We start from the raw sequence: 88415 nt of genomic DNA, 5'->3' as shown, positions 1-88415 counted from the left end.
AGATTTTTTGTGCCCCTCATATACCGTGAGGGGCTTTTAAATTTCAGTTTTTCTTATTTGAAACACTTCAAACAATATGATTTGATTAGATAGGTAATAGACTTACGATCGACAGACAATTTATTTAGGTTTGAGGATTTTTTGAGATATCCGCATAGAATACCGAAAAGCGACAATGAAATCATGTCAGAGGCACTCATCGACTATTCGATTTTTTCCTCGTGGCTGAATCCAATTCATGATAGATTCATGATACATGGGGACAATCATTGTAGGCAGAAAAACGGGGGAATCATTCTAATGGACCAGCAGCTGAGCATAACCGAATCCGGTTGGGTATTTGGCCCTGCTGTGAAGGGAATTCGCATGGACTCCCGATTGGTTCAGCCAGGGGATGTTTTTATTGCGGTTTCAGGATCCTTGCTGGATGGACACGAATTTATTCAGCAAGCCATAGACAAGGGTGCTGTGGCAATCGTTGGTGAAAAACCAATGGGAACCTTACCCGTTCCATATATTCAAGTCCAATCCAGCCGGGAAGCGGCAGCAGATTTAGCGACATCATTTTATAGGCACCCTTCGAAAGATCTCGTCACGGTGGCGGTAACCGGAACGAATGGAAAAACTTCTGTTGTGTATTGGCTCAGTGCTATTTTGAATGCTGCGAATATCAAAACGGGGCTGATTTCTAGCGTAGTGAATGATATTGTCTGCCGGAAACAGTCAGCTTCTTTAACGACTCCAGAAAGTCCTGACTTACAGGCATACTTAGATCAGATTCGTAACTGTGGCGGAAAGGCTGCAGTGGTTGAGGTGTCATCTCACGGTATAGTGCAACAAAGAGTGCGCGGAACAGTTTTTCAATTAGCCATTTTGACCAACATTACACGGGAGCACTTGGATTTTCACGGCACGATGGAACGGTATGTTGATGCTAAGGCGACATTATTTCGCATGTTACCACCAGATAGTTTAGGTGCTGTGCTTAATGCCGATGATCAGCACTTTGAAACAGTGGCCAAAGCTAGTCGAGCACAAGTAACAAGCTATGGGATTAAGGCAGGAGACATTCGGGGTCAAGTCCTTCATGAAACTGCATGGTCTACAGATATTCGTGTGACCGGTCTCAACCTAGACTTTATAACCCGTGTGAATCATCCGGGCCAGTATAACGTCTACAATGTATTGGCAGTCACTGCTGCTGCAATCAGACTTGGCGTCGCTCAAGAGGTTCTGCAAAGAGAAATTCCTAATCTGCCGTCAGTACCAGGAAGGATGCAAATTACCGGAGGACAAAGAGGTCCCATGGCGGTAGTGGATTATGCTCATACACCAGATGGTCTCTATCAATCTTTATTGACGGTCCGCAAATTTACGGAGGGCAAGGTCTGGTTAGTCTTTGGCGCTCGTGGAGGCAGAGACCGGGGAAAAAGACCGGAGATGGGACGTATTGCTGCACAATATGCTGATCATGTAGTCGTAACAGCTGACAGTCCCAATTTTGAGGATCCTCAAAAGATTGCGGACGCGCTGATTGAAGGGATTCGGCAGGTAGATGATACAAAACTAAAACTGGTCGAACTTAATCGTGCATTAGCTATCCATTATGCTGTGCGTCATGCAGAAAAAAATGATGTGATTTTGATAACAGGGCGAGGTCCCGAAACGATTCAGCACTTTGGGAATGATGATGTACGGCTTGTCGATGCCGAAGTTGTTGAAGAGGCCCTCCAAGAACGCTGGCGTCAGGAGGGAAGCCATGTTCCCGGAATTAGTTAGTGTCGTGATTCCGGCGTATAATGCGGAATCAACTATTGTAGAGGCTTTAGAATCCGTTTATCAACAATCGCATAAGAATTTAGAAGTTATCGTTGTAGACGATGGATCCACGGATGCGACGCGTCAGATTATTGAAAAGCAATTTCCTCGGGTCGTTTTAAAGGCTAATCAAAATCAAGGACCATCCCAAGCGCGGAACATTGGAATTGATATGGCGCATGGGGAGTGGATTGCGTTTTTAGACGCCGACGACGTATGGCATCCCGAGAAGATTGCCCAACAACTCGATGTGGCTCATACGGATCCTGAAATAGGGCTCGTTGCGAGTGATTGGATTCGTGATGCCCATTTTTTGGACGTGCCTCGAGCTTTGCCGGTTTCGGAAGTACGCTATCATGATTTATTGATTTTAAATCGGTTTCAAACTTCGACGGTTTTAGTGAAACGATCCATTGTTCAATCATTACATGGATTTGACCGCCGTGTTGATGGAGCCGAAGACTGGGATCTATGGCTGCGCGTTGCTCAGGTAGCACGAGTGGTCAAAATCGATTGGCCTCTTGTTATGTACCGTGATGTTCCGACTGGTTATAGTAAAGATGTTTGGCGGGTCTATGTCACGATGTTGCCGATGTTAGATAAACATCGAGAAGAAGTACAAGTGAGCCATCATGAATTTCGTGTGATTGAGGCATGGCATCATCTTCGGTTTTTTGTGGCATTTATTCTTATGAAACAATATGATAAGGCCTTTCACGCGGTCAAACCGGCTTTTTCGCTTCGTCTGCTTAGTGGGCTGTTTCCTGCGATGTATCGTTATCTGTTTCCGTTTTTGTGGACACGAATTAAGAAAAAATCTGCTTAAAACACTAGACATTTTACGGTGAAGAGACTATAATTAATTTCGCTGTCCGACAGGGCAGCACGGCCACGAGGTGAAGGCCTCGGGTAGTCGGTCCTTGAAAACTATATCGTCATGGTGAAGATGAGATTAGACCGTATTAATGATGTCAGCAGATGAACGAGTCATGGAGAGTTTGATCCTGGCTCAGGACGAACGCTGGCGGCGTGCGTAATACATGCAAGTCGAGCGGACCTTCGGGTCAGCGGCGGACGGGTGAGGAACACGTGAGTGATCGGGCTGTGAGTGGGGGATATCGGGCCGAAAGGCGCGGCAATCCCGCATACGTTCCGGGGAACTGGAAGAAAGCTTGGCAACAGGCGCTCACAGGGGAGCTCGCGGCCCATTAGCTAGTTGGGGGGGTAACGGCCTCCCAAGGCGACGATGGGTAGCCGGCCTGAGAGGGTGAACGGCCACACTGGGACTGAGACACGGCCCAGACTCCTACGGGAGGCAGCAGTAGGGAATCTTCCACAATGGGCGCAAGCCTGATGGAGCAACGCCGCGTGAGTGAAGACGGCCTTCGGGTTGTAAAGCTCTGTCTGTCGGGACGAAGACCGGCCCGCGAGGGCCGGGGAGCCGGTACCGACGGAGGAAGCCCCTGCAAACTACGTGCCAGCAGCCGCGGTAAGACGTAGGGGGCAAGCGTTGTCCGGAATTACTGGGCGTAAAGGGCGTGTAGGCGGTGCGATACGTAGCGGTTTTAAGCCTCCGGCTCACCCGGAGGAGGGCGGCTAAACGGTCGCGCTGGAGGGCAGGAGAGGTGCGTGGAATTCCTGGTGGAGCGGTGAAATGCGTAGAGATCAGGAAGAACACCCGTGGCGAAGGCGGCGCACTGGCCTGGCCCTGACGCTGAGGCGCGACAGCGTGGGGAGCGAACGGGATTAGATACCCCGGTAGTCCACGCCGTAAACGATGGGTACTAGGTGTCGCCCGGGTCCACCGGGCGGTGCCGGAGCTAACGCACTAAGTACCCCGCCTGGGGAGTACGGCCGCAAGGTTGAAACTCAAAGGAATTGACGGGGGCCCGCACAAGCAGTGGAGCATGTGGTTTAATTCGACGCAACGCGCAGAACCTTACCAGGACTGGACACGCGCGTGAGCGCCGCGAAAGCGGCGGGCCCTTCGGGGAGCGCGCGCAGGTGCTGCATGGTTGTCGTCAGCTCGTGTCGTGAGATGTTGGGTTAAGTCCCGCAACGAGCGCAACCCTTGTCGTGTGTTGCCAGCGGTGCGGCCGGGCACTCACACGAGACTGCCGGTGACAAACCGGAGGAAGGTGGGGATGACGTCAAATCCGCATGGCCTTGATGTTCTGGGCTACACACGTGCTACAATGGTCCCGACAACGGGATGCGACGGCGCGAGCCGGAGCCAATCCTTCAAACGGGATCTCAGTTCGGATTGCAGGCTGCAACTCGCCTGCATGAAGCCGGAATTGCTAGTAATCGCCCATCAGCATGGGGCGGTGAATTCGTTCCCGGGCCTTGTACACACCGCCCGTCACACCACGAGAGTCGGCCACACCCGAAGCCGGGCGATCCAACCGCAACCGCGGAGGGTCCCGTCGACGGTGGGGTCGGTGATTGGGGTGAAGTCGTAACAAGGTAGCCGTATCGGAAGGTGCGGCTGGATCACCTCCTTTCTAGGGAGCTTCCCATGACGATATGGTTTCCGAGGACCGACGGCGGCGTTCGCGCCGCGGCCGGCGGACCTTGACAACTTTACAGGAGAAAGAGACAACCAGCACACGGGGGATGCCTCGGGTGCGGATGGGGCGAAGAAGGTCGTGGCACGCCACGAAAGGCCTCGGGGAGCGGCGTCGCACGCAACGATCCGAGGGTCACCGAATGGGGAAACCCCCAGACCGGCAGGTCTGGACGGTTCGCCACAGGGCGAAACCGAGTCCAAAGCGGGGAACTGAAACATCTCAGTACCTGCGTCGAGAAAGCGTCAGCGAATCCCGTAGTAGCGGCGAGCGAACCGGGACGAGTCCAAACGTGCGCCGCGTGACCGGACATACCGGCGCGGCGCACGGGTTGCGGGCCTGTCTTGTCGGCGTATGTCGACCGACACCGGCCCTCCGGCCTTGATCCGAAGCTGTTGGAATGCAGCGCCCGAGCGGGTGAGAGCCCCGTCGGAGCAGAGGTCCGGAGGCCGGGACAGGTTCCAGAGTACCACGGTCCTCGTGGAAGACCGTGGGAAGCCGGGCGGCCCACCGCCCAAGACTCCCGACCATCCGTCACCGATAGTGGAAAGTACCGTGAGGGAACGGTGAAAAGCCCCCCGGGAGGGGAGTGAAAGAGATCCTGAAACCGTGTGCTGTCAAGCCGTCAGAGTGGGGTTCGCCTCATGATGGCGTGCCTATTGAAGAATGAACCGGCGAGTGACCGGCAGGCCGCGAGGTTAACGACCGGGAGGTCGGGAGCCGGAGCGCAAGCGAGTCTGAAGAGGGCGGCCAGTGGCCGCCGGTCGACCCGAAACCGTGTGATCTAGCCGGCGCCAGGCTGCAATCCCCTTAAGCCGGGATGAAGGGCCGCACCCGTGTCCGTTGAAAAGGGCTGGGAGGAGCGGCGGCTAGGGGTGAAATGCCAATCGAACACGGAGATAGCTGGTTCTCCCCGAAATCGCTTGAGGGCGAGCCTCCCCGACCAATACCGACGGGGTAGCGCTCTGTGAATGGAAGGGGTCCGTGAAGGATTACTGCCTGTTCGCAAACGACAAAGTCGTCGGTAGGCGGGAGAGAGTCAGACGTTGGGGGATAAGCTCCAAGGTCAAAAGGGTAAGAGCCCAGATCGTCCGCTAAGGTCCCCAAATGACCACTGAGTGGCAAAGGTCGTCGCGTGATCGAGACAGCCAGGAGGTTGGCTTAGAAGCAGCCATCCTTGAAAGAGTGCGTAATAGCTCACTGGTCGCAGTCGCGCGGCGCCGAGAATGTGCGGGGCTAAGTGGTCTACCGAAGCGGCGAATCGGCCTCCCACGGGAGGCCGGTGGTAGGGGAGCGTCCGCCGGGGGGCGAAGCGTGCGGGGAACCGTGCGTGGACCGCGGCGGAGTGCGAATGCCGGTATGAGTAGCGAAAAGGCCCGTGAGAATCGGGCCCGCCGAAAGCCGCAGGGTTCCGGAGGCAGGATCGTCCGCTCCGGGTTAGTCGGGCCTAAGGCGAGGCCGTTCAGGCGTAGTCGATGGAGACACGGTGGAGATTCCGTGACCAGCCGATCACGGCGAAGGAAGCAGGACGTGGTCCGCGGGGGTCTGCGCCCCGTTGGTGGTGGGCGTCCCGCAAGGGGGACGGAACAGACAGTACGGAAGAGAGCTCGGCGGACCACCGAGAAAAGTGCGACTGGAGTGATCGGGTGTCCGTACCCGAAACCGACACAGGTAGGCGAGGCGAGGAGCCTCAGGCGCGCGAGTGACCTCTCGTTAAGGAACTCGGCAAATTCCCCCCGTAACTTCGGGAGAAGGGGGCCCGGCCGCGCCCGCGGCCGGGGGCACTACAGCGGCCCAAGCGACTGTTTACCAAAAACACAGGTCCCTGCGAAGTCGTAAGACGCCGTATAGGGGCTGACGCCTGCCCGGTGCTGGAAGGTTAAGGTGAGGGGTGCAAGCTCCGACCCGAAGCCCCAGTCAACGGCGGCCGTAACTATAACGGTCCTAAGGTAGCGAAATTCCTTGTCGGGTAAGTTCCGACCCGCACGAAAGGCGTAACGACTTGGGCACTGTCTCAACGAGAGACTCGGTGAAATTGCAAGTCCTGTGAAGATGCAGGATACTTACGACTGGACAGAAAGACCCCGTGGAGCTTTACTGTAGCCTGCCATGGAACGCGCGCGACGTGTGTACAGGATAGGTGGGAGGCGGAGAAGCCGCCGCGTCAGCGGCGGGGGAGCCATCCTTGGGATACCACCCTCACGGCGTGCACGATCTAACCGCCGCCGTCACCCGGCGCGGGACAGTGGCAGGGGGGCAGTTTGACTGGGGCGGTCGCCTCCTAAAGCGTAACGGAGGCGCCCCATGGTTCCCTCAGCACGGTTGGACAGCGTGCAGGGCGTGCAAAGGCACAAGGGAGCTTGACTGCGAGCGTGACAACGCGAGCAGAGCCGAAAGGCGGGCTTAGTGATCCGGTGGCACCGCGTGGCAGGGCCATCGCGCAACGGATAAAAGCTACCCCGGGGATAACAGGCTGATCTTCCCCAAGAGTCCATATCGACGGGAAGGTTTGGCACCTCGATGTCGGCTCATCGCATCCTGGGGCTGAAGTCGGTCCCAAGGGTTTGGCTGTTCGCCAATTAAAGCGGTACGTGAGCTGGGTTCAGAACGTCGTGAGACAGTTCGGTCCCTCTCCGTCGTAAGCGCAGGATACTTGAGGGGCGCGACTCCTAGTACGAGAGGACCGGAGTGGACGAACCGCTGGTGTGCCCAGTTGTGTTGCCCAATGCAGCGCTGGGAAGCTAGGTTCGGAGCGGAGAAGCGCTGACCGCATCTAAGCGCGAAACCGACCCCAAGATGAGGTATCCGAGGCGGACCTGTGGGTCCGCCACGAGACCCCCACACGACCAGTGGGTAGATAGGTGGTCCGTGGACACCCGGTAACGGGCGGAGCGAGACCATACTAATCGGTCGAGATCTTTCTCCTGTGAAGTTGTGAGGGTCCGGAAGACTCTCTACGCTTGTCGGTGCCTCAGGTGGCGTGTGTTGACCCGTTCCCATCTCGCACACGGTCGTCCCCCACGCCGCCGCTGGTGGTACTGGATCCGTCGGGATCTGGGAGGCCCAGTCGTGCCGACAGATTCTTTGTAGCTCTCTCTGAGAACAGGGAGAGCTTTTTTGTATACCCTGAGCCAATAAGAGATAATTGGGGTATATGCTACAATGAGCACAAGGTAAAGAGGGAGAGGAATTTTATGGCAACCGTGAGTTTCTGGGGTGGTGTCGGCATTACCGGCTCTAGTAAAGTTTTAATCGAAGATCAAGGTTGGCGCGTCCTTTTAGATATGGGACTAGATCGACCTCAAACCGATCTCTATCATCATCCGGTCAGTCCACGACCGGGACAAGAATTACATGATCGGTTAAAGGTAGGGGATGCTCCCTGGATTCCTCATTTGTTTCGCAGAGATGCGGTTGCCGGGACAGGTTTGGCGGGAAATAGTGATGGTAAAACGGCAGTATTTATTACCCATTCGCATGTCGACCATATTGGCTTAACAGGATGGATTGATCCAAACATTCCAATTTATGCGGCTCCGGAGACAGCTCGAGTTCGTCATGCCTTAACAGTTGTTGGTGAAGCGGCGAAAAAGGATCCCAGTTTTGAATTAATTTTTGCTGAACAAGTGATGTTAGAAGGATCTCCTCCTCATATTATTCCTATGGAAGAAGCTCACCCAGTGGAATTCGGTCCTTTTCAGATAACACGATATCTTGTCGACCATGATGTTCCGGGGGCATCGGGGTATATCGTTGAGACAGCGAGTGGACGCGTCGCCTACACAGGAGATATTCGTTTGCATGGTCGTCATCCAGAATGGGTGAAACGATTTGCTGAGGCAGCATATGGATCGGAAGTTTTAGTCATTGAAGGCACAACCTTGGGAAACAAGACGCGGGATACCGAACATCCGGTTACTGAAGAGCAAGTCGACAAGACATTCACGGATATTGTTGAACATACGCGTGGATTAATGCTAATCACATTGCGCCCACGCAATATTGAACGGATTGAATCGTTTATGCGCATTGCCGAAAAATTCGGTCGCCAAATCTTATGGTCCAAAGAATTTGCAACCTTTTTAGAAGCCTATGGACTTAAGGTATGGCGAATGGATTATAGTCCAGCGCAGCTAAAAAAAATTCAAGCGCATCCTGAACGTTATATCATTCAGATGTGGCCACGAGATATTCCATGGGTAATGGATTTACCTGTTGGGAAAGAGAGTGTATTTATCCAGGCCGATGGCGATCCTAAGTTAACGTCACCCGCGGGTCGTTCGTTGCAACATTGGTTACAGCGTTATCATATACCGCTTCGCACACTGGGGACACGGGGTCACGGAAGTCCTGAAGCCATCCACAAGATCGTTGAATGGATTCGACCCAACATTGTTTATCCGTTGCACACGCATGCCCCCGAACTTTTATTGCCGGAACCCCCGACCATCCGCATTGTGCCGGAATACGGTCGTCGTTACCCCATCGGTTAAGATGGCATGTAAAAAAGGGTCTTGGGTTTGTACCCAAGACCCTTTTGCGGTGGGCGACAGTCTAATGCATGTTCTGAATAACATTCATCACCACGACGACAATCATAAACAGGACGTAAATCCGTAATCCCCAAATTGTGCCTTTTAAGGCGGGAGATAAAGGGAGCAAACCCAATTCTTCAATGTGTTGCCTTGCCTTGTTGTGGTCTTCTAACAACCTGTCAATGGGTAATGTGTCTTTTGTCCCTGAGGTCAATTGTGCGGAATTCATCAATAATCTCCTCCTTATATCCTCATATGACGATGTCAATGAGAGAGTTTTTATGGGAACATCATTGTCGTGATGAGGGGATTAAAACCATTGCGGAAAAATGACAGAGACGGCATAAATCATGCCCGCAAGCGAGACGAAAATACCAACCGCTAAACCTAAAGCATTAAGCCACCACGTGCTGCGGTGAGCACCCATAATGTCTTTATCGTTGGCTAAAATTAATAAGAATCCAATGGCGGGCGGCATGGTTAGCACCGCGATAACATTGACCATAATCACAACCATTTCTAAGGGAAAACCGGGAATTAACACCAGCGATCCGGCCAATGCTGCCACCCCAATCAATACGAGGTAAAATCCCTTGGCTTCATGAAAGGAACGATTGAGACTATGGGCTTGACGGGCGACTTCGCCGAAGGCATAGGCCGATGAGGTCGAAATGGTGGTCGCCGCAACTAAACCGGCTTCTAGAACACCTAAGGCAAAAAGGGATCCGCCAATGTGGCCGACATATGGGGTTAAGGCTTGCGCGAACTGGGCGGCACCAAACTGACTGGCATTCATGTGATGAATAAATAACGGCGTTGTGGCAATGATACAGGCAATTGCTGCTAGGGCCGCGAATAATGCGCCCAGCGCTGTATCAATGCGTCCGTGACGAATGTCGGCGACAGTGAGTCCCTTGTCACTGACAGCTCCTTGTTGAAAAAAGAGCATCCAAGGTGTAATTGTGGCCCCGATATCTGATAGCAAAATCACTAACGTATTGGTATTAAACCCACCAACCAAAGGATGCCATGTTAAAAATGATCGACCTACCTGGCCCCAATTGGGATGGCTTAAGATGGCGACCGGGATAAAAACCAGATTGAATAGCGCAAGGATGAGCACAAAACGCTCCCACGACCAATAACGCCGTACAATTACTGCGGTACTTACCACGGCAATGCCACATAAGACCGCAACCCAGGCCGGTATCCCAAAATACCCAGCACCTGCGACAATCCCGACAAATTCCGTAACTAGCGTGAGAAAATTCGTAAAGAGCAGGTCAATCATGGCAAAATTGCCCCAGAATCGTCCAAACCGACGGTATATCAGCTCTGCATGCCCTGCTTGACTGGCTGCGCCAAGACGCACAGTGATTTCTTGAGCCACAAATGCCATGGCAAAGGTCAAAAGAACAAAGGGGAGAAAAAAACCTATACCAAATTGGGAACCGGTCGCCGCATAAGATAACATACTGGGAGCATCATTTTCACCTAGCATAACGAGAATTCCCGGGCCGATGAGGAGCCATAATAGGCGCGCTGGCTTGTGTTGCAGGCGAGCCTGATGAACGGCTAAACGATCAAGGGCTCGGTGTTGATGTTCATGAGAAACTGACGGGGAAACATTGTCGGGAGTCATTTGCGCATCACCTCAAGTTTCTTAGTAGATGTTTTCTTTGTTAGCCTTAGGCAATATCACACTATGGAAGAAACTAAGAAGAGGTGAAAGCGATTTCCAGATTTTCTTGTTCTCAGAAGTGTTGCCAAGAATTTGGGTATGGTATTATGTGCGTACGTGACATGCTAAGCTGGTGCTTGACAGACCTGATATACTACAATTAAAGAGCAATAAAAGGCAAAGTCAATCAAGAGGGGAGTCAAATGGCCAGTATTAGTGATGAGATTGAAGCATACATTCGCCATCTTTTAGCACAATCAGAAGATGGTGTGATTGAAATTCAACGAGCAGATCTGGCGGGGCGTTTTGATTGTGTGCCGTCACAAATTACGTATGTATTGATGACGCGTTTTACCCCTGAACGTGGCTATCTAGTAGAAGGGCGACGGGGAGGGGGAGGAGGCATTAAGGTTCTGCAACTCGTAACCGAATCTCAAGAAATCATTGAGGCGATTTCAGGATTAGAAAGTATTGATCAAACGCGCGCGTTAAGTATTATTGAGCGGCTATACGAGGCAGAACATATTACAGATCGGGAGCGAGCACTACTTTCCGCAGCCATGCGTCGCGATGTCTTGAATATTGGGCTTCCGGAAAGAGATCGTCTAAGAGCCAGGATTCTTCAGGCCATGTTGACGATGCTGCTCCGCCCGAAGGAGGCGAATTGACATGGAACAAAATTCAGAGCCTCGTCAGGATCGTGTGCAATTGTGTCAACGGTGTGAAAGCCGCCCTGCTTCGGTGCACATGAGTACTGTCGTGAATGGCGAAAAATTTGATCGGTTTCTTTGTGAGGACTGTGCTCGCCAAGAGGGCGCCTATCATTTTATGCTGGTGCCCCAGTTCACAATCCAACATGTGCTCGGGGGATTGATAGGTGCTACTCCCACGGGCCAGCGTCCTCAAGCCGTGATAGACAAGACATGTCCTGTGTGTGGCTATTCATATCAACAATTTGCCGAGACAGGGCGGCTCGGTTGTGACCACTGTTATGAGGCATTTCATGAGGAATTAGAGCCGTTAGTCAAACGCTTACATGGCAGTGTTGAGCATCACGGTAAAGTACCTAAGCGAGGCGGTCAAGATATCCTACAACAACGCACATTAGAAGAATTACGAACTAAGATGCGAGACGCCATTGCTCGGGAAGCATTTGAAGAGGCCGCCAAATGGCGAGACGAGATTCGTGCTCTGGAACAGCAGCATGCCTCCGGGGGGTCAAATCATGGATCCCTTTAGCGCATGGATGCAGGCGAAAGGGCCAGATGCTGATATTGTCCTGTCAAGTCGCATTCGATTGGCACGCAATCTGAAGGATACGGTATTTCCTAACCGGCTGACGGATGATGTCGCTGAAAAAATGCTCCATCAAGTTGAACAAGCCGTGAATGATTTAAGTAGGACGTGGCAAATGCATTTCGAGCGGCTCGATCATCTCAGCCCAATTGACCGGCAGGTTTTGGTGGAAAAGCACTTGATCAGTCCCGCATTTATCGAAGAACCGGTTAAGTACCGTGCAATCGCCATTGATGAGCGGGAAAGTATTAGTATTATGGTAAATGAGGAAGATCATTTGCGCATTCAAATCCTGTTATCCGGTTTGCAGCTCGAAGAAGCCTGGACCGTGGCGAATCAATTGGATGATGCGCTGGAACGTCGTTTGGATTACGCTTATGATAGTCATTCCGGTTACTTAACGGCCTGCCCTACGAATATCGGAACGGCAATGCGTGCGTCGGTTATGGTGCATTTACCAGCTCTCGTCTTAACGCGTCAAGCTTCTCAAGTCTTTACGACATTAGCTCAAATTGGCATGGTGGTTCGCGGTTTGTACGGGGAAGGTTCCGATGCTGTAGGCAACATTTTTCAAATTTCCAACCAGGTCTCATTAGGGTTAAGTGAAGAAGAATTTATTCACAACTTGGCAACGGTGACGCAGCAAATTGTGGGACGTGAGCGTCATGCGCGTCAATATTTGCAGCACAATGCGGGAGTGATGTTGGCGGACCGCGTGGACAGAGCATGGGGGCTTTTGACACATGCTCATATTATGACCTCTGAAGAAGCGCTCCGCTTATTATCTGAAGTCAAATTGGGACAGGATTTGGGTTTATTGCCCAAAACAAAAAGCACATTTACACAGTTGACGTTGTTTACCCGACCGGGATTTTTGCAATCGCAAACCGGTCATGAATTAAACGCCGCGGAACGTGATCAGATTCGGGCTCAATTTTTACGTGAAAGATTGCGGGAAGAAGTCCAGTCTGTCTAAGCACTTTCCGTGGGAGGATAGGTAGAGGGGACACAGGTTTTAATGGGGAAGGAGAATGCTGATGTTTGGACAATTCACGGAAAAAGCTCGTCGCGTAGTTATTCATGCACAAGATGAAGCACGACGGATGGGCCATAATTTTGTTGGTACGGAACATCTACTTTTGGGCCTCATACGGGAAACCAATTCCTTACCGGCAAAAGTCCTTCAGTCGATAGGTTTGGACTTGGAAACCGTTCGTGCGGAAGTCTTAAAAGCAACTGGGCGTGGTCCTGCTATTGGTCCCAATGAGGAAGTAACCTTTACGCCACGTGCCAAGAAAGTGGTGTTGGAGTTAGCTGGTCAAGAAGCGCGGGCTTTAAATCAAAATTATATTGGACCTGAACATCTCTTGCTGGGTTTGATTCGCGAAGGTGAAGGAGTTGCAGCCCAAGTATTGTTGGCGGCAGGAGCCGATTTAAACAAAGTGCGTCATCAGTTATTGCATAATGCCGCTGGCGGACAAGTTCCGGCTGGGGGAGCGCCCGAACAGCCGCAAGCGGTGAATACGCCGACATTGGATCTCTATGGCCGGGATTTAACACAAATGGCTCGGGAAGGGAAATTGGATCCGGTTATTGGCCGTGATAAAGAAGCCGAACGAGTGATTCAAATTCTAAGCCGAAGAACCAAGAACAATCCTGTGCTCATTGGAGAACCCGGTGTTGGAAAAACGGCTGTAGTAGAAGGTTTAGCCGAGCGTATTGTGGAAAACAAAGTGCCTGAGATTTTAAAAGACCGCCGTGTAGTGGCGCTGGACTTAGGAGCGATGCTGGCGGGATCCAAATATCGAGGAGAATTTGAGGATCGTCTTAAAAGAGCGATGAACGAAATACGTGAAGCCAAGAACGTGATTTTGTTCATTGATGAGATGCATACGATTGTAGGCGCTGGAGCAGCTGAGGGCGCGATAGATGCTGCCAACATTTTAAAACCGGCCTTAGCCCGCGGCGAGTTGCAGGCAATTGGAGCCACGACGCTAGACGAATATCGGAAATATGTGGAGCGGGACCCGGCTCTAGAACGACGGTTTCAGCCGATCATGGTCGAAGAGCCGTCAGCAGATGAAGCCTTGCAAATTCTCAAGGGACTTCGTGATCGTTATGAAGCGCATCATCGTGTCAATATTACCGATGAGGCTTTAGAAGCTGCGGTGCGTTTGTCCGACCGTTATGTTTCAGATCGCTTTTTACCGGATAAAGCCATTGACTTAATTGATGAAGCGGCATCACGGGTCCGGCTCAAAAGCTATGTTGCGCCACCCGATCTGAAGGATCTGGCTGAAAAGTTGGAGGAGATTCGCAAGGAAAAGGAAGCCGCGGTGCAAGCCCAGGAATTTGAAAAAGCGGCGCAAATGCGTGATGAAGAACAAAAGCTGCGAGAAGAACTCGACCGGGAAACCCAGGAATGGCATAGTCGCCAAGGGAAAGAAGCGATTAATGTCACTCCGGAGGATATTGCCCATATTGTGTCGTCGTGGACTGGAATTCCGGTAGAAAAACTCAAGGGCGAAGAATCTGAACGCCTCCTCAAATTAGAGGACGAATTACATGCACGGGTAGTGGGCCAGGACGAAGCGGTTAAAGCCGTGAGTCGTGCCATTCGCCGGGCACGGGCTGGGTTGAAAAATCCCCGACGTCCCATTGGATCGTTCTTATTTCTAGGCCCGACCGGAGTTGGAAAATCGGAATTGGCCAAAGCCTTGGCGTCCTCGCTATTTGGTGATGAAGAGGCGATGGTGACCATCGACATGTCCGAATACATGGAACGTCATGCGGTTTCTCGGTTAATGGGGGCCCCTCCCGGATATGTGGGATATGAAGAAGGCGGTCAGTTGACGGAAGCTGTGCGTCGTCACCCTTATTCCGTCGTCTTATTGGATGAGATTGAAAAGGCGCATCCGGAAGTCTTCAACATTTTGTTGCAGGTTCTCGAAGAGGGCCGTTTAACCGAGGCGAAAGGACGCACGGTCGATTTCCGGAACACGGTGATTATCATGACGTCCAATGTTGGTGCGGATTTAATCAAGCGTCAGAACACTATTGGGTTCCGGCGGGAATCGGACGACAGTCATTACCGGGAAATGAAAGACCGGTTGATGGATGAAGTCAAGCACACCTTCCGGCCGGAATTTATCAACCGGGTCGATGAAATCATTGTCTTCCATGAATTGTCGGCAGAACAATTGGCGGAAATTGTTGGTATCATGCTCAAAGAAGTGGAAGACCGGATTCGCCAAAATGGTTACGAGCTGTCGGTGACCGATGCCGCGAAACTGGTGATTGCGAAATCCGGCTATGATCCGGTCTTTGGTGCCCGCCCACTTCGCCGGGCCATCCAGCGACTCGTCGAAGATCAATTGGCTGAGGATATCTTAGCAGGGAAGTTTGCTGAAGGCGCCCATATTTTAGTTGATGCGGAAGACGGGCAATTGACTTTTTCCCAGATACCGGAAAATGATCCAGTAATGAAGCAATCATGACGCCTTCAGGCTGTCATTAGGAGGTGGACGGAATTCGGGAACAGACGCGCTATATATGTCAAGTATGTGCAACGACTTCTGCCCGGTGGTTAGGCCGTTGTCCCGGCTGTGGGGGATATAACACGATGGAACAGGAGATTGTCACCAAAAATTCTAAACCATCGTCCCTTGCCACTGGCGACGGCCCCATCCCCATCGGGGCCGTGCAGTCCGAGCATGTTCAACGGATCTCCACTGGCATTGCCGAAGTCGACCGCGTATTGGGTGGAGGCATGGTGCCCAATGGATATTTCTTGCTCGGTGGCGATCCGGGCATTGGCAAATCGACATTGCTGCTTCAAATCGCCTCATTTGTAAGTCGAGAGGGACCTGTCCTCTATATTACGGCGGAAGAATCTCAAGGTCAGACCCGCATTCGCGCCCAGCGTTTGGGGGATTTGCCTGATAGTCTATATATTATGGCTGAAGGCAATATTGAGCGTATTGAACAGGCGATCCGGGCGCAGAAATGGCAATTGGTGGTCGTGGATTCGTTGCAAACGGTTTATGATCCCGAGATCGAGTCTGCACCGGGAAGTGTGGGACAAGTTCGGGGAATTGCCGCTCGCTTAATGCGATTGGCTAAAGAAGCCTGTCCGATTTTTTTGGTGGGTCATGTGAATAAAGAAGGGTCAAAGCGGCCCGCGGCTTAAGGAAACTTAGGTCGAGTTACTGAGCTATATGCATGAAACATCGGGAGTGACGCGCGAGAGCCCGTCACAGCGATCAACGTGCAGGAAACAAAGAAAGCGGCGAATACTTTGGATCCTCAGAGACAATATGCTCAGCTCCTCACGTTATGGGCACAGGGTAATAAGATTCTTCGGCGTCAAACCAATGGCCAACGGCATGCCAGAGTGCTACACAGTTGGAAGCTTGGGCAGAGTGTGGCGAGCCATGGTATCGAGGTTCTTCCCATGAGTCTCGATCCCGCCATTTTCTTGTTGGCTCCTACACCAACCGATGCATTATGGTGTGTTTTGGTTGATAAGGAATATGGCATGCATAATTCCCAATTGTTTCGACGTATGCTGTGGTTGGACCATCAAGAAAAACCGGCCCTTCATGCGGGTCCCGTTTGGTCTATATCTGAAAATTTGGCCAAGAAGTTGGGCGCAATGCAGTGGAAGGTCTTATGCCAGTGGATGGATAAAGCGTGCGATGATGTTGAGTGGCCAGAAAACGGGCAAGCGATTACGGTATTGGCTGGATTATCGCACCAACCCCAATTAATTGGGAAAGCGCCGGCCAAAGATTGGTTAGCTTTGTCGCAACTCTGGCGACATCAAGGGACGTGGCAACGGGTTGACCTACAAACCGATTATCCGTGGCTTAAATGCGATCCGGTGTTGCAAAAATATCTCTGGCCGTGCTCTTAACGAAGGATGAAGACAGTGTCCAATTGCGCTAGCAGGTCCCCGAGTGGTCGAACATTTGGTGGATGTGGTGTTAATGTTCGAAGGCGACCGTCAACAGATGTTCCGGGTCCTTCGGGGCATTAAAAATCGTTTCGGATCCACGAGTGAACTGGGATTGTTTGCGATGGAAGGTGAAGGATTGGTCGGAGTCGAAGATCCTTCCCGCTTACTCTTAGAAGAGAGGCCCATTGATCGTCCGGGGTCCATCGTTGTGGCGGCATTCGAAGGAACCAGGCCGCTCATGGTGGAAGTGCAAGCATTGTTGGTAAAAAGTTTTGGCACTCCCAGGCGCGTTGTATCGGGCATGGATCCTCACCGCGTTGCCCTGGTTCTGGCGGTTATCGAGCGGCATTTAGGAATAAAGATTTCGGAAATGGATGCCTATTTTAAGGTAACGGGCGGCATATCTCTGGACGACCCGGCGCTGGATTTGGGTGTGTTGGTAGCGGCGTTGTCGTCCTTTACCGGCAAGGCCGTGCCTCCTGAATGGGCGGTGTGTGGTGAAGTGGGATTAACAGGGGAAATCCGCCGGGTTCCCCGCTTACCAGAACGAGTTAAGGAGGCAATGGGCTTGGGTTTTACCCGGGTCTTGGTTCCCGGCGCGATGTCCTCCGTCCAATCCGGTCTTGTTACAGTGGCCGCAACTCGGGTAAGTGAGGTTGTGTCACGGTTAGGGCTCGAATCAACGGAGGAATAAGGCGCTTACCTCGTCCTAAAGGTCTTAGGTTCAAATGATCAGGTTGGCTCGCCTTAGTGCCTTCAGGGTGCTCTGTTGTGCTGATCGAGACACCTGCAGCACTGGTTGGGAGATGTCGCAAGCACGTACGCACTGAGAAAGGAGCGAAGGCGGCTTTTTCTCCGCCCTCAATGGCGGAGTTTCCGCCGAGTATGATGGACGATCCGCTTCTGGAAGTGTTATCCCGAATTGCGCCGGGTACGGCTCTTCGGGAAGCGATAGACAATATTATTCGCGCGCGAACGGGTGCGTTAATTATTATTGGCGGAGAACCAGAGATTGATGAAGATTGCGAAGGAGGGTTTCGTCTCGATGTTCCTTTTCACCATGAATTTGTCTATGAGTTGGCGAAAATGGACGGGGCTATTCTCCTTGACCAAGACATCCATCGAATTCGTAAAGCCAATGTGGAGTTAATCCCGAAAAAATATGCCACATCAGCCGAAACTGGAATGCGTCACCGCACTGCGGAGCGTATAGCCAAAACGCGTAATGCCACAGTCATTGCCGTATCAGAAAGACGCAGTATTGTAACGATTTATAAAGGACAATCCCGTTATGTTCTGCATGATTTAAGTTATATTTTGACGAAAGCGACAAGTGCGTTGGCGTCTTTAAGTCGGTACGACCGGTTGTTTCGGAGCGCGGTGAGACGCCTGGCCGAAAGTGAGGCCGAAGAAGCTGTCCCCTTAGTCGATGTCATCGAGGCTTTGCGGCGGGGATATATTGCCTTGACCATTCGCCAAGAAATCAATCGCTATGTGGTGGAGTTAGGGCGCGACGGTCATCTTATTGATTTACAATTAGAAGAGTATCCCGATATTTTTCGCGATTGGATAGGAATTTGGAAAGATTATCAGGCTCAAAATATTCCGGTTCCCAATCCAGTGATACTCGATGCAGCGTCATGGTCCCAAGAAATGTGGGCGAATCGTTTAGGGTATGATCAGTTGGACTACCGGATAGAGCCGCGTGGATACCGTCTGCTACATACTATTCGGCTGCCGGATGATGTCATTGAGATATTGATGCATGAATACCGTACATTATCCGAAATGCGACAAGCTTCGCTAGACGACTTCAGTCAAATTTCAGGAATCGGATCCCAAAGAGCGCGAACTATCTGGGCTGCACTCCATGAGACATATAGCGATGCAAATTTTTAGGCACCGGACTGACCGGTGCCTTTTTGCCAAATTCTTTGCTTTTTCTCATCTATTCGGTGCTATGATATTATTCACGGAGGTATTGAATTTGTTTTCTGCACTTGTAAATTAGGGTATTTATTCCACACCTCCGGGAAAAACTAGAAATTGGGATGACAAACATCTTATGGGTCATCTGATTATATCAGGGGGAGGTGGCAGATATGGGAAGAACAGTGCGCCAAATTCTCACGATCTTTGGGGGAGTACTCGGGATTGCGGGCGTATTCCAAAATCTTCATGCCTTAAAGGCGCTACCATATCTGAGTGGACTAGGACCAGACCGCGGAGCCATTTTATTGGGCATTGGTCTCATTGGAGGCGGTTTGATTGCTTATATTTTGGGGCCTTGGCTGATTAATGGGGCCAGTAAGGCCATGGAGTGGGGCGAGAGTCGATTACAAAAAACGCCTACACAAGATTTATTGTCTGGTTCCGTTGGGTTGATTGTTGGGCTCTTAATTGCGTTTCTTTTAACGTCCGAATTAAATGGACTAGGCCTCGTTGGGGTTTTGATTCGTATTGCGATTAGTGTTGGGTTTGGGTATGTCGGTTTAAAGGTATCCATTCGGAAAAAGGACGAATTGATGCGTCCGCAAAGCTGGTTACCGCGAGTAAAACACCGCGTGAATGACAGCGTTAAACCGAAAATCCTCGACACGTCCGTGATTATTGATGGACGTATCGCGGATATTTGCCAAACCGGATTTCTCGAAGGTCCCTTGGTGATACCCGGATTTGTTCTTGAAGAATTAAGACACATTGCCGACTCTGCGGATGTCTTAAAGCGTAATCGTGGGCGCCGGGGTCTTGATATTCTCAACCACATTCAAAAAGAATTAAAGACGCAGGTACAGGTTTATGAACGCGACATCGATCCGAGTTTGGAAGTTGACTCGAAACTGCTCAAACTGGCAAAAATCTTGGATGGCAAAGTGATTACCAACGATTTTAATCTTAACAAGGTAGCAGAACTTCAAGGCGTTCCGGTTCTCAATATCAACGAACTAGCCAATGCCGTGAAGCCGGTAGTTTTACCGGGAGAAGAAATGGTCGTGCACGTGATCAAAGATGGGAAAGAGTCGGGCCAAGGTATTGGATATCTGGACGATGGTACGATGATCGTGGTGGATGGCGGGCGTAAATTTATTGGCCAAACGGTTACGGTAATTGTGACCTCAGTCTTGCAAACAGCTGCGGGCCGGATGATATTTGCCAAACTCAAATCTGCTTTAGGGGCTGTTGAACTGAGTGAAGCCTAAACGGTTTTTCGTTCAAAGCCCGGCTCATGCCGGGCTTTTTCCTGTACAATAGCATCACATGATAGGGGCGGATGATGCGAATCCCAGCTATTAGGGGTGTTCTGTGAAAAGTTTTGGGATATTGTTGGCGGCAGGTCAAAGTCGGCGCATGGGCGCCTTAGGTCCAAAATTATGGCTAATGGTGGCAGGGCGTCCTGCAATAGCGTGGAGCCTGTGGCATTTTGCGGTGAAGGGTGAATTTGATGCGGGCGTGGTGGTGGCACGTCCCGAAGATTTTGAGCAGATTCAGCACTGGCTTGACCAGTTTGGCTTAACACACTGGTTGTTGACTGCGGGATCCACAGAACGGTATTTATCCGTACAACAAGGTCTTGCAGCGCTTAAAGGGTTAGCCCAAGATCAGGATGTCGTGTTAATTCATGATGCGGCGCGGATTTTGGTTCCTTGTGGGGTGATTGACCGGGTACGACATGCTGCATTTGAGCAAGGAGCGGCGATGCCGGCACTTCCCGTTACGGATACCGTCAAAGGAGTTGTGGAAACGCCTGTGGGTGTCGAGGTGACAAAGACCATTCCCCGCAGTCATTTGCGTCTCGCACAAACTCCTCAAGGATTTCACTACCATATAATTTGCCAAGCTCATGAAGCATGGAAACACGGGGTCCCAACGGATGATGCCGAGGTTGTGGAATATTTAGGACACCGGGTCATGGTCGTGCCAGGAGATTATGATAACCGCAAACTGACGACACCGGAAGATTTGACATGGTTTGAATGGAGGTTACAACAAATCCATGACTAATCGCATCGGACAAGGTATTGATGTGCATCCCTTAGTGGCTAACCGTCCCTTAATTTTAGGGGGAGTGGATATTCCTTTTGAGAAGGGCCTAGAAGGTGATACGGATGGCGATGTACTAACCCATGCATATATGGATGCCATATTGGGAGCATTAGCCATGGGGGATTTAGGCACGTATTTTCATGCAGAGGATCCGGATGTTAAAGGGGCCTCATCAGTGGCGTTAATGGCTCGTGTAGTGGAGATGATGACCCACGCACATTATCAGGTGATTTCGGCTGATTTGACCGTCGTGGCCCAGCGACCCAAATTAGCGCCCTATATCATGGCGATTCGCCAAAATTTAAGTCGTGCCAGTGGCTGTCCATTGGATTGCTTTTCCGTGAAAGCCACAACTACCGATCATTTAGGAGCCTTGGGGCGTGAAGAAGGCATTTTAGCGTTAGCAACCGTCTTATTGGCCCCGGTTTAAATAGTGCATAATCCCTTCAGCAATGGCTGCCGCTAATTGAGTTTGATATTGGGAATTGAGGAGTCGGGATGTATCGAGCGGATGCGTCAGGAAACCGACCTCAACATTGATGGCGGGGACGGTAACTTCTTGTAGGACCAATTGGCGAATGGGACGAGGACGAATGACTTTTCCCGTTACTCTCGCCAAGGCGGTAGAGACTTGTGAGGCTAATTCCCACGATGACACGGATCCAGAGCGGTAATAGACGATAGGGCCTTGGGCGATGCCACTGGGTTCCGCGTTGGTATGAATAGAAACAAAAATGGTGGCATGCCACTGGCGCGCTAAAAATGCTCGGTACCGTAAATCGCGTACATTATGAAAAGGAGGTGCACTAGGAGTCTGGTCGCTTGTCCGGGTCATATATACATGAATCTGTTTCTGACGTAAAAGACTTGATAAGAGAAGACCAATACTGAGATTTATATTTTTTTCATAAACTCCCTGGGCTCCAATAGCACCAGGATCTTGACCTCCATGGCCGGGGTCAATGACCACAATGGGGGTGAGGGTCATGGCCGGACTTACGGGAAGTTGATAGCAGGTGATGAGGAAGGCTCCCAGCAATCCGAAAATTGCGAGCCATACAGGAATTTTGCGGGCGACATTCAAGGGTATCCGCCTCTTTCTCTTAGTTCTGACCCACATTATGTGATTGTGCGAGGAATTAGACATTTTCCCCTTGCAACCCTTGCAAAATGATCTTGGGGTAGTCGGCTGTGCCTCTAAGACTTAACCACACGCGATTATCGCGTTGGCCCAGGGCTGAGATAGGCATTTTGAGTTTTTGGGCATCTAGAGAGTCGTCTGCCCAGGAATTAGTGAACGGCTGGCTTAGATGTACTCTGTGCCACGCTTCGGGGTGTCTCAGAGCGAAAATATGCCTGGCCAATATCTGTTCCGTAGCCGATTTCTAGCACATGATCAGGCCCCATAGCGATATGCGGAATCGGAGGCCAGTCGGGAGGAGTTTTCGAGCCAAGTTGACTCCAAGTGGATGCGGGGGCCGGATAGGACAGTTTAGGCCATGCCCACTGTTTGATCCCGTGATGTGGTAACCACAGTGTCAAATGATGGACGGATGCTAACCACAGACCATCATGGCCAGCTGTTTCTGCAGCAATAGGACTGAGGGACAAATGGGCAATCCACTGAATTTGTTGGTGTTGAATGAGGCCAATATTGCCGTTTGCATCGACGATCCACAGACCCTGGCGAAATTGGCCCATACTGACAAAGAAATCTCCCATAGGAGCCTCAGCTTGCGGTGTCCACTGATTATCTTGGGTGTTCAGTTCCCAAAGTGTATTCGCACTCAGAAGCCAGACATGCTGGGAGCTATGTCCAAAGTCAATGGCGACGGGTGCGGTGTTACTAGGAAGAGGATAGGACTGCATCTGTTTCGTATTCACGTTCATAATCCGAACGAGCTGGGTTCCTTGAAAAGAGGTGTAGACCGAAGCAGTGTATGGATTGCGATGTACGGTGGGTCCAGGAATAGCATAATCGCCGGGAACAAAACGATTCTCATTCGTGAAGCCCCCCACATATCCCCAGTGACGGTACCACACCGTGTGGGCTCCGCTGACGATTAAATCTACAGCTCCCCAGTATGCGGATTGGCTTAAGCTTAAATTTGAGACCGTTAATCCCGAATGACTCGGAAAATATGGCATCCGGGGGACGGTTCGCCACAGGTTTTGACCGGATTGCGGATTGTACCAGCCAATTACCGTGCTATCCCCGAGGGGATTGCTGGTTCCGTAATAGATGCGTCCATCTGGTCCAGGCAGAACCGAAGAAATGGCCGTGCCTTCGTCCAAAAGCACTTCGGGTCCAACAGAAACCGGATGCCACCGAATCACCGGCAAATTAACATATCGCGTGGCTCGGCTCGCGGTTTGGATAAGCTTTTGGGGGCCCTGGGATGAAGTTGAGTGACATCCGCTTAGGAGGATTGCCGAAGCCAGGATTAAACTATACTGTACACCTTGCCGTATGTTCAAAAGAGTGTCCCGCCTTCCTGCTGGTCAGTAGTGCGCGATCATTGCGGAAATCTATGTAATAACCCGTTTTAAGAGCGGTGAACACCTGAAGGCCGCACACGCATATAAGACGACCTTTAGGTTCATGATGATCATGTCGAACTGACAATGATATCAGATTTCGACACCTATTATAGTCCCATTTTAAAAGAAGCGCGGGCTAAGCACCAAGTTTTAAGGACAAGCCCTATCCCTTAAAATCTCGGTGAAGCCGGATTGTTTCCTATCTTGTAGATTGACGCGGTCAGCAAGTTTTCCTAAAATGCGAGCATGACGCTGGCATGAAATGCTATTAAGCTATTAAGAAGAAAGGATCGGCCCATGATTCAAATTTATGATAGCTTGACCCGGACAAAACGCCCCTTCATTCCACTGCGTGAAGGAGAAGTGTCGATTTACGTGTGTGGTGTGACGCCGTATGCCGAAGCTCACGTGGGGCATGCCAGGCCTGCTGTCGTCTGGGATGTGATTAAACGGCACTTTATGCGCCGGGGTTATATTGTTCGCCATGTCCAAAATTTTACGGATATTGATGATAAAATTGTCAACCAATCTCAAACCGAGAGGGTTTCGGCCAGTCAATTGGCCGCGAAGTATATGGAACAGTACAATCAATTGATGCAGCAATTGCATGTGCTCCCTCCAGATTTTGCTCCCCGGGTAACAGAAAATATTGCTGAAATTATTACGTTTATTCAGGGGCTGATTGACCGGCAAAAGGCTTACGTGGCTGGTCAGGATGTCTATTTTTCTGTGAATACGGATGAAAACTATGGACAGCTTTCAGGCAGGCGGTTAGAAGAACTTTATCAAGGGGTTCGGGTCGAGGTTCATGAGGGAAAACACGATCCAGCAGATTTTGCTCTATGGAAAAGTGCCCCGGCAGAGGAACCCGGTTGGGAGAGCCCATGGGGATATGGCCGGCCGGGATGGCATATTGAATGCTCCACCATGGCTTCGCGATACCTTGGCCGTCAATTTGATTTGCATGGGGGCGGCATGGATTTAATTTTTCCTCATCATGAGAATGAACGGGCTCAATCCCAGGGGCTATTTGACTGTGAACCGGCACAGTTTTGGGTTCATAATGGATTGATTACACAAAATGCGGTTAAAATGTCCAAATCCTTAGGGAATGGTCTTAGTCTTCAGGAAATTATCCGCCATGTGGATCCCCTGGTGTTACGAACGTATTTGCTTAGTGTCCACTACCGGACCCCTTTAGATTTTAGTGTGCAAGGACTTGAAGAATGGGGACGGGGACTTCAGCGTATTTGGCGATTATGGGAGGAGGCTAAAGATGCTCCCGCTCCGAGCGAATGGGTTGATGCGTCGTGGGCGGAACGACTGCGAACATTTGAGTCGAACTTTTTGAGTGTTTTGGACGATGACTTTAATACGGCTCGGGCTTTTGCGGAGATCTTTGATATGGTGCACAACGCCTATCAAGGTATGGAACAAAACCACCGAGCTTATGCCTTAGGATGGGCACGTCATAACCTGGTTCAAGCCAATATAATTTTAGACTTCCTTCCGGCCCCAGCCACTCAAGAGCATCAGGATGTGAACGACTTGGCCACACGTTTAATCGCCATTCGCGAGCAAGCCAGGAAAAATCGTGATTATGTTCAGGCTGATCAAATACGTAATTTACTAATAAAGGCGGGATATTACATTGAAGACACGCCCACGGGACCGCGGATCACTTTCGCGGCGGAAAATGGCCAAACCCGCTAATCAGCGCGAAGACGCGCGTAAGAATAGCGGTAGTTTTGAACCCACAACGTCGGTTACAGCCAATGAATCGGTTATTGTGGGACGGCATCCGGTCCTTGAAGCATTGCGAGCCGGGCGTCCCTTGCAGCGATTGTGGGTCCAAAATCAGCTGGCTGAAGGTAGCCTTAAAGAAATTCTCGGGATTGCCCGGGAAAAAGGTGTCGTGATTCATGAAGTGCCCCGGGCTAAATTGGACGAGTTAGCTGGGGAGTTGAATCATCAAGGAGTAGTAGGATTAATCAGTGTTGCGCCCCTTGCGACGTTAGATGATGTGTATGCTCTGGTCAGGAACCGGGGATTTGATGCGTTTTTGATTGTCCTGGATCAAATTCAGGATCCACAAAATTTGGGGGCAATAATTCGTGTGGCTAATGCCGCTGGAGCTGATGCCGTAATTATACCGAGCCGTAATAGCGCACCGCTGACGCCTGCTGTGCGTAAAGCCTCAGCCGGGGCCACCGAATATGTCCCGGTGGCGGTTGTGTCCAACTTGGCGCAAACTATCGAGACCATCAAAAAGTGGGGGATCTTTGTTTATGCCGCGGATCCCCAAGGGGAAATTCTGTATACGCAGGCAGATTATCATGGTCCCACGGCGATCGTGATCGGAGCCGAAGGGCAAGGGATTCGGCCCTTAGTGAAGAAACGCTGTGATCAAACTGTGCGATTGCCCATGGTGGGTCAAGTTGCCTCGTTGAATGCGGCCACAGCATGCGCGGTCTTGGCGTTCGAAGTGGTCAGGCAGCGACAAGCACCGTAAACGTGCCATATTTTTTATGAATGTGGACAAAAAACGCAAAAGTTACACGTTTCGCCGTCAGAAGACTTGACGGCGATTTTCGTGCCTCGCTATAATGAGGCAGACATTAGCCGAAGTGAAGTTTCTTTAACGTATTGTTATAGAATATTCTGATTTCTTTAGGCCTTGGTGATGGAGGCGATGTGAGTGTGTTAGGCCCCTCGTACGAAATGCCGAACGGCTTTGATAACATGACCGATGAAGATATCGTTCAAGATGCCCGCGAAGGCAGCGCGGATGCGCTCGAATATGTGATTCAAAAATATCGGAATTTTGTTCGTGCCAAGGCTCGCTCATATTTTTTAATCGGTGCGGACCGTGAAGACATTGTGCAAGAAGGCATGATTGGATTATACAAAGCCATTCGCGATTTTCGCAGTGACAAGCTGTCATCCTTCCGGGCATTTGCGGAATTATGTATTACCCGGCAAATAATTACCGCCATTAAAACGGCAACACGACAAAAGCACATTCCGTTGAATTCTTACGTGTCTTTGAACAAACCGATTTATGAAGAAGATTCTGACCGCACCTTATATGATGTTGTATCCACGGCCAAAGTTGCAGATCCTGAAGAAATGATCATTCACCGGGAAGAATTCGGGGATATCGAAGAAAAAATGGGTGAAATTTTGAGTGATCTGGAATGGAAAGTCCTTATGGCCTACCTCGATGGCCGATCCTACCAGGAAATTGCTGTAGATTTAAGACGGCATGTGAAATCCATTGATAATGCATTACAACGTGTTAAGCGGAAATTAGAACGATATTTGGATGGGCGACAAGTTCTCTTATTCCCTTCATCATCATCTCGAGATATGTAACGCTATTACAAAAAAAAGACCAGCAATCGCTAAAAGGTGCTGGTCTTTTTTATGATGCCTGTGACGTTGATGAGGATTTTTTAATGGCAAAGCGCAGTCTTTTCCACAGACGTTGTGCTTGACGGGCATCGTCCATAGACCATGAGTTGGGGCCATATAAACCGCGCTCGAGATATTGGACTAATTGCTGGCTTTCGGAAGTATCGGCACGCATATTCACCTGCCACAGGGCTAACCATTCTCGGGGGGTGAGACTCATTGTGGGGATACGCATTCTAAACTGGGTCCACCATCTGATTTGACGCCATAATCTAATCGCCGCGGCTTGTGGATTGCGTGCTAGGCGGTATTTGCGCACACGGATGCCAAAGATGGCCATTAGGATAATTAGCGCCAAGAGGAGAAAACTCAAGAGTTTTCTTACGGGTAGAAATCTGCGGGACGAATTCACCCGGTGGGAGCTTTTAGCCGTAGGCGTTTTGAGCGTGTGCTCATTGACCCCGGGGGGTGGATTGTAGTGAACTTTCGGCACGGCCGAAGTGACTGGGATAGATAGGGAGGTTTGCGACGTCAATGATGAAGGAGTTTTGGGGACAGACAGATCAGGAATGTTAAACCCGGGAGTCGGATCAATGGGAATCCAGCCAAAGGGTGCAATGTAAATTTGAGCCCATGAATGCGCATCGATGGCACGGACTAAATAGCCATGATCATGGGCGTTATATTGACCTGGGGCATATCCCGCGACCCACCGGGCCGGTATACCAATGCTGCGCATCATCATAATGAACGCAGTGGAAAATTGATCGCAATAGCCTACTTTATCAGTAAACAAGAAATGGTTCACCACATTGTGCTGTGTCGGGGTGACATGAAACGAATAGCCATAATGCGTGTCGAGATAATGTTTGATGTCTAAAGCGGCTTGCCAAGGTCCTGAAGCGTGTTGAGTAATCTGATTGGCTAACTGACCGACCCGCGGAGAAAGATTACTAGGAATTTGTAGGTCTTGAGATAAGTTCGGGGTAGGATATTCGCCAAAGGTGACATGACTTAGCAACGTTGCATTGAAATGGGGAATGATACTGGTTACGCGGTACGAAGAAATAGCATTTGACACAAAATGTTCTTTATTTGGATATAACACCAGGGATGACGGCCCAGAACCGAAGGATAAGGGGACGCCTGGATAGAACAGGGTTCGAAAAGGATGGCCGTTTACTGCTTGAAACGTTATTGTGTCGGTTGTGGTGGAGACTTGCGACGTATCAAAGGGAAGGCTAAATAACGGGATGCCTGAATCTTCGGGCGTAATTTGCACCGCATTGGATCCGGGATTCGTCCATTCTTTGCCGGTGAATGTGTTGAAAATCTCTGCTTGCCAGTAATGCGGAGATTTTGAATGGACAATCATCACGGGATTATAATTTGGAACAATCGAATGTCCGATATGATTGATGCCTTCTGAATATCCTGTTGTGGCGCCTGTTCCCGTTAGAAATCTGAGATCTTGTAAATTTCCGCCTAAAAATCCTAAACTGGCATGACCAGGGCGCGGTGTTCCACCCCATCCTAAACTCAAAGGCACGAATATGGTGACAGCAGCAACAACGCTGGCCATGAGGCCAGATGATCCTTGGCGGGACAACGGCGTTAAAACATGGTGCGAGGATAATAATAATAAGCCAATGGCTGCATAGGCAAAGAGAGGGTGTTCCGCGGGTAGTTGCCAGAACACATGATTGATCGCCAAAGCGGCAATGCCGATGACTAAAAGGGTTGCAATGCGCCGGGTATTATTAGCCTGACGAAACACATGCCACCCCAAAAGCGCGCCGATTAATAGTAAGGGGGTCGCGATATGCGCAGAAATTTGGTTCCAATTCGCGAAGGACAACTGGTGCAAGACTAAAACCGAACGCGAAAAGGTGATAAAAACATGGCGTAAGCTGGGCAATGATGCCCATTCTGCGGTTAATTCGGCAACCATTATGATGATCCATGTAGTCCAGCGCAAAATCCAAGAAGACCACAATTCCCCAAACGATAACCATAGGGGAGTCAGAGCTAATAAGGCGGCATCATGAAAGCCTCCCCCATGCGTATAAGGCCAAAAGAGCGCGCTCATCCAAATTCCCCGTAATATGATTTGAGTTTTATTGGATATCACATGGGTCCTCCTTTCACATCACTCTAATGGGATAGACCATAAGCCTGACGATGTAAGCGGTGTTCCAAATAGAACGACAAATCCTCGAGCTGATCTAAGTCCTCGCCCACACGAATAACGGAGACGGCATCAGATAAGGCAGGATGGTTTCCTCGCATAGTAATCCACAAAGGAATGGCATCGTCGGGGATAAATGTCATCGAGTTTTGGGAATTGGGATGAAAACGGGGCAGGGAGGCCAGGTAATTGAGGATGGTTTCATAATGCGTTCGCCCTGCCCCAATGCCAATGCGTTGGTCCCCATCTCCAACCCATAGAAAACCTAGAGGTTGGATATAACGCGCTGCGACATCGGTTAATGACGCGGCAATCTGTATAGCTAACTCCCATTCTCTCTCTGTTTGAAATGCTTGCATATCATCCAATATAATCCGAATTTGGGGCTGTGTAGTGGGTTCAAATTGTTTGACCTTGAACTGACCCGTACGGGCCGTGGTTCGCCAGTGAATTTGAGCCAGACGATCCCCACTCACATAATCCCGGATGCCTAAAAGCAAACTGGTATCTTCAGAAATTCGGCGTGACATTTCAGTATTTCCGGACCATTGTTGAAAAACATGTCCCAGATGTGTTAGAGCTGTGGTCTGAGGCCAGATAATCATCGACATGGGATCATTTGTCGCCAATCGAGATTTTTCCCATAGCCCTAGCACATCGCCAGTAGCGATCTTAGGCGCCTTGAGTGTGTAAATGCCGCGAGGTACGTGTGCCAATTGGTAACGAACTGTCACAGTGCGTTTGGGCCACAATGCCACAACAAAATGGGGATTGTGATCGGCATGTAAAGTTTCCGGCAAAGAATCCGTCACAGCGACCCACGCCCACGGCCACCACGTGTTTCCCTGGATTGTTAACTCAATGGTTACACTATCCCCTTCCGTAGCCAGACTCGGCTTGATATGCCGTTCGATACGGACCCGATGTAAGGGAAATAAGACTTGGATTAAAGTTATCATGACTAATAATTGAGTGGCATCCCAAATATGATAGGCTAAATAGCCCCCTTCGAAATAGGCAAAAGCCCAGGCAGCTCCAATTGCCGCCATCACCACGACAATACGCCACGATATCTTTTTCATCGTTCCCGACGCTCGCGGTCCGGAATGGGCACTTGTTGTAGGATATCGTGAACGAGGTCTTGGATAACGGTGGTTTGTTGGTGGCGATTGCCTCCTTTAAGAATCAGGCGGTGTGCGATGATATCAGGAAACAGTGCACGGATATCATCGGGGATAACAAATTCCCTGCCGTGGACAAAGGCCCACGCTTGAGCTGCCCGTTGTAAAGCGATGGCAGCACGAGGACTCATGCCTAAATAAATTCGGGGATGCTCACGGGTTTTGAGAGCTAATTGGGCAATATACTGTCGAATCGAAGGCGATAAATAAACATTCGGAATGTGTTCCATGAGTGCCATAACCCGGTCATGTGACAACACCGGACGGATGGTGCTGAGAGGATGGGTATGCGTCACTCGCTCCAACATTTGCGTTTCTTCTTCAATTGTTGGATATCCCAGATTAAGACGAAACAGAAAACGATCTAATTGGCTTTCCGGAAGCGGAAATGTTCCTTCGTATTCTATGGGATTTTCGGTAGCAATCACCATAAAAGGAGGGGCCAGAGGATGGGCAATGCCGTCTACGGTCACTTGCCGTTCTTCCATCACTTCTAATAAAGCACTTTGTGTACGTGGAGAGGTCCGGTTTAATTCATCCGCTAACAACAAATTGGCGAAAACGGGTCCCGGTTGAAAAATAAAAGCGCCCTGGGCCGGATTATAAATACTCACTCCTGTGACATCAGTAGGCAATAAGTCGGGGGTGAATTGAATGCGAGCATAATGTAAATCTAAGGTGGCCGCCAGCGCCTTGGCTAACGTGGTTTTGCCAACACCTGGTACATCATCTAATAACACGTGACCTTGTGCGAGCATAGCACATAAGAGTTTGGTGATGGTACTGCGTTTCCCAACAATGACGCGTTCGATATTATCAATAACGGGCTGCAATTCTTCGTGAATTGTTTCGTCATTGGAAAAATTTGAAGTGCGTCCGGGTGATTGTTTCACGAGAGGGACTCCTTCCTACATACCGTCATGCCGTTTGAGACTATCAGAGTACGTTGTGCCTTATAAAAAAAGACCTTATCCATTATGATACAATAACGGCTTGTCTGCATTGGCTTGTAAACTGATGACTTCTCCCGTTTTTTTGGAATTTTTCAGGAATCCCAAAAACCCGTCAAATAGTGCGGCCTGGTCCAAGGACTTGAAATCTGAAGACATCATATGATAAAATTAAATCCGCCAAAAATGCTGGCGTAGCTCAATTGGCAGAGCAACTGATTTGTAATCAGTAGGTTGAAGGTTCAAGTCCTTTCGCCAGCTCCATCATATGGCATAACTTTCAAGCAGAGACTTGAAGGTTTTTTTGTAAATTGGTGTGGTGTAGTTTTAAGGTTTACAGGGCATTGTGCATCATCCTTGGCAAAGCAACCACTCCATCACGAGAAGGAAATGGCCGCTTTGCACCCATCCTAAGAGCTCTGTGAGTGATAATTGTCTGTCCCTTGGGAGCATCCGTGATGGATATGTGAATAACATGTCGACGCCAAGTTATGGACGCGAATACCGGCTAATAGCATAGGCCTTGGGGGATTCGGGACGAAAACTGCCAGAGGGCAATAAACTCCAATAACTCCATATTATTCGATTGTTGACCCGGATTCCAAAGCGATAGTTACCACGACGGCGTTGCCGTTTTCGTTCGGGCTCGTTTTCCACCCAATAGACTTCACAACCCACAAATTGTCCAGCATGTGACTGGGCAAAATCATCAAGCTGAGCCCGAAAATCCTGAGGAATCTTGAGCGTGTTATCACAGGGTTGCCAATGATTTCGTTGCATGAGAAATAAATAGGCGCCCATAATGAGACCTAATAAGAGCAAAACCGAAAGCGCTATAAAAAATAGCCACATCCATGTACGCCAAAATTTGTACCAAAACCAATACCGGCTCATGAAAGTCCTCCTTAATAGCAAAGGCGTGGCAATACCGCCCCTCCATTAATTCGCTATGCGTTGGGACATTCCTTCTCATTTTTTCTGAGAAACCGATGCCAACATTATGGCAAATTTTTATAACAAATGGGGCTTGCATTTTCATGGTGAGGTCCGTAAAATAGTAAAGGCACCGACGAAATCAATGATTGGTGCCGAACAAGTCAATAGGTTAATGGATGGGTGCCCGAGTGGTTAAAGGGGGCGGTCTGTAAAATCGCTGGCTAGCGCCTACGTTGGTTCGAATCCAACCCCATCCACCACCGCGGGGTAGAGCAGCCAGGTAGCTCGTCGGGCTCATAACCCGGAGGTCACAGGTTCAAATCCTGTCCCCGCAACCATTGCTCACGTAGCTCAGTAGGTAGAGCACGTCCTTGGTAAGGACGAGGTCACCGGTTCAATCCCGGTCGTGAGCTCCATTTTATGTCAACTTCCTGACGTGTTGGTTAAATAAATGAACACACCTACACCAATAAGAATCATTACAATCCCAGTAAGTAAAGAAAATCGTATATCGGTTAATGGACTGCCTTGGTGCAATCGCAAAAAGTTCTTTCGAAATTGCCATGTTGCAAAAATCATAATGATCACACCACCGGCCACAAGAACAAGTCCTAAAATACCATGTTCGGCTGGACGGTGAACACGAATTTGCAAAAACAGATTAAATTTCGACACAACAAATCCAAAAGCCATCAACGATATACCTGTGCGAAGCCAGGACAAAAATGTGCGCTCGTTCGCCAATATTTCACGCGGGTCCGGGTGCTTAGCGATCAGATTACCTCCTCTCATCCTTCTTATCATCAAACTCCCTATGTGATTATGCACGGTTCTGCAAAAGAACAATTAAATTGGCTTGCGCGTCATGGATTTGCTGACCGGTTTCAACTAATTTATTGGGATCCTCCATTTTTTTCGGGCAGGCAACAAACGGCTAGTCATGGATCATTTGAGGACAGCTGGCCCTCATTGCCCGTGTATTTAGATTTCATCCGGCAGCATTTTGCTCTTATTATGCCCTTTTTAGCGCCAACCGGTTTTTTTGTGCTGCACTGCGACTATCATGCCAGTCATTATCTGAAAGTATTGGGTGATGAGTTCATGGGTTATGACAATTTTCGCAATGAAGTGATTTGGCATTATACCGGACGCCGTACAAAAGCCTCGAACCGTGTCAATAGCAAACATGACGTCCTCTTAATTTGGGCCAAATCGGAGAAATCCCGGATGATGCCTGTTTATGATGCATGGGACCGCGACTATTATGTGCGGATGAAAAAACAAAAGATCCATAGGGATTCCGATGGCCGGGAATGGATTTGGGGACACAAGGGGAAGGGACAGTCCCATGCTTACCGCATTTATCTGGATGATGTGGTCGAAAAAGGGCGTGCGATAGACAGTGTTTGGGACATTCCAATTATTAATACCTCGGCGAAAGAACGTACAGGCTATCCCACGCAAAAGCCGCTTCAATTATTGGAGAGACTGGTGTTGCTCTTAACCCGCCCAGGGGATTGGGTGGGCGATCTGATGGCGGGATCGGGAACCACCGGGGTTGCGGCATGGACCCTCAAGCGTCCGGTTTGGCTCGGGGACAATAATCCTGACGCGGTAACCATTATGCGTCAGCGTATGAAAGCTCTCACCGCCTTTTCATAATCCTTTTCATAATAACATCACGCATTAAGCCGCTCGAGCGGCTTTTTTTTATTGCCAAAAAAGTATAGAAGTCATCAATTCCACACATACCACCTCATGGGAAAGATACTAACGCTTTCAAACAACGCATCTGGGAAAGAACGAGAGGCGGGAGAAAAATGAAGGGAAAAATTGGATCAATAACTTGGCAAAAGGGAGGAGATGTTATGAAAGGAAAATTGCGAAGGGTCATCGGCGTTATAGCGACGTTGGTGGCGATGGGAATGTCCGGCCAAGTTATGGCGGCCAATAGTCCGACGACGGTTCGAGCCTCGGAGTCTAAGATCATCATCCGAGCCGATAGTGCCGCCACTTATGCAGTCCAAGGAGGACACGTTGTGAGTCTTGTCCCATCAACGAACCGCCACGGGCGAACCTTTTTTACCATTGGAGTCCAAAAAGGGTCGCATCTTTATCAAGTTGTCGTTGACCCGGTGACAGATCAGGTTCTAGCGGTAACCCAAATGCATTAACCGAAGACTTTCAAGACACCGTACTTTACGTGTGTCTGATTGACTCGTATGGCACGAAGGAAAGGTGATGGATGTGGAAAATCACGAACCCACTGGCATTTTGCAGCAACAGTGGAATCGACGACAAGTGATTTGGGGCGGAGTTGGAGTTACGGCAGCCGCATTAATTTCACTCTTTGCCAAACCGGACATTGTCAGTTTGGCGCGAAATCTTGTGGGATCTCCGGTCAGTTCAGGAAAAATCAACCTCTATCAATTCGATTACTACTACATTCCCAACTATATGACATGGCGAGTGGGGGACAAGCTAGAAGTCACGTTGCAAAACCAAAGTCACACCCATTGGCATGAATGGACCATCGGGCGAAAGCTGAATATGGATTATTTTCAAGGATTTGGGTATATGGATGCGGATGCCTGGGCGATTGATTTTTGGGATGGTGTCGATGTGACCTTGAGTGACCCCTATAAAATCGACAACTTTGTTCCAAATAAGGCGCATGTGACCTATGTGGGGCCGAAGGGTCCTTACCAAATTACCACCGGTGGCGATTTTAGTCCCACCTTACAACCCGGGGGGAGTTTGAAATTAACCTTTACGGTGCCAAACAAACCCGGCCTTTGGCACTTCGGTTGTTTCGTCCAGGAGTTTATCCATTACCGCGATGGCATGCAGGGGTTAATCAATATTCTACCGGCATGAGATTGTGTTAGCGCGCATGTGCGGCGTTGAAAGGAGGCAGTACGATGGGGGATGCAATTGTCTTCGTCGTGATTTGGGGGATTCTCACGACACTGGGAGAAATCTGGTTTCGATCTATTCGTGCCCATTCCATGTATTACACCATATCCAATCAGGGCAGTATCGCCTTAAGCGCTTTTAACTTTTTGTCCTCTTGGCTCATGCCCATATTCATATTTGTGGCGTTGATGGTCATTTACACGTTAATTCGTTTTCGCGCTCCCAATAATGAACCGAAACCCAGTTTGGTGCAAGCCATGCGGAACAAATGGTACATCTTTTTCTGGGTGGCGGCGAGTTTTCTGTTAAATATTATGTTCTGGCTACATCCAACCTCTGTAGACCTTGAAGCCATGTTTACTAACTGGCGGCAAGAAAAAAAGCAGAATCCGTTAATTGTCAATGTGACAGCAAGACAATGGGAATGGATTTTTAGCTATCCCCAATATGGGATTAAACAGGCGGTTAATGCCCAGGGACTGGACGAGATGGAATTGCCGGTGAACCGGCCAGTTGAGTTCTTCCTACGAAGTTATGACCCTTTCCACACCTATGATGTCTACGCTGGGGTGATCCATAGTTTCTGGATTCCCGCGTTTGGGATTAAAGAAGATGTGATTCCTGGAGAAACCCGCACCGAATTTTTAGTCCCCAATCACGTGGCCAATTTCAAGACTAGTCCTCTGGTCCGAGTGCAATGTGCTGAAGTCTGCGGTCCCGGACATCCCTATATGGAAGCGCCGGTCTCTGTGGTGACAGCTAAGCAGTTTGCCCAGTGGATTGCGTATCAAAAGAAACTACAGGCGAGCGGCGTTTAAACGCCGACATAATTGATTAGGTCTTGTTTACGGGAGGAAGAAGAATGGAACAACGTATTGCACAAGCGGAGCCTCGCAACCATCCGCAACCAAAAGTCCTACGGATGGCACCTGTGTTGCGAGGGCTTATCTGGGCTACGATAGGGTTTGTGGTATTTGATCTTTTTACGGTGGCGGTGGATCCCTACCGTGGAAATCCCTTAGTGACAGAACCGTCTGCAGTTATTGGTTGGGTTGGGGGATTATTAGGCTGGCTCCTTGGTGTGGGCGGTTACGAAGAAATGATTTTACCGCTATTTGGCTCTCCGAGCACGTGGGTTGAGCCTAAAGATTGGCGCCGCTATTTTGGGCTCAGCACCAATCACAAAGTCATTGGCATTCAATACCTCTTTTCGTCCAGTTCAATCTTTCTGATTGCGGGACTTGATGCCATGGCCATGCGATATGAGCTGATGCAACCCTCCATGCATTTCTTTACTTACACAGGCCAATATTTGACGGCGGTTGGCATTCATGGATCGCTCATGATGTTTGGGGTAGGCACCGTGGCAATGATTTCGGGACTAGGCAATTACTTTGTGCCCCTCATGATCGGCGCAAAACGGACAGTCTTTTCCCGCTTATCGGGTATTGGTCATTGGCTGTTACCGGCGGGAGCTCTAACCTTGATTGCCAGTCCCTTATTAGGATATTGGGATACGGGGTGGCGAGGATATGAGCCCCTAGCTAGTCAAGACCCAGGAGGCATGGTGTATTACTATCTCGGGATCTTTGCGATGACCTTTTCGACGATTTTATCGGCTGTCAATTTGTCCGCCACGATTATCTTTCACCGGGCTAAAGGAATGACATGGGCCCGATTGCCCTTGTTTGTATGGGGTATTTTAACTGTGTCTCTTCTTAATCTAATTTGGCAACCGGAAATTGAAATGACATTTGTCATGGCGTTGCTGGATAAGCTGATTCCTTTCCACTTTTGGGATGCTTTAGGCAGCCCGGAAACCTATTTGAGCATGTTCTGGTTGTTTGGGCATCCTGAAGTCTACATTATCGTGCTCCCGGCTTTTGCCATGTGGAACGAAATCATTCCGGTTATGGCACAGAAAAACTTATTTGCGCGGGATTGGGCCATTATCGGGTTGATCTTCGTGATGATGTTAAGTGGGCTGGTTTGGGCGCACCATATGTTTACCAATATGCGCAACAGTGAAATGTTTCCCTTTGCGTTCTTCACCGAGATGATTTCTATTCCCACCGGATTTTCGTTCATGGCTGCCATTGGAACGCTGTGGAAAGCGAGACTGCGTTTAACGACCCCTTCGCTATTGGTGTTGATGAGTTTGTTCAACTTCGTGGTTGGGGGATTGACGGGAGTTTATTTGGCGGACCCGCCGGTGAATTTGCAGGTCCATGATACGTTTTTTGTTATCGCGCATTTCCATTACACCATTATTGGCGGCATGATTTTCACATGGATTGCGTCAATGTATTACTGGCTGCCGAAGTTTTCTGGACGCATGTATAACGAAACCTGGGGCAAGCTGTTAGCGATTTGGATTTTCATCGGGTTCAATGGGACGTTCGGTCAAATGTTTCTCTTGGGATTGGACGGAATGAACCGCTGGGTACCGGCTTATCCACCGTATTTAAAACCCATGAACTACGAAGTGTCTCTCTTTGCTTTCTTCCTCGGGGCAGGCTTTATTGCCCACGCCATTCACATTATCTGGGCTTGGCGTAATGGTCCTAAAGCTCCGGAAAATCCTTGGCATTCACGCACGCTGGAATGGTTGACGACCTCTCCGCCTCCGGAAAATAACTTTGACGGAGAAGTTGAGGTGGTACGGGGATTCTATCGCTATGACCATGACGAACCCTCGGCATATTTGGTGAAGGACGCATCCGAATCACAATAAGGAGGAGGACCCTGTATGGCAGCAACGTATGTGAAAGACCGGGAATTAGCGGCGTACCGTTGGGGATTGCGAATATTTTTGGTTAGTCAATCAGTGCCGTTCATCTTAATCTTTGCGGACTGGTACATGTTTGATGGGTATTATGTCAGTCCCAAAGTCAACGGCTGGTTAGGAGCTGTTGAAATCCTGCTGGATTTGTTATCTGGGCTTATTGCCTGGCAGGCTGTCGTGGCTATTCGTCACAATCGGCTCATGGAAATGGTTCAGGGATTCCGCCGTGCGGCCGTATTAGGTAGCTTGCAACTGTTTATTTTGGCTTATCAATGGGGGACACGGTTTATTCCCCCGGGCACGCGTTATGGAGAAGTGTATTTTACCTTAACGGGTGTCTCCGGTTTTTATGAACTGGTTGGAATTTTTGTTCTGATTGCCATCAGTTTTCGGGCGGCACGAGTTCAGTTTACCGATGAATATCACTGGGATGCTGATGCGGCGCTATATTTTTGGATCTTTCAAATGGTTGGCAGCCTGTTGTCCTATTTGTTTCTGTATTGGATTTAAGATGCTATTCCAATTGATGAGGAGGTTGTACTATGGGATTTTTTCCTTACCTACCTATTCGAATACCGTATAGTCCTGGTATTGCACACTGGTGGGATCCATTTTGGTGGCTCTTCCAGATTATCGTGATGACTGTCCTGCTTATTTCTTTTCGAAAAGTGGCCTTGCGGATCGATGATCAATTCGATGATCCGAAACCCAAGCCTCCAGGACATCAGCATAAACCGGGATCGAAGTCGTGAACATTTCGCAAAATCGTCAGATAATCTCGCCAATGATTTGGTCGCAAGGACCCGACAAGACCCCACTCACACGATTTTCGTGGGGATTTGTCGCCGTCCTTTGGTCTATCAGCGTATTAATCGCTGTAAGACATTACCCGTTGTCCCTGTGGCCTACCCTGGCAACCATGGTGTGGGCTTGGTCAGAATCTCTGGCCAGCATGATATTAGTGTTGCAAGGGGCGTATACGCACTTGTCACGAAAACTCTGGACGATTGCCATCGGAGGACAAGCTGTGGCCATGCTGTCTTTGTGGTCCTCGAGTCCTTTGATGGCCCAGCTGAGTTTAGGGATGTTCAATATGACGGCCATTCTCACCCTGCCTCATTGGGGACGGCGGCGCGGAGGTGCGATTGCCGCGAGCCTTCTTGGGGCTCTCAGTCCCTATGCAGGACTGGTGATAGGACATCATCATATAGACTTCGCAGAAATGCTGCTTCTATTGGCGATTCCGGGGCTTTGGGCACAATCCTATATCCACGAAATGTATTTTCTATGGCACAGCCAGTACTGCCAAAAAATCCAAACAACTTTTCCGCGTGAAGAAGAGCGGCTGAAAACCCGGATGTTAATATGGTCGGTCCTTACTGCACTCGGTGGTTTATTTCCTTATTATGTCGATCCTTTAAAACCTGACTATTTGTTGGAAAGTTTACTCCTCGGCATCGTCTTTCTCACAAGTAACGGTTTAAGTCTCATCACTCCACTTCCTCGCCGCATGATGCGTCTCAAATGGTTAGAATATATTAATCAGGCGTATTTGCTCGGCATTGTGGCATTGTTTATCAATCAAATAGGATAAAGAAAAAGGCCAGTACCCGGCTTAGCGTACTGGTCCTTTCGGCAACGTAAAATATTTTATTTGCCTTCGGCAATATGCCAAACGTATTGTGATACCGTAGTGGCGTCTTTCGCATCCAGACTTCCCGGATGATTAGCCGGCATATGTGTGGCAATAAAGGTCTTGAGTTTGGCGACATCCCCGAAGGTGGACACCACACCACTCGGGGCGGCTAGTCTTGGAGCCCCGGTCGTTCCAATACCCTGGGGTCCATGACAAGACGCGCAATCTCTTTGAAAGACAATAGCGCCCGCTTTCACGGCTTGAGGATTCTGCGGTGTTTTCGTGGCCGCCGACACTTTCTTAGCACGTGACCGGTTGGTTTTGTGATCCAACAAGGGATTGCGGGTATTATTCACGTCGGTAACGCCTTGAGGTTGTTGACCTTCTTTTCCCCGGGGAACATTGTTGTTGGGTCCGCCAGCTCCATAAAGTCCACACCCCGCAGTGAACGTTACGACTGCCATCAAAGCAATCCATATCTTGGGCCTTTTTTGCATGATCGGTTTTTACCTCCTCTCTTGATTGAATTGGACGGTGAATAGTGGCTGCGGTTTAGGCAATGCCTGCTTTCTGTGGTGTAGGAATAGCGTGCCGCAAAATTTTTTGCCTATACCTCATGGAACCGGATAAAGAAAGAATGAGCGAGTCACACTACTTGCAAGAAGATAAGGAGGGACCGTTTATGAATTGGAAGGGAGCTATAGCCCGTTTCATTATGACCTTAATGTTATTAGAGATTTTTCGCTATACCTTAAGTTTGTTTCCCGGCATCTCTTTAACCGAGGCCGTAATCATTGCGCTGTTTGTCGCCGGTATTGGCTATTTGGTTGATGAAATGTTTGGGGGATACATTTCTCCGCCAGGTCGTGGTTTTATCGGTTTTATTGTGACAACGACCGTGGTGAGCATTTATTTTACTCACTATGTCTACCCTATTGTCCATACCTTTGCCTATGTCTTTGATTCAATTGCCATTGGTGTTTTAGTGGGTTTAGCTGACGCATTATTTGGCCGTGCCTATCAAAAAAGTCAGCGGACAAAAGCATAGACCATTAAGCCGCCTAAAGTGCCAATAGCGACAATTAAAAGGCTGGCGGCAATCCATATCAAAGTTGTGATTAAACGCTCTGGCTCATGATCGTGCGTGAGGTAAAGATACAGCACAGAGCCCATCCAAAGACTGGCTAAACGCATATGCCAAGTTAAGAGACGATCGGGAGGTGTCAATTGTGGTTGAGCCGCTACAAGACCCGAAACGATGGCCAGTAATCCAAAGAAGATACTAAGTAATAAGCCGAGGCGAATGAAGCTCGACGGAACTTGGTTGCTAAAGGTTCGGGCGGCCGCGGTCAATAAAAACAAAACAATGGGGAAATGGATTATCGCTGGGTGAAAATGTTGCACTAGCCAGGCCATAAACAGTTGCCCTCCTATTACAGGGATTTGATTTGTGGGCACGTCACCGGCTCCCCAGTACAGAAGACGCTGTTGGACCGCAACATGAACATGCCAGGTCTTTGGGTCATATATACTTGTCTCAGGGAATGAATAGACGTCATCGTCATTGAGGGGAAATGGTAGGGCATTGGCCAGGACGATATGACATTTGACCGCTAGAACTCTTGACACCAGATCTAATTTACTCGATAATTAGTGAGAAAATTCACAAGGTTACATCGCTGATAGGGTGGCTTTGTTATGTGAGAAGGGGGATATGATGAGGAATTCGCTAATTGCTCCATCTATTTTGTCCGCGAATTTTGCTCATTTGGGCCGAGAAGTACAAGATGTCCTAACGGGCGGCGCGGACTGGATTCATATCGATGTGATGGACGGCCAATTTGTTCCCAACATCACCATGGGTCCTGTGGTTGTGGAGTCTTTACGTAAGGATACGACGGCACATCTTGATGTCCATCTCATGATTGTGAAACCCGAGCAATATATCCCCGATTTTTTAAAGGCAGGAGCCGACAGCATATCGATTCATTATGAGGCCACGCCCCATGTGCAACGAGCCTTAGACATGATCCGCAGTGCTGGCAAAAAAGCGGGTTTGGCACTGACGCCATCGACGCCGATCCAGGTCGTCGAAAATGTCTTACCGGATTTAGACTATGTTCTTGTGATGACCGTAAATCCGGGTTTTGGTGGCCAAAAATATATTCCTCTTATGACAGAAAAAGTTCGAAATCTTCGCCATTTGTTGGACACTTCCGGATATTCACAGATTCTCATTGAGGTCGATGGTGGCATCAATCAGAACACGGCCGAGGCAGTAAGCCAAGCAGGCGCGGAAATCCTTGTCGTCGGCAGTGCGATTTTCGGGCAGCCTGACCGTAAACATGTGATTGAACAAATTCGTGAACAAGCCGAGCACGGGATGCGGCAATTGCAAACCCATTAGTCGCAATCCGCGTGACTTATGTATGTCCTGTAATCAGTCAGTCCACGGAAACTTTACTATCAGCAAGGGAGGGAAGCGCGTCCGTGCCTTAATGGGCGGGCGGCACAAAATCATGACACAAGACGCCGCAAATATTCAACAAGAACCGTTTTTGGATTTCGATACGGTCCTCGGGGAATCCAAAGTAATGGACATTTTGGCTCAATTAGACCGTGAATTAATAGGATTAAAGCCTGTTAAGACCCGCATTCGCGAAATTGCGGCTCTGCTGCTGGTCGATAAAATGAGAAAACAACTTGAATTATCCTCGCAAACTCCTTCTCTGCACATGTCATTTACAGGTAATCCGGGAACCGGGAAAACGACGGTGGCTATGCGCATGGCAGAGATTTTGCACCGGCTCGGATATGTTCGCAAAGGCCATATGGTGGCTGTTACACGCGATGACTTGGTGGGGCAATATATTGGTCACACGGCCCCTAAGACCAAAGAAGTCTTGAAACGTGCCATGGGTGGGGTGCTGTTTATAGATGAAGCATACTACCTATATCGTGAGGAAAACGAACGCGACTACGGTCAAGAAACGATCGAAATTTTGTTGCAGGTGATGGAAAATCAGCGGGATGATTTGGTTGTGATTCTTGCCGGATATAAAGATCGGATGGATCGCTTCTTCAAATCCAATCCGGGAATGCGTTCTCGTATTGCCCATCATATTGATTTTCCAGATTATACAGCAGATGAATTGTTGCTCATTGCTGAACTCATGTTAGCGGAACAGCATTATCGGTTAAGTCAAGAAGCCCGGGAAGCGTTCCGGTCTTATCTGGATCGCCGAATGGCGATGCCCAATTTCGCCAATGCGCGCAGTGTGCGTAATGCCCTAGACCGTGCACGATTGAGACAAGCCAATCGTTTATTTGCCAAGGGTGGTCGCTTGACGAAAGACGATTTGATGACGATTGAGGCCGAAGATATTTTGGCAAGCCGTGTCTTTACTGGATTACCCGATCAAGATCACGTTTCCGCTTAAATATTATGAAAGAGAGTCCTTCTTTCCCGTATTGGAAAGGAGGACTCTCTTTTTAAAGATTTTTAGTGTGTCCATGGTAGTGTCCAACAGAATGGAGCAGAGAGACCGTGAATTTTGTAACGTTTATTGGGAGCGAGTTTATCTCATCTATCGGCAACGGAGCCTACCGGGTAGCCTTGAACTGGACACTTGTCACGCGTTATGGAACAGTACGAGCCCTAGCTATTGTTCAGTTTTTGAGTCTGTTGTTTGGTGCCATTGTGCAGATGCGATCAGGTGCGCTCATTGATCGGTATGACGGAAGGCGTGTCCTTGTGGTCACCAATTTGGTCTTAGCTGGGATAGCGGGGCTCCTTGCATTTGATGTAATGATGCGTCCAAGTGCATTCTCGACGGGTTTTGCATTGGTTTTTGTAGTACTCATTGGGGCCGTGATTGCTACGGTGGAACCCGCATTTTTCTCAGTAGTCATGCGAGTGCGGGGAAAACCGGATATCGATACGGCAAATTCGTGGATATTGGGAAGCTATGCGCTCAGTGGCATAATAGGACCGGTAATTGGTGGGGTTTTAATCGCCAGGCATGGCTTTTGGTTGGGATTTGCTGCGGACGCCGTCAGTTTTTTAGGGGCTGCGGGTCTAATGGCGCTCGTGGGCTTGAATCCACCGGTTTTTGATGATAATGCTGTCAAAACTGACGAACACGCTCCGTGGCGTTGGACATGGCGAACGGCGACAGTACGACGAATCTTCACGGTTGAGGCATTTGGCAATCTGGTGGTGACAACATTCCTAATCGGGATTCCATTTATAGCGAAGGACACCGACCGAGCCGGAGGAGCGATAGGCCTAGGGATTTTCTATGCGGCTTTCTATGGAGGTGTTTTTGTGTCTTCGGCACTGATACCTCGCGTGGCACAAAAGCTCCCTCGCGGTGTGGTGGCTTATGTAATCCCTTACGCCGTGGTCTTAGGGATGCTGGTCACTTTCTATGGCCATACCTGGATATTCTTGTTGGGTGGTATATTTTTGGCTGGATTCGGGTTACCCGGAATTGACATCTTGACGCGTGCAGCGATTCTTGAAACCGTTCCTGAGGGTCTGTTGGGTCGAATCACGGCGGTGGGCAGTGTCGTCACAACGGTGTCTCAACTCCTTGCCATGGTAGTTGTCATGATGGTAAACGCTTTCCATTCGGTATGGGTAATATTTGCTGTGGCCTGGCTCACTGTTTCTACGTCGTTATTATTCACACGCAAGACTTTACCAAGCGGATCGGCGGCATTTTAGATGGATTGACGAGAATTTCTTAGCCTTTGACAAAAGAGGCAACCAGATGTTTTGCCAATTTGACCTATCATGAAAGCAAGCGGCGACACATCTCATTGACAGGATCAGGGTGATATGATAAAATCCTTGCGCATGAGTGGGAGGTAAGCAACATGCGAACAATTATTACTTTGGCGTGTTCAGATTGCAAACGACGCAATTACACGACCACAAAGAACAAGAAAAATGATCCCAACCGGCTTGAGCGTCGTAAATATTGCCGGTGGTGTCGCACCCATACCATTCACCGTGAGACTCGGTAGGTTTTGGTTTCACAGAAATGGGGAAAATGATGGAAGCTAAGGGCAAAGCCACAGTATCCAATCGTGACCGTTCCCGAAAATATTTGCGGGAAGTGCGATCTGAATTAAAGAAAGTGGTATGGCCAACACCGCGACAAACCTTATCCTATACAGGATTCGTGGTGTCGTTTTCAATAGTGGTGGCGCTTATTATCTCAGGGCTAGACGCGCTATTCAATCTTGGGCTCAATTTCATTCGCTAGTACAAGCGCCTTGGAGGCCTTACCCTGACGCCGGCTTGGCGCATTTTTTTGTGTGGGAAGGCGGCTGGTACAGTGGAGAAGAACTGGTATGTGATTCACACGTATTCGGGATATGAAAATAAAGTCAAAGCTAATCTCGAGAAACGCGTGGAATCCATGAATATGGAAGACAAGATCTTTCGAGTCATTGTGCCCATGGAAGAAGAACTCGAAGTTAAAGATGGCAAGAAGAAGCTTGTCAAAAAGAAGGTTTTTCCGGGTTATGTGATGGTCGAAATGATTATGACCGATGACTCCTGGTATGTGGTGCGCAACACCCCGGGTGTGACGGGTTTTGTCGGCTCAGGTGCAAGACCGATACCTCTTTTGGAGCATGAGGTCCATATGATCTTGGGTAGCGACCTATCTGGAGTTCCGGAATTACCTAAGATTAATTTGTCGGTTGGACAAGAAGTGACCGTAAGAGAAGGGCCCTTTGAAGGTTTTTCAGGGCGCATCGAAGAAATTTTCCAGGATCGCGGTAAGGTGCGCTTGACCGTGTCGATGTTTGGACGCGAAACACCTCTTGAGGTGGATTTTGGTCAAGTCGCCGAAATGGAGTAAGAAATGAGGGAAAACAGTGCCAAAGAAAGTTAGTGCCGTGATAAAACTTCAGATTCCTGCGGGGAAAGCGACGCCTGCACCGCCTGTTGGTCCTGCATTGGGGCAACACGGTGTCAACATTATGGCCTTTGTTAAAGACTATAATGAGCGAACGCAAGGACAAGTGGGGATGATCATCCCTGTAGAAATTACTGTCTATGAAGATCGGTCATTTACATTTGTCACCAAAACACCCCCAGCTTCTGTGTTAATTAAAAAAGCCTTGGGTTTGGAAACGGCATCTTCGAATCCCAATACGAAAAAGGTTGGGACGTTAACACGTGACAAAGTGCGAGAAATCGCAGAAACCAAAATGCCAGACTTGAACGCCACGACGATCGAAGCGGCCATGCGTATGATTGAAGGAACTGCCCGGAGCATGGGTGTCGATATTGTTGACTAATTGAGTGGATGAAAAGCTTGGTGGGAGGTCATCGGACCGTTTAACCACAAGGAGGTTTTAGAATGAAGCCAGGAAAACGTTATTCCGAGTTAGCAGCGAAAGTCGAAAAAGGACGTCTCTACGATGCTCGGGATGCTGTGCAATTGGCCAAAGAGACAGCCAAGGCCAAGTTTGATGAAACGGTTGAAGTCGCTATTCGTTTGGGCGTTGACCCAAGGCATTCGGATCAGGTCGTGCGAGGAGCAGTCGTGTTGCCGCATGGTATTGGGAAAACGCAAAAAGTTGTTGTTTTTGCCAAGGGAGAAAAGGCTCGGAAAGCCGAAGAGGCGGGAGCCGATGTGGTCGGAGCTGAAGAGCTGGCAGAACGCATTCAGTCCGGTTGGACAGACTTCGATGTCGCTGTAGCCACGCCAGATATGATGGCATTGGTTGGACGACTGGGAAAGATTCTCGGACCCAAAGGACTTATGCCGAATCCTAAAACCGGTACCGTGACCTTTGATGTGGCCAATGCCGTCAAAGAAATCAAGGCCGGTAAGATCGAATTCCGTACGGAAAAGGCGGGGATTGTTCACGCTCCCATTGGCAAGGCCAGCTTTTCCGTGGAAGCCCTTGAAGAAAATCTTGCCGCTTTGGTGGATGCGCTCAACAAGGCGCGTCCGGCTGCTGCCAAAGGAGTCTATTTGCGCTCTATTACCATTTCGACGACCATGGGTCCAGGAATCCATGTGAATCCGCAGTCAGCTCAACGAACGGTTCAAGCAGTTTAATTGGCATGACATAGGCTGTAGCGTTTTGCTACAGCCTTTTTTGCATTGCATCCCCAGGTCTGATAAAATATCAAGTACAATATCTAAAGTCGGAATCTTCATCATAACTTCGCAATGTTGTTTATGGTAGTTATACTGTGACTTTTCTTAACGCAGAGGGATCTGGTTTGGGCAATTGAAGCGGTGCTTCAAGGAGGCGGTCCAAGTGCGTAACCTCATTAAACTCTGTATTGCGTTAGCTTCCATTCTGGTGATTGTTGCCGGAGGCAAAATGGAACACTTTCATTACTTGGCCAAAGGCATGTTGCTTGTATCGACGGGTATTATCACATTAAGCGTCGTGACAGGCGCTAATACGATGGTGGACCGCCGCGAAATATAGCCTGATAGGGAAGAAGAGACTGTGGACCATTGAGCCACAGTCTCTTGCCAATCTCAGATGATTGACGATTATAGTTACAGGACGCGAGTCATGTGGATAGGCCTTTGGATGCTAGTGCCCCTTTGACATTGTCAACCACCCCGCCCTGAAGGGCGGAGCTTGTCCAAGCTCCATGGGTTGACCAGTCTCAGCCAGGAGGTCTGAGACCTCATCGGGCTTCGTTCGTTGCGTCATGACACCCTGGGGTGCTTCTCCAGCTCCAGGCTCTGTCGCCCGCGATTAAAAGCGAGCTTAGGGTAGTGCAAGCGGTGTGGCGGGCTGAACAAGCGGAATGAACATTGGCGAGGAGAGACTTTTTTAAGCGTTACGAGTCCCGTAAGGGAGGATATTATATGGTTTTTGTGTTAGACAAACATCAAAAACCGCTGATGCCGTGTTCGGAAAAACGGGCGAGGTTGTTATTGGAACGTGGTAGAGCGCGTATTCACAAGATGTATCTCGCGTGTCATGCGTGCAACCAAGAAAAGGGTCCGCGAACGGCTGAGGAATTCGGGTATCCCGATATCCCAATCCAAGCCCGACACCCCCTCAAGGATGCGGCGATGATGAACGCGACTCGCTGGCGGTTGTACGACCAGCTCAAGGCTACAGAACTTTCTGTTGAGGGGAGATCGGGGGCACGCACGAAAATGCAACGGATTCAGCACAACCTCCCGAAAGAACACTATTATGATGCCTGATGTGTCGGCGCAAGTACGCCAGATCACTTCACGACGATGCCCACTTACGTGCAGATTGGGACGGCTAAGGGTCGTGGTACTCGGCAGATGTGTCGCACGAACCCATACGGGTTTCCTATAGCTCATCGCCAAGCGAAAAAGCAGTATTGCGGATTTCAAACGGGCGATTTAGTGATCGCTCATGTCTCCAAAGGCAGGTATGCGGGTGTGTGGAAAGGACGCATTGCCGTTAGAGCCAGCGGCTCATTTGTCCTCAGTTCCAGTCGTCAGAAATTTGATGTTCGTTACACGTATTGTCGTCTGGTTCAACGAGATAATGGCTGGTACTATACGCAAAAAACGCGTGGGATAAAAGGGATGGATTAGCGACGCTCCTCTCCGCCGTGAAGGACGGAGTCCCCGCGCCGTCGAGGAATGATGGAGAAATATCAGATGTATCACGACTTTTTCAGAGGTTGCTTTATGGCCTTGATTTCCTAACCTATTCATGATACATTCAAACGCGAGCCCAAGACAGTGGGTGCCTTTACGGCTTAATATTCCCACTTAGGTAGAAGTTTGGAGATGTTTGTTTAATTAACAGATCCTCTCACCGTTCTTGGGTGGAGGTATTTTTTTTGTAGTTTTTGCTAGGAGGTGATGGAATGCCAACACCGCAAAAAGCTCAAATCATCGAAGAAACTCGTGAGGAACTCGAAGGCTCGTCCTCGGCGGTTTTAGCCAATTACCGCGGATTAACCGTGCAACAGCTGAATCAGTTACGTGAAAATTTACGTAAAGGTGGCGTAACCCTCCGGGTTATTAAAAATACGCTCATTAAGCGTGCGGCAGATGAAGTGGGAATCGAAGGATTAGAACCGTATCTTGAGGGACCAACAGCCGTGGCTTTCTCTCATGATGACCCTGTAGCTGCGGCAAAATTGATGACACAAGCAGCGCGCGAATTTCGCAAAATCGAGATTAAGGCCGGGATTTTGGGGAAACGTGCCATCGCTGCTCAAGAAGTGCGGAATTTGGCTGAACTGCCTTCCCGCGAAGTGTTGTTAGGCAAGTTGGTTGGCACGTTAAATGCGCCTATTCAACAATTGGTTTGGGTGTTAAATGCGCCGTTGACCAATTTGGCACGGGCTTTGGATCAGATTCGGCAACAAAAAGAACAGGCTTAAGCCTTACTGAAACAAGGAGGATGAAATCATGGCGAAGGTTGAAGAAATTATTGCGAGCGTAAAAGAGATGAATGTGTTAGAATTATCTCAGTTAGTGAAGGCCTTGGAAGAAGAATTCGGTGTAACTGCAGCAGCTCCGGTTGCTGTTGCCGCAGCTCCGGCAGCGGGTGGAGCAGCAGCTCCAGCTCAGGAAGAAGCTGAGCAAACCGAATTTGATGTCATTCTAACCTCGGCTGGTGACAAAAAAGTCCAGGTTATTAAGGCAGTCCGCGAATTAACAGGATTGTCGCTGACGGAAGCTAAAGCCCTTGTGGATGGAGCACCCAAGCCAGTTAAGGAGAAGATTTCGAAAGCGGATGCCGAAGCAGCCAAAGCGAAATTGGAAGAAGCAGGAGCGACTGCTCAGATCAAATAAGGTTCCGACGAGTCGGCTGTAAAATAGCCCTCCCTAAGGTTAATGATTATATTGACCTTTGGGTGGGCTTGTGATATTATTTTTAATTGCCATATTTTATAAGCCAATTCATACCAACGATGATGACGCATAACACGACTCGCGCCACCTATTGGGACTTAAATCAGGAACAAGGAGCTGACTGTGAATGGCTTATCCTCTCCAAACCGAGCACCCGCAGCGGGTGTCCTTTGCACGTATTAATGAAGTGCTTGACATGCCCAACCTGATTGAGATACAGCAAAACTCGTATCAATGGTTTTTGCGGGAAGGTTTGCGCGAAATGTTTCGGGATATCTCCCCTATCCAAGATTTTACCGGTAACCTCATTTTAGAGTTTGTCGATTACAATTTGAAGACCCCAAAATATTCGGTCGAGGAGTGTAAAGCTCGAGACGTAACTTATGCAGCCCCCCTGCATGTGCGGGTGCGGCTGATCAATAAAGAGACCGGTGAAGTCAAAGAACAAGATGTTTTTATGGGCGATTTTCCCCTGATGACGGACAAGGGCACCTTTATTATTAATGGTGCTGAACGAGTCATAGTCAGTCAGCTTGTCCGTTCGCCAGGAGTCTATTTTGGCGAACAAATCGATCCCTCTGGGAAAAAACTGTACTTTGCAACGATGATTCCTAATCGGGGCGCGTGGTTAGAGTTCGAATCCGACGCTAATGATGTGTTATCGGTCCGCATTGACCGGACACGCAAACTTCCCGCGACGATCTTGCTGCGAGCTTTGGGCTTTGGCACCGATGCTCAAATTCTTGAAGCCGTCGGGGATGATGAGCGAATTCGGACGACGCTATCGAAAGATGCTGCTAAGACGCAAGAAGAAGCGCTCATTGAAATCTACAAACGGCTCCGTCCCGGTGAGCCGCCCACCGTGGAAAGTGCTCAAAGTTTGCTACAATCGCTGTTTTTTGATGCTAAACGTTATGATTTAGCGAGTGTAGGGCGTTACAAATTTAATAAGAAGCTTTCATTACGGCGCCGCATTGTGGGGACGACCGCACTTGAGACTGTTGTTCACCCCGAAACCGGCGAAATTTTGGTTCGCGAAGGAGATCATATCGACCGAGACCAAGCGTCAGCCTTAGATCAGGCGCAAATTAAGACGATTCGGGTCGCATTGCCCAACGGAGAAGAGGTCATGGTGGTCTCAAATGGCCAACCAGACATGAACTTAAAAACAATAACCCGGGAAGATATTATTGCCTGTTTCAATTACCTGACCAACCTTTTTGAAGGCATTGGTAGTACCGATGACATCGACCATTTAGGAAATCGCCGTCTAAGGTCGGTTGGGGAATTGTTGCAGAATCAATTCCGGGTCGGATTAAGCCGTATGGAGCGCGTGGTTCGGGAACGGATGACGATTCAAGATATCGAATCCATTACGCCACAAGCTCTAATCAATATTCGTCCGGTAGTGGCGGCGGTTAAGGAATTCTTTGGCTCATCACAACTTTCACAGTTTATGGACCAGACCAATCCTTTAGCCGAATTGACTCATAAACGGCGCTTATCCGCTTTGGGGCCGGGAGGGTTGTCTCGGGAGCGTGCGGGTTTCGAGGTGCGTGATGTGCACCATTCTCACTATGGACGGATGTGTCCCATTGAAACACCGGAAGGTCCCAACATTGGACTGATTGGATCGTTGTCCACCTTTGCCCGGATTAACGAATACGGTTTTATTGAGACGCCTTACCGGAAAGTGGATAAGGAACGGGGAGTCGTCACCAATGAAATTGTATATCTGACCGCGGACGAAGAAGACGACATGGTTATTGCCCAGGCTAATGAACCTTTGACGGAGGATGGCCATTTTGTGGCGCCTCGGGTTACGGTTCGTTCTCGCCATGAGATTTTAGAGGAAACCCCTGACCGGGTCGACTATATGGATGTGTCGCCGAAACAAGTGGTCTCGATTGCGACCGCTTTGATCCCCTTCTTAGAGCATGACGATGCCAACCGTGCATTGATGGGGGCGAACATGCAACGTCAAGCGGTGCCTTTGCTTGTGACAGATTCTCCAGTCGTGGGCACAGGAATGGAAGCGAAAGCGGCGCGCGATTCCGGTGTTGTCAGTATTAGTGAAAAAGACGGTGTGGTAGACCGTGTACAAGCGGATAAAATTGTCGTACGCAATGACGATCACACCGTGTCCACCTATAAATTATTGAAATTTACCCGGTCCAACCAGGGCACTTGTATCAATCAAAAGCCCATTGTCCGTAAAGGAGAACGCGTTCACGCTGGCCAAATTATCGCGGATGGACCGTCGACTGATCACGGAGAGTTGGCATTAGGTCGCAACGTCTTGGTGGCGTTCATGCCGTGGGAAGGGTATAACTACGAAGACGCTATTTTGCTGAGTGAGAAGCTCGTCAAGGAAGATGTATTTACGTCAATCCACATTGAGGAATACGAATGTGACGCGAGAGATACCAAATTGGGGCCTGAAGAAATTACCCGGGATATTCCCAATGTGGGTGAAGAAGTCCTGAAGGACCTAGATGATCGCGGAATTATTCGTATCGGGGCGGAAGTGCGACCAGGAGATGTGCTGGTTGGAAAAGTGACTCCCAAAGGGGAAACGGAACTGACCGCAGAAGAGCGGCTGCTACGCGCCATTTTTGGTGAAAAGGCTCGCGAAGTGCGTGACACCTCGCTGCGAGTGCCTCACGGGGAATCCGGAATTGTTGTGGATGTGAAGGTCTTCACACGGGAACAAGGTGACGAATTGTCTCCTGGGGTTAATCAATTGGTGCAAGTCTACATTGCACAAAAGAGAAAGATATCCGAGGGAGACAAAATGGCCGGCCGTCACGGGAACAAAGGAGTAATCTCTCGCATTTTGCCCGAAGAGGATATGCCATTCTTGCCCGATGGGACCCCGGTGGAAATTGTTCTTAATCCTTTGGGGGTTCCGAGTCGGATGAACATTGGACAGGTTCTAGAAACCCATTTGGGTTGGGCTGCTAAGGCTCTAGGCATAAAAGTCGCGACGCCTGTATTTGATGGAGCTCGGGAAGAGGACTTGACCCGGATGTTCGAAGAAGCTCATCTTCCTCCTTCAGGGAAAACGGTTCTTTATGATGGTCGAACGGGAGAACCTTTTGATAATGAAGTGACAGTCGGGATTGTATACATGCTGAAACTGGCTCACTTAGTGGATGACAAAATCCATGCACGCTCTACCGGTCCTTACTCGCTGGTCACGCAACAACCTCTGGGAGGAAAAGCGCAGTTTGGCGGTCAGCGGTTCGGTGAGATGGAGGTTTGGGCGTTAGAAGCATATGGGGCGGCCTATACCTTGCAAGAACTGCTTACGGTTAAGTCTGACGATGTAGTCGGCCGTGTCAAAACGTACGAAGCGATTGTGAAAGGGGAAAATGTCCCTGAGCCGGGAGTGCCTGAGTCGTTCAAGGTGTTGATTAAAGAACTGCAGTCTTTGGGACTGGATGTCAAGATTCTGAATGAGCATGAAGAAGAAATTGAGATTCGGGAACTTGACGATGAGCCAGCCAACGAGGCGCGGACCTTTGATCTGCTACCTGAGGGCATTGACGAGACCGAAGGTCAAGAACTTCATCGCTTGATGGAAGACACCCAAGGCGGCTCACCGGAAGAATTTGAGCCGGGCAGGGGGATGAATTTCGATCAGGAAGCGGAAAATGCCTATGCCATTTTACGCCGGGGATCGGAAGACACCTCTTTTGATGAGCCCATTGATGACGATAGCGAGGATACCGATGACCTTGATGGCGAAGACGACGGCGAGGACTACTAATCCGGGAGGGATTCAATTCGATGTTAGACGTTAACCATTTTGACTCCATGCGGATTGCTTTAGCCTCTCCGGAACAAATCCGGGAATGGTCTAAAGGCGAAGTAAAGAAACCGGAGACAATCAACTATCGCACCTTAAAACCCGAACGCGAAGGGTTGTTCTGTGAAAAAATATTTGGACCGACAAAAGATTGGGAATGTCACTGTGGTAAATACAAGCGCGTCCGTTATAAAGGCGTTGTCTGTGATCGCTGCGGTGTCGAAGTAACGCGGTCCAAGGTGCGCCGAGAACGCATGGGTCACATTGAATTAGCGGCTCCGGTTTCGCATATTTGGTATTTCAAAGGAATTCCTTCCCGGATGGGATTAATTCTCGATATGTCTCCCCGGGCCTTGGAAAAAGTCCTATATTTTGCTGCGTATGTGGTGATTGAACCCGGAACCACTCCCTTGATGAAAAAACAGTTGTTAGTGGAATCCGAGTACCGCGAATACCGGGAAAAATATGGTGGGCATTTCCGCGCTGGCATGGGCGCCGAGGCTATCAAAGAGTTATTGATGGAACTGGATTTGGAAGAACTGGCTCAGGAGCTCCGGGGTGAGTTAAATAGCTCGTCGGGACAACGCCGAGTGCGGGCTATTAGACGTTTGGAAGTGGTCGAAGCATTTCGGCAATCGGGAAACCGCCCAGAATGGATGATCTTGGACGTTATTCCAGTGATTCCGCCCGACCTGCGCCCGATGGTTCAACTCGATGGTGGACGATTTGCAACGTCTGACCTCAATGATTTGTACCGGCGGGTGATTAACCGCAATAACCGGCTGAAACGGTTATTAGATTTAGGGGCTCCGGATATCATCGTCCGTAACGAGAAACGCATGCTACAAGAAGCGGTCGACGCGCTTATTGATAACGGCCGTCGTGGACGGCCCGTGACGGGGCCTGGTAATCGTCCCTTGAAATCACTGTCGGATATGTTGAAAGGGAAACAAGGGCGATTTCGCCAGAACTTGTTGGGTAAACGTGTTGACTACTCGGGTCGTTCGGTGATCGTGGTCGGCCCGAAATTGAAAATGCATCAGTGCGGCTTACCCAAAGAAATGGCCCTAGAACTATTCAAACCCTTTGTCATGAAGAAACTTGTGAATGAAGGGTATGCTCACAACATTAAATCGGCAAAACGGATGGTTGAACGCGTGCGTCCGGAAGTGTGGGATGTTTTGGAAGATGTGATCAAAGAACATCCCGTATTGCTAAACCGCGCACCTACCTTACACCGTTTAGGCATTCAAGCGTTCGAACCCGTACTGGTCGAAGGTCGTGCCATTCAGATTCATCCGCTTGTCTGTACGGCCTATAACGCTGACTTTGATGGAGACCAGATGGCTGTGCACGTACCTCTGTCGGCGGAAGCCCAGTCTGAGGCCCGGGTGTTAATGCTATCGACGCAAAACATTTTGAATCCCAAAGACGGGCAGCCAGTTGTTACCCCAACCCAAGACATGGTACTGGGATCGTATTACTTAACGATGGACAAAGAGAATGCCAAAGGCGAAGGCATGGTATTAGCGGATCTGCAAGAAGGTGAAATGGCCTATGCGGAAGGTGTCTTGGATCTCCATGCCCGGGTTACCATGCGTTATGATGGCGAGCGCCGCACGTCAACCTTAGGACGTTTTCTCTACAACGATGCCTTGCCGAAAGAGCTGCGTTTTATCGATCAGACCATTGGTCGAAAACAATTGGCAAAGATCGTGGCAGATATGTTCCGGATGTATGGTAATGATGTTACTGCCCAGACGCTTGACCGCATTAAGGCTTTGGGATTTCAATATGCGACCAAGGCTGGCGTGACGATCTCTGTATCTGACATTGTCATACCCGAGGCCAAGAAACAGATTTTGCAAGAAGCTGAACAAGAGGTTATGCAGGTTACCCGGCAATATCGGCGCGGTTTGATCACGGCTGACGAGCGCTATGAACGGGTCATCGGGATTTGGACCCGAGCAAAAGAACGGGTTACCCAAGCCTTAATGGATACGTTGGACCGCAATAACTCGGTCTATATGATGGCGACGTCTGGAGCTCGTGGTAATGTGCAGCAGATTTCGCAGTTGGCGGGCATGCGTGGATTAATGGCCGATCCATCAGGACGGATCATTGAGTTGCCCATCCGAGCCAATTTCCGCGAAGGATTGACCGTGTTGGAATATTTCACATCGACTCACGGGGCTAGAAAAGGACTTGCGGACACGGCCTTACGTACGGCGGACTCCGGATATCTGACCCGGCGGTTGGTTGACGTCGCTCAGGACGTGATTGTCCGTGAAGTCGATTGCGGAACGACGCAAGGAACCTTAGTCCGGGAAATTAGAGATGGTGGGCAGGTCATCGAAAGTCTGTATGACCGTTTAGTGGGTCGCGTGGTGCCCGAAGATGTGTATCATCCGCAAACTGGCGAGATTATTGCGCACGCGAACGAACTACTTGTTGAAGATACAGCCCGCGCGATTGTCGACGCTGGCATTACGGAATTGCGGGTCCGTTCAGTTCTCACGTGCCAGTCTCGGTTCGGAGTCTGTGTGGCTTGTTATGGCCGAAACTTGGCCAAGGGCGGTATCGTGGAAGTTGGAGAAGCGGTCGGAATTATCGCCGCGCAAAGCATTGGTGAACCGGGTACGCAGCTGACGATGCGGACTTTCCACATGGGCGGAGTGGCAGGAGACGACATCACTCAAGGTCTTCCCCGTGTCGAAGAGCTCTTTGAGGCCCGTAAACCTAAAGGTCAAGCTATTATTGCGGAGATATCGGGAACCGTCCACATGGGAGAGAACAAGGGACGCCGCGAAATCACGATTGTCAGCGACAAGGACAACGAAGCGCAATCCTATGTCGTGCCCTTTGGGTCGCGGATAAAAGTGCATGAAGGTGACCATATCGAAGCAGGTGAAGAACTCACCGAAGGATCTGTCAATCCTCATGACTTGCTGCGGGTATTGGGTCTGACCGGTGTCCAAAATTACCTACTGCAAGAAGTCCAGCGTGTTTACCGGGTACAGGGTGTTGATATTAACGACAAGCATATTGAAGTTATGGTGCGCCAGATGATGCGTAAGGTGAAGATTGAGGAAGCTGGAGATACGTCCTTACTACCCGGGGCATTGGTTGATCGATTTGAGTTTGAGGATCAAAATGCTGAGGTGTTGATGCGGGGAGGGACCCCTGCAGTGGCCAAACCCACGGTGTTGGGAATTACCAAGGCGTCACTGGCCACGGATTCCTTCTTATCTGCAGCTTCTTTCCAGGAAACGACCCGAGTCTTAACCGAAGCGTCGATTAAGGCGAAGCGGGATCCGCTCTTGGGTCTAAAGGAAAATGTGATCATCGGTAAGTTAGTTCCGGCGGGAACTGGAATGTCCCGATACCGCAATGTGATTATTCACGGGGCCGATGAAAATGCCGATAAGTCGGTGGAGAACGAGTTGATAAAATAAGATTCATAACGGGCGTGTCAATTGACACGCCCGTTTTCCGGTGATAAAATACCCAAGTGTGTCTAAGCCTGTAAGCGCCGGGAGGCCAGACCAATGGATATCGACGCATTGAAAAATCGTCGGCGCCGCGTAGTGGGTATGCGGGAAACTTTGAAAAAGATCGCTCAAGGAACGGTACTGTGCGTCTACATAGCTCAAGACGCGGAAGCCCGAGTCATCGAGGAAATCGTGAACCAAAGTACAACCCGAAATATACCCATTGAATACGTGGGTTCAATGGACGAACTGGGCCGGTTATGCGGGATAGAAGTGGGTGCTGCATGCGCAGCGCTGCTGCCAGAGCAAAGGTCATTTGCGTGAAAGGAGGTGGGGGCTGGTGCCAACAATCAATCAGCTGGTACGACATGGACGAAAAAAGACAACGAAAAAGTCCGCAGCTCCTGCACTGAGAGGAAACCCGCAAAAGCGCGGAGTATGTATCAGTGTGAAAACAGTAACGCCGAAAAAACCAAACTCAGCACTCCGAAAGGTTGCTCGTGTTCGTTTGACGAACGGGGAAGAAGTCACGGCCTATATCCCAGGAATCGGACATAATCTCCAAGAGCACTCTGTCGTGTTAGTGCGTGGAGGGCGTGTTCGGGATTTGCCGGGAGTGCGTTATCACGTTATCCGGGGAACTCTTGACGCTGGTGGCGTCCAGAAACGGGCGCAAGGCCGGTCGAAATACGGCGCCAAGAAGAATCAACCAGCTGGCAAGAAGTAAAGCGGAGAAGGAGGGAAAGCATGCCCAGACGTGGAGCGGCTGGTGTCCGCGAAATTGCGCCGGACGCTGTCTATAACAGTCCGCAAGTTGCAGCACTTATTAACAAAGTGATGATGAGTGGCAAGAAAAGTTTAGCCGAACACATTGTGTATCGCGCATTCGATATCATTGCCGAAAAAAGCCAAAAAGATGTGATGGAAGTTTTTGAAGGAGCCATTAAAAACGTCACGCCTCTTCTCGAGGTAAGACCACGTCGTGTTGGTGGAGCCACCTACCAGGTGCCTATTGAGGTTCGCCCACAGCGACGAATGTCATTGGCTATTCGCTGGTTAGTCCAATATGCGCGTGCGCGTCATGAACGCACCATGGAAGAACGTTTAGCCAACGAAATTTTGGACGCATACCAAAATAGTGGCGGCGCCGTCAAGAAACGTGACGAAACCCACCGTATGGCAGAGGCAAACAAAGCTTTTGCGCATTATCGCTGGTAAAGCAGGTCAGTAGGCAAGAAGGGAGTTTCCCAGTTATGGCTCGAGCGTTTCCTTTGGAACGAACCCGAAATATCGGGATTATGGCCCACATTGATGCGGGGAAGACAACGACAACTGAGCGTATTTTGTTTTATACGCACCGCACCCACAAAATCGGTGAGGTTCACGAGGGAACGGCCACGATGGACTGGATGGTCCAAGAGCAGGAGCGTGGAATTACCATCACCTCCGCTGCGACCACAACGACGTGGCGGGACCACCGGATCAACATTATTGACACGCCCGGCCACGTGGACTTTACGGTAGAAGTGGAACGATCCCTGCGTGTCTTAGACGGCGCAATTGCTGTCTTCGATGCCAAGGGTGGTGTTGAACCGCAATCAGAAACGGTGTGGCGACAGGCAGACAAGTACCATGTACCTCGCATAGCTTATGTGAACAAAATGGATATCATTGGAGCGGACTTCGCCAACACTGTCAGCCAAATCCGTACGCGTCTTGGGGCTAACCCGGTGGCCATCCAGTGGCCATGGGGAGCAGAAGATCAGTTCGTAGGCATTGTTGACCTGATTAAGATGCAAGCCTATTTGTATGAAGATGACTTGGGAACGCGTGGGGAATATGTCGATATTCCTGAGGATTTACAAGATGTTTGCAATGAACGTCGGCAAATGCTATTAGAAGCCGTGGCTGATGTTGACGACGCTCTAATGGAAAAGTATCTAGAGGGCGAAGAGCTTACGGAAGAAGAAATCCGTGCAGCGCTTCGAAAAGGAACTCTGTCCAGCCAGTTGGTTCCCGTATTATGTGGTTCGTCTTACCGGAACAAAGGCGTCCAACCGCTGTTGGACGCGGTCGTAGATTATCTTCCGTCTCCTTTAGACATTGGTGCCGTTCGGGGTCATGATCCGGCTACCGGAGAAGAGATTTATCGCGAAGTTTCAGACGATGCTCCATTCTCGGGTCTCGCTTTCAAAATCATGTCCGACCCCTTTGTTGGTAAGCTGGCATTCTTCCGGGTCTATTCCGGAACCCTGACCTCTGGATCTTACGTCTACAATGTTACTAAAGGACGTCGGGAACGAATTGGTCGTATCTTGCAAATGCACGCGAATCACCGTGAAGAAATCGATACCGTCTACGCAGGGGATATTGCCGCAGCTGTGGGATTGAAAGACACAACGACTGGAGACACCCTGTCCGACGAGCAAAAGCCGATTCTGTTAGAATCGATGGTTTTCCCTGAGCCGGTTATTTCGGTGGCAATCGAACCGAAAACCAAAGCCGACCAAGACAAAATGGGAACGGCCTTATCCAAGCTGGCTGAAGAAGACCCGACGTTTCGCATGTACACAGACCAAGAAACGGGCCAAACCATTATCGCCGGAATGGGCGAACTGCATCTTGAAATTATTGTGGACCGTCTGCTCCGCGAATTTAAAGTGCAGGCCAATGTGGGTAAGCCGCAAGTGGCGTACAAAGAAACCTTGCGAAAGAGCGTCGAAGCCGAAGGAAAATTCATTCGGCAAAGCGGCGGTCGCGGACAATATGGTCATGTTTGGTTAAAGGTCGAACCCTTAGAACCCGGCCAAGGATTCGAGTTTGTCAATAAGATTGTTGGTGGTGTCGTACCGAAGGAATATATTCCCGCGGTTGAAGCTGGTGTCAAGGAAGCAATGGAGTCCGGTGTATTGGCCGGATACCCTGTCTTGGATGTTCGTGTTACACTATTTGACGGCTCCTACCACGAAGTCGACTCCAGCGAAATGGCATTCAAGATTGCTGGATCTATGGGATTTAAAGCGGCTGCTCAAAAAGCCAATCCTGTGCTTTTAGAGCCAATCATGGCAGTCGAAGTTGTAGTGCCGGACGAGTACATGGGTGATGTGATTGGAGATCTCAACTCGCGGCGGGGGCGCATTGAAGGTATGGAGCCTAGACCCGGCGGCGTGCAAGCCATCCGTGGCTATGTTCCCTTAGCCGAAATGTTTGGCTACGCGACGGATCTCCGTTCGCGATCTCAAGGACGCGGTACCTACACGATGCAATTTTCTCATTACGAAGAAGCTCCGAAGCATGTGACCGAACAGGTCATTAAGTCGAGGCACTAAACACATGGCGGATGCCAAATAACTCAAGGAGGATTTAGCAATGGCGAAGAAGAAGTACGAACGCACAAAGCCCCACATTAACGTGGGAACGATTGGTCACGTTGACCACGGTAAGACCACTTTGACGGCGGCTATTACCCGCGTCCTATCCACCCAGGGGCAGGCAGAATTTACGGCCTATGACCAAATTGACAAGGCTCCTGAAGAGCGCGAACGTGGAATTACGATTGCGACCGCACACGTAGAATATGAAACCGACAAGCGGCACTATGCACACGTGGACTGCCCAGGACACGCCGACTACGTGAAAAACATGATTACCGGAGCTGCCCAGATGGACGGTGCCATTTTGGTGGTGTCAGCTGCTGATGGTCCTATGCCCCAGACCCGTGAGCACATTCTTTTAGCCCGTCAGGTCGGTGTGCCCAACATTGTCGTGTTCTTAAACAAGGCCGACATGGTTGATGACCCCGAGTTAATGGAATTGGTCGAGATTGAGGTCCGCGAACTCTTGAGCAGTTATGAATTCCCGGGTGACGACATTCCTGTCGTGGCGGGATCCGCATTAAAAGCTCTAGAATGCGGATGTGGAAAACGCGACTGTGAATGGTGTGGCAAGATTTGGGACTTAATGGATGCTGTTGATGACTACATTCCCACTCCCGAACGCGACACCAACAAACCCTTCTTAATGCCCGTGGAGGACACCATGTCCATCACCGGACGTGGAACGGTTGTCACAGGGCGTGTTGAGCGTGGAACCATTAAGGTCGGAGAAGAAGTGGAAATCGTCGGTTTGACTGACACCGCAAAGAAGACGGTTGTAACCGGTGTGGAAATGTTCCGAAAGACCTTGGATCAAGCCGTAGCCGGAGACAACATTGGTTGTTTGCTCCGTGGTGTGGATAAAGACGAAGTGGAGCGGGGCCAAGTGTTGGCCAAGCCCGGAAGCATTCACCCCCACACAAAATACAAGGCTGAGGTTTACGTGTTGACCAAGGAAGAAGGAGGGCGTCACACCCCGTTTTTTAACGGATATCGGCCGCAGTTCTACTTCCGGACCACGGACGTGACCGGTGTTGTCAAACTTCCCGAAGGCGTTGAAATGGTGATGCCCGGCGATAACATCCAGATGGAAGTCGAGTTAATTGCGCCAATCGCTATGGAAGAAGGTCTGCGTTTCGCTATTCGTGAAGGCGGACGCACTGTGGGCGCTGGTGTAGTGACCCAAATATTGGCATAAGGCAAGGGGGAACGGACGGTGGCCCAGCAAAAAATTCGGATTCGCCTCAAGGGATACGATTACGAAGTTTTGGATAAGTCAGCAGCGACAATAGTGGAGACTGCCCGGCGCAATGGCGCCGCAGTCTCTGGCCCAGTGCCGCTGCCCACTGAGAAGAAGGTGTACACGGTTCTGACTGCGCCTAACGGGGAGAAGGACATTCGCGAACAGTTTGAGCGTCGCATTCACAAGCGTTTGATCGACATCATGGATCCCAGTCAGAAAACGGTCAATGCGCTCATGCGTCTGGATCTCCCGGCCGGAGTGGACATCGAGATAAAGCTGTAGGCGGGAGGATGTTATGAAAGGGATTATTGGCATTAAGGTAGGCATGACCCAAGTATTCGACGACGAAGGTCGTGCCGTGCCCGTTACGGTGATTCACGCCGAGCCAAACAAGGTCTTACGGTTGCGCACGCAAGCGAAAGATGGTTATGATGCAGTACAGCTCGGCGTTGGAGCCATTAAGCCACACAAAGTGGCCCAGCCCCAGCGCAAGGATTTTGAGAAACTTGGTGTTGAACCGGTAAGGTTTGTGCGTGAATTCCGATTGCCTGGGGCAACGGATTTAGAACCTGGGTCAGTTATTAGAGTGGAAGATGCGTTCAGCCCCGGAGACATTGTCGACGTGACCGGGACAAGCAAAGGTAAAGGATTCGCGGGTGTCATTAAGCGTTGGGGATTCCGGCGTGGTCCGACATCACACGGTTCGAAATATCACCGCCGCGTCGGTTCTTTAGCGGCCCGAACCTCTGGCGGTGGCGGACGGGTTCATCCCGGGCGGAAAATGCCTGGACATAAAGGACATGCGCGCGTGACGGTATTGCGACTTCGCGTCGAGCGTGTCGATGCCGACCGCAACTTATTATTGGTGCGCGGCGCGGTCCCAGGACCTCGCGGGTCGTTGGTCATGGTGCGGGATTCTGTTCGAAATCGGAAAGGAGCGATGTAGGCATGCCGACTGTGAATGTTTATGACCTTCAAGGACAGGTCGTCGGTGAACTGCAGCTCTCTGACACCGTGTTTGCCGCACCTGTTAATGAGGCGTTGCTGCATCAAGCCGTTGTGGCTTTTCAAGCCAACCAGCGTGCCGGTACTGCAGACACGAAGACGCGTTCCGAAGTGCGTGGTGGCGGAAGAAAACCGTGGCGACAAAAAGGAACAGGTCGGGCGCGTGCCGGAACGACGCGGGCACCGCATTGGCGACATGGTGGCGTTGTGTTTGGGCCTCATCCGCGCGATTTTTCGGTGAAATTTCCTCGAAAAATGCGGCGGGCGGCTCTGCGGCAAGCATTAAGCGCTAAACTCGCGTCCAATGAGTTGAAGGTTGTTAATGCATTAACGTTGCCTGAAGTCAAAACAAAACATGTTTTGGCGGCTTTGGACAACTTGAATTTGGGTCGTAACGTGTTATTTGTGACCGCGTCGCCCAATGAAACATGGAAGTTGTCCGCGCGGAATTTCAAGAACGTGCACACCATCACCACGGATAACTTGAACGCTTATAGCTTGCTGCGGTATCACCAAATCGTTCTTGATACTGATGCGGTGGCACGAGTGGAAGAGGTGTTTGCGCGATGAAATCAGCTTATGATGTGATTATTCGTCCTATCGTTACCGAGGCGAGCACTGATCAGATGGCACTCAATAAATATACATTTGAAGTGTCGCCGCGAGCGAATAAGGTCGAGATCCGCAATGCAATTGAGGAAATCTTCAAGGTGCACGTAACTAAGGTCAACACGTTATGGCGGCCCAGCAAGGAAAAGCGCCGGGGTATGGTGGTTGGACGGACGACACGCCGGAAAAAAGCCATCGTGACGTTAGCACCTGGAGAAACGATTGACATCTTTGAAGGTGTCTAACATTAAGGAGGCTGGATTGTGGCAGTTCGAAAAATGAAACCAACGTCTCCTGGTGTGCGGCATATGACTGTGTCAACCTTTGAGGAGATCACGAAAACCGAACCGGAAAAAAGTCTCGTGGTGGGTATGCACCGCAAGGCGGGCCGTAATAACTATGGTCGCATTACGACCCGGCACCGCGGCGGTGGTACAAAGCGACTCTATCGGAAGATTGACTTCAAACGGACCAAAGAGGGTATACCGGCGGTGGTTCAGTCCATCGAATACGATCCGTTTCGGACAGCCCGAATAGCGTTGCTGAAATACGCCGATGACACATTGGCCTACATTCTGGCTCCGGTCGGCTTAAAAGTGGGAGACACGGTGATATCGGGACCGACAGCCGATATTAAACCAGGAAACGCGTTAAAATTGCAGGATGTGCCCGTCGGAACCATCGTACACAATGTCGAACTTGTGCCCGGAAAAGGCGCACAACTAGCCCGGTCAGCCGGCGCTTCGGCTCAGCTGGCAGCCAAGGAAGGTAAGCACGCGTTGCTGCGATTGCCCTCCGGCGAGCTGCGGCGCGTTCCCGTTACGGCGCGTGCGACGATTGGTCAAGTGGGAAATGTCGAGCATGAGAACATTGTGATTGGTAAGGCAGGTCGAAACCGTCATCTCGGATGGCGACCCACAGTCCGGGGTAGCGTCATGAACCCGGTTGATCACCCTCACGGTGGTGGTGAAGGGAAAGCTCCGGTGGGTCACAAGCATCCGATGACGCCATGGGGCAAACCGGCCCTCGGTAAAAAGACACGGAAGAAGCACAAGGCATCGAACCGGATGATCGTGCGTCGGCGGAAGGCAGGGAGGTAGAGAATGAGTCGTTCAACCAAGAAGGGTCCATACGTCGATGAAAAGTTGATGAAGAAAATCGACGCGATGAATGCCAAGAACGAAAAGCGGGTTATTAAGACTTGGGCTCGGGCCTCTACTATCGTTCCCGACATGGTTGGTCATACCATTGGCATTCATGATGGGCGCAGACACGTTCCAATTTATATCACTGAAGAGATGGTCGGACATAAACTCGGTGAGTTTGCTCCTACGAGGACCTTTAAGGGTCACGGGGACAAAACCGAGCGGTCCACGTCTTTGAAATAAGGAGATGGCATAAATGGCAGACGTAGCAGAAGCTCGCGCTCATGTGCGCCATGTCCGCATTGCACCTCGAAAAGTTCGCATTGTTGTGGACCTAATTCGGGGGAAGGATGTTCGGGACGCGGAGGCGATTTTGCGGCACACGCCCAAACGGGCCTCAGCGGTTGTAGCCAAGTTGCTTAAGAGTGCAGTGGCTAACGCCCAACACAATTATGACATGGACCCACGCGATTTATATGTGCATGCTGTGTGGGTTGACGGAGGCCCAACACTTAAACGGATTCATCCGCGGAGCCGAGGTCAAGCATTTTCGATTTTCAAGCGGACGAGTCACATTTCGGTTGTGTTACGACCCAAGCACAACAGCTAGGAGGGAACCATGGGGCAAAAAATTCACCCAAAGGGTCTACGCCTTGGGATTGTTAAGGACTGGGATTCACGTTGGTATGGCAACCGAAAAGAGACTCCTGAGTTATTAGGAGAGGATTTAGCCATCCGGCGTTTCATCAAGAAGAGGCATCATGCGGCTGGGATTGCACGGGTGGAGATCGAACGTGGTTCAGCGAATAAGCTGAAAGTTACTGTCCACACCGGCAAGCCGGGAATGGTGATCGGTAAGGGTGGTGTCGGGGTTGAGGCGTTACGCAAGGACCTCGAAAAACTTACTAATAAGAACGTTAATCTCAACATTCTCGAAGTGAAGGCTCCTGACGCGGATGCGCAGTTGGTGGCAGAAAATGTCGCCAGTCAATTAGAGCGGCGTATCGCGTTTAAACGTGCGATGAAACAGTCTATTACACGGACTATGCGACAAGCTGGCGTTCAAGGAGTCAAAATTATGGTCAGCGGCCGCCTCGGCGGAGCTGAGATTGCGCGCCGTGAATGGGCATGGGAAGGATCCATCCCCCTTCACACGTTACGGGCAGACATTGACTACGGATTTGCTGAAGCTCACACAACCTATGGCATTATTGGGGTTAAAGTGTGGATCTTTAAAGGGCAAGTCTTGCCTGCGGCGAAAAAGCGTGTGCTGGTAGCGCAAGAGGGAGGTCAGTAAAATGTTACAACCGAAGCGTACCAAGTATCGCAAAATGCAGCGTGGCCGCATGAAGGGTACGGCGCACCGGGGAAATAAAGTTGTATTTGGTGAATACGGCCTCCAAGCCCTAGAACCGGCATGGATTACCGACCGGCAGATCGAAGCAGCTCGTGTGGCCTTGACACGGTACATTCGGCGTGGAGGAAAAGTCTGGATTACCATCTTCCCAGACAAACCCGTGACAAAGAAACCGGCGGAAACCCGGCAAGGTAGCGGTAAGGGGAACGTGGAATACTGGGTCGCAGTCGTCAAGCCTCAGCGGATCATGTTTGAGTTGGCCGGTGTACCCGAAGAAGTGGCTCGTGAAGCTATGCGTTTGGCGGCTCACAAGTTACCTATCAAGACGCGGTTTGTAAAACGCGAGGAGTCGGGGGAGAATGCGCATGAAGCCTAAGGAGATACGAGAGCTCAGTCAAGAAGAGCTACAAGCTAAATTGCGAGCGTTAAAAGAAGAGCTTTTCCGGCTTCGGTTCCAACTTGCCACGGCCCAATTAGAGAATCCCATGCGCGTTCGCCAGGTACGGAAAGATATCGCACGGGTACACACCATCATGCGGGAGCGCGAGCTTCGGCAGGACGCGAAATAGGAGGGCATGAGCGACATGGAACAACCAACGGGTAAAAGAAAAGTACGCGAGGGAACGGTCGTCAGCGACAAGATGAATAAGACGGTCGTAGTGGCCGTAGAGTCGTTGGTGCGCCATCCCATTTATGGGCGTACGATGCGCCGGACAAAGCGGTATAAAGCACACGACGAAGAGAATCAGTGCCGGACGGGCGATATTGTACGGATTGAAGAGACACGACCTCTTTCCAAAGAGAAACGCTGGCGTGTCATTGAAATAATTCGGCGCGCTGACGAAGTCCAGTAAGTATTTAGTGGATCTACGGAAAGGAGGATATTCTCATGATACAACCGCAAACACGTCTGGCGGTCGCAGATAACACCGGGGCCAAAGAGATCATGTGCATTCGAGTACTTGGAGGATCTTTTCGGCGTTACGGAAACATTGGAGACGTGATTGTGGCTTCTGTTAAAGAAGCAACGCCCGGCGGCGTGGTCAAAAAAGGGGACGTCGTTAAGGCAGTGATTGTTCGCACCAAGACGGGGCGGCGACGCAGTGATGGCTCATATATCAAGTTTGACGAAAATGCTGCGGTTATTCTCCGTGGCGATGAGAAAGAACCCCGCGGTACCCGTATTTTTGGACCGGTGGCGCGAGAACTTCGCGAACGTGATTTTATGAAAATCATATCCCTAGCACCTGAGGTGTTATAACTCAGCAGACGGAAACGGAAGGAGGGACTAGGGTGCACGTAAAAAAAGGCGACTTAGTTAAGGTGCTCGCCGGCAAGGATAAAGGTAAGCAGGGCAAAATAATCCGTGCGATTCCCAAAGAAGATCGCGTGGTGGTAGAGAAGATTAATTTGGTGAAAAAACACCAAAAACCAACGCAGCAGTATCCGCAAGGCGGCATTATCGCGATGGAAGCTCCCTTACACGTGTCCAATGTGATGCTCATTTGCCCCTCTTGTAAAAAAGCGACAAGAGTTGGACACAAGTTCTTGGACAACGGTAAGAAAGTTCGGCAATGCAAGCGGTGCGGTGCCGCGATCGACTAAAGAGCGGGACAAGGAACAGGGGGTTAACAATGGCAGTGGTGTCGGAGCTCAAGGAACGGTACGAAAAAGAAGTCGTACCGCGACTGCAGGAGCGCTTTAAATACAAAAACCCGATGAACGTGCCCAGGCTTGTCAAAGTGGTCATCAATATGGGTGTAGGAGATTCGATTGGCAATCCTAAATTGCTCGAGGCGGCCGTAAACGATCTGGCCACAATCACGGGTCAAAAACCGCTGGTCACTCGAGCCCGTAAATCGATCGCATCCTTTAAGGTGCGAGAGGGTATGCCCATTGGGACCAAAGTGACGCTTAGGGGTCAACGGATGTATGATTTTGTGGAGAAGCTCTTTTTCATGGCGCTTCCCCGGGTTCGCGATTTTCGTGGGGTATCCACCAAAGGATTTGATGGTCGGGGAAACTATACCTTAGGAATTCGTGAACAAATTATCTTTCCGGAAATCGAGTATGACAAGGTCGAAAAAGTGCGCGGCATGGATGTCACACTTGTCACGAGTGCAGAAACCGATGAAGAAGCCAAAGAACTTTTGACTTTACTCGGCATGCCGTTCACGCCACAACGTTAGGAGGGATGACATGGCCAAAAAGTCACTCATTGCTAAGGCCAAACGGACACCAAAGTATAAAGTACGAAAATACCATCGTTGCCAGGTTTGTGGACGACCGCATGGATATATTCGCGACTTTGGATTATGCCGCTTGTGTTTTCGGCAATTAGCGCACCAGGGACAAATACCCGGTGTACGTAAAGCCAGCTGGTAAGTGAGAGGAGGATCGCAGTGACTGATCCCATTGCAGATATGTTAACCCGGATTCGGAACGCCAATGTTGTATACCGTGAACATGTGGATGTGCCCGATTCCAAGATAAAGCGTGCTCTAGCACAAATCCTGAAACAAGAAGGATTTATTCGTGATTACGAATTGGTTGAAGACGGCAAGCACGGGATGATTCGGCTCCATTTGAAATATGGACCTAACCGAGAGCGCGTCATTTCCGGCCTAAAACGGATTAGCCGTCCGGGGCTGCGTGTCTACGCGGGGCACGATGAGCTGCCTCGGGTCCTAGGTGGACTGGGTATTGCCGTGTTATCCACGTCACGCGGTGTGATGACCGAAAAACAAGCGCGTGAGATCCACGTGGGTGGAGAAGTACTCTGCTACGTGTGGTAAGGCAGATTATGAGGAGGAGTATCCCGGATGTCACGGATAGGTAAAAAAGCGATTCCCATTCCTGCCGGTGTGACGGTTACCATCGACGGGACCAGGGTGCACGTGAAAGGACCCAAGGGTGAGCTGGAGCGGACCCTGCGGCCTGAAGTGACGGTCACCATGGAAAATAACGAGCTACGTGTTCTTCCGGTCGATGACAGTCCCGTAGCCAGGGCGCAATGGGGATTGTCGCGAACGCTCGTCGCAAACATGGTAGAAGGTGTATCACAAGGGTTCCAACGGAATCTGGAAATGGCCGGAGTTGGATATCGTGCGTCGAAGCAAGGCCACAACTTGGTGCTAGCAGTCGGGTTTTCTCATCCTGTAAACATTGAACCCCCTGCTGGGATCGAATTTGAGGTCCCCAATCCCACAAACATTGTGGTTAAGGGTTATGACAAAGAAGCCGTGGGTGCGACTGCCGCTCGAATCCGCAGTGTACGTCCCCCGGAGCCCTACAAAGGTAAAGGGATTCACTATCAAGGTGAACGAATTATTCGCAAGGTTGGTAAGACTGGAAAGAAATGAGGGATAAGACGTGTATACACGTTTTGACAGGAACGCGGCTCGGAAGCGTCGACACCTGCGTATACGGAGTAAGATTAAAGGAACGCCTGAAAGACCGCGCCTTAATGTCTTCCGCTCCAATTTGCATATTTACGCACAGGTAATCGATGACACCAAAGGACACACGATCGCATCAGCGTCCACATTAGAAAAAGTGTTTGACAACATGGAAGGTCGGTTGACCGTGGCCAAAGCACGGGAAGTGGGCCGATTGGTTGCGGAACGTGCTATTGCTCATGGTGTAAAAAAAGTGGTCTTTGACCGCGGCGGGTACCGTTATCACGGGCGTGTTCAGGCATTGGCGGACGCGGCGCGTGAAGCTGGACTCGAATTTTAGGAATTAGGGGGTACGTTATGGCAAGGCCAGCAGCCCAAAATCAAGAAACCCGAGGCGCAAGCGAATTCAAGGAAAAAGTGGTTGCGATTAATCGGGTCGCCAAGGTCGTGAAAGGTGGACGGCGATTTAGCTTTAGCGCATTGGTAGTGGTTGGCGACGAAAATGGTCGGGTTGGCGTCGGATTAGGCAAAGCTGCTGAGATTCCGGATGCTATTCGCAAAGGCGTCGAGGATGCTAAGAAATCAATGATTACCGTACCGCGGTTGGGAAACACAATTCCCCACCAAGTCACTGGAGTATTTGGAGCTGGCCGGGTGTTGATTAAACCCGCTGGGCCTGGTACGGGAGTTATTGCCGGAGGTCCCGTGCGTGCTGTATTAGAAGCAGCTGGAGTCCGGGACGTGTTAACGAAGTCTTTAGGAACTTCAAATCCTAATAACGTGGTGGCGGCCGCGATGGACGCACTTAAGCAGTTGAAGAAGGCCGAGCGCGTAGCCAAATTACGTGGGCGTACTGTTCAAGAAGTTTTAAGGGGGGCACACCATGGCTAGATTACGCATTACGTTGGTGAAGAGCCCTATCGGTTACGCCAAAGATCAAAAAGATACGGCGAGTCGGTTAGGTTTACGGAAAATGTGGCGGACCGTGGAATTTGATGATAACCCGTCCATTCGCGGGATGATTCACAAAATCCGTCATCTTGTGCGCGTGGAAGAAATTCCAGAGGGAGAGGAGGCTACTAAATGAGACTGCATGAAATTCAGCCTGCCCCCGGCAGCCGTACAAAGAAGACACGGCGTGGACGAGGATTGGGATCCGGACTGGGTAAGACAGCGGGCCGTGGTCACAAAGGTCAGAAGGCACGGTCCGGAGGAAGCATTCGCCCCGGGTTTGAGGGAGGGCAGATGCCCTTACAGCGGCGCTTACCTAAGCGGGGCTTTGTCAATCCCTTTCGCGTTGAGTACGAAGTGGTGAATGTTGGCGATTTGAATCAATTCGAAGCCAACACAGTGGTCACCATTGAACTGCTGAAGAATCGCCGGCTCGTACGCCGCAATTTACCCGTTAAGATTCTAGGGGAGGGAGAATTGGACCGTCCCTTGACTGTACAGGTGAATGCATTTTCCAAGTCGGCCAAGGAAAAGATCGAGGCGGTTTCTGGACGGGCCGAGGTGATTTGACGTGGCACAGAATATGATGAATGCGTTCCGGGCGTCAGACTTGAACAGGCGTATACTGTTTACCCTCTTGATGCTGGTCGTATTTCGTGTGGGCGCCCATGTGCCAATTCCGGGCGTCCACGCATCCGTCATTCAAAGCCTGTTTTTACACGGGGCGACCATTTTTGCTTTATTGAACCTATTTTCTGGTGGAGCGACAGCAACGTTATCAATATTTGCGCTGAGTATCATCCCGTATATTAATGCCAGTATTATCATGCAATTGATGACAGTTGTTATCCCTACTGTGGAAGAATGGTCCAAGGAAGGCGAAGAAGGTCAGAAAAAAATGACGAAAGTCACCCGGTGGTTATCACTGGGACTCGGGGCTTTGCAATCCCTTGGTATTGCCTATTATTTGTACAATTATTCGTCCAATGGCGAATTCGCGTATATTCATCACACTATCGGCAGTTTGTTGTTAACAGCGCTGTTGTTATTGACCGGATCAACGATCTTAATGTGGGTGGGCGAAGAAATAACCGACAAGGGCATTGGGAACGGCATTTCCCTTTTGGTGTTTTTTGGCATAATTTCGCGTCTGCCGTTTGGGGTCGAGGAACTGTACAAATATATTCAGGCCGGGATTATCAGCTGGCCCAAAATCATTATCTTCTTAATCGTGGCCGTCATTATCATTGCGGCGGTGGTTTTTGTTAATGAGGGTCAGAGGAAAATTCCGGTGCAATATCCCAAGCGGGTGGTTGGGCGTCGTATGTACCAGGGTCAAAATACGCATTTGCCCATCCGTGTAAACCAAGCAGGGGTTATTCCGGTTATTTTTGCGATTTCCCTATTGATTCTTCCCTACACCATTGGTCAGTTCTTTAAAGGTGGGTGGGTGTCGGAACTAGAACGGTATTTCGGTTTTACCTCACCGCTTTATATTGTGGCTGAGTTTGTTCTGGTTGTCGTATTTACCTTCTTTTACACCCAAGTGGTATTTAAGGTTGATGATGTGGCAGACAATCTGAAAAAAGGCGGCGGGTATATTCCTGGAATTCGCCCCGGTCGTCCCACTGCAGAATATTTGGGGCGTGTAAGCAATCGCTTAACCTTAATTGGTGCGATTTTTCTAGGCATTGTCGCCATCTTGCCGAGCTTTGTGACTATGGGCATGGGGGTTAACGGGCTGTATTTTGGCGGAACGTCACTATTAATTATTGTAGGAGTTGCGCTCGATACATTGAAGCAGATGCAGGCGCAGATGCTGATGAAACAATATCAGGGATTTATGAAATGAGGTGGTACCGGTGATCAACTTGGTCCTGTTAGGGGCGCCTGGGGCGGGTAAGGGAACTCAGGCAAAGCGCCTGGCAGAATACTATTCCATTCCGCATATATCCACCGGGGACATTTTCAGGCGCAACTTAAGTGAAGGAACCCCACTCGGAAAACGGGCCCAGAGTTACATGTCAGAAGGCCGACTGGTACCCGATGACATTACCGAAGCGATGGTTGACGACCGTTTGCAACAAGCTGACACAGACAATGGATTTATCCTAGATGGCTTCCCCAGGAATGTCCACCAGGCCGATGCATTGGCAAGAATGCTTTCCGCGCGAGAGTTAAGCCTCACCGCGGTCATTTACATTAAAGTGCCCCATGACATATTAGTAGAGCGCCTCGTCGGCCGACGGGTGTGCTCAACATGCGGCACGACCTTTCATGTAATCTTTGATCCGCCCGCAGTAGAGGGAGTATGCTCGGTCTGTGGCGGAACACTGGTACAGCGTCCAGACGACCAACCCGAAACCGTGGAAACGCGTCTTAACGTGTATATGGAAGAAACCGCGCCTCTCATTGATTTTTATCATGAACGGGGAGTATTGGTAGAGATTGATGGCACCGAGCCGGTGGATGTGGTCACACAAAATATCATTATCCGGCTGGGGGCACAGCATGATTGAACTGAAGAGTATGCGGGATAAAGAAAAAATGCGTAAGGCCGGTCTAGTGGTGGCCGAAGTCCTGCAGATCCTTAAAAAGGCTGTCCGTCCCGGAATTACAACCAAGGAACTCGATCATATCGCGGATTCAGAAATCCGGGCACGGGGAGCCGTACCTATCTTCAAAGGTTACCATGGGTATCCGGCCAGTGTCTGTGTGTCAGTCAATCATGAAGTAGTTCACGGCATTCCCGGGGCGAGACGGTTAAAAGAACATGATCTCGTGAGTCTCGATTTGGGCGCGGTAATGGATTCATTTGTCGGCGATGCGGCACTGTCGGTATTCGTTGGTGAGCCACCGGATGACCGAGCGGCATTGCTTCTTCGGGTGACGGAGGAATCCTTATACGCGGGGATTCAAGCGGCACAGCCAGGCGGTCATTTAGGAGACATTTCTCATGCGGTTCAAGAGCATGTGGAACGACATGGCTTCTCTGTGGTCCGTGATTATGTCGGACACGGAATTGGCCACCAGATGCATGAAGATCCGCAAGTTCCCAATTACGGGCCCGCTGGCCGTGGCATTTTGCTCAAACCAGGCTTAGCCTTGGCCATAGAGCCGATGGTCAACGCTGGAGCATACGATGTCGATGTGTTAGATGACGGCTGGACCGTGGTTACCCGTGATGGATCATTATCTGCACACTTTGAACACACGATTTTTATAACGGACCACGGTCCTGAAATATTGACTCGAATTGATTGACGAATTCCGTTATAATAGATCGGATGCATTCAACAGGTTTGTTTTCCAGTTTACTGGGAAACATAGGGCAATAGTGGTGCGGAGTCTAAAAAAGGAGGGAATGCTGTGGCAAAAGAAGACGCGATTGAGGTCGAGGGAACAGTCATTGAGCCATTGCCAAATGCGATGTTTCGTGTTGAGTTAGCGAATGGTCATAAAGTGCTGGCGCATATCTCGGGCAAGATTCGTATGCATTTTATCAAAATTCTGCCGGGGGATAAGGTCACAGTCCAGTTGTCGCCCTACGATCTGACTCGCGGACGAATCACCTATCGGTACAAGTGATGGAACCACGAAGGAGGTGCGGCGATGAAGGTACGAGCATCTGTGAAGCCCATTTGTGAAAAGTGCAAAGTGATTAAACGGCATGGCCGTGTGTTGGTCATCTGTGAAAATCCCAAGCACAAACAAGCACAAGGGTAAGTATTAAACAGAAGAGAGGAGCTTAAGGGTGGCACGTATTGCAGGAATTGATTTACCGCGTGATAAACGGATAGAGGCTGCACTGCCGTATATCTATGGTATTGGGTGGTCCGCGTCGCGAAAAATTCTCGCGAAGACACAAGTCGACCCCGATACACGGGTTCGGGATTTAACCGAAGACGAGGTAGCTCGCATTCGCGAACTTGTTGACCGGGAATACCGTGTGGAAGGGGACCTGCGTCGTGAAGTGCAGATGAACATCAAACGGCTGATTGACATTGGTACCTACCGCGGGCTCCGTCACCGGCGGGGATTACCGGTGCGGGGACAAAGAACCAAAACCAATGCCCGTACACGCAAAGGACCGCGTCGAACCGTCGGAGCTAAACGCAAGAAGTAATTGATACTTTTTCTTAGGAGGGACCGCAAGGAAATATGGCAGGCAGTCGTCGTAGCACTAAAACCCGTCGCCGTGACAGGCGCCACGTGGATCGTGGAACCGCTCACATTCGGTCGACGTTCAATAATACTATTGTCACCATTACAGATACGCAAGGCAATGCCTTATCATGGGCGTCATCAGGTCAAGCCGGCTTTAAAGGCTCACGCAAAAGCACACCGTTTGCTGCGCAAATGGCCGCCGAAACCGCTGCTAAGGCCGCTATGGAATACGGTCTTAAGGAAGTTGAAGTTCTCGTTAAAGGACCGGGTTCAGGTCGTGAAGCTGCCATTCGAGCACTTCAAGCCGCGGGTCTTGAAGTTAGTATGATCAAAGATGTCACACCTATTCCTCATAATGGGTGCCGACCGCCAAAAAGGCGACGAGTATAAACAAGAAAGGAAGGAGGCGGCCATATGGCACGTTATACAGGACCAGTTTGCCGGTTGTGCCGGCGTGAAGGAGTTAAATTATATTTAAAAGGGGACAAGTGCTACACCGATAAATGTCCGGTGACACGACGCGCGTATCCCCCGGGGCAGCATGGCCAAGGACGCCGTAAACTTTCTGAGTACGGGGTACAGCTACGAGAAAAGCAAAAGGCTCGTAGGACCTATGGAATCATGGAAGGTCAGTTCTCACGGTACTTCGAGAAAGCTTCGGCGAAGAAAGGTGTCACTGGTGAGCTTTTGCTTCAGCTTTTAGAGCGTCGCTTGGATAATGTGGTGTACCGTATGGGTTTTGCTTCGTCACGGGCCGAAGCCCGACAACTGGTGCGTCACAATCACTTCGCCGTGAATGGTCGGCGGGTGAATATACCGTCATATTCGGTTAAACCCGGTGACGTCGTCGAAGTGCGCGAAGGAAGCCGCCAAAAACCCCGGTTTAAAGCAATGTTGGAAGCGCCGGCTCGGACGGTACCAGCGTGGCTTGATGTTGAACGGGAGCAATGGCGTGGAACCGTGGTAAGACTGCCAAACCGTGATGAAATTGATACACCCGTTCAGGAGCAGCTCATTATTGAGTACTACTCGCGTTAGTCAATAGGGATCTGAAAGGGGGGACGCCTGCCTTTGGCGGGCAGTGAAAATATGACCGAGGTTGAAAAACCAGAAATTCGACGGATTGACGATGGCTCGGATCCGAAATATGGAGCATTTACGGTCGAACCGCTTAACCGGGGTTATGGAATAACCCTCGGGAACTCACTGCGGCGGATATTGCTGTCGTCATTACCGGGGACCGCTGTGACGTCCGTGCGCATTGACGGGGTCTTGCATGAGTTTTCTGTGATTCCCGGTGTGCTCGAGGATACCGCAGATATCATATTGAACCTGAAGCGTTTAGCTTTGCGATTGTGGTCTGACGAACCTCATATCCTTCGTATTGAAAAAGAAGGACCCGGAGAAGTGGTCGCAGGAGATATCATTGCGGACGCCGATGTAGACATTTTAGAACCCGATCAACACATCGCCTATGTCGATGAAGGGCACTCGTTACGAATGGAATTGACCATTGAACGAGGGCGCGGCTATGTTTCTGCTGAAAAGAACAAACGTGCCGACCAAGCCATTGGTGTCATTCCCGTCGACTCGATTTTTAGCCCCGTCACTAAGGTCAACTGGCGTGTCGAAGATACTCGTGTCGGTCACATTACGGACTACGACCGTCTTACCTTGGAGGTGTGGACGGATGGGTCCCTTAGCCCTGAAGAAGCCATATCTCGAGGCGCGAAAATCCTTTCAGATCACTTACGCTTGTTTATCGAACTAACCGACACGGTGTCGGGGGTGGAAATTGGCGTTCAACGCGATGAAGATTCTCGAGACCGCCTATTAGAAATGCCCATAGAAGAGCTGGATCTGTCGGTACGGTCATTTAATTGTCTCAAACGGGCCGGGATTAACACGGTCGGAGAATTAACCAACAAGTCGGATGAAGACATGATGAAAGTGCGCAACTTAGGGAAGAAGTCCTTGGAAGAGGTTAAGGAAAAATTAGTGGCGTTAGGTTTAGGCCTGCGTCCATCTGATGAGTAAGTCTTATGGAGGAGACGGTTTATGCCAGGCATGCATCGGAAACTAGGGCGCATTGGTGGACACCGGCGGGCAATGCTCCGTAATTTGGTGACTTCAACTCTGCGCGAGGAACGGATCGAAACCACCGTAACGCGGGCGAAAGAAGTGAACCGCGTTGTCGAGCATATGATCACCTTAGCAAAACGTGGCGATTTGGCAGCTCGTCGCCAAGCGCTTGCATACGTATTGGACGAAGATGTGGTCACCAAACTATTCACGACGATTGGCCCCCGTTACCAGGACCGCACAGGCGGCTATACACGCATTATGCGCACGGGCTTTCGCCGGGGCGATGCCGCCCCTATGGCGATTTTAGAACTGGTTTAGTATCGATGGATATCATATTTGACCACGTAGTGGTTCGATATGATAGTCAAGAGAGCAACGCACTTGGCCCCGTGGACTTGACAGTTCGCGGGGGTGAGTGCGTTTTTATTTCGGGGCCCAATGGGGGCGGCAAAACAACCTTGGCGCGGTTAATGGCAGGCATTATTCGACCTTTCCGGGGGACCCTGAGATTCGCTGACGGGACACCGCGTGAGCAGTGGCCGGCTGATTATGTCGGATGGTTGCAACAAGAGCCGGAGCACCAAGTAGTGGGAATAACCGTAGAAGATGATGTGGCACTCGGTGCATTATGGCATGCTCCAACGCCCCAAGAAGCCCAGCAGCGGACGGATGCGGCATTATATGGGATGCACATAGAGACTTTGCGCCACCGTGCTGCGGAAACGTTGTCCGGCGGTGAATTGCACCGGGAAGCCATCGCGGCGATATTGGCCCAAAATGCGCAAATTATGGTCGCCGATGAGCCTGAGACAATGCTCGACGGATGGGGAAAACATCAGATTTTTGAGGTTTTGTACAACGTCAAACGACAGGGAACCACACTGTTCATTATTAGCCATGATGCATGGTGGGTAGAACTTGCAGACCGCTATCTGTGGATTGAGGATGGAAAGGTGCAAGAAATGAGCCGTCATGCGTTCGCGATGCGACTGTCCGATGAATGGAGAGCTTTTGTTGAGCAGATTAAGAAGTTGACAGGACAACAAGATCTGGATAGCTGGGATATCAAGGAAATGAGTCAATATTTATGGCGATTGTAGTTCGTGATGTCATTCTTCCCTATTCGCAATTGCGCATCCCCTGGTGGTCTACGCCGGAAAAAGGACTATTCGCGGTGGTTGGTCCCAATGGTTCAGGAAAGAGCCAATTTTTTTCGCTCTTAATGGGGACCTTAAAACCGCAAACCGGATCAGTGATGAGAACCACTGCCCGTATTGGGTGCGTCATGCAACATCCCGAGCATCAATTAACCGAAACGACGGTCAAAGAGGAAATCCTGTGGCCGTTCAAACGCGTCTTGCGCAGTGGTGACCCAGGATTTTTGAGCAAACTCGACGCGGTCATGGAACGCTGGGCTCTCAAATCCTTATGGAATCAGTCGCCGTGGACATTGAGTACAGGGCAGAAACGGCGTGTGATTTTAGCCATCTATGATTTGTTAGATCCCGATATTTTGTTATTAGACGAACCGACCGAGGGACTTGATGGATGGTGGAAGAACCAATTATCTCTGTGGCTTACAACCCACGAGTTTTCGCGTTTGACATTGGTCATCAGTCATGATTGGCCGTGGATGTTATCCGTCATTACCAAAGGCTTTTGGTGTGAGCAGGTTTTAAAATCTCAACCGGAGGATCTCGGCCAGTTGTGGTATGCGCATTCTTTGCCTACTACTAATCCTTTAGAACAGTTATGGCGCGAACTGTTGACGCGCAATGCGCCCGTATCTCTACGCGCATGGATTGATTCGCAAAAGGCGCGAGAAGAGGTGGTGAGATTATGGCGGCTGCAGTATCCCTCAGTCCGCTAGTCCTGCTACAAGCCCTGTTATTCGGTATTATCATCATTTTTGCTACTCACCAAGTATGGCTGCTGATTGTGGAGATCATGCTACTCACAATAGTTTACTATGTGTTGCGGATTCCTTTGAGTCACCGGGAACGATGGGGTCTTGTGGTAGGTGCAATTTTGTGGGCCGTCTTGGCATTCATCAACGATCCTCATAACCGGTGGTCTTCTGCCTTTTGGGATGGCACACGTTTTGGTGCCGTTTTGAGTTTTAGTCTCGCCATCTTGAAGTTACGTCCGCCGATCCATATGATCCTCTATCTAGAAAAAGCGTTGAAAAAATTTATCGGTCCTAAACCTCTTATCGGCCAAATGTCCTTGATGGCGTTACTGGTAATGCGCTATATACCCGAATTGCGGCTAAGTGCTCAACGCGTGAACACCGACGTGCGGATGCGGCGCCAATTGGTAGGAGAGAGAGGGCAATGGAAAGATGTGTTGCGGTTTTTGACCCCTCTGATTATGATCAGTATCTTACGCAGTGACTATATTGCGGAATCCATTTGGGCCAGAGGATGGCGACCCCATCATTTTCCTCAGGTGGCACCATGGACCCTGCGGGATACAATAACCACTGTGATAATGTGGGTTATTTTCTTAATAACGTGGAAAGTGTTGATCTAAGATGTATTTGCGGCTTTTTATAGCTTATGATGGGACCGATTTCGCGGGATTTCAAAAACAACCGAACCGGCGCACCGTGCAAGGAGAATTAGAACATCATTTACAACAGCTATTAGGACCTGGGACGATTTCCGGCGCGAGTCGGACCGACGCCGGAGTACATGCTCGAGGACAAGTCGTGGTGTGGACCGGAAAAGTGCCGGTGCCCACTCAAAAAATTGTAGCTGTTGTGAATCGAAGACTGCCGTCGGATTTGGTCATTCGACATGTTGATTGGGTGCCGGAAACTTTTCGGCCTACATATGATGCCCGGGCCAAATATTATAGTTACCGGATATGGCGGGGATCATCGGTTCCATGGCCCGGAACCGCAAGATATGTCGCAATAATTGAACGTCCTTTGTCGTGGGTAACTCTTAATCAGGCGGCTCGCTTGATTGTGGGACAGCACGATTTTTGGGCTTTTCGCTCGGAAGGGTCCTCAGCCCAAACGACCATACGACATGTGTTTTTAAGTAAATGGACAATGGAGGACGAGGGTAATATTTGGCGCTATGATATTGGTGCGGATGGATTCTTATACCATATGGTCCGCAGACTGGTTGGCACGATGATTCTTTGTGCGGAACGGGGCGATATATCCTTGATTCACCAAGGTCTTGAAAATCCGCGCAGTGCAAAAGTCGGCTTTGTTGCTTCCGCAAAAGGCTTAATCTTAGAACGCATTGACTATGACAATAAGTGAGGATGAGCGAGGAGGCGTCTTGTGTTTAGGCAGCTTATTTTAGGAGTGGGTAATAACTGGTTGGTTTCACAAGCCATGCAACAATACGGAATGCGCTTGGGAGCCAGTCGCTTTGTCGCAGGATCTGAACTGGATGATGCCATTAAAGTTATCAAAGATTTGAACCGTAATGGAATTATGGCTACTTTAGATCATCTAGGCGAATCTATAAGCCGGGCCGAAGAGGCTGTACAAGCGCGTGATAGTTACCTGCGAATGCTTGAAGTGATTCACCAAGAAGGTGTTCAGTCTCATGTCTCTCTCAAATTAACCATGATGGGACTTAACTTATCGGTCGACATGGCTCGGGAAAATCTTCGGCAAATTGTTGCCAAAGCCCATGATTATGGAAATTTTGTGCGTATTGACATGGAGGATTCCCGGTTTACGACGGATACACTCCAGTTATTTCAAGAGATTTGGTCTGAATATCCGGCCAACGTTGGGGTGGTACTGCAAGCCTATCTCTACCGAACGATGGACGATTTAAAGACATTATCCGGTGTCGGAAGAAATTTGCGCATTGTCAAAGGCGCCTATATGGAACCCGTGTCGGTAGCTTTTCCTTCCAAGCCCGATGTGGATGACAATTATGTACGCCTGGTCGAATATAGTTTGTCTCATGGAAATTACACGGCTGTTGCCACACATGACGAGGTCATTATTGGCCATGTATTGCGATATGTAAAAGATCATCACATTCCCCCGGACCAATTCGAATTTCAAATGCTTTATGGCGTCAAATACTCAGTGCTCCAAGATCTTGCCCGTGAGGGCTATCAAACGCGGGTCTATGTGCCTTGGGGGCGCGATTGGTATGCCTATTATCTCCGCCGTCTTGCGGAGAGGCCAGCAAATCTTTTATTCTTTGCTCGCAATTTGGTGAAACGCTAACCGAAAAAATTTCTAAAAATTCATTGGTAGTGCTAACTTGACTTTTTAAGTTGTTAGTACTAAGATTACATATCGTTAATAGTCAACATCATGAATAATCAAGAAGGTGAAGGACTTGGCTGACCGAGATTACTATATCGAGAGACTTGACCATATTTTTTCTCGAATCGGTCGTCGTATGCGTCAGCGCATGTCTCAGGAAACACTCACATTAGGGCAGTATTCCTTGCTGAAATTGTTATTTGACTCTGAACCTATGACAGTCGGGGAAATAGCAGAGGAACTGGAATTATCCCTAGCGAGTGCGAGTGCTATGATTGACCGATTAGTGAATCAAAAACTGGTAGTCCGGTCACGGTCCGAATTGGATCGGCGTGTTGTTACGGTCCGCTTATCACCGACGGGTAAAGCGCAGGTCGAAAATTTGCATCAACACCGGCGAGAATTTTTGCGTCAATTGTTTTTACAGATGTCGGAAGAGGATTTGAAAACGTTGTTAGCGCTCATTGAACGTTTAGAAGATCCGGGAGACTGAGACCGCCTAAGATCGGCTGACAACACTGATCCAAAACCTCCATGGGTGATTCCAAGCGGATAGGATTAGGCGGACAGTGATCCCTGCTCGTTCGTGGGGATTACCTTTTGCGCTCCTTGTAGCGGGAACCAGCATCAAAGGGAGATGAGTCTCGTGGGACTAATGGTTGCAGGTCTAATAGAAGCCGTTGTGAGTGTGGCCATTGGCCTCTTTTTATTGATTGCGGAACCGTCCATCACCACGATATGGGGATTTAGTCTGATGGGGCTCGGACTCGTAACGGCCATCTTATCCGTAGCGTTGGGGCGAAACCGCCCGCCAGCAGTTGTACCGGAAGAACATAATGGGACTCCACCCTCGTCGGCGGACAACCATCAAGACCCCTCAGAGCCAGCGTCCAAGACACCCATTCATTCGCTGCCAGAATATCGACCCTTTACCGAGGGGGCATTAGTCCCGATAGCTGCCAGCCTTCCCGAGCGTATTGGGTATTTACGGGAGCAAGTTTCTCGCACCCGCTGGCGTTATAAAGCCAAAGACATTCAAGCGCGGGCAGCGGAATTAGCTGATATTGTCATGAAAAATCAGGGAAATGACGAGGCTAGTGGTCAAGGGGAACGTCCCAGGCAAATACGCCGGTTGCTGGAATTATTCATATTGGCCCAGGGCTACGAGTCGTGGAGCAATGGGGAGGACCCGGTCTTCCATATAGACCGTTATCGCACGGTCTTGAGTGAACACGATATGACCGAACGGTTAGCGGATTTAAACGCCGAAGCGGACCTTCTTTGGGAAGAAATGAGTCATGGCGTTCCTCCTAGAAACATGGAAGATGATGCGTACCGGCAAACCATTGACGTGCGCATTAGACTTGAACGGATGATTTCAGCTGAGGAACGGCTCGAAGAGATTGAATTGCTTCGCTTAGGGTATGCCAGTTTACTCAGCCAATGGGAGCATTCCGACACCAAGACAACAGAGGGAAGGTGAGTCAATGCCGAGGTGGGTTTTCGCGGTGGTTGCTCTCATGGGTGTGCTTGTATTGGGCGCCATTGCCGGATTTGATGCCTATGATCAGGCCCATTATGTCGATTCATCATATGCCTATGTGACCGCGCCCTATGTGTGGGTGCCTGCATCAAGCCCGGGTCTGGTGTCCCATGTTTTTGTTCACAACGGAGAACATGTTACAAACGGCACCTTGCTGGCCGAGGTGACAACTCCTGGAGGCCGCACTCAAGATATTTATGCCCGAGAAGGGGGCATTGTGGGATCCATTGCCGTAGCCAAAGGCGCTAGTGTTGAGCCCAATGAGGATTTAATGGCCATTGTTCAATTACAAAACAGCAAAATTGTGGCTGATATTCCCGAATCCCGCGCCCGGAAGGTGGCCATTGGACAAGCGGTGGATGTGACGGTTAGTGCTTATCCAGGCACCACGTTTACCGGTCGAGTAACTCATATCGGGTCTGCGACCTTAAGCACGTTGTCACCCTTACTGCAAGTCGGAACCTTTTCTAAAGAACGGCAATGGATACCAGTCACCATTACCGTCAATCCCGGCAGTGATCAGTTTATTGCCGGGGAAAATGCATCAGTGCGCATTCACATTTAAAATGACGTCTTGACATGAAAGACAAGAAAGAAGGGAGTCTATGGCCCAACAAGAGGCATCAACCATCACCGACAAATGGGGCGTCGCCCTGGCTGTTCTCATCGCCGGAGGATTCATGGCCATATTGGATACCTCAATTGTCAATATTGCTATCCCTAAACTTGAGAGTGTGTTTTCAGTGGATACCGCCCAGGTTCAGTGGGTCGTCACTATTTATATGTTGACCTTAGGAGTGGTAGTGCCCCTTGCGGGATACCTGGGAGAACGGTTTGGTTATCGCCGTATTTATATTTTATCGCTCGTGATTTTTACCGTGGGTTCAGCGCTTTCAGGACTTTCATGGAGCCTGTCGATTCTTACAGTGTTTCGTGTTTTACAGGCCCTCGGCGGCGGTTTAATCATGCCCATTACCATGTCTATGGTCTACCGCATGGTTCCACGGGAGAGTATTGGGACAGCTATGGGATTTTGGGGACTCGGCATCATTGTCGCCCCGGCTATTGGTCCGACCTTGGGCGGATGGTTAGTGGAATATGTTGATTGGCGGCTCATCTTTTATATTAACGTCCCTATTGGCATTCTTGGGGCATTTTTAGCTCTTGCTTATGTGCCTAAGTTTCCATCTTCGAATACGGGTCCCTTTGATATGGTGGGATTTGTCTTGTCGGCAGCCGGCTTGTTCGGATTGTTATTGGCCCTATCAGAAGGTCAGACATGGGGCTGGAATTCGGAACCGATTGTTCTGCTTTTGGTTGGCTCAACATTGCTTTTGGTCCTGTTTAGCTTATGGGAACTCACCATTAAGCATCCCTTATTAAATCTGCGGGTTTTTGCCCATGGGTCGTTCGCGATGGCCAATTTATTGGTGATTATTATTACGGTTGCTATGTATTCAGGGGTTTTCTATGTTCCCCTGTTCTTACAAACCGTGGTCGGATATGGTGCTTTGAAAACGGGATTAATGATGATGCCCGCTGCAGCAGCATCAGCGATTATGATGCCCATATCCGGTAGGCTTTACGACAAAATCGGAGCACGACCGCTAGTGTTAGGCGGCCTCTTGATTTTGACGTACACCACCTTTTTACTTCATCGGTTGTCAACGACGACGCCCGTCTCGGATGTTGTGTTATGGCTAACACTACGGGGAATTGGAATGGGGATGGCGATGATGCCGGCAACGACAGCGGGCATGTCTGCCGTGCCCACAGAACTTGTCGGAACCGGCTCTGCGATTAACAACATTATGCAACGCGTTGCCGGGTCCTTTGGCTTGGCATTTATGACAGCGGTGCTGCAATCCCAGGCGACATTACATGCCACAACCATTGCCGCCTCTTATACTCCGACGTCTCAACCAGCCGTGCAATTTATGCATCAATTGTCAGGGTTTTTGATACAGCACGGCATGGTATTAGGTCAAAGTATTTCGGTAACCACCACCGAATTATATGACTTGATTCAACAACAAGCGTTTGTCATGGGTATTGACGATATTTTCGTGCTTGGAGCAGGTATTACCCTTTTTGGCGCCTTTTTGTCCTTGTTTTTGAAAACGTATCGTCACCAACGCCCATCGAACCAGGTGATCGTAGATTAACGGGATTACCAAATATTGAATGAGAACCTGAGCTAGGCCATTAACGGTTATTAAAGGAGCGAAAATCGGTGAAGCAGAGTCGATTGATACTTATTAATATCTTAATCATTGTGGCATTAATTTTGATTGGGGGAGTGGTGGCATATTACTGGACCCAGAATTATGATTACGTATCCACCCAAGATGCCTCCATTTCAGCTCCCAGTATTCCCATTGTGGCTGTGACCCCGGGCACTATAGAAAACTTGTCGGTCAGTTTGGGGCAACATGTGACCCAAGGGCAAGTGATTGGCCAAGAACTCACCACAGTGACGGCTTCGGCATCTCAAACCGGCAAGGGAAAGAGTGCGACATCATCCTCCACGTCGACCACGGTCAATATTGTTGCCCCCGTCAACGGGGTCGTGGCCAATTTATCGGTGCATGATGGGCAAATGGTGAGCACCGGGACCCCTCTAATTACCCTGGTCCAGCTATCGCATGTTATGGTGATTGCCAACATCCCTGAAAGTAAAATTCGAAATGTGTCGGTCGGTCAAAGTGCCACAATTTACGTGGATGCACATCCCGGCGTTGCGTTCTCTGGTACTGTAGAGGCGATTCAACCGACAACCCAATCCTTCTTTTCGCTGATTCCGACCGCTGCCACGTCCGGAACCTACACAAAAGTGACACAACGCATTCCCGTCGAGTTATCCATTGACGCTGCAGGATACACATTGTTGCCGGGAGAAAATGCCGAGGTTCGTATTACTGTGCATTAAACCGCCGCTTTTTACCGTTTATAATAAACGGTAAAGGGGGCTCTGAGGTGATGCGGGTATTCGTTACGGGTGGTACGGGGTATGTGGGTCAGGCCGTGCAACAAGCGTTATTACGGCATCATCATGAAATCAGCGTCCTCGCCCGCCATCCGTCGAACCTGGCAGTGGGTGCTCATTTTGTGGCAGGCGACATTCGCCAAGTGGAGTTAACGTCTGTCATGCAAGGATTCGACGTGGTCATACACCTTGTGGGAATCATTGAAGAACAGCGAACCAAGGGTATCACCTTTGACGTGATGCATTACCAGGTCACTAAACGACTAGTGGACGCCATGAAACACAATGGACTGCCACGGCTTATTCATATCTCGGCATTGGGAACGCGAGAGAATGCCCCAAGTCGGTATCACCAAAGCAAGTGGAAAGCCGAACAATACATCCGGCAGCAGGGCGTGAATGCGATCATATTGCGCCCGTCCTTGCTTTTTGGGGGAGGAGCTCCCTTTTTTCAAATGCTCAAGACGCAGTGCCATTGGCCGGTGGTACCTATTCCTGGCAATGGAGATACATTACTGCAGCCCGTAGCGCGGCAAGATGTGGCAGAATTAATTGCCCGCCTGGTGGATTTGCCGCAATACGGGGGAGAAACATGGGAAGTTGGCGGTCCAACAGTATTTACATTAAACGATTTATATCGTCATGTTGCCAAAACTATAGGACGGAAGCATCTCCCTTTATTTCACGTGCCTCTTCCCCTATTATTTGCTGCAGCCCGTCTTGGTCAAAATCTTCCTGGTTTTCCCGTTACGGTGGATCAACTATTCATGTTAAACGAGCCCAATATCACAGAGGATACCCGGTGGCATCAAATTATCGCTCATCCTACGCCCTTAGGCACAGATTTTTAAACGGGGCGATGAGCGACAATACGTAGCGTTGATGCGCTTTGAAGCATCCATCTGCCTTCAAGATCCATCAAATCTTTAAGGGCGGACTGCCATTGATCCGGGGTGAGCAAGTGCTCTTTAAAGAGCTCGGGCAATGCCTGCTCGATGCGTTCTCGCTCAAATTGATAACTCAAATCCTGCGGATTTTGCGCGGAAAACTGTGTCATGGGATGGATTTGCACCGCGTCGACGATCAATCCTGTCTGGTGCAGATAAAAAGGCAGTTTCCGACCTACTTCCCGGTCACCACCGTGCCGGGCTTGTAAAGTCTGAAATGCTTTCATAACATGCTGCCACGATGGCGGTAAAGACGGGTATTCCAGAATGAGACCATCATCGATGTCTTCGACAAAAATGAGGGCCGATGGCTTGAGTACGCGAAAGGCTTCTTGAGCAAAACGGTGAGGATCACGAAGGTGTTGAAAAAGAAAACGAGCGGTAATCCCGTCCAATGATTGATCCGCAAAGGGAAGATGGTAAACGTCCGCGTGGATAAATTCAACGGGTGCATGGCTTCCATAGATAGTTTGGCTAAGAGTCCGGGCATAGTTGAGGGCTTTGTCATCAATATCAACACCTATAACCTGAATGCCTAGAGCCTGAGCCATTTCTAGGGCCATCACACCATAACCCGTTCCTAAATCGGCGATGGTTTGACCAGATTTAAAAGGAAGGGTGGGAATGACGAGCCGTCTTGACGGCGCCGTATAAATCGTTTGACGCAATAACCATTGTTCATTCCCGGGCATCTCGTTCAAAAGGTTCCAGCATAACGAATCAACCCAATCCACAAAGGAAAAACTCACTGGGCACACCTCAAATGGTAAATTGGACACCTAGAGATTATCGTGTGGAAAAGATCACGACATGGAAAAACGTTCCCGAAGCCTTCCTCAAGACCAAGAATTTTGCGAGAAGACGGCTCTTTGGATAGGTACCCGTTGGCGTTAGCATAGCGTGTTTGGGAGCTTGGGGCAAAGATTAACGACTCAAATGGCGCGTAAACTTTGATGATCCAAAAGATGGTCCAATTTGTAGTGGCCATAGTATTCGAGCCAGGAATGAAAGCGCTGGTGGCAATAGGGACAAGTTCGGAACGCCCGATTGGGAAATAGTTCTTTGGCACGTTCTTCATCTTTGGGAGTGACCAATGCCCCGTTGATGGCAATGGTGAGAAGGGCTAAGCCTTGTTGATAAAGCATGTCAGTATAGCCGTGAGCATCGATGACACTTAATTCCCAATATACCTCTCCGCGGGAATCAAAAACCCTATACTGGGATAGCATTTGACCTCGAATCCACTCAACTTGCAAATGGTGATGCACCATTTCTGCTAAACTGGGACTGGTTAAGGTGGCATCCACCAGGGTGTTAATTAATTTCCGAAGATAATAGGTTTGTAGTGGTTTGCGCATAATCTCTCGCTCCTTCCTTCACTACAGTGGCGCCTATTACGATATGGCCAGTACTCATCATGCCGAGCTCAGCAACATGATGAGAATCTGCCAAAATGATGTGTTCGAAGATTTACCGTGAGCAGATCAATGAGTTCTTCCCCGAACTCATTGATAATGGTATGCATTAGATAAACCAAGTTGATATCATAGAACCTCTCGCATCATCAGCCGAAAAGGCCATAAAGTCCTTTACGACAGTCTACCTTTTCCGCGACACCTATGCTAAAATGCTTAACGGCATGCCAATGGCAGAAATACCTCGACGTTTTTGAATTGAACTGTGGCGATAACTGCTGTTTGATCGATAAGTATACGATTAGTGTTCTTATTATATCCTAAACGATATTTTGTTTGCATAATATTAAACTCGAGAAAAACTAGGATTTTTAAAGAAAAAAGTTAAGACGATACCCGTATCTATGGTGCCAATGATATGCAAAGGCACCAAATTTCTTGACATTAGATGTCCATGCTCGTAAAATACTAATGTTCGGTTGTCGGCAGCGTCGCCGGCACACAAGGTAGGAGGTAATTTCATGTCCACTTATATGGCCCGGTCCCAAGATGTTCAGCGTACGTGGTATGTGATTGATGCTGCTGGATTGCCGCTGGGGCGTGTTGCTACTGCAGCAGCAACGATTCTCCGTGGCAAGCACAAGCCCACGTATACTCCTCATGTGGATACCGGTGATTACGTTATTATTGTTAATGCGGCCGATGTTGTTTTGACGGGACGTAAACTCGATCAAAAAATTTACTTCCATCATTCGGGATATTTCGGTGGATTAAAACGTACCGTTTATCGTCAATTGATGAAGAAGAAGCCGACTTTTGCAGTGGAAAAGGCTATCCGGGGAATGTTGCCGCATAATCGGTTAGGACGCGCCATGTTTCGGAAACTCAAAGTATATCCGAATGCGGAACATCCACACAGCGCCCAGCAGCCGCAAGTATGGGAGGTTAAAATCTAATGGCAGTTGCACAATTTTGGGGAACGGGACGCCGCAAAAATGCCATTGCACGGGTGAGGCTGGTTCCTGGAACTGGACGTGTGTTGATTAATGGACGTCCGTTTGAGGAATATTTTCCCCTTCGCACCTTGCAAACAATGGTCATGGCCCCATTAAACTCCGTGGATCTTCAGGGACGTTTTGATGTATTAGTGCGTGTTGAAGGTGGCGGTGTATCCGGTCAAGCTGGTGCGGTACGTCATGGTATTGCGCGGGCATTGCTTGCGGTGGACAGCAACTTCCGTATTCCTTTAAAACAACGGGGCTTTTTAAAGCGGGATTCACGAATGAAAGAGCGACGTAAATACGGACTCAAAAAGGCTCGTAAAGCTCCGCAATTTTCTA

At 49.8% G+C, this 88415-nt stretch carries 104 protein-coding genes, 4 tRNA genes, 3 rRNA genes and 1 other annotated feature (1 of these 112 only partly in view); of the genes, 97 read left to right on the top strand and 14 right to left on the bottom strand.

The features are described from left to right. The first annotated feature begins 300 nt into the window (after positions 1-300). The 6 genes from AOA63_RS18585 to AOA63_RS18565 all read left to right on the top strand — a co-directional run bounded on the left by AOA63_RS18585 (position 301) and on the right by AOA63_RS18565 (position 8878). Entirely contained in the window at positions 301-1779 is a 1479-nt protein-coding gene (locus AOA63_RS18585) for a UDP-N-acetylmuramoyl-L-alanyl-D-glutamate--2,6-diaminopimelate ligase (RefSeq protein WP_053961192.1), read from the top strand. Further along, positions 1760-2644 carry a glycosyltransferase family 2 protein gene (locus AOA63_RS18580; RefSeq protein WP_053961191.1) on the top strand — a complete coding sequence of 295 codons (885 nt, stop codon included), beginning with the start codon at positions 1760-1762 and terminating at the stop codon, positions 2642-2644. Before AOA63_RS18585 ends, AOA63_RS18580 begins: the two co-directional genes overlap by 20 nt. Before the next feature lie 160 nt (positions 2645-2804). Next, a 16S ribosomal RNA gene (locus AOA63_RS18575) occupies positions 2805-4322 on the top strand. Positions 4323-4407: 85 nt separating this feature from the next. Further along, positions 4408-7311: ribosomal RNA gene (locus AOA63_RS18570) — 23S ribosomal RNA — on the top strand. Between the two features lie 35 nt (positions 7312-7346). Continuing rightward, positions 7347-7464: ribosomal RNA gene (gene rrf / locus AOA63_RS20640) — 5S ribosomal RNA — on the top strand. The 16S, 23S and 5S rRNA genes sit together here, the layout of an rRNA operon. Positions 7465-7579: 115 nt before the next feature. Next, positions 7580-8878, top strand: coding sequence for an MBL fold metallo-hydrolase (locus AOA63_RS18565; protein WP_053961190.1), 1299 nt, complete (start codon positions 7580-7582; stop codon positions 8876-8878). Positions 8879-8939: 61 nt separating this feature from the next. Here the strand turns inward: AOA63_RS18565 and AOA63_RS18560 are convergent, their stop codons facing one another. Together AOA63_RS18560 and AOA63_RS18555 are read right to left on the bottom strand one after the other, a co-directional pair. Continuing rightward, positions 8940-9149 (bottom strand): hypothetical protein, encoded by a 210-nt coding sequence (locus tag AOA63_RS18560; RefSeq protein WP_053961189.1) that lies wholly within the window; start codon positions 9147-9149, stop codon positions 8940-8942. Between the two features lie 81 nt (positions 9150-9230). Next, positions 9231-10562, bottom strand: a complete 1332-nt coding sequence (locus tag AOA63_RS18555) for an NRAMP family divalent metal transporter (protein WP_053961188.1) — start codon at positions 10560-10562, stop codon at positions 9231-9233. Positions 10563-10804: 242 nt separating this feature from the next. Between AOA63_RS18555 and AOA63_RS18550 the strand changes: the two genes are divergently transcribed. From AOA63_RS18550 to ispF, 11 genes are all read left to right on the top strand, one after another. After that, positions 10805-11269, top strand: coding sequence for a CtsR family transcriptional regulator (locus tag AOA63_RS18550; protein WP_028962671.1), 465 nt, complete (start codon positions 10805-10807; stop codon positions 11267-11269). Position 11270: 1 nt separating this feature from the next. Then, complete coding sequence (locus tag AOA63_RS18545; RefSeq protein ID WP_053961187.1) at positions 11271-11840, top strand: UvrB/UvrC motif-containing protein; 570 nt, start codon at positions 11271-11273, stop codon at positions 11838-11840. After that, positions 11827-12873, top strand: coding sequence for a protein arginine kinase (locus tag AOA63_RS18540; RefSeq protein WP_053961186.1), 1047 nt, complete (start codon positions 11827-11829; stop codon positions 12871-12873). The genes AOA63_RS18545 and AOA63_RS18540 overlap by 14 nt, the downstream gene beginning before the upstream one ends. Positions 12874-12934: 61 nt before the next feature. Then, positions 12935-15394, top strand: a complete 2460-nt coding sequence (locus AOA63_RS18535) for an ATP-dependent Clp protease ATP-binding subunit (RefSeq protein WP_020373715.1) — start codon at positions 12935-12937, stop codon at positions 15392-15394. A 23-nt stretch (positions 15395-15417) separates the two neighbouring features. Continuing rightward, positions 15418-16086 carry an AAA family ATPase gene (locus tag AOA63_RS18530; RefSeq protein ID WP_139061705.1) on the top strand — a complete coding sequence of 223 codons (669 nt, stop codon included), beginning with the start codon at positions 15418-15420 and terminating at the stop codon, positions 16084-16086. Positions 16087-16164: 78 nt separating this feature from the next. After that, positions 16165-16812 carry a hypothetical protein gene (locus AOA63_RS18525; RefSeq protein ID WP_053961184.1) on the top strand — a complete coding sequence of 216 codons (648 nt, stop codon included), beginning with the start codon at positions 16165-16167 and terminating at the stop codon, positions 16810-16812. A 43-nt stretch (positions 16813-16855) separates the two neighbouring features. Further along, positions 16856-17548, top strand: coding sequence for a hypothetical protein (locus tag AOA63_RS18520; protein ID WP_053961183.1), 693 nt, complete (start codon positions 16856-16858; stop codon positions 17546-17548). A 170-nt stretch (positions 17549-17718) separates the two neighbouring features. Then, positions 17719-18753, top strand: coding sequence for a DNA integrity scanning diadenylate cyclase DisA (gene disA, locus AOA63_RS18515; protein WP_053961182.1), 1035 nt, complete (start codon positions 17719-17721; stop codon positions 18751-18753). A 203-nt stretch (positions 18754-18956) separates the two neighbouring features. Continuing rightward, positions 18957-20054 carry a PIN/TRAM domain-containing protein gene (locus AOA63_RS18510; RefSeq protein ID WP_053961181.1) on the top strand — a complete coding sequence of 366 codons (1098 nt, stop codon included), beginning with the start codon at positions 18957-18959 and terminating at the stop codon, positions 20052-20054. 103 nt (positions 20055-20157) lie between these two features. Then, entirely contained in the window at positions 20158-20856 is a 699-nt protein-coding gene (gene ispD, locus AOA63_RS18505; RefSeq protein WP_053961180.1) for a 2-C-methyl-D-erythritol 4-phosphate cytidylyltransferase, read from the top strand. Further along, positions 20849-21328, top strand: coding sequence for a 2-C-methyl-D-erythritol 2,4-cyclodiphosphate synthase (gene ispF / locus AOA63_RS18500; RefSeq protein WP_053961179.1), 480 nt, complete (start codon positions 20849-20851; stop codon positions 21326-21328). The genes ispD and ispF overlap by 8 nt, the downstream gene beginning before the upstream one ends. Here the strand turns inward: ispF and AOA63_RS18495 are convergent. Beyond that, on the bottom strand, positions 21311-21982 hold the full coding sequence (locus AOA63_RS18495) for an N-acetylmuramoyl-L-alanine amidase family protein (RefSeq protein ID WP_053961178.1): 672 nt from the start codon (positions 21980-21982) through the stop codon (positions 21311-21313). The two genes, ispF and AOA63_RS18495, sit on opposite strands and share 18 nt — an antisense overlap. A gap of 206 nt (positions 21983-22188) precedes the next feature. Beyond that, entirely contained in the window at positions 22189-23376 is a 1188-nt protein-coding gene (locus tag AOA63_RS18490; protein ID WP_053961177.1) for a hypothetical protein, read from the bottom strand. A gap of 360 nt (positions 23377-23736) precedes the next feature. Here AOA63_RS18490 and cysS point away from each other — a divergent pair, with 360 nt between their 5' ends. The 3 genes from cysS (at position 23737) to sigH (ending at position 26814) form a co-directional block, all read left to right on the top strand. Continuing rightward, positions 23737-25152, top strand: coding sequence for a cysteine--tRNA ligase (gene cysS / locus AOA63_RS18485; protein ID WP_053961176.1), 1416 nt, complete (start codon positions 23737-23739; stop codon positions 25150-25152). Next, the gene (gene rlmB / locus AOA63_RS18480) at positions 25136-25951 is read left to right on the top strand and encodes a 23S rRNA (guanosine(2251)-2'-O)-methyltransferase RlmB (protein ID WP_242848420.1); all 816 of its coding nucleotides are present in this window, start codon (positions 25136-25138) and stop codon (positions 25949-25951) included. The genes cysS and rlmB overlap by 17 nt, the downstream gene beginning before the upstream one ends. 209 nt (positions 25952-26160) lie before the next feature. Beyond that, a complete protein-coding gene (sigH, locus tag AOA63_RS18475; RefSeq protein ID WP_037913168.1) occupies positions 26161-26814 on the top strand; it encodes an RNA polymerase sporulation sigma factor SigH in 654 nt (217 codons plus the stop codon). Between the two features lie 49 nt (positions 26815-26863). Here the strand turns inward: sigH and AOA63_RS18470 are convergent, their stop codons facing one another. The 4 genes from AOA63_RS18470 to AOA63_RS19930 form a co-directional block, all read right to left on the bottom strand. Further along, positions 26864-28984 (bottom strand): transglutaminase domain-containing protein, encoded by a 2121-nt coding sequence (locus AOA63_RS18470; RefSeq protein WP_053961174.1) that lies wholly within the window; start codon positions 28982-28984, stop codon positions 26864-26866. A 23-nt stretch (positions 28985-29007) separates the two neighbouring features. Then, positions 29008-30123 carry a DUF58 domain-containing protein gene (locus tag AOA63_RS18465; protein ID WP_053961173.1) on the bottom strand — a complete coding sequence of 372 codons (1116 nt, stop codon included), beginning with the start codon at positions 30121-30123 and terminating at the stop codon, positions 29008-29010. Next, positions 30120-31115, bottom strand: coding sequence for an AAA family ATPase (locus AOA63_RS18460; RefSeq protein WP_053961172.1), 996 nt, complete (start codon positions 31113-31115; stop codon positions 30120-30122). The genes AOA63_RS18465 and AOA63_RS18460 overlap by 4 nt, the downstream gene beginning before the upstream one ends. Before the next feature lie 75 nt (positions 31116-31190). Then, positions 31191-31334 (bottom strand): hypothetical protein, encoded by a 144-nt coding sequence (locus AOA63_RS19930; RefSeq protein WP_171822796.1) that lies wholly within the window; start codon positions 31332-31334, stop codon positions 31191-31193. A gap of 26 nt (positions 31335-31360) precedes the next feature. On the opposite strand from AOA63_RS19930, the gene AOA63_RS18455 reads away from it, so the two are divergent. Beyond that, a tRNA-Thr gene (locus tag AOA63_RS18455) sits at positions 31361-31436 on the top strand. Positions 31437-31661: 225 nt separating this feature from the next. On the opposite strand, the gene AOA63_RS18450 is transcribed toward AOA63_RS18455, so the two are convergent. After that, the gene (locus AOA63_RS18450) at positions 31662-32066 is read right to left on the bottom strand and encodes a hypothetical protein (RefSeq protein ID WP_053961171.1); all 405 of its coding nucleotides are present in this window, start codon (positions 32064-32066) and stop codon (positions 31662-31664) included. A gap of 216 nt (positions 32067-32282) precedes the next feature. On the opposite strand from AOA63_RS18450, the gene AOA63_RS18445 reads away from it, so the two are divergent. From AOA63_RS18445 to AOA63_RS18435, 3 genes are all read left to right on the top strand, one after another. Beyond that, positions 32283-32368, top strand: a tRNA-Tyr gene (locus AOA63_RS18445). Between the two features lies 1 nt (position 32369). Beyond that, positions 32370-32446, top strand: a tRNA-Met gene (locus tag AOA63_RS18440). Positions 32447-32448: 2 nt separating this feature from the next. Further along, positions 32449-32524 (top strand) — tRNA-Thr (locus AOA63_RS18435). Positions 32525-32531: 7 nt separating this feature from the next. Here AOA63_RS18435 and AOA63_RS18430 read toward each other — a convergent pair. Continuing rightward, positions 32532-32900 carry a YidH family protein gene (locus AOA63_RS18430; RefSeq protein WP_278277086.1) on the bottom strand — a complete coding sequence of 123 codons (369 nt, stop codon included), beginning with the start codon at positions 32898-32900 and terminating at the stop codon, positions 32532-32534. On the opposite strand from AOA63_RS18430, the gene AOA63_RS18425 reads away from it, so the two are divergent. The 8 genes from AOA63_RS18425 to AOA63_RS18390 all read left to right on the top strand — a co-directional run bounded on the left by AOA63_RS18425 (position 32871) and on the right by AOA63_RS18390 (position 39403). Next, the gene (locus AOA63_RS18425; protein WP_139061704.1) at positions 32871-33770 is read left to right on the top strand and encodes a DNA-methyltransferase; all 900 of its coding nucleotides are present in this window, start codon (positions 32871-32873) and stop codon (positions 33768-33770) included. The two genes, AOA63_RS18430 and AOA63_RS18425, sit on opposite strands and share 30 nt — an antisense overlap. 206 nt (positions 33771-33976) lie before the next feature. Further along, a complete protein-coding gene (locus AOA63_RS18420) occupies positions 33977-34282 on the top strand; it encodes a hypothetical protein (RefSeq protein ID WP_139061703.1) in 306 nt (101 codons plus the stop codon). Positions 34283-34349: 67 nt separating this feature from the next. Continuing rightward, positions 34350-34985 (top strand): hypothetical protein, encoded by a 636-nt coding sequence (locus tag AOA63_RS18415; protein WP_053961168.1) that lies wholly within the window; start codon positions 34350-34352, stop codon positions 34983-34985. Between the two features lie 44 nt (positions 34986-35029). Then, positions 35030-35842 carry a cytochrome c oxidase subunit II gene (locus AOA63_RS18410; RefSeq protein ID WP_053961167.1) on the top strand — a complete coding sequence of 271 codons (813 nt, stop codon included), beginning with the start codon at positions 35030-35032 and terminating at the stop codon, positions 35840-35842. Between the two features lie 44 nt (positions 35843-35886). Continuing rightward, positions 35887-37758: a cytochrome c oxidase subunit I gene (locus tag AOA63_RS18405; protein WP_053961166.1), complete on the top strand. Its 1872-nt coding sequence runs from the start codon at positions 35887-35889 to the stop codon at positions 37756-37758. A 15-nt stretch (positions 37759-37773) separates the two neighbouring features. Next, complete coding sequence (locus AOA63_RS18400; RefSeq protein ID WP_053961165.1) at positions 37774-38319, top strand: cytochrome c oxidase subunit III; 546 nt, start codon at positions 37774-37776, stop codon at positions 38317-38319. Between the two features lie 32 nt (positions 38320-38351). Then, complete coding sequence (locus AOA63_RS18395; protein WP_053961164.1) at positions 38352-38561, top strand: hypothetical protein; 210 nt, start codon at positions 38352-38354, stop codon at positions 38559-38561. Positions 38562-38593: 32 nt separating this feature from the next. Further along, positions 38594-39403, top strand: a complete 810-nt coding sequence (locus AOA63_RS18390) for a hypothetical protein (RefSeq protein ID WP_139061702.1) — start codon at positions 38594-38596, stop codon at positions 39401-39403. A 56-nt stretch (positions 39404-39459) separates the two neighbouring features. On the opposite strand, the gene AOA63_RS18385 is transcribed toward AOA63_RS18390, so the two are convergent. Next, entirely contained in the window at positions 39460-39942 is a 483-nt protein-coding gene (locus tag AOA63_RS18385) for a c-type cytochrome (protein WP_053961162.1), read from the bottom strand. 185 nt (positions 39943-40127) lie between these two features. On the opposite strand from AOA63_RS18385, the gene AOA63_RS18380 reads away from it, so the two are divergent. Further along, complete coding sequence (locus AOA63_RS18380) at positions 40128-40493, top strand: hypothetical protein (protein WP_053961161.1); 366 nt, start codon at positions 40128-40130, stop codon at positions 40491-40493. On the opposite strand, the gene AOA63_RS18375 is transcribed toward AOA63_RS18380, so the two are convergent. Beyond that, positions 40475-40861: a hypothetical protein gene (locus tag AOA63_RS18375; RefSeq protein ID WP_053961160.1), complete on the bottom strand. Its 387-nt coding sequence runs from the start codon at positions 40859-40861 to the stop codon at positions 40475-40477. The two genes, AOA63_RS18380 and AOA63_RS18375, sit on opposite strands and share 19 nt — an antisense overlap. Positions 40862-41162: 301 nt before the next feature. Between AOA63_RS18375 and rpe the strand changes: the two genes are divergently transcribed. The 62 genes from rpe to AOA63_RS18085 all read left to right on the top strand — a co-directional run bounded on the left by rpe (position 41163) and on the right by AOA63_RS18085 (position 85564). Then, a complete protein-coding gene (gene rpe, locus AOA63_RS18370) occupies positions 41163-41852 on the top strand; it encodes a ribulose-phosphate 3-epimerase (protein ID WP_139061709.1) in 690 nt (229 codons plus the stop codon). A gap of 112 nt (positions 41853-41964) precedes the next feature. Further along, a complete protein-coding gene (gene cbbX / locus AOA63_RS18365; RefSeq protein WP_051005478.1) occupies positions 41965-42885 on the top strand; it encodes a CbbX protein in 921 nt (306 codons plus the stop codon). 107 nt (positions 42886-42992) lie between these two features. After that, positions 42993-44174 (top strand): MFS transporter, encoded by a 1182-nt coding sequence (locus tag AOA63_RS18360; RefSeq protein WP_053961158.1) that lies wholly within the window; start codon positions 42993-42995, stop codon positions 44172-44174. 152 nt (positions 44175-44326) lie between these two features. Next, positions 44327-44476 (top strand): 50S ribosomal protein L33, encoded by a 150-nt coding sequence (gene rpmG / locus AOA63_RS19150; RefSeq protein ID WP_076006950.1) that lies wholly within the window; start codon positions 44327-44329, stop codon positions 44474-44476. 26 nt (positions 44477-44502) lie between these two features. Continuing rightward, the gene (gene secE, locus AOA63_RS18355; protein WP_037913087.1) at positions 44503-44718 is read left to right on the top strand and encodes a preprotein translocase subunit SecE; all 216 of its coding nucleotides are present in this window, start codon (positions 44503-44505) and stop codon (positions 44716-44718) included. 72 nt (positions 44719-44790) lie between these two features. After that, the gene (nusG, locus tag AOA63_RS18350; RefSeq protein ID WP_020376711.1) at positions 44791-45321 is read left to right on the top strand and encodes a transcription termination/antitermination protein NusG; all 531 of its coding nucleotides are present in this window, start codon (positions 44791-44793) and stop codon (positions 45319-45321) included. A 16-nt stretch (positions 45322-45337) separates the two neighbouring features. Next, entirely contained in the window at positions 45338-45763 is a 426-nt protein-coding gene (rplK, locus tag AOA63_RS18345) for a 50S ribosomal protein L11 (protein ID WP_020376710.1), read from the top strand. A 62-nt stretch (positions 45764-45825) separates the two neighbouring features. Next, the gene (rplA, locus tag AOA63_RS18340) at positions 45826-46533 is read left to right on the top strand and encodes a 50S ribosomal protein L1 (RefSeq protein ID WP_053961157.1); all 708 of its coding nucleotides are present in this window, start codon (positions 45826-45828) and stop codon (positions 46531-46533) included. 205 nt (positions 46534-46738) lie between these two features. Then, positions 46739-46915, top strand: a complete 177-nt coding sequence (locus AOA63_RS19925) for a hypothetical protein (RefSeq protein ID WP_158026894.1) — start codon at positions 46739-46741, stop codon at positions 46913-46915. A 392-nt stretch (positions 46916-47307) separates the two neighbouring features. Further along, entirely contained in the window at positions 47308-47655 is a 348-nt protein-coding gene (locus AOA63_RS18335; protein ID WP_053961156.1) for an RRXRR domain-containing protein, read from the top strand. 87 nt (positions 47656-47742) lie between these two features. Next, positions 47743-48021: a hypothetical protein gene (locus tag AOA63_RS19920; protein ID WP_171822794.1), complete on the top strand. Its 279-nt coding sequence runs from the start codon at positions 47743-47745 to the stop codon at positions 48019-48021. A gap of 123 nt (positions 48022-48144) precedes the next feature. Beyond that, positions 48145-48280: a sequence feature (ribosomal protein L10 leader region), on the top strand. Positions 48281-48299: 19 nt separating this feature from the next. Then, positions 48300-48821, top strand: a complete 522-nt coding sequence (gene rplJ, locus AOA63_RS18330) for a 50S ribosomal protein L10 (RefSeq protein WP_020376707.1) — start codon at positions 48300-48302, stop codon at positions 48819-48821. Between the two features lie 28 nt (positions 48822-48849). Continuing rightward, entirely contained in the window at positions 48850-49236 is a 387-nt protein-coding gene (rplL, locus tag AOA63_RS18325) for a 50S ribosomal protein L7/L12 (RefSeq protein ID WP_020376706.1), read from the top strand. A gap of 187 nt (positions 49237-49423) precedes the next feature. Next, positions 49424-53068 carry a DNA-directed RNA polymerase subunit beta gene (gene rpoB / locus AOA63_RS18320; protein ID WP_053961155.1) on the top strand — a complete coding sequence of 1215 codons (3645 nt, stop codon included), beginning with the start codon at positions 49424-49426 and terminating at the stop codon, positions 53066-53068. 20 nt (positions 53069-53088) lie between these two features. Next, the gene (gene rpoC / locus AOA63_RS18315) at positions 53089-56562 is read left to right on the top strand and encodes a DNA-directed RNA polymerase subunit beta' (RefSeq protein ID WP_053961154.1); all 3474 of its coding nucleotides are present in this window, start codon (positions 53089-53091) and stop codon (positions 56560-56562) included. 93 nt (positions 56563-56655) lie between these two features. Next, positions 56656-56922: a ribosomal L7Ae/L30e/S12e/Gadd45 family protein gene (locus AOA63_RS18310; protein WP_020376703.1), complete on the top strand. Its 267-nt coding sequence runs from the start codon at positions 56656-56658 to the stop codon at positions 56920-56922. Between the two features lie 16 nt (positions 56923-56938). After that, a complete protein-coding gene (rpsL, locus tag AOA63_RS18305) occupies positions 56939-57325 on the top strand; it encodes a 30S ribosomal protein S12 (RefSeq protein WP_020376702.1) in 387 nt (128 codons plus the stop codon). Positions 57326-57345: 20 nt separating this feature from the next. Continuing rightward, positions 57346-57816: a 30S ribosomal protein S7 gene (gene rpsG / locus AOA63_RS18300; RefSeq protein ID WP_020376701.1), complete on the top strand. Its 471-nt coding sequence runs from the start codon at positions 57346-57348 to the stop codon at positions 57814-57816. Between the two features lie 35 nt (positions 57817-57851). Next, positions 57852-59927: an elongation factor G gene (gene fusA, locus AOA63_RS18295; protein ID WP_053961153.1), complete on the top strand. Its 2076-nt coding sequence runs from the start codon at positions 57852-57854 to the stop codon at positions 59925-59927. Positions 59928-59967: 40 nt separating this feature from the next. Next, a complete protein-coding gene (tuf, locus tag AOA63_RS18290; protein ID WP_028962700.1) occupies positions 59968-61170 on the top strand; it encodes an elongation factor Tu in 1203 nt (400 codons plus the stop codon). 18 nt (positions 61171-61188) lie between these two features. After that, entirely contained in the window at positions 61189-61497 is a 309-nt protein-coding gene (gene rpsJ, locus AOA63_RS18285) for a 30S ribosomal protein S10 (RefSeq protein ID WP_020376698.1), read from the top strand. 13 nt (positions 61498-61510) lie between these two features. After that, entirely contained in the window at positions 61511-62161 is a 651-nt protein-coding gene (gene rplC, locus AOA63_RS18280) for a 50S ribosomal protein L3 (RefSeq protein WP_053961152.1), read from the top strand. Positions 62162-62163: 2 nt separating this feature from the next. Continuing rightward, on the top strand, positions 62164-62790 hold the full coding sequence (gene rplD / locus AOA63_RS18275) for a 50S ribosomal protein L4 (RefSeq protein WP_053961151.1): 627 nt from the start codon (positions 62164-62166) through the stop codon (positions 62788-62790). Then, positions 62787-63074 carry a 50S ribosomal protein L23 gene (gene rplW, locus AOA63_RS18270; protein ID WP_053961150.1) on the top strand — a complete coding sequence of 96 codons (288 nt, stop codon included), beginning with the start codon at positions 62787-62789 and terminating at the stop codon, positions 63072-63074. The genes rplD and rplW overlap by 4 nt, the downstream gene beginning before the upstream one ends. 18 nt (positions 63075-63092) lie before the next feature. Beyond that, the gene (gene rplB, locus AOA63_RS18265; protein WP_053961149.1) at positions 63093-63929 is read left to right on the top strand and encodes a 50S ribosomal protein L2; all 837 of its coding nucleotides are present in this window, start codon (positions 63093-63095) and stop codon (positions 63927-63929) included. Between the two features lie 3 nt (positions 63930-63932). Continuing rightward, on the top strand, positions 63933-64217 hold the full coding sequence (gene rpsS / locus AOA63_RS18260) for a 30S ribosomal protein S19 (protein WP_053961148.1): 285 nt from the start codon (positions 63933-63935) through the stop codon (positions 64215-64217). A gap of 13 nt (positions 64218-64230) precedes the next feature. Then, positions 64231-64584: a 50S ribosomal protein L22 gene (gene rplV / locus AOA63_RS18255; protein WP_020376692.1), complete on the top strand. Its 354-nt coding sequence runs from the start codon at positions 64231-64233 to the stop codon at positions 64582-64584. Positions 64585-64593: 9 nt separating this feature from the next. Next, the gene (gene rpsC / locus AOA63_RS18250; protein WP_020376691.1) at positions 64594-65271 is read left to right on the top strand and encodes a 30S ribosomal protein S3; all 678 of its coding nucleotides are present in this window, start codon (positions 64594-64596) and stop codon (positions 65269-65271) included. A gap of 1 nt (position 65272) precedes the next feature. Next, a complete protein-coding gene (rplP, locus tag AOA63_RS18245; RefSeq protein ID WP_020376690.1) occupies positions 65273-65707 on the top strand; it encodes a 50S ribosomal protein L16 in 435 nt (144 codons plus the stop codon). Beyond that, complete coding sequence (rpmC, locus tag AOA63_RS18240) at positions 65697-65900, top strand: 50S ribosomal protein L29 (protein ID WP_026040841.1); 204 nt, start codon at positions 65697-65699, stop codon at positions 65898-65900. The genes rplP and rpmC overlap by 11 nt, the downstream gene beginning before the upstream one ends. 15 nt (positions 65901-65915) lie before the next feature. After that, positions 65916-66185 (top strand): 30S ribosomal protein S17, encoded by a 270-nt coding sequence (rpsQ, locus tag AOA63_RS18235; protein WP_028962703.1) that lies wholly within the window; start codon positions 65916-65918, stop codon positions 66183-66185. 35 nt (positions 66186-66220) lie between these two features. Then, positions 66221-66592 carry a 50S ribosomal protein L14 gene (gene rplN / locus AOA63_RS18230; RefSeq protein WP_053961147.1) on the top strand — a complete coding sequence of 124 codons (372 nt, stop codon included), beginning with the start codon at positions 66221-66223 and terminating at the stop codon, positions 66590-66592. A gap of 32 nt (positions 66593-66624) precedes the next feature. Further along, on the top strand, positions 66625-66936 hold the full coding sequence (gene rplX, locus AOA63_RS18225; RefSeq protein ID WP_020376686.1) for a 50S ribosomal protein L24: 312 nt from the start codon (positions 66625-66627) through the stop codon (positions 66934-66936). A gap of 29 nt (positions 66937-66965) precedes the next feature. After that, complete coding sequence (gene rplE / locus AOA63_RS18220; RefSeq protein WP_020376685.1) at positions 66966-67520, top strand: 50S ribosomal protein L5; 555 nt, start codon at positions 66966-66968, stop codon at positions 67518-67520. A gap of 10 nt (positions 67521-67530) precedes the next feature. After that, entirely contained in the window at positions 67531-67716 is a 186-nt protein-coding gene (locus tag AOA63_RS19145; RefSeq protein WP_076006947.1) for a type Z 30S ribosomal protein S14, read from the top strand. 11 nt (positions 67717-67727) lie between these two features. Continuing rightward, positions 67728-68126, top strand: coding sequence for a 30S ribosomal protein S8 (gene rpsH / locus AOA63_RS18215; RefSeq protein ID WP_026040840.1), 399 nt, complete (start codon positions 67728-67730; stop codon positions 68124-68126). 27 nt (positions 68127-68153) lie between these two features. Then, positions 68154-68693, top strand: a complete 540-nt coding sequence (gene rplF, locus AOA63_RS18210) for a 50S ribosomal protein L6 (protein ID WP_053961146.1) — start codon at positions 68154-68156, stop codon at positions 68691-68693. A gap of 10 nt (positions 68694-68703) precedes the next feature. Next, the gene (gene rplR, locus AOA63_RS18205; protein WP_020376682.1) at positions 68704-69069 is read left to right on the top strand and encodes a 50S ribosomal protein L18; all 366 of its coding nucleotides are present in this window, start codon (positions 68704-68706) and stop codon (positions 69067-69069) included. A gap of 17 nt (positions 69070-69086) precedes the next feature. Beyond that, on the top strand, positions 69087-69620 hold the full coding sequence (gene rpsE / locus AOA63_RS18200; protein WP_053961145.1) for a 30S ribosomal protein S5: 534 nt from the start codon (positions 69087-69089) through the stop codon (positions 69618-69620). Next, entirely contained in the window at positions 69613-69816 is a 204-nt protein-coding gene (rpmD, locus tag AOA63_RS18195) for a 50S ribosomal protein L30 (protein ID WP_020376680.1), read from the top strand. The genes rpsE and rpmD overlap by 8 nt, the downstream gene beginning before the upstream one ends. Further along, positions 69813-70250: a 50S ribosomal protein L15 gene (gene rplO, locus AOA63_RS18190; RefSeq protein ID WP_053961144.1), complete on the top strand. Its 438-nt coding sequence runs from the start codon at positions 69813-69815 to the stop codon at positions 70248-70250. The genes rpmD and rplO overlap by 4 nt, the downstream gene beginning before the upstream one ends. A gap of 1 nt (position 70251) precedes the next feature. Continuing rightward, on the top strand, positions 70252-71532 hold the full coding sequence (secY, locus tag AOA63_RS18185) for a preprotein translocase subunit SecY (RefSeq protein WP_082344135.1): 1281 nt from the start codon (positions 70252-70254) through the stop codon (positions 71530-71532). A gap of 13 nt (positions 71533-71545) precedes the next feature. Beyond that, positions 71546-72199, top strand: a complete 654-nt coding sequence (locus AOA63_RS18180) for an adenylate kinase (RefSeq protein WP_053961233.1) — start codon at positions 71546-71548, stop codon at positions 72197-72199. Then, positions 72192-72944: a type I methionyl aminopeptidase gene (gene map / locus AOA63_RS18175; RefSeq protein WP_028962707.1), complete on the top strand. Its 753-nt coding sequence runs from the start codon at positions 72192-72194 to the stop codon at positions 72942-72944. Before AOA63_RS18180 ends, map begins: the two co-directional genes overlap by 8 nt. Before the next feature lie 105 nt (positions 72945-73049). Further along, positions 73050-73268 (top strand): translation initiation factor IF-1, encoded by a 219-nt coding sequence (gene infA, locus AOA63_RS18170; RefSeq protein ID WP_020376675.1) that lies wholly within the window; start codon positions 73050-73052, stop codon positions 73266-73268. A gap of 24 nt (positions 73269-73292) precedes the next feature. Beyond that, positions 73293-73406, top strand: a complete 114-nt coding sequence (gene rpmJ, locus AOA63_RS18165; RefSeq protein WP_020376674.1) for a 50S ribosomal protein L36 — start codon at positions 73293-73295, stop codon at positions 73404-73406. 28 nt (positions 73407-73434) lie between these two features. Next, positions 73435-73806 (top strand): 30S ribosomal protein S13, encoded by a 372-nt coding sequence (rpsM, locus tag AOA63_RS18160; protein ID WP_053961143.1) that lies wholly within the window; start codon positions 73435-73437, stop codon positions 73804-73806. 35 nt (positions 73807-73841) lie between these two features. Beyond that, on the top strand, positions 73842-74237 hold the full coding sequence (rpsK, locus tag AOA63_RS18155; RefSeq protein ID WP_020376672.1) for a 30S ribosomal protein S11: 396 nt from the start codon (positions 73842-73844) through the stop codon (positions 74235-74237). 24 nt (positions 74238-74261) lie between these two features. Beyond that, positions 74262-74885, top strand: a complete 624-nt coding sequence (gene rpsD, locus AOA63_RS18150) for a 30S ribosomal protein S4 (protein WP_020376671.1) — start codon at positions 74262-74264, stop codon at positions 74883-74885. Between the two features lie 51 nt (positions 74886-74936). After that, positions 74937-75884 (top strand): DNA-directed RNA polymerase subunit alpha, encoded by a 948-nt coding sequence (locus tag AOA63_RS18145; protein WP_026040838.1) that lies wholly within the window; start codon positions 74937-74939, stop codon positions 75882-75884. A gap of 30 nt (positions 75885-75914) precedes the next feature. Further along, positions 75915-76250: a 50S ribosomal protein L17 gene (gene rplQ, locus AOA63_RS18140; protein WP_242823820.1), complete on the top strand. Its 336-nt coding sequence runs from the start codon at positions 75915-75917 to the stop codon at positions 76248-76250. 29 nt (positions 76251-76279) lie between these two features. Next, the gene (locus tag AOA63_RS18135) at positions 76280-77032 is read left to right on the top strand and encodes an ABC transporter ATP-binding protein (protein ID WP_206742840.1); all 753 of its coding nucleotides are present in this window, start codon (positions 76280-76282) and stop codon (positions 77030-77032) included. Continuing rightward, positions 77020-77802: an ATP-binding cassette domain-containing protein gene (locus AOA63_RS18130; protein ID WP_053961141.1), complete on the top strand. Its 783-nt coding sequence runs from the start codon at positions 77020-77022 to the stop codon at positions 77800-77802. The genes AOA63_RS18135 and AOA63_RS18130 overlap by 13 nt, the downstream gene beginning before the upstream one ends. Continuing rightward, complete coding sequence (locus AOA63_RS18125) at positions 77772-78464, top strand: energy-coupling factor transporter transmembrane component T (RefSeq protein WP_053961140.1); 693 nt, start codon at positions 77772-77774, stop codon at positions 78462-78464. Before AOA63_RS18130 ends, AOA63_RS18125 begins: the two co-directional genes overlap by 31 nt. A gap of 7 nt (positions 78465-78471) precedes the next feature. Then, positions 78472-79209, top strand: coding sequence for a tRNA pseudouridine(38-40) synthase TruA (truA, locus tag AOA63_RS18120; protein ID WP_431607705.1), 738 nt, complete (start codon positions 78472-78474; stop codon positions 79207-79209). Positions 79210-79230: 21 nt separating this feature from the next. After that, positions 79231-80142: a proline dehydrogenase family protein gene (locus AOA63_RS18115; RefSeq protein WP_053961138.1), complete on the top strand. Its 912-nt coding sequence runs from the start codon at positions 79231-79233 to the stop codon at positions 80140-80142. A gap of 115 nt (positions 80143-80257) precedes the next feature. Then, a complete protein-coding gene (locus AOA63_RS18110; RefSeq protein ID WP_053961137.1) occupies positions 80258-80677 on the top strand; it encodes a MarR family winged helix-turn-helix transcriptional regulator in 420 nt (139 codons plus the stop codon). 162 nt (positions 80678-80839) lie between these two features. Then, positions 80840-81667: an MFS transporter gene (locus tag AOA63_RS18105; protein ID WP_139061701.1), complete on the top strand. Its 828-nt coding sequence runs from the start codon at positions 80840-80842 to the stop codon at positions 81665-81667. Between the two features lie 4 nt (positions 81668-81671). Next, entirely contained in the window at positions 81672-82292 is a 621-nt protein-coding gene (locus AOA63_RS18100) for an HlyD family secretion protein (protein WP_171822792.1), read from the top strand. Positions 82293-82332: 40 nt separating this feature from the next. After that, positions 82333-83892, top strand: a complete 1560-nt coding sequence (locus AOA63_RS18095) for a DHA2 family efflux MFS transporter permease subunit (RefSeq protein ID WP_053961134.1) — start codon at positions 82333-82335, stop codon at positions 83890-83892. Between the two features lie 68 nt (positions 83893-83960). After that, entirely contained in the window at positions 83961-84656 is a 696-nt protein-coding gene (locus AOA63_RS18090; protein WP_053961133.1) for an efflux RND transporter periplasmic adaptor subunit, read from the top strand. Between the two features lie 50 nt (positions 84657-84706). After that, entirely contained in the window at positions 84707-85564 is an 858-nt protein-coding gene (locus tag AOA63_RS18085; protein WP_053961132.1) for a complex I NDUFA9 subunit family protein, read from the top strand. Here AOA63_RS18085 and AOA63_RS18080 read toward each other — a convergent pair. Together AOA63_RS18080 and AOA63_RS18075 are read right to left on the bottom strand one after the other, a co-directional pair. Further along, the gene (locus AOA63_RS18080) at positions 85561-86394 is read right to left on the bottom strand and encodes a methyltransferase domain-containing protein (RefSeq protein ID WP_139061699.1); all 834 of its coding nucleotides are present in this window, start codon (positions 86392-86394) and stop codon (positions 85561-85563) included. The two genes, AOA63_RS18085 and AOA63_RS18080, sit on opposite strands and share 4 nt — an antisense overlap. A gap of 198 nt (positions 86395-86592) precedes the next feature. Beyond that, positions 86593-87018, bottom strand: coding sequence for a hypothetical protein (locus AOA63_RS18075; RefSeq protein WP_020376656.1), 426 nt, complete (start codon positions 87016-87018; stop codon positions 86593-86595). 578 nt (positions 87019-87596) lie between these two features. On the opposite strand from AOA63_RS18075, the gene rplM reads away from it, so the two are divergent. Both rplM and rpsI read left to right on the top strand, forming a co-directional pair. Beyond that, positions 87597-88031: a 50S ribosomal protein L13 gene (gene rplM / locus AOA63_RS18070; RefSeq protein WP_028962721.1), complete on the top strand. Its 435-nt coding sequence runs from the start codon at positions 87597-87599 to the stop codon at positions 88029-88031. Continuing rightward, positions 88031-88415, top strand: partial view of a 30S ribosomal protein S9 gene (gene rpsI, locus AOA63_RS18065; RefSeq protein WP_020376653.1) — the 5' portion only. 8 nt of this gene lie beyond the right edge of the window; the window shows 385 of its 393 coding nt (coding positions 1-385); the start codon lies at positions 88031-88033; the stop codon falls past the right edge of the window. The genes rplM and rpsI overlap by 1 nt, the downstream gene beginning before the upstream one ends.

Source organism: Sulfobacillus thermosulfidooxidans (assembly GCF_001280565.1).
Lineage (GTDB): Bacteria > Bacillota > Sulfobacillia > Sulfobacillales > Sulfobacillaceae > Sulfobacillus > Sulfobacillus thermosulfidooxidans_A.
Note: the sequence above shows the minus strand (reverse complement) of the source record. Positions and strands in the feature narration are given on the sequence as shown.

Coding starts and splice junctions, on each gene's coding strand:
- AOA63_RS18585 (WP_053961192.1), top strand. CDS start 301: ATGGACCAGCAGCTGAGCATAACCGAATCCGGTTGGGTATTTGGCCCT.
- AOA63_RS18580 (WP_053961191.1), top strand. CDS start 1,760: ATGTTCCCGGAATTAGTTAGTGTCGTGATTCCGGCGTATAATGCGGAA.
- AOA63_RS18565 (WP_053961190.1), top strand. CDS start 7,580: ATGGCAACCGTGAGTTTCTGGGGTGGTGTCGGCATTACCGGCTCTAGT.
- AOA63_RS18560 (WP_053961189.1), bottom strand. CDS start 9,149: ATGAATTCCGCACAATTGACCTCAGGGACAAAAGACACATTACCCATT.
- AOA63_RS18555 (WP_053961188.1), bottom strand. CDS start 10,562: ATGACTCCCGACAATGTTTCCCCGTCAGTTTCTCATGAACATCAACAC.
- AOA63_RS18550 (WP_028962671.1), top strand. CDS start 10,805: ATGGCCAGTATTAGTGATGAGATTGAAGCATACATTCGCCATCTTTTA.
- AOA63_RS18545 (WP_053961187.1), top strand. CDS start 11,271: ATGGAACAAAATTCAGAGCCTCGTCAGGATCGTGTGCAATTGTGTCAA.
- AOA63_RS18540 (WP_053961186.1), top strand. CDS start 11,827: ATGGATCCCTTTAGCGCATGGATGCAGGCGAAAGGGCCAGATGCTGAT.
- AOA63_RS18535 (WP_020373715.1), top strand. CDS start 12,935: ATGTTTGGACAATTCACGGAAAAAGCTCGTCGCGTAGTTATTCATGCA.
- disA (WP_053961182.1), top strand. CDS start 17,719: ATGGCGGAGTTTCCGCCGAGTATGATGGACGATCCGCTTCTGGAAGTG.
- AOA63_RS18510 (WP_053961181.1), top strand. CDS start 18,957: ATGGGAAGAACAGTGCGCCAAATTCTCACGATCTTTGGGGGAGTACTC.
- ispF (WP_053961179.1), top strand. CDS start 20,849: ATGACTAATCGCATCGGACAAGGTATTGATGTGCATCCCTTAGTGGCT.
- cysS (WP_053961176.1), top strand. CDS start 23,737: ATGATTCAAATTTATGATAGCTTGACCCGGACAAAACGCCCCTTCATT.
- rlmB (WP_242848420.1), top strand. CDS start 25,136: ATGGCCAAACCCGCTAATCAGCGCGAAGACGCGCGTAAGAATAGCGGT.
- sigH (WP_037913168.1), top strand. CDS start 26,161: ATGCCGAACGGCTTTGATAACATGACCGATGAAGATATCGTTCAAGAT.
- AOA63_RS18465 (WP_053961173.1), bottom strand. CDS start 30,123: ATGAAAAAGATATCGTGGCGTATTGTCGTGGTGATGGCGGCAATTGGA.
- AOA63_RS19930 (WP_171822796.1), bottom strand. CDS start 31,334: ATGATGTCTTCAGATTTCAAGTCCTTGGACCAGGCCGCACTATTTGAC.
- AOA63_RS18450 (WP_053961171.1), bottom strand. CDS start 32,066: ATGAGCCGGTATTGGTTTTGGTACAAATTTTGGCGTACATGGATGTGG.
- AOA63_RS18430 (WP_278277086.1), bottom strand. CDS start 32,900: ATGAGAGGAGGTAATCTGATCGCTAAGCACCCGGACCCGCGTGAAATA.
- AOA63_RS18420 (WP_139061703.1), top strand. CDS start 33,977: ATGAAAGGAAAATTGCGAAGGGTCATCGGCGTTATAGCGACGTTGGTG.
- AOA63_RS18415 (WP_053961168.1), top strand. CDS start 34,350: ATGGATGTGGAAAATCACGAACCCACTGGCATTTTGCAGCAACAGTGG.
- AOA63_RS18410 (WP_053961167.1), top strand. CDS start 35,030: ATGGGGGATGCAATTGTCTTCGTCGTGATTTGGGGGATTCTCACGACA.
- AOA63_RS18405 (WP_053961166.1), top strand. CDS start 35,887: ATGGAACAACGTATTGCACAAGCGGAGCCTCGCAACCATCCGCAACCA.
- AOA63_RS18400 (WP_053961165.1), top strand. CDS start 37,774: ATGGCAGCAACGTATGTGAAAGACCGGGAATTAGCGGCGTACCGTTGG.
- AOA63_RS18395 (WP_053961164.1), top strand. CDS start 38,352: ATGGGATTTTTTCCTTACCTACCTATTCGAATACCGTATAGTCCTGGT.
- AOA63_RS18390 (WP_139061702.1), top strand. CDS start 38,594: ATGATTTGGTCGCAAGGACCCGACAAGACCCCACTCACACGATTTTCG.
- AOA63_RS18385 (WP_053961162.1), bottom strand. CDS start 39,942: ATGCAAAAAAGGCCCAAGATATGGATTGCTTTGATGGCAGTCGTAACG.
- AOA63_RS18380 (WP_053961161.1), top strand. CDS start 40,128: ATGAATTGGAAGGGAGCTATAGCCCGTTTCATTATGACCTTAATGTTA.
- AOA63_RS18375 (WP_053961160.1), bottom strand. CDS start 40,861: ATGGCCTGGCTAGTGCAACATTTTCACCCAGCGATAATCCATTTCCCC.
- rpe (WP_139061709.1), top strand. CDS start 41,163: ATGAGGAATTCGCTAATTGCTCCATCTATTTTGTCCGCGAATTTTGCT.
- cbbX (WP_051005478.1), top strand. CDS start 41,965: ATGACACAAGACGCCGCAAATATTCAACAAGAACCGTTTTTGGATTTC.
- rpmG (WP_076006950.1), top strand. CDS start 44,327: ATGCGAACAATTATTACTTTGGCGTGTTCAGATTGCAAACGACGCAAT.
- secE (WP_037913087.1), top strand. CDS start 44,503: ATGATGGAAGCTAAGGGCAAAGCCACAGTATCCAATCGTGACCGTTCC.
- rplA (WP_053961157.1), top strand. CDS start 45,826: ATGAAGCCAGGAAAACGTTATTCCGAGTTAGCAGCGAAAGTCGAAAAA.
- AOA63_RS18335 (WP_053961156.1), top strand. CDS start 47,308: ATGGTTTTTGTGTTAGACAAACATCAAAAACCGCTGATGCCGTGTTCG.
- AOA63_RS19920 (WP_171822794.1), top strand. CDS start 47,743: ATGTGTCGCACGAACCCATACGGGTTTCCTATAGCTCATCGCCAAGCG.
- rplJ (WP_020376707.1), top strand. CDS start 48,300: ATGCCAACACCGCAAAAAGCTCAAATCATCGAAGAAACTCGTGAGGAA.
- rplL (WP_020376706.1), top strand. CDS start 48,850: ATGGCGAAGGTTGAAGAAATTATTGCGAGCGTAAAAGAGATGAATGTG.
- rpoB (WP_053961155.1), top strand. CDS start 49,424: ATGGCTTATCCTCTCCAAACCGAGCACCCGCAGCGGGTGTCCTTTGCA.
- rpoC (WP_053961154.1), top strand. CDS start 53,089: ATGTTAGACGTTAACCATTTTGACTCCATGCGGATTGCTTTAGCCTCT.
- AOA63_RS18310 (WP_020376703.1), top strand. CDS start 56,656: ATGGATATCGACGCATTGAAAAATCGTCGGCGCCGCGTAGTGGGTATG.
- rpsG (WP_020376701.1), top strand. CDS start 57,346: ATGCCCAGACGTGGAGCGGCTGGTGTCCGCGAAATTGCGCCGGACGCT.
- fusA (WP_053961153.1), top strand. CDS start 57,852: ATGGCTCGAGCGTTTCCTTTGGAACGAACCCGAAATATCGGGATTATG.
- tuf (WP_028962700.1), top strand. CDS start 59,968: ATGGCGAAGAAGAAGTACGAACGCACAAAGCCCCACATTAACGTGGGA.
- rplC (WP_053961152.1), top strand. CDS start 61,511: ATGAAAGGGATTATTGGCATTAAGGTAGGCATGACCCAAGTATTCGAC.
- rplD (WP_053961151.1), top strand. CDS start 62,164: ATGCCGACTGTGAATGTTTATGACCTTCAAGGACAGGTCGTCGGTGAA.
- rplW (WP_053961150.1), top strand. CDS start 62,787: ATGAAATCAGCTTATGATGTGATTATTCGTCCTATCGTTACCGAGGCG.
- rpsS (WP_053961148.1), top strand. CDS start 63,933: ATGAGTCGTTCAACCAAGAAGGGTCCATACGTCGATGAAAAGTTGATG.
- rplV (WP_020376692.1), top strand. CDS start 64,231: ATGGCAGACGTAGCAGAAGCTCGCGCTCATGTGCGCCATGTCCGCATT.
- rpsC (WP_020376691.1), top strand. CDS start 64,594: ATGGGGCAAAAAATTCACCCAAAGGGTCTACGCCTTGGGATTGTTAAG.
- rplP (WP_020376690.1), top strand. CDS start 65,273: ATGTTACAACCGAAGCGTACCAAGTATCGCAAAATGCAGCGTGGCCGC.
- rpmC (WP_026040841.1), top strand. CDS start 65,697: ATGAAGCCTAAGGAGATACGAGAGCTCAGTCAAGAAGAGCTACAAGCT.
- rpsQ (WP_028962703.1), top strand. CDS start 65,916: ATGGAACAACCAACGGGTAAAAGAAAAGTACGCGAGGGAACGGTCGTC.
- rplN (WP_053961147.1), top strand. CDS start 66,221: ATGATACAACCGCAAACACGTCTGGCGGTCGCAGATAACACCGGGGCC.
- rplE (WP_020376685.1), top strand. CDS start 66,966: ATGGCAGTGGTGTCGGAGCTCAAGGAACGGTACGAAAAAGAAGTCGTA.
- AOA63_RS19145 (WP_076006947.1), top strand. CDS start 67,531: ATGGCCAAAAAGTCACTCATTGCTAAGGCCAAACGGACACCAAAGTAT.
- rplF (WP_053961146.1), top strand. CDS start 68,154: ATGTCACGGATAGGTAAAAAAGCGATTCCCATTCCTGCCGGTGTGACG.
- rpsE (WP_053961145.1), top strand. CDS start 69,087: ATGGCAAGGCCAGCAGCCCAAAATCAAGAAACCCGAGGCGCAAGCGAA.
- rpmD (WP_020376680.1), top strand. CDS start 69,613: ATGGCTAGATTACGCATTACGTTGGTGAAGAGCCCTATCGGTTACGCC.
- rplO (WP_053961144.1), top strand. CDS start 69,813: ATGAGACTGCATGAAATTCAGCCTGCCCCCGGCAGCCGTACAAAGAAG.
- map (WP_028962707.1), top strand. CDS start 72,192: ATGATTGAACTGAAGAGTATGCGGGATAAAGAAAAAATGCGTAAGGCC.
- rpmJ (WP_020376674.1), top strand. CDS start 73,293: ATGAAGGTACGAGCATCTGTGAAGCCCATTTGTGAAAAGTGCAAAGTG.
- rpsK (WP_020376672.1), top strand. CDS start 73,842: ATGGCAGGCAGTCGTCGTAGCACTAAAACCCGTCGCCGTGACAGGCGC.
- rpsD (WP_020376671.1), top strand. CDS start 74,262: ATGGCACGTTATACAGGACCAGTTTGCCGGTTGTGCCGGCGTGAAGGA.
- AOA63_RS18145 (WP_026040838.1), top strand. CDS start 74,937: ATGACCGAGGTTGAAAAACCAGAAATTCGACGGATTGACGATGGCTCG.
- rplQ (WP_242823820.1), top strand. CDS start 75,915: ATGCATCGGAAACTAGGGCGCATTGGTGGACACCGGCGGGCAATGCTC.
- AOA63_RS18130 (WP_053961141.1), top strand. CDS start 77,020: ATGGCGATTGTAGTTCGTGATGTCATTCTTCCCTATTCGCAATTGCGC.
- AOA63_RS18125 (WP_053961140.1), top strand. CDS start 77,772: ATGGCGGCTGCAGTATCCCTCAGTCCGCTAGTCCTGCTACAAGCCCTG.
- AOA63_RS18105 (WP_139061701.1), top strand. CDS start 80,840: ATGGTTGCAGGTCTAATAGAAGCCGTTGTGAGTGTGGCCATTGGCCTC.
- AOA63_RS18100 (WP_171822792.1), top strand. CDS start 81,672: ATGCCGAGGTGGGTTTTCGCGGTGGTTGCTCTCATGGGTGTGCTTGTA.
- AOA63_RS18095 (WP_053961134.1), top strand. CDS start 82,333: ATGGCCCAACAAGAGGCATCAACCATCACCGACAAATGGGGCGTCGCC.
- AOA63_RS18085 (WP_053961132.1), top strand. CDS start 84,707: ATGCGGGTATTCGTTACGGGTGGTACGGGGTATGTGGGTCAGGCCGTG.
- AOA63_RS18075 (WP_020376656.1), bottom strand. CDS start 87,018: ATGCGCAAACCACTACAAACCTATTATCTTCGGAAATTAATTAACACC.
- rplM (WP_028962721.1), top strand. CDS start 87,597: ATGTCCACTTATATGGCCCGGTCCCAAGATGTTCAGCGTACGTGGTAT.